The organism is Alterluteimonas muca, assembly GCF_021191595.1.
In the GTDB taxonomy this organism is placed as follows: Bacteria; Pseudomonadota; Gammaproteobacteria; order Xanthomonadales; family Xanthomonadaceae; genus Luteimonas; species Luteimonas muca.
Map to the genome: position 1 here is coordinate 1 of NZ_JAIWPS010000014.1, position 81,196 is coordinate 81,196.

Annotated in this window: 72 protein-coding genes, 1 tRNA gene and 1 riboswitch; of the genes, 30 read left to right on the top strand and 43 right to left on the bottom strand. The window is 70.7% G+C overall.

From position 1 onward, the window contains the following. Positions 1-198 precede the first annotated feature (198 nt). The 7 genes from LDO11_RS14265 to LDO11_RS14295 all read right to left on the bottom strand — a co-directional run bounded on the left by LDO11_RS14265 (position 199) and on the right by LDO11_RS14295 (position 6,707). Positions 199-1,392 carry an ABC transporter permease gene (locus tag LDO11_RS14265; protein ID WP_232142126.1) on the bottom strand — a complete coding sequence of 398 codons (1,194 nt, stop codon included), beginning with the start codon at positions 1,390-1,392 and terminating at the stop codon, positions 199-201. Beyond that, complete coding sequence (locus LDO11_RS14270) at positions 1,389-2,135, bottom strand: ABC transporter ATP-binding protein (RefSeq protein ID WP_232142127.1); 747 nt, start codon at positions 2,133-2,135, stop codon at positions 1,389-1,391. The genes LDO11_RS14265 and LDO11_RS14270 overlap by 4 nt, the downstream gene beginning before the upstream one ends. A gap of 169 nt (positions 2,136-2,304) precedes the next feature. Next, positions 2,305-3,807 carry an alpha/beta fold hydrolase gene (locus tag LDO11_RS14275; protein ID WP_232142128.1) on the bottom strand — a complete coding sequence of 501 codons (1,503 nt, stop codon included), beginning with the start codon at positions 3,805-3,807 and terminating at the stop codon, positions 2,305-2,307. After that, positions 3,804-4,004, bottom strand: a complete 201-nt coding sequence (locus LDO11_RS14280; RefSeq protein WP_129137108.1) for a helix-turn-helix transcriptional regulator — start codon at positions 4,002-4,004, stop codon at positions 3,804-3,806. The genes LDO11_RS14275 and LDO11_RS14280 overlap by 4 nt, the downstream gene beginning before the upstream one ends. Then, the gene (locus tag LDO11_RS14285; RefSeq protein WP_206733333.1) at positions 4,001-4,399 is read right to left on the bottom strand and encodes a hypothetical protein; all 399 of its coding nucleotides are present in this window, start codon (positions 4,397-4,399) and stop codon (positions 4,001-4,003) included. Before LDO11_RS14285 ends, LDO11_RS14280 begins: the two co-directional genes overlap by 4 nt. 65 nt (positions 4,400-4,464) lie before the next feature. After that, positions 4,465-5,709 (bottom strand): M50 family metallopeptidase, encoded by a 1,245-nt coding sequence (locus LDO11_RS14290; protein ID WP_232142129.1) that lies wholly within the window; start codon positions 5,707-5,709, stop codon positions 4,465-4,467. A 224-nt stretch (positions 5,710-5,933) separates the two neighbouring features. Further along, positions 5,934-6,707: a ferredoxin--NADP reductase gene (locus LDO11_RS14295; protein WP_232142186.1), complete on the bottom strand. Its 774-nt coding sequence runs from the start codon at positions 6,705-6,707 to the stop codon at positions 5,934-5,936. Positions 6,708-6,865: 158 nt separating this feature from the next. Between LDO11_RS14295 and LDO11_RS14300 the strand changes: the two genes are divergently transcribed. The 3 genes from LDO11_RS14300 (at position 6,866) to LDO11_RS14310 (ending at position 10,353) form a co-directional block, all read left to right on the top strand. Then, positions 6,866-7,846 carry an ABC transporter ATP-binding protein gene (locus LDO11_RS14300; protein WP_232142130.1) on the top strand — a complete coding sequence of 327 codons (981 nt, stop codon included), beginning with the start codon at positions 6,866-6,868 and terminating at the stop codon, positions 7,844-7,846. Next, the gene (locus tag LDO11_RS14305; RefSeq protein ID WP_232142131.1) at positions 7,843-8,649 is read left to right on the top strand and encodes an ABC transporter permease; all 807 of its coding nucleotides are present in this window, start codon (positions 7,843-7,845) and stop codon (positions 8,647-8,649) included. The genes LDO11_RS14300 and LDO11_RS14305 overlap by 4 nt, the downstream gene beginning before the upstream one ends. A 141-nt stretch (positions 8,650-8,790) precedes the next feature. Further along, positions 8,791-10,353, top strand: a complete 1,563-nt coding sequence (locus LDO11_RS14310) for an OmpA family protein (RefSeq protein WP_232142132.1) — start codon at positions 8,791-8,793, stop codon at positions 10,351-10,353. 67 nt (positions 10,354-10,420) lie between these two features. Here the strand turns inward: LDO11_RS14310 and LDO11_RS14315 are convergent, their stop codons facing one another. Next, entirely contained in the window at positions 10,421-11,233 is an 813-nt protein-coding gene (locus LDO11_RS14315) for a TatD family hydrolase (protein ID WP_232142133.1), read from the bottom strand. 84 nt (positions 11,234-11,317) lie between these two features. On the opposite strand from LDO11_RS14315, the gene hrpB reads away from it, so the two are divergent. Further along, a complete protein-coding gene (gene hrpB / locus LDO11_RS14320) occupies positions 11,318-13,825 on the top strand; it encodes an ATP-dependent helicase HrpB (protein ID WP_232142134.1) in 2,508 nt (835 codons plus the stop codon). Between the two features lie 606 nt (positions 13,826-14,431). Next, a complete protein-coding gene (locus LDO11_RS14325) occupies positions 14,432-14,836 on the top strand; it encodes a hypothetical protein (protein ID WP_232142135.1) in 405 nt (134 codons plus the stop codon). A 69-nt stretch (positions 14,837-14,905) separates the two neighbouring features. On the opposite strand, the gene LDO11_RS14330 is transcribed toward LDO11_RS14325, so the two are convergent. The 3 genes from LDO11_RS14330 to LDO11_RS14340 are packed head-to-tail and all read right to left on the bottom strand — an operon-like array spanning position 14,906 to position 17,577. After that, the gene (locus LDO11_RS14330) at positions 14,906-16,009 is read right to left on the bottom strand and encodes a hybrid sensor histidine kinase/response regulator (RefSeq protein WP_232142136.1); all 1,104 of its coding nucleotides are present in this window, start codon (positions 16,007-16,009) and stop codon (positions 14,906-14,908) included. 54 nt (positions 16,010-16,063) lie between these two features. After that, the gene (locus LDO11_RS14335) at positions 16,064-16,672 is read right to left on the bottom strand and encodes a pseudouridine synthase (protein ID WP_232142137.1); all 609 of its coding nucleotides are present in this window, start codon (positions 16,670-16,672) and stop codon (positions 16,064-16,066) included. Positions 16,673-16,725: 53 nt separating this feature from the next. Then, entirely contained in the window at positions 16,726-17,577 is an 852-nt protein-coding gene (locus LDO11_RS14340; RefSeq protein ID WP_343226136.1) for a class I SAM-dependent methyltransferase, read from the bottom strand. 137 nt (positions 17,578-17,714) lie between these two features. Here LDO11_RS14340 and LDO11_RS14345 point away from each other — a divergent pair, with 137 nt between their 5' ends. From LDO11_RS14345 to LDO11_RS14355, 3 genes are all read left to right on the top strand, one after another. After that, positions 17,715-18,680 (top strand): aldo/keto reductase, encoded by a 966-nt coding sequence (locus tag LDO11_RS14345; protein ID WP_232142138.1) that lies wholly within the window; start codon positions 17,715-17,717, stop codon positions 18,678-18,680. A 4-nt stretch (positions 18,681-18,684) separates the two neighbouring features. Next, positions 18,685-19,713, top strand: coding sequence for an NADPH-dependent curcumin/dihydrocurcumin reductase (curA, locus tag LDO11_RS14350; protein WP_232142139.1), 1,029 nt, complete (start codon positions 18,685-18,687; stop codon positions 19,711-19,713). A 109-nt stretch (positions 19,714-19,822) separates the two neighbouring features. After that, on the top strand, positions 19,823-20,176 hold the full coding sequence (locus LDO11_RS14355; RefSeq protein WP_129137094.1) for a hypothetical protein: 354 nt from the start codon (positions 19,823-19,825) through the stop codon (positions 20,174-20,176). Positions 20,177-20,483: 307 nt separating this feature from the next. On the opposite strand, the gene LDO11_RS14360 is transcribed toward LDO11_RS14355, so the two are convergent. The 6 genes from LDO11_RS14360 to LDO11_RS14385 all read right to left on the bottom strand — a co-directional run bounded on the left by LDO11_RS14360 (position 20,484) and on the right by LDO11_RS14385 (position 27,575). Next, entirely contained in the window at positions 20,484-22,712 is a 2,229-nt protein-coding gene (locus tag LDO11_RS14360; RefSeq protein WP_232142140.1) for an NADP-dependent isocitrate dehydrogenase, read from the bottom strand. 588 nt (positions 22,713-23,300) lie between these two features. After that, positions 23,301-24,266, bottom strand: a complete 966-nt coding sequence (gene panE / locus LDO11_RS14365) for a 2-dehydropantoate 2-reductase (protein WP_232142141.1) — start codon at positions 24,264-24,266, stop codon at positions 23,301-23,303. Positions 24,267-24,347: 81 nt separating this feature from the next. Continuing rightward, complete coding sequence (locus tag LDO11_RS14370) at positions 24,348-24,875, bottom strand: hypothetical protein (RefSeq protein WP_232142142.1); 528 nt, start codon at positions 24,873-24,875, stop codon at positions 24,348-24,350. Between the two features lie 39 nt (positions 24,876-24,914). After that, positions 24,915-25,292: a LysM peptidoglycan-binding domain-containing protein gene (locus LDO11_RS14375; RefSeq protein WP_232142143.1), complete on the bottom strand. Its 378-nt coding sequence runs from the start codon at positions 25,290-25,292 to the stop codon at positions 24,915-24,917. Positions 25,293-25,369: 77 nt separating this feature from the next. Beyond that, entirely contained in the window at positions 25,370-26,188 is an 819-nt protein-coding gene (gene queF / locus LDO11_RS14380) for an NADPH-dependent 7-cyano-7-deazaguanine reductase QueF (RefSeq protein WP_232142144.1), read from the bottom strand. 67 nt (positions 26,189-26,255) lie between these two features. Then, the gene (locus tag LDO11_RS14385) at positions 26,256-27,575 is read right to left on the bottom strand and encodes an amidohydrolase (RefSeq protein WP_232142145.1); all 1,320 of its coding nucleotides are present in this window, start codon (positions 27,573-27,575) and stop codon (positions 26,256-26,258) included. A gap of 431 nt (positions 27,576-28,006) precedes the next feature. On the opposite strand from LDO11_RS14385, the gene LDO11_RS14390 reads away from it, so the two are divergent. Further along, complete coding sequence (locus tag LDO11_RS14390; RefSeq protein WP_232142146.1) at positions 28,007-28,432, top strand: DUF2231 domain-containing protein; 426 nt, start codon at positions 28,007-28,009, stop codon at positions 28,430-28,432. Then, a complete protein-coding gene (locus tag LDO11_RS14395) occupies positions 28,429-29,832 on the top strand; it encodes a PQQ-dependent sugar dehydrogenase (protein WP_232142147.1) in 1,404 nt (467 codons plus the stop codon). The genes LDO11_RS14390 and LDO11_RS14395 overlap by 4 nt, the downstream gene beginning before the upstream one ends. 683 nt (positions 29,833-30,515) lie before the next feature. Here LDO11_RS14395 and LDO11_RS14400 read toward each other — a convergent pair. Genes LDO11_RS14400 through LDO11_RS14415 form a run of 4 tightly spaced genes read right to left on the bottom strand, consistent with a single transcriptional unit; the run spans position 30,516 to position 34,546 of the window. Beyond that, positions 30,516-31,172: a DUF2894 domain-containing protein gene (locus LDO11_RS14400; protein WP_232142148.1), complete on the bottom strand. Its 657-nt coding sequence runs from the start codon at positions 31,170-31,172 to the stop codon at positions 30,516-30,518. After that, positions 31,162-31,803 (bottom strand): OmpA family protein, encoded by a 642-nt coding sequence (locus LDO11_RS14405; protein WP_232142149.1) that lies wholly within the window; start codon positions 31,801-31,803, stop codon positions 31,162-31,164. The genes LDO11_RS14400 and LDO11_RS14405 overlap by 11 nt, the downstream gene beginning before the upstream one ends. Beyond that, positions 31,800-33,887 (bottom strand): DUF802 domain-containing protein, encoded by a 2,088-nt coding sequence (locus tag LDO11_RS14410; RefSeq protein ID WP_232142150.1) that lies wholly within the window; start codon positions 33,885-33,887, stop codon positions 31,800-31,802. The genes LDO11_RS14405 and LDO11_RS14410 overlap by 4 nt, the downstream gene beginning before the upstream one ends. Continuing rightward, complete coding sequence (locus tag LDO11_RS14415; protein ID WP_232142151.1) at positions 33,884-34,546, bottom strand: DUF3348 family protein; 663 nt, start codon at positions 34,544-34,546, stop codon at positions 33,884-33,886. The genes LDO11_RS14410 and LDO11_RS14415 overlap by 4 nt, the downstream gene beginning before the upstream one ends. Positions 34,547-34,679: 133 nt before the next feature. Between LDO11_RS14415 and LDO11_RS14420 the strand changes: the two genes are divergently transcribed. Then, positions 34,680-35,573 carry a fructose bisphosphate aldolase gene (locus LDO11_RS14420; protein WP_435574656.1) on the top strand — a complete coding sequence of 298 codons (894 nt, stop codon included), beginning with the start codon at positions 34,680-34,682 and terminating at the stop codon, positions 35,571-35,573. Positions 35,574-35,896: 323 nt separating this feature from the next. Here the strand turns inward: LDO11_RS14420 and LDO11_RS14425 are convergent, their stop codons facing one another. The 5 genes from LDO11_RS14425 to LDO11_RS14445 all read right to left on the bottom strand — a co-directional run bounded on the left by LDO11_RS14425 (position 35,897) and on the right by LDO11_RS14445 (position 40,856). Next, positions 35,897-36,289 (bottom strand): acyl-CoA thioesterase, encoded by a 393-nt coding sequence (locus LDO11_RS14425; protein WP_129137080.1) that lies wholly within the window; start codon positions 36,287-36,289, stop codon positions 35,897-35,899. Further along, entirely contained in the window at positions 36,286-36,633 is a 348-nt protein-coding gene (locus LDO11_RS14430; RefSeq protein ID WP_129137079.1) for a thioredoxin family protein, read from the bottom strand. Before LDO11_RS14430 ends, LDO11_RS14425 begins: the two co-directional genes overlap by 4 nt. Next, on the bottom strand, positions 36,605-37,087 hold the full coding sequence (locus LDO11_RS14435; RefSeq protein WP_232142152.1) for a flavodoxin: 483 nt from the start codon (positions 37,085-37,087) through the stop codon (positions 36,605-36,607). Before LDO11_RS14435 ends, LDO11_RS14430 begins: the two co-directional genes overlap by 29 nt. A 100-nt stretch (positions 37,088-37,187) precedes the next feature. Beyond that, a complete protein-coding gene (locus LDO11_RS14440) occupies positions 37,188-38,231 on the bottom strand; it encodes a ribonucleotide-diphosphate reductase subunit beta (RefSeq protein ID WP_232142188.1) in 1,044 nt (347 codons plus the stop codon). Between the two features lie 192 nt (positions 38,232-38,423). Then, positions 38,424-40,856 carry a ribonucleoside-diphosphate reductase subunit alpha gene (locus LDO11_RS14445; protein WP_232142153.1) on the bottom strand — a complete coding sequence of 811 codons (2,433 nt, stop codon included), beginning with the start codon at positions 40,854-40,856 and terminating at the stop codon, positions 38,424-38,426. A gap of 169 nt (positions 40,857-41,025) precedes the next feature. Beyond that, positions 41,026-41,243, bottom strand: a riboswitch (cobalamin riboswitch). Between the two features lie 254 nt (positions 41,244-41,497). Between LDO11_RS14445 and LDO11_RS14450 the strand changes: the two genes are divergently transcribed. Genes LDO11_RS14450 through LDO11_RS14475 form a run of 6 tightly spaced genes read left to right on the top strand, consistent with a single transcriptional unit; the run spans position 41,498 to position 48,841 of the window. Then, positions 41,498-42,943 (top strand): Wadjet anti-phage system protein JetA family protein, encoded by a 1,446-nt coding sequence (locus tag LDO11_RS14450; protein WP_232142154.1) that lies wholly within the window; start codon positions 41,498-41,500, stop codon positions 42,941-42,943. Next, a complete protein-coding gene (locus LDO11_RS14455; protein ID WP_232142155.1) occupies positions 42,940-43,599 on the top strand; it encodes a DUF4194 domain-containing protein in 660 nt (219 codons plus the stop codon). The genes LDO11_RS14450 and LDO11_RS14455 overlap by 4 nt, the downstream gene beginning before the upstream one ends. Beyond that, entirely contained in the window at positions 43,586-47,014 is a 3,429-nt protein-coding gene (locus LDO11_RS14460; RefSeq protein ID WP_232142156.1) for an SbcC/MukB-like Walker B domain-containing protein, read from the top strand. The genes LDO11_RS14455 and LDO11_RS14460 overlap by 14 nt, the downstream gene beginning before the upstream one ends. Next, positions 47,011-48,258 carry a Wadjet anti-phage system protein JetD domain-containing protein gene (locus LDO11_RS15880; RefSeq protein ID WP_232142157.1) on the top strand — a complete coding sequence of 416 codons (1,248 nt, stop codon included), beginning with the start codon at positions 47,011-47,013 and terminating at the stop codon, positions 48,256-48,258. The genes LDO11_RS14460 and LDO11_RS15880 overlap by 4 nt, the downstream gene beginning before the upstream one ends. A gap of 47 nt (positions 48,259-48,305) precedes the next feature. Further along, complete coding sequence (locus LDO11_RS14470; RefSeq protein WP_232142158.1) at positions 48,306-48,545, top strand: type II toxin-antitoxin system ParD family antitoxin; 240 nt, start codon at positions 48,306-48,308, stop codon at positions 48,543-48,545. Beyond that, positions 48,542-48,841 (top strand): type II toxin-antitoxin system RelE/ParE family toxin, encoded by a 300-nt coding sequence (locus tag LDO11_RS14475; protein WP_232142159.1) that lies wholly within the window; start codon positions 48,542-48,544, stop codon positions 48,839-48,841. The genes LDO11_RS14470 and LDO11_RS14475 overlap by 4 nt, the downstream gene beginning before the upstream one ends. A 428-nt stretch (positions 48,842-49,269) precedes the next feature. On the opposite strand, the gene scpC is transcribed toward LDO11_RS14475, so the two are convergent. The 8 genes from scpC to galE form a co-directional block, all read right to left on the bottom strand. Next, the gene (gene scpC, locus LDO11_RS14480; protein ID WP_232142160.1) at positions 49,270-50,784 is read right to left on the bottom strand and encodes a succinyl-CoA:acetate CoA-transferase ScpC; all 1,515 of its coding nucleotides are present in this window, start codon (positions 50,782-50,784) and stop codon (positions 49,270-49,272) included. A 67-nt stretch (positions 50,785-50,851) separates the two neighbouring features. Continuing rightward, positions 50,852-51,133, bottom strand: a complete 282-nt coding sequence (locus LDO11_RS14485; RefSeq protein WP_232142161.1) for a hypothetical protein — start codon at positions 51,131-51,133, stop codon at positions 50,852-50,854. Positions 51,134-51,135: 2 nt separating this feature from the next. Beyond that, entirely contained in the window at positions 51,136-52,311 is a 1,176-nt protein-coding gene (zapE, locus tag LDO11_RS14490; RefSeq protein WP_232142189.1) for a cell division protein ZapE, read from the bottom strand. A 67-nt stretch (positions 52,312-52,378) separates the two neighbouring features. Next, positions 52,379-53,053: an alpha/beta hydrolase gene (locus tag LDO11_RS14495; protein ID WP_232142162.1), complete on the bottom strand. Its 675-nt coding sequence runs from the start codon at positions 53,051-53,053 to the stop codon at positions 52,379-52,381. Positions 53,054-53,207: 154 nt separating this feature from the next. Continuing rightward, positions 53,208-54,962, bottom strand: coding sequence for an ExeM/NucH family extracellular endonuclease (locus LDO11_RS14500; RefSeq protein ID WP_232142163.1), 1,755 nt, complete (start codon positions 54,960-54,962; stop codon positions 53,208-53,210). Positions 54,963-55,038: 76 nt separating this feature from the next. Next, the gene (locus tag LDO11_RS14505) at positions 55,039-55,554 is read right to left on the bottom strand and encodes a c-type cytochrome (RefSeq protein ID WP_232142164.1); all 516 of its coding nucleotides are present in this window, start codon (positions 55,552-55,554) and stop codon (positions 55,039-55,041) included. 119 nt (positions 55,555-55,673) lie between these two features. Further along, positions 55,674-55,750: transfer RNA gene (locus LDO11_RS14510), tRNA-Arg, on the bottom strand. A 66-nt stretch (positions 55,751-55,816) separates the two neighbouring features. Continuing rightward, complete coding sequence (gene galE, locus LDO11_RS14515) at positions 55,817-56,797, bottom strand: UDP-glucose 4-epimerase GalE (RefSeq protein ID WP_343226137.1); 981 nt, start codon at positions 56,795-56,797, stop codon at positions 55,817-55,819. Positions 56,798-57,262: 465 nt separating this feature from the next. Between galE and ubiA the strand changes: the two genes are divergently transcribed. Continuing rightward, positions 57,263-58,162 (top strand): 4-hydroxybenzoate octaprenyltransferase, encoded by a 900-nt coding sequence (gene ubiA, locus LDO11_RS14520; protein ID WP_232142165.1) that lies wholly within the window; start codon positions 57,263-57,265, stop codon positions 58,160-58,162. 80 nt (positions 58,163-58,242) lie between these two features. Here the strand turns inward: ubiA and LDO11_RS14525 are convergent, their stop codons facing one another. Beyond that, complete coding sequence (locus LDO11_RS14525) at positions 58,243-58,977, bottom strand: ComF family protein (protein ID WP_232142166.1); 735 nt, start codon at positions 58,975-58,977, stop codon at positions 58,243-58,245. 49 nt (positions 58,978-59,026) lie between these two features. On the opposite strand from LDO11_RS14525, the gene bioB reads away from it, so the two are divergent. The 7 genes from bioB (at position 59,027) to LDO11_RS14560 (ending at position 65,231) form a co-directional block, all read left to right on the top strand. Continuing rightward, a complete protein-coding gene (bioB, locus tag LDO11_RS14530) occupies positions 59,027-60,109 on the top strand; it encodes a biotin synthase BioB (RefSeq protein ID WP_232142167.1) in 1,083 nt (360 codons plus the stop codon). Beyond that, positions 60,106-60,471 carry a hypothetical protein gene (locus LDO11_RS14535; RefSeq protein WP_232142168.1) on the top strand — a complete coding sequence of 122 codons (366 nt, stop codon included), beginning with the start codon at positions 60,106-60,108 and terminating at the stop codon, positions 60,469-60,471. The genes bioB and LDO11_RS14535 overlap by 4 nt, the downstream gene beginning before the upstream one ends. Next, positions 60,464-61,681 (top strand): 8-amino-7-oxononanoate synthase, encoded by a 1,218-nt coding sequence (gene bioF, locus LDO11_RS14540; protein WP_232142169.1) that lies wholly within the window; start codon positions 60,464-60,466, stop codon positions 61,679-61,681. Before LDO11_RS14535 ends, bioF begins: the two co-directional genes overlap by 8 nt. 8 nt (positions 61,682-61,689) lie before the next feature. After that, positions 61,690-62,682: a multidrug resistance efflux transporter family protein gene (locus tag LDO11_RS14545; RefSeq protein ID WP_232142170.1), complete on the top strand. Its 993-nt coding sequence runs from the start codon at positions 61,690-61,692 to the stop codon at positions 62,680-62,682. A 168-nt stretch (positions 62,683-62,850) separates the two neighbouring features. Beyond that, entirely contained in the window at positions 62,851-63,630 is a 780-nt protein-coding gene (gene bioH / locus LDO11_RS14550) for a pimeloyl-ACP methyl ester esterase BioH (protein WP_232142191.1), read from the top strand. Further along, positions 63,627-64,532, top strand: coding sequence for a malonyl-ACP O-methyltransferase BioC (gene bioC, locus LDO11_RS14555; RefSeq protein ID WP_232142171.1), 906 nt, complete (start codon positions 63,627-63,629; stop codon positions 64,530-64,532). The genes bioH and bioC overlap by 4 nt, the downstream gene beginning before the upstream one ends. Positions 64,533-64,613: 81 nt before the next feature. After that, positions 64,614-65,231 carry a hypothetical protein gene (locus LDO11_RS14560; RefSeq protein ID WP_232142172.1) on the top strand — a complete coding sequence of 206 codons (618 nt, stop codon included), beginning with the start codon at positions 64,614-64,616 and terminating at the stop codon, positions 65,229-65,231. A 15-nt stretch (positions 65,232-65,246) separates the two neighbouring features. Here LDO11_RS14560 and LDO11_RS14565 read toward each other — a convergent pair whose 3' ends face one another. From LDO11_RS14565 to LDO11_RS14575, 3 genes are read right to left on the bottom strand one after another with little or no spacing between them, the layout of a single operon-like run. Continuing rightward, positions 65,247-65,675 (bottom strand): ketosteroid isomerase-related protein, encoded by a 429-nt coding sequence (locus LDO11_RS14565; RefSeq protein WP_232142173.1) that lies wholly within the window; start codon positions 65,673-65,675, stop codon positions 65,247-65,249. 25 nt (positions 65,676-65,700) lie between these two features. Next, positions 65,701-66,324: a YdcF family protein gene (locus tag LDO11_RS14570; RefSeq protein WP_232142174.1), complete on the bottom strand. Its 624-nt coding sequence runs from the start codon at positions 66,322-66,324 to the stop codon at positions 65,701-65,703. Beyond that, on the bottom strand, positions 66,321-67,277 hold the full coding sequence (locus LDO11_RS14575; RefSeq protein WP_232142175.1) for a pyridoxal-phosphate dependent enzyme: 957 nt from the start codon (positions 67,275-67,277) through the stop codon (positions 66,321-66,323). Before LDO11_RS14575 ends, LDO11_RS14570 begins: the two co-directional genes overlap by 4 nt. Before the next feature lie 128 nt (positions 67,278-67,405). Here LDO11_RS14575 and LDO11_RS14580 point away from each other — a divergent pair, with 128 nt between their 5' ends. Beyond that, positions 67,406-68,047 carry a hypothetical protein gene (locus tag LDO11_RS14580; protein ID WP_232142176.1) on the top strand — a complete coding sequence of 214 codons (642 nt, stop codon included), beginning with the start codon at positions 67,406-67,408 and terminating at the stop codon, positions 68,045-68,047. A 469-nt stretch (positions 68,048-68,516) separates the two neighbouring features. After that, the gene (gene mnmG / locus LDO11_RS14585) at positions 68,517-70,448 is read left to right on the top strand and encodes a tRNA uridine-5-carboxymethylaminomethyl(34) synthesis enzyme MnmG (protein WP_232142177.1); all 1,932 of its coding nucleotides are present in this window, start codon (positions 68,517-68,519) and stop codon (positions 70,446-70,448) included. Positions 70,449-70,652: 204 nt separating this feature from the next. Here the strand turns inward: mnmG and LDO11_RS14590 are convergent, their stop codons facing one another. From LDO11_RS14590 to LDO11_RS14600, 3 genes are all read right to left on the bottom strand, one after another. Beyond that, entirely contained in the window at positions 70,653-71,051 is a 399-nt protein-coding gene (locus tag LDO11_RS14590; protein ID WP_232142178.1) for a hypothetical protein, read from the bottom strand. Between the two features lie 60 nt (positions 71,052-71,111). Continuing rightward, a complete protein-coding gene (locus LDO11_RS14595) occupies positions 71,112-73,466 on the bottom strand; it encodes a Tex family protein (RefSeq protein ID WP_232142179.1) in 2,355 nt (784 codons plus the stop codon). Between the two features lie 261 nt (positions 73,467-73,727). Continuing rightward, positions 73,728-74,099, bottom strand: coding sequence for a putative signal transducing protein (locus LDO11_RS14600; protein WP_232142180.1), 372 nt, complete (start codon positions 74,097-74,099; stop codon positions 73,728-73,730). Positions 74,100-74,391: 292 nt separating this feature from the next. On the opposite strand from LDO11_RS14600, the gene LDO11_RS14605 reads away from it, so the two are divergent. Continuing rightward, positions 74,392-75,708, top strand: coding sequence for a sialidase family protein (locus tag LDO11_RS14605; RefSeq protein ID WP_232142181.1), 1,317 nt, complete (start codon positions 74,392-74,394; stop codon positions 75,706-75,708). 380 nt (positions 75,709-76,088) lie between these two features. Further along, positions 76,089-77,009, top strand: coding sequence for a phosphogluconate dehydrogenase (NAD(+)-dependent, decarboxylating) (gene gnd / locus LDO11_RS14610; protein ID WP_232142182.1), 921 nt, complete (start codon positions 76,089-76,091; stop codon positions 77,007-77,009). Between the two features lie 35 nt (positions 77,010-77,044). Here gnd and LDO11_RS14615 read toward each other — a convergent pair whose 3' ends face one another. After that, entirely contained in the window at positions 77,045-77,359 is a 315-nt protein-coding gene (locus LDO11_RS14615; protein ID WP_232142183.1) for a DUF2782 domain-containing protein, read from the bottom strand. A 109-nt stretch (positions 77,360-77,468) separates the two neighbouring features. Between LDO11_RS14615 and polA the strand changes: the two genes are divergently transcribed. Then, a complete protein-coding gene (gene polA / locus LDO11_RS14620; RefSeq protein ID WP_232142184.1) occupies positions 77,469-80,237 on the top strand; it encodes a DNA polymerase I in 2,769 nt (922 codons plus the stop codon). Between the two features lie 388 nt (positions 80,238-80,625). Here polA and LDO11_RS14625 read toward each other — a convergent pair. Further along, a partial coding sequence (locus LDO11_RS14625) for a transposase (RefSeq protein ID WP_232142185.1) occupies positions 80,626-81,196 on the bottom strand: 571 nt, incomplete at its 5' end.

Genomic DNA, 81,196 nt, shown 5'->3' on the forward strand with positions numbered 1-81,196 from the left:
GGGGTGTGCTCCCAGCCGGCCATGGATGGCCGGCGGCCGGCCGTGGTAGCCGGACGCGGACTCCGGCCGGGGGAGCACACCCCCCGGTGCGCGCGACGGGCAGCGCGGGTCTCAAACGGAGCAACCACGCGCACGACACTCCAGCTGTGCGCCATCGTGCCGGAACCTGCAGACGTTCCTCCAGGTCCGCCGCAACCGTCAGCCGGAAACCGCCAGCCGTTCCTGCCCGTAGCGGTGCACCGCGGCGAGCCACAGCACCGCGGCCAACGCGAGCGCCGCGGCGAGGTACATGCCCCAGGTCGCGGGGTCGATGGGCTCGGCGCGGATCACCTTCAGGATCATCTGGTTCTGCGCCAGGAACGGCACCGCGAACTGCCAGCCCTCGGTCTTGATCGGGTTCACCATCAGCACGAACGACGGCACCATCGGCAGCAGCATCAGCCAGCTCATGTGGCTCTGGGCTTCCTTGACGCTCTTGGCCGCGGCGGCGAGGAAGGTGAACAGCGCCGTGCCGATCACCACCATCGGCAGCAGGATCAGCAGCAGCTTGCCGATTGCCAGCCAGCGCACGTCGAGCATGCGCGCGGTGTCGCCCATCATGCTGCTGCCCTTGAGCGCGAGCAGCGTGAGCAGCAGCGAGGTGATGCCGATCACGCAGCCCGCGGCCATCTTCCCGCTGACGATCGCGCCCCGTGCCGCCGGCGTGGCCAGCAACGGCTCGAGCGACTGCCGCTCGCGCTCGCCAGCGGTCGCATCCACGATCAGGTAGATGCCGCCGAGGAACCCCGACAGCAGCAGCAGGTAGGGCAGGAACACCGCCAGCACCATGCTCTGCTTCGCCGCGTCACTGGCGAGGTCGCGGGTACCGACACCGACCGGCCGCACCACCCCGGGATCGATGCCGCGTGCGACCAGGCGCAGCGCGCCGACCTGCTGGCTGTAGGCCTCGAGCGCCCCGCGCACGCGTGCGACCGGCACTTCGGCATTGCGCTGGGTACTGTCGGTGACGACATCGACACCCGCCGCGCGCCCGCCATGCCAGGCTTCTGCGAAGTCGGGGGCGATCTCCAGCGCCACGTCCACCGACTGGTCGGCGATCGCGGCGTCGAGATCGGCCGGCGGCTCCACCGCGGTGATGCCGCGGCTGGCCAGGAACGCGACCAGGTTGGGCGCGCGCTCCGCACCGACGACCGGGACCTCCAGAGTCTGCTCGGTCTGGGTGCGGATGCGTTTCTCGGCAAGCGACGACATGCCGATCAGCAGCAAGGGCGTCAGCAGCGGGGTGAGCAGCAGCATCAGCGCCAGCGTGCGGCGGTCGCGGCCGATGTCGACGAGTTCCTTGCGCATCACCGCCCACAGCGGGGCGAACACGTTCGAGCGTGGAGCATTCATGCGAACAGGCCCTCCTGGGAACCGATGGCTTTGACGAAGGCGTCCTCGAGGTTGGGCTCGTCGAAGCGTTCGCGCAGTTCGTCGGCGGTGCCGGCGGCCATCACCTGGCCCTTGGCGATGATGACGATGCGGTCACACAGGGCGGCGACCTCCTGCATGATGTGGCTGGAGAACACCACGCAGCGACCTTCGTCGCGCAGGCTGAAGAGGAACTCGCGCATCGCGCGGGTGGTCATCACGTCGAGGCCGTTGGTGGGCTCGTCGAGGATCACGTTGCGCGGGTCGTGCACCAGGGCACGCGCGATCGCGGTCTTCGTGCGCTGGCCCTGGCTGAAGCCCTCGGTGCGGCGGTCGAGGATGTCGGCCATGTCCAGCCGCGACGACAGCGAGTCGATCCGCTCGTCCACCAGTGCACGCGGCAGGCCGTGCAGCTCGCCGAAGTAGCGGATGTTCTCGCGCGCGGTCAGCCGCTTGTAGATGCCGCGCGCGTCCGGCAGCACGCCGAGGATGCGGCGCACCGCGGCCGGGTCCTCGCCGGCATCGATGCCATCCACGCGCACGCTGCCGCTGTCGGGGCGCATCAGCGTGTAGAGCATGCGCAGGGTGGTGGTCTTGCCGGCGCCGTTGGGACCGAGCAGACCGGTGATGCGGCCGTCCTCGGCGGTGAAGTCGACGCCATCGACCGCCTTCACCGTGCCGGTGCGGGTCTTGAACGCCTTGTGCAGATGCTGTGCTGTGATCATCACTGGGCTCGCTGGTATGGGCCGGGTGCGCACGCCGCGTGGCGGGTGCCGCATCGACGGGAATACGCGGGGCGGTGTGCCGCGCGAAGCACTGCGCGACATGACGAAGCGGATCGGGTCGAATGGAACGTCGCCAACCGGAGCGACGAGCGGTGCAGGGGCGCGGCCATCACGGATCCCACCCGTTGAAGCTGGTGAACGGCGGCACGCCCTCGAGGCTGTCGAGGCAGGCGGGATCGGGCGACGCGGTGTCGGCATCCTCGATGAAGCCCGCCACCAGCTTCGGCGTGCAGCCCAGATGCAGGGTGCCGTGGCCCTGGCCGCGCAGCACCAGGTGGCGACCGTTGGCGAGGCCTGCAGCCACCCGCTCGCCATAGGCGGGCGGGGTCACCGGATCGAGTTCGCCCGACAGCAGCAGCGTGGGAATGTCGCTTTCGAGCGGCTGCGCCTGCGCCGGATCGGCCGCGCCGTGCGGCCACGCCGGGCACGCTGCGAAGAACATCCGCGCGACCTCGGCGCCGAGGATGGTGCCGTCGGCACTGCCGCTGTCGGCATTCCAGCGCGGCGCGTCCTCGGCGCACAGCACCGACCACTGCATGCCGCGGTTCATCCCGCCGGCGAACTGCTGCCCGGTCATGCGCGTCAGTGCGAGCAGCGCGCCGTAGCGGCCTTCCGATGCCTCCTCGAGCATCAGCGGCAGCAGCGAGGCGGTTTCCGGCGCATACGAGAACAGGAACGCCAGCCCGGTCACGGTGTCGGCGGTGACGGTGTCGCGGGCGATCGCGCCGGTGGTGGCGTTGCGGTACTCCACCTCGACCGGCTGCGCCTGGAGTTGCGCGATCACTTCGCGAAGCCGCGTGGGCGCATCCACCGGGAAGCGCGCGCGGCAGGCGGCGTCGGCATTGCACTGTGCCGCCTGCAACGCGAGGGCATCCTCGAAGGTGCGGGCGAATTCGCCGCCCACGACGAGATCGTTGGGCGCCACGCCGTCGAGCACCATCGTGCGCACGTGGTCCGGGTAGCGCATCGCGTACTGCTGGGCGACACGGGTGCCGTAGGAACCGCCGACCAGGTTGATGGTGTCGGCGCCGAGCGCTTCGCGCACCGCATCGAGGTCGGCGATGGCCTCGGCGGTGGTGTAGAAGCGCGGATCTGCGCGGCCGGCCAGGCCCTGCGCGCAGGCCGCCGCATAGCGCGCGATGCCGTCGGCATCGGTCACCTGCGAGAGGTCCGTGTCCATCGGCTCGCCGCTGGCATCCACGCAATCGAGCGGGTTGGACCTGCCGGTGCCGCGCTGGTCGACCAGCACCACGTCGCGCGAACGGCGCACATCGCGCAAAGCGTTGCCGATATGGCCGGCGAGCGTGGTGGCCGCCTGGCCCGGGCCGCCGGCGAGGAAGAACACCGGCTCCAGCCCACTGTCGTTGCGCGCCGGCAGTACCGCGATATTGAGCGCGATCTTGCGGCCATCGGGTGCATCGCGGTCTTCGGGCACTTCGAGGGTCCCGCACATCGCCTCGGCGCGCATCGCCCCCTCGCCGGTGGAACAGGCCTCGAGCGCCAGGCTGCCGAAGCGGCCGCCGCTGGCGGATGTCTCCGGCGCGCTGTCACAGCCGGCCAGCAGCGCGGTGGCGACGGCCAGCGTCGCGGTCCATGGAACTGGAGATCTCATGCGTCGTCCTCGTACTGGAAAATGGTTTCGATGCGCTTGCCGAACAGCCGCGCGATGCGGAATGCCAGCGGCAGGCTCGGGTCGTACTTGCCGGTCTCGATGGCATTGACCGTCTGTCGCGACACCTGCAGACGTTCGGCGAGGTCCGACTGTGACCAGTCCTGCGCCTCGCGCAGTTCGCGGATGCGGCTTCTCACCGGTAGCGCCGCGCCGCCAGGCAGGCGAACAGGCCGTGCAGCACGCAGAACGCGGGCAGCACCAGCAGCAGCACGAGGTCGGCGGGAAGCACGATGACGTCGCCGGCGGTCAGCAGGCCGAGCGCGAAGCTGCCCAGCGTCAACGCCAGGGCCGCAAGCGCGAACGCCTCCAGCTGCAGCTTGCGCTGGAACTCGTCGATCGCCTGCAGGAAGCGGAGCAGGGCGCCGGCGGCGTAGACCACCGGCACGAACGGCAGCAGTGCCAGCAATGCGCGCAGCGGGGTGGAGTCGATCGAGCGCAGCAGCCATGTCGATGCCAGCAGCATCACGGCATAGGCGGCCATGGCCGGGAGGAATTCACGGCCGTAGCGGCGTGCGGCAGGCGTCATCGTCATTGGCGTGTGTCAAGTGTGCTTGACATCGAGGATGTGCCCCGCATGTGGTGCGTGTCAAGCGTCCTTTACATCGCCGACGTGGTGGCGGCTGCCGCCGTGCCCGCGGCCCGGCAGGCGGTGGCCCCGCCCGGTGGCGCGCCCTGCAGCGCCTGCTCCAGCTGGTCCAGGGCATCGGAAAGCGCCTTCGCCCCGCCGGCATCGGGCAGGCGCCCGAGGGTCCGGCGTGCGGCTGCGAGCTCGCGTCGCGCCGCCGCGTGGTCGCCGTGGCGACGTGCGAGTTCGCCATCGAGCCAGTGCAACAGTGGCGTGGCATCCAGGATCGCGCCGCTGCAGTGCGCGCGCCAGGCCTCGAGCAGCGCGGTGTCGGCGCTGCAGCGCGCCGCCCACGCCGCCATCGACAACGCCACCTGGCCGCGGAACGCCGCGGGCAGCGTGCCCGCACCGGCCACAAGCGCGTGAGCCGCTTCCGACGCAGCCATGTGGTCGCCGGCGTCGACCGCCCGCGCCAGCCGGAGCTGCCGCACCATCGTTGCCGCACCCACGCTGGCCGCGGCCAGCCCGGATTCGGCGGGAACCACGTCGGCAGGCCAGTCACGCGCACGCGTGCCGGCGGCCGACAGCGCCATCGCTGCCTGTGCACGCTGCAGCAGCCGCGCATCCGGGCGGCCCAGCAGCAGGTCGGCCAGGCCCATGCCGTCGCTGCGCCAGCCATGGGTGCGGAATGGCACCAGGTTGATCGCACCCATCAGCACGCCGCTGATGCCGAGACCGAGTATCGCGCCCGCGACCCAGGCCGGCGCCGTGGAGGCAAGGGCGATGGCAAGCACGCAGGCGCCAGCGCCAGCGACGAGGTTGGCCAGCGGCCCGCCCAGCAGGTAGACCGCCTGCGCAGGTGCACCACCGCCGCGCCCGGGGCCGGGCACCAGGGCGGCGAATCCACCCACTCCGGCCAGGCTGGGCCCGCGCCAGGCACGCCAGCCATCGCCGCCGCGCTCGAAGCGCCAGCGGCCGATTCCGAGCGCGACGATCCGCATCCCCACCGCCAGCCCGGCCAGCGCATGCCCGGCCTCGTGCAGGATCACATGCAGCCACAGGCCCATTGCCAGGGTGGCGAGGGTGGCGATCAGGCCGCTGCTACCGAGCCCGTGCAGCGGCCCGGCCGGTGCGAACGCGAGATGGGCGATCAGCATGCCGCCGCCCACGCCCGCCACGAATCCCGCCGCCGGCGCGAGCGCGCGGCGCCACCACGGGCGCGGTGGCGGGTCGATGAATGCGGGATACAGCGCACGTTGTGCCGGATGCGATTCCATGGCCCCCTCCTGCCGCAACAGGCGGCCAGTCTAGGCCCGGGCGCGGACGACACACGCGTGCATCTGGTCATGCCAGCGGGCGCGAACGGTCATGCGCCCCGGCAGCGTGGCGCTCCGGAGCCCGGTGCTGATCCACGGTGGGCAACGTCGCGCCTGCCGCCACTGCCGGGTGCATTGCCGGGGCTCGCAAGGGTGCGCGCGGCCGGGCATCCGCCGCGGAACCGCTATTTCGAGCTGACGTACTTCTCGCGGCGTATCTGCGACACACCGAGCCCGCGCGTCTTCAGAGCCTCGAAGCAGGCATCGACCATGTTCGGGTTGCCGCACAGGTAGGCGATGTCGCCGATCGGGTCCGGCGCGAATTCGTCGATGAACTGCTGCACGTAACCATGGCGCACGTCGGCATGGTCGTGCGGCGAGCCCGACGGCGGCAGTTCGCGCGAGAAGCAGGGCACGAACCGGAACCCGGGATGTGCGTCGGCGAAGGCGCGGAACTCGTCGCCGTACAGCAGCTCGTCCGGATTGCGCGCGCCGAACAGCAGCACCACCTCGATGCCACGCAGCGCCATCTGCTGTTCGAGCAACGGCAGCATCGAGCGGTACGGGGTGACGCCGGTGCCGGTGGCGATCAGCAGATAGCGGCGGTTGCTGTCGTTGGGCATCAGGCAGAAGCGGCCGAACGGCCCGCTGGCATCCACGGTATCGCCCGGCTCCAGGCCTTCGAACAGCGCGGTGGCTGCGCCGCCGGGCACGTAGCTCACCGCGATCTCCACCTGCGGGCCGGGCGTGGCGCCGGCATCGGGGATGGTCGCCAGCGAATAGCTGCGCTTGGTGGCGGTGCCATCGGCGTAGCTGAAGTGGACCTGGATGAACTGGCCCGGTGCGAACACCACCGGCTGTCCATCGCTGCGCTCGAAGGTGAGGTGGGCGATGCTGGGCGCGAGCATCCGGCGTCCACGAAGCGTGAGGGGGAAGTGCTGGATGGCCAAGACATGCATCTGCAGGCGCGGCGCGGCCGCGGGAACAGCCCGGTAGATGCGGGCGGGCCGCGCCCGTCGCATCGCCTGGTCCCGCAACGCAGCGTCGCGCCGGCGGGCACCGGGCAGCCGCATATACTAGCGGGATTCGCCGCCTGCCTCGCGGCCTGGACGTTCATATGCAAGCTTCCGTCGGGGCGGACGTGGCCCTGCCCGCCCTTGCCCTCCGCGACCTGCGCAAGACCTACGACAACGGTGTCGAGGCCCTCAAGGGCGTCTCGCTCGATGTCGCGCCGGGTGACTTCTACGCCCTGCTCGGCCCCAACGGCGCCGGCAAGTCGACACTGATCGGCATCGTCTCCTCGCTGGTCAACAAGACCTCAGGCGAGGTGCGGGTGTTCGGCGTGGACCTGCACGGCGAGCGCGACCGCGCGATGCGCCTGCTCGGCCTGGTGCCGCAGGAAATCAACTTCAACATGTTCGAGAAGCCGCTCGACATCCTGGTCAACTACGCCGGCTTCTACGGCATTCCGCGCGCCGAGGCGGTCGTGCGCGCCGAGCAGGAACTGCGCGCCGCGCAGCTGTGGGACAAGGCGGACAAGATGAGCCGCACGCTGTCGGGCGGCATGAAGCGGCGGCTGATGATCGCCCGCGCGATGATGACGAAGCCGAAGCTGCTGATCCTGGACGAACCCACCGCGGGCGTCGACATCGAGATCCGCCGCGGCATGTGGCAGACGCTGCGGCAGATCAACGCCGCCGGCACCACGATCATCCTCACCACGCATTACCTGGAGGAGGCCGAGAACCTCTGCCGCAACCTCGCGATCATTGACCATGGACGCATCGTCGAGTCCGGGCCGATGCGGGGCCTGCTGGCCAAGCTCGACGTCGAGGGCTTCCTGCTCGATGTCGAGGGCACGTTGCCCGAGCTGCTGCCCGAGATCCCCGGCACCGAGGTGCGCGCGATGGATGCGCATACGCTCGATGTCGACATGCCGCGCGCGATGGATCTCAACCGCGTGTTCGCCGCACTCGACGCCGCCGGCATCCGCGTGCGCTCCATGCGCAACAAGTCCAACCGGCTGGAGGAACTGTTCGTTCGTCTGACCGGCGATGCGCCGGTCGATGCCGGCCAGGCGCAGGGGGAGGCCGCATGAGCACCACCACGACACATGCCGCGGAACCCACCGTGCTGCGCAGCAACCTGGTCGCGCTGGGCACCATCGCCCGCCGCGAGGTGATGCGCATCCTGCGCATCTGGAGCCAGACGCTGGTGCCGCCGGCGATCACCATGACGCTGTACTTCCTGATTTTCGGTGGCCTCATCGGCAGCCGCATCGGGACCATGGACGGCATCGGCTACATGGACTTCATCGTCCCCGGCCTGGTGATGATGAGCGTGATCCAGAACAGCTACGGCAACATCTCGTCGAGCTTCTTCGGCGCCAAGTTCGGGCGTCACGTCGAGGAACTGCTGGTCAGCCCGATGCCGCCGTGGGTGATCCTCGGTGGCTATGTGGCCGGCGCGGTGCTACGCGGGCTGATGGTGGGCGTGATCGTGCTCGGCATCGCAATGCTGTTCACCACCGTGCGCATCCCGCATCCGTGGGTGACGCTGTCGACGGTGCTGCTGGGCGCGACGATCTTCTCGCTCGCCGGTTTCGTCAACGCGGTGTTCGCGAAGAAGTTCGACGACGTCGCCATCGTGCCCATCTTCATTCTGACCCCGCTGACCTATCTCGGGGGCGTGTTCTATTCGGTGAAGCTGCTGCCCGGCTGGGCGGAGGCCGCAACGCATGCCAACCCGATCTTCTACATGGTCAACGCGTTCCGCTACGGCCTGCTCGGTCAGTCGGACGTGCCGCTGTGGATCGCCTACGTGCTGATGCTGGGCTTCGTGGTGGTGCTGGGCGCGCTCGGGCTGTGGCTGCTGAAACGTGGGGTCGGGCTGCGCAGCTGAGACGCGCTCACGCGTCGTGTGCGTCGTACATGCGGGCGCGCGTGGGCATGATCGGTCGTGTGCAGCCGTGCGCGAGCCGGCCGGGAATCCCGGGCCTTTGATCGTGTAGCCTTCCGCCTTCCATCTCAGGGAGGAAGGGGAATGCACAAGGCAACTCTCGCGGCCGCCTGCGCGGCTGCGCTGCTGCTCGCAGCCTGCGGCGGCGCATCCGATGCCGGCAGCGATGCCGGCAACGCGGTCGATACCGCCAGCACCCAGGACGTTGTGGCTGCGGGCGATACCACGCCTCCGCCGTCGCCGGACGCCACCATGACCGCGGCGGCTGCGCCCGATGCGCCGGCATCCGCGCTCGTCGACAAGGAAGGCAACCCGATTACGCTGGTGCCGTTCGACATCGACAGCGTGCCCGTGTCCTCCGCTGCGCTTGGCGAGCTGCCGTTCTTCTCGATGCCCGACGGCTACGGCCCGGTCAATCGCCCCCGACAGCGCGCCTTTGCACGCTTTCCGTTCCGGCTTGGCGATGGGCTGCACTGGGTGGAAGGCGCAAGCTGGAACAGCCTGATCGGCGTTGCCCGCGAGGCGCGCGGCGACAAGGAGTTCTCGCCGCGCGAGTTGCGCCGCAACCTCGAGGCCGTGTTCGAGCAGGCAGGCGCGAGGAAGGTGTTCGAGGGTCCGTTCATGCGCGACCTGTATTACGGCCCGCAACTGGAAGACGAGATCGCCGGCAGCTTTCACGAGGGCGTGAACCTCGATGCCGGCACGCCGACGACGGTGCACGTCATCCGCCAGGCCGACCGCAGCATCTGGCTGCAGCTGTCCACGCATTCGCATGGTGCAGCGCTGGTGGTGGTGGAGGAGCGCCCGTTCACGGCTACCGCCCGCTGGACTGACGGGTTCCCGTATCTGACCCTGCCCGCGGCCTACGATGACAACGGCAGCGGCAAGCAGCGCGACTTCGACATGTACCCGTTCTGGACCGGCGGTGACTTCGAGGAAGTGGAAGGCAGGACCTTCACCACCGCCGTGCGCGGGGAGGAGCGCAGCTATTCGATGTACGAGGTGCGCCGGAACATCGAGGCGATGATGGTCGAGGCCGGCGGCACCCGGGTGTTCGAGGGCCGTATCCCGGCAGAGGCATCGGAGCGTTACGACCGTGATCTGAAGGGCTACTACAGCCGTGGCACCGGCTTCAGCTGGGACGACTACGATTCGCTGGTCTACCGGGTGGACCGGCCCGACGGGCGCGAAGTGTGGGTGCATGCGCGACTGGAATACCTCAACGCCGGCTGGGTGGTCGCCGAGCGGGAAGGCTTCGTGCAGACCGCGGCCCTGCTGCCGGCGTCGCAGCTGAAGCAGCAGCTCGACGCCGATGGGCGCGTGGCGATCGAGGTCAATTTCGCCGTCGACAGGGCCGAGATCCTCCCGGATTCGCAGCCGCAGATCGCGCAGGTGCTGGCGCTGCTCCAGGACGATCCTTCGCTGCGCCTGTCGATCGACGGCCACACCGATGCCACCGGCGAGGCCACGCACAACCAGCGCCTGTCCGAAGCGCGCGCGCAGGCCGTGGTCGCGGCACTGACAGGCGAGGGCATCGACGCCTCGCGACTCGAGGCCCGGGGCCATGGGCAGTCGACGCCGGTGGCCGACAACGACAGCGACGAAGGGCGCGCCAGAAACCGGCGGGTGGAGCTCGTGAGGCTCTGAGCGCACGCCCGTCGGCGCACTGCCGCCGGCGGGCCGTATGGCAGTGCGGGCGCGAACGCCGCCCGCGTCAGCCGATACCGGGCAGGCCGAAGAACGCCCTTGCCGTGGCTGTGGCATTCGCCGCGGTCACCGCGACGTCCTCGCCGCGGTCGCGCGCGAGTTCCTCGACGATATGCGGCAGAAACCCCGGCTCGTTGCGGCGGTCCTTCGGCATCGGCTTCAGGGTGCGCGGCAGCAGGTAGGGCGCGTCGGTTTCCACCATCAGCCGGTTGGCGGGGATGTTCTTCACGATGTCGCGCAGGTGCTGGCCGCGGCGTTCGTCGCACAGCCAGCCGGTGATGCCGATGTGCCAGTCCCGGTCGAGGTAGTCGAACAGCTCCGCGCGGGTGCCGGTGAAGCAGTGCACCACTACCGGCCCGAGCCTGCCGTCGAACTGCTTCATGATCGCCATGAAGTCCGCATGGGCATCGCGCTGGTGCAGGAACAGCGGCTTGCCGACACCGTCGACCGCGAGGTCCACCGCGATCTGCAGCTGGCGCTCGAAGGCGCGGCGTTGCGCTGGGCGCGGCGAGAAGTCGCGGAAGTAGTCGAGCCCGCATTCGCCGACCGCCACCACCTCCGGGTGCGCATGCAGCGCGCGCATCTCGGCATCGCACTCCTCGCTGTATTCGACCGCATGGTGCGGATGCACGCCGGCGGTGGCGAACCATTCGCCCGGCCGCGTGCGCGCCAGTGCGAGCGCCTTGGGCGAGTGTTCGCGGCTGGCGCCGGTGAGGACCGCCTGCACCACGCCCGCGTCGCGTGCGCGTTGCCAGACCTCGTCGCGGTCGCGGTCGAAACTGTCGTGGCTGAGGTTGAGGCCGATATCGATGAGTTGCATGGTGCCTATTGTAGGTGCGCGCCATGGCGACCCGCGCCACCGCACCCCGCGATCGCTCGCGTGGCGAGGCCCTATCCTTTGCGGGTGACGGACCCGACATTTCCCATCGACAGCCTGCTGCCGGACATCGGTGCCACGCTGCACGCCCACACGCGCCTGGTGCTGGAAGCCCCGCCCGGCGCCGGCAAGACCACCCGCGTACCGCTGGCGCTGCTCGACGCGCCGTGGCTTTCCGGCAGGCGCATCGTGATGCTGGAGCCACGCCGGGTGGCCGCGCGCAGCGCCGCGCAGTTCATGGCCCGGCAGTTGGGCGAAGACGTCGGTGCCACCGTCGGCTACCGCATCCGCTTCGACAACCGGGTGTCCGCGCGCACCCGCATCGAAGTGGTCACCGAGGGCATCCTCACCCGCATGCTGCAGGACGACCCGCTGCTCGACGGCGTCGGTGCGCTGCTGTTCGACGAATTCCACGAGCGGCACCTGTCCGCCGACCTCGGCCTTGCGCTGTCGCTCGACGTGCAGTCGCAGCTGCGCGAGGACCTGCGCATCATGGTGATGTCGGCGACGCTCGACGGCGAGCGCCTGGCGCGCTTCCTCGATGCACCGCGGCTGTCGAGCGAGGGCCGCAGCCATGCGGTCGAGGTCGCCCACCTGCCGGCGCGACGCGAGGAGTCGCTGGAGGTGCAGGCGCGACGTGCGGTCGAGCACGCGCTGGCAAGGCACCCCGGCGACGTGCTGGTGTTCCTGCCGGGGCAGCGCGAGATCGCACGGGTCGGCGCGGGCCTGGCAACCGCGGCACTGCCGGCGGGAACCGAGGTGCTGGCCCTGCATGGCGAACTGCCGGTGGAACAGCAGGCACGCGTGCTGCAGCCGGCATCCGATGGCGCCCGCCGCGTGGTGCTGGCGACCAATGTCGCGGAATCGTCGGTCACCCTTCCCGGCGTGCGGGTGGTGATCGACAGCGGGCTCGCACGCGAGCCACGCTTCGATCCCAACAGCGGGTTCTCGCGGCTGGACGTGGTCGCGATCGCGCAGGCGTCGGCCGACCAGCGCGCCGGGCGTGCCGGTCGCGTGGCATCCGGCTGGGCGTACCGGCTGTGGCCGGAATCGCAGCGGCTGGAACCGCAGCGGCGGCCGGAGATCGCCATGGTCGAGCTGGCGGGGCTTGCGCTGGAACTCGCGGCCTGGGGCAGCGACCAGCTGCGCTTCCCGGACCCGCCACCGCCCGGCGCACTGGCGGCCGCGCGCGAACTGTTGCAGCGGCTGGGTGCGCTGAGCGCCACCGGCGGGGTGACCGACACCGGCCGGCGCATGCTCGCGCTGGGCACGCATCCGCGGCTGGCGGCGATGCTGGTGGCCGCGCGCACGCCGCGCGAACAGGCGCTGGCGGCGGATCTCGCGGCGTTGCTGGAAGCGCGCGATCCGCTGCGCAGCCGCAGCGATGCGCTGGCCGAGCGCTGGCGCGCACTGGCCGCATTCCGCAGCGGACGAATGCCGGCCGATGCCAGCCGCTCGGCGCTGGCCGCGATCGATGCCGCCACCCGGCAATGGCGCCGGCGCCTGCGTTGCGACGTCGCCCCGCCCGATCGCATCGAGGCGCATGAACTCGGCGACCTGCTCGCGCACGCGTTTCCGGATCGCATCGCCGCGCAGCATCCCACGGACGCGCGCCGTTACCAGCTGGCCAACGGGCGCACCGCGATGCTGTTCGATGACAGCGTCCTGCGCGGCGAGCCGTGGCTGGTGATCAACGAACTGCGCCATGAGCCACGCGGCGATGCCTGGCTGTTGCGCGCCGCCCCGGTCGACGAAGCACGCCTGCGGCGCGACTTCGCCGCGCGCTTCGTCGAACACGAGGGCGCGGTGTGGGACGCGGACCGGCGCGCGCTGGTGGCGCGGCGCGAATCGCGCTTCGACCGCATCGTGCTCGACAGCCGCCCCGCCGGCCGCGTGGATCCGGCGCAGGCCGCGCAGGCACTGGCGGACGCGGTGCGCACGCTCGGCCTCGAAGTGCTGCCGTGGACGCCCGGCCTGCGGCAGTGGCAGGCGCGGGTGGTCGCGCTGCGTGCCTGGGTGCCGTCGCTGGGGCTGCCGGACGTGACCGACGCGGCGCTGCTGGCCGGGCTCGATGACTGGCTCAGGCCCGCATTCGCCGGCAAGACCCGGCTGGACGCGCTGTCGGAGGCGGAACTGGGCGAGGCGCTGCGCGCGCGGCTGGACTGGAACCAGCGCCAGCAGCTCGATCGGCTGGCGCCGTCGCGCATCGAGGTGCCATCCGGCATGCAGCGCGCGGTCGCGTACGCGCTGGATCACGAGGGCATGCCGCAGCCGCCGGTACTCGCGGTCAAGCTGCAGGAGCTGTTCGGGTTGGCCGACACCCCGCGCATCGCCGACGGCCGCGTGCCGCTGCTGCTGCACCTGCTCTCGCCGGGCGGCAAGCCGCTGCAGGTCACCGCCGACCTGCGCAGCTTCTGGGACCGCACCTACCCCGAGGTGCGCAAGGAGATGAAGGGCCGCTATCCCCGACATCCGTGGCCGGATGATCCCTGGAATGCCACCGCAACCCATCGGGCAAAGCCGCGCGGGACGTGACGCGCGCGGTCCCGTGGCACGAGGCGACGTCGACTGTGGCCACGACTGCCGCGACCGGACGCTTCCTGCAGGCAACCCCTCACGCAGGCCGCCGGGACGTAGCGTCGCGAGCGTGTTCTGGAACGTCCCACCACGCGGGCGCTTTTTTCCCCAACCGTCGAGGCGAAACCCTGGAGGGCCGGTGCGGCATGCCCGCGCGGGACTGTCGGCGCCATGGATGGCGCCGACAAGCCTCCACGGACGGATTCACGGCGTGTCCCGCGCGGGCATGCCGTACCGGCCAAGCGCGCTCACCACCAGATGCGCGGGCTCCGCTCGCATTTCGCCACCGCAGCGTGCCGTGCCGTCAGGCATGCACCCTGATCCGGACAGCCACCACGCATCCTCCAGCAGGCCAACCGAAGCAGACGACCGCGCCCACCGCAGCGGCGCGTACGGTCCACAAGCGCGCGGGTGCCCGGTCATCCGGCACCCGCGCGATGCCTCTCTGAATGGAGAAGGCGGCCCGAACCTTGCGTCAGCCACCGATCACGTCATTGCGACGGCCCCCGCGCGAGAGTGCCCGCGTACGTTCGCCCCGTTCAACCAAACGCGAGGACACCCAATATGAGCAAATTCGATCTGATCCAGCATCGGGCGATGGAACTGGCAGGCCACGTCAGCGACAGCCTGCGCCACGCTCTTCCCTCCCAGCGGAAGGCCGCCTCCACGTGGCTGCAGACCGGCGCCGCGCTCGGCGCTGCCCGCATGGCTACCCGCACCGCAGGCCGTTCCATCCGCCGCCACCCGGCCGTGTCCGGCTCGGTGGTGCTGGCCTTGGTGGCGGGCGCCGGGCTGCTGTGGTGGGCCAGCAAGCGCCGCAAGGAGCAGGAGGAAACCCGCCGCCGCACCCAGCGCTCGATCCAGGGCTCTTCGAGCCGCATCAGCGCAGAGCACAGCGGCACGGGCAACCAGCAGTCGCGCAAGGACCATAATGCGTCGTCGACGTCGTCCGGTTCCTCTGCGAACTGAAGCCCACGCCTGATGCGAAGACGCCGGCCACTGTGCCGGCGTCTTCGTCTGGCTGGTCCGCGGCGCGGATCAGAGCTTGCGTTCGGCCAGTTCCAGCACGAACCGGCTGCCGCCGCCCTCGCGGTCCTCGTACCAGAGCTGGCCACCGGCATTGGCGATGATCTGCTTGGCCAGCGACAGGCCCAGGCCGGTGGAGTTGCTGTCGATCTCGGGGTTGCCGCCCTCGTGCATGCGCACGAACGGCTTGAACAGTTCGCGCTGGCGCGACGGCGGAATGCCGGGCCCGCGGTCCTCGAGCACCAGCTGCCAGTAACCCGGTGCGCCCGGGCGGCAGGTGATGTCGAGGTCGCTTTCGGGCGCGTACTTCATCGCGTTGGTGACCAGGTTCTCGGCCACCTGGCGCAGCACCAGCGGGTCGATCGCCACCGTGGCGTCGTCCTGGGTACCGATGCTGGAGATGCGCATGCAGCGCGACCGCGCCTCGAACTGCAGGCCGTAGCGGTTCTGCAGCCAGTCGATGGTCTCGTTGAGCGAGGCGCTGGCGTTGCGCTCGGTGTCCTCGCGGCGGCTGCGCTGGGTTTCCAGGTAGCGCTTGATATAGCCCAGCGCATCGCTGGCGCTCTCGTAGATGGTCTCGAGGTAGCGCGGCACCCGCTCCGGGCCGACGCCGTTGTTGCGCAGGATGTCGCTGGCGAACAGCACCGAGCTCAGCGGGTTCTTGAGGTCGTGGGCGACCAGGTTCACCAGTTCCTGGCGCTCGCGTGCCACCCGTTCGAGGCGGTCGCGCGTGAGCTTCAGCCCTACGTGCGCGCTCACCCGCGCCAGCAGTTCCTCCGGCAGGAACGGCTTGGTCACGTAGTCCACCGCGCCGGCATCGAAGGCGCGCAGCAGCTGCTCGCGGTCGCGCGCGGCCGTCAGGCACACCACCGGCAGGCGCATCAGCGGTTCGCGCAGCTTGATCTCCGACAGCACCGCGAAGCCGTCCATGCCGGGCATCAGCACGTCGAGCAGGATCAGGTCGGGCAGGGTCTCGCTGGCGATCGCCAGGGCCTGCTCGCCGTTGGCGGCGCTCAGCACCTCGTAGCCGTTGCGCGACAGCAACGCGCCCACCACCCGCAGGTTCGCAGGCTGGTCATCGACCACGAGGATGCGCCCGGCAACGACCTTCTTCACGTCCGACAAGCCTGAATAGGAAGCTGCGAAGGTAGCAGAACCCGGTGGAACGGACTACGTGGCGCGGTGCGGTCGCGTGCTCCGGCCGCGTGGTTGTCTGAAGCGTTCAGCGGGATCATCGGCGACCGGCAGCTCGCGCCACTGCCCGGGTGCGAGATCCCCGAGGCTCCATGGTCCGATCGCCACCCGCACCAGCCGCAGCGTCGGCAGGCCCACCGCCGCGGTCATCCGCCGCACCTGGCGGTTGCGGCCCTCGCGCAGGATCACCTCGATCCAGCTGTCGGGAACCGACTTGCGGAAACGCACCGGCGGGTCGCGCGGCCATAGCGACGGCGGTTCCGGCAGCCGGCGTACCTGCGGCGGAAGGGTCGGGCCATCGTTGAGCAGCGGCCCGGCACGCAGTGCATCCAGCCGCGCCTCGTCGGCTTCACCCTCGACCTGCACCTGGTACACCTTCGGCAGCTTGTGGCGCGGGTCGCTGATGCGATGCACGAGGGCGCCATCGTCGGTGAGCAGCAGCAGGCCTTCGCTGTCGTGGTCGAGACGGCCGGCCGGGTACACGCCGGCCGGCAGTCCGAAGCCGGCCAGCGTCGGCCGCGGCGGCATGCTGCGGTCGGTGAACTGGCACAGCACGCCGTATGGCTTGTTGAAAGCAACGAGCATGTGGTGTGACTGCCGGCCCCCGGTGGCCGCGTCTCGGCCGCCGGGGCGGCGCGTCAGTCCTTGATGAAGCGCAGCGTCATCCGGTCACTCTCGCCGATCGCGCGGTACTTCGCGGCGTCGGCATCCTCGTGGCGGTTGGTCGGAGGCAGCGTCCACACGCCGTTGGGGTGGTCCCGGGTGTCGGCGGGATTGGCGTTGATGTCGCTGCGGGCATCGAGGCGGAAGCCCGCGGCCTCGGCCAGTGCGATCACCGTCTGCTCGGCGACATAGCCGGAACGGTCGTCGGCCGGCAGTTCGCGCCCGGCACGGTGCTCGACCACGCCGAGCACGCCACCGTCCTTCAGCACCCTGTGGAAGCCCTCGAACATCGCCTGGGCGTTGCCGGCCGACAGCCAGTTGTGGACGTTGCGGAACGTCAGCACCGCGTCGGCCGAGGCATCCGGGCCGAAGCGCGGCGCCTTCGGGTCGTAGCCGTGGATGGTCGCGCGGTCGAAGACCGTGGCCGGCTGGCGCTCGGCCAGCGCGCGGCGGGCGCGCTCGGCGGCCTCGCGGCGCTCGGGCGCCACCGTGGCCGGGTCGACGATCGCGCCCACGTAGCGGCCCTGGTCACGCAGGTAGGGCGCCAGCAGTTCCATGTACCAGCCGCCGCCGGGCGCGATCTCCACCACGGTCATGTCCGGGCGGATGCCGAAGAACGCCAGCGTTTCCTTCGGGTGGCGCGCGCTGTCGCGGGCGACGAATTCCGGGGTGCGCCAGTTGCCGGCGATCACCCGCTCGAGCGCGGCTGCGCTGTCGGCACGCGCGGTGGTGGCCGGCGTGGTCGCCGGGTCTGCGGTGACGGCGGCGCCCGTGCCACAGGCGGCGAGCAGTGCGGGCAACAGCGCGGCGGAGAGCATCGGCTTCATCGGCGTTTCCGGATCGGGGACAGGCCGCAGAGGTTACCCGCGCACGCGCCGGGCCACACGCTGCGGCCGCGCGCCTTCGCGACCCGGCAACCGGTTCCGCGCTAGGGTCCGGGTTTTCGACCGCAAGGAGCCTGCGCATGACCGCACCCCGTGACCTGCGCCCGCTGGGCCGTTCCGGCCTGCACATCCGCCCGTTCGCGTTCGGCGGCAACGTGTTCGGCTGGAGCGCGGATGAAGCCACCACGTTCGCCCTGCTCGACGCATTCATCGCCGGCGGCTTCGGCTTCATCGACACCGCCGATGCCTACCCGGCCTGGGTACCCGGCAACCGCGGCGGCGAGTCCGAGACCCTGATCGGCCGCTGGCTGGCGCGCAGCGGTCGCCGCGACGACGTGGTCATCGCCACCAAGGTCGCGAAGTGGAGCGAACGGCCGGGACTGTCACCCGACAACATCGCGCGCGCCGCCGACGACTCGCTGCGGCGGCTGGGCATCGACACCATCGACGTCTACTTCGCCCACGAGGATGATCCGGGCGTGCCGATCGAGGATGTGCTGGGCGCGTTCTCGCGGCTGATCGAACAGGGCAAGGTGCGCACCATCGGTGCGTCCAACTTCAGCGCCGTGCGCCTGGGCGAGGCGCTCGACATCGCCGAGCGCCATGGGCTGCCGCGCTACGAGGTGCTGCAGCCGGAATACAACCTCTACGACCGTATCGGCTACGAGGCGGAACTTGAACCGATGGCGCTCGAGCGCGGGCTGGGCGTGGTGAGCTACTACTCGCTGGCCAGCGGCTTTCTGAGCGGCAAGTACCGCAGCCCGGCGGACGCCGTGCGCAGCAGTGCGCGCGGCAGCACCGTGGTGGGGAAGTACCTCAACCCGCGCGGCGAACGCATCCTCTCGACGCTCGACAGCATTGCCGCCACCCATCGCGCCACCGCGGCGCAGGTCGCGCTGGCCTGGCTGACCGCGCGGCCCTCGATCACCGCGCCGATCGCCAGTGCCACCACCACCGCGCAGCTCGACGAACTGCTCGGTGCCGCGACGTTGCCGCTGTCGCCCGCCGACATCGCCGCACTCGATGCGGCCAGCTCGAGCGAGTGACGCCATGAGCCATGCCGTGCACAACCGCCGCATCGTGCTCGCCGCACGCCCGAAGGGTGAACCCGTCGACGGCGACTTCCGCCTCGTCGACGAGGTGCTGCCGCTGCCGCGCAAGGGCCAGGTGCTGCTGCGCAACCACTGGCTGTCGCTGGATCCGTACATGCGCGGCCGCATGAACGCCGGCGGCTCCTACGCTCCGGGGCTGGAGATCGGCGAAACCCTCGGCGGCGCCACCGTGGCGCAGGTGGTCGAGTCGATGCACCCGGAATGGAACCCGGGCGACTGGGTACTGGCCTATGGCGGCTGGCAGGACTACGCGGTCGCCGATGGCGGCAGCCTCAGCCGCAAGCTGGATCCCACCGCGCTGCCGCTGACCACCGCGCTGGGCGTCTACGGCATGCCCGGCTTCACCGCGTATGCCGGGCTGCAGGAGATCGGCCGGCCGAAACCCGGCGAGACGCTGGTGGTTGCCGCGGCCAGCGGCCCGGTGGGCGCCACCGTCGGCCAGATCGCGAAACTGCGCGGTGCGCGCGTGGTCGGCATCGCCGGCGGCGAGCGCAAGGTGGCGCATGTGCGCGACGAACTCGGCTTCGACGTCGCCCTCGACCACCGCGCACCGGACTTCGCGGAGCAGCTGGCGGCGGCGGTGCCCGACGGCATCGACGTCTATTTCGAGAACGTCGGCGGCAAGGTGCTCGAGGCGGTCATGCCGCTGCTCAACGACTTCGCGCGCATCCCGGTGTGCGGGCTGGTGGCGCACTACAACGACACCGCGCCGCCGCCGGGCCCGGACCGCCTGCCGCAGGCGATGGGGCTGATCCTGTCGCGGCACCTGACCGTACGCGGTTTCATCCAGAGTGATTTCGCCGCGTTGTATCCGGAGTTCCTGCGCGAGATGGGGGCGTGGCTGCGCGAGGACCGCATCGCCTACCGCGAGGACGTGGTCGACGGACTGGAACACGCGCCGCAGGGCCTGATCGGCCTGCTGCGCGGGGACAACTTCGGCAAGCGGCTGGTACGGATCGTGCCGTGACCGCGACGGCGCCGGCCGTCGCGGTGGTGACGCCGGTTCTTGCCCGGCGGCCGCCGCCGACGTAGCGTTTCGCCGTCAGCACCTCCCCCGTGCAGCGCCTGCCACCCCGATGAGCCCGACCGCCGACCTCGATGCGTGCACCCGCGTCGCCGTGGAATTCGCGACCAAGCTGATCCACGGCAAGTACGCCGGCGCGCACCTGCTGCTGTCTTCCGATGCCCGCGACGACTGGCCGCCGTCAGCGCTGCGCGAGGCCTACCAGGACCTCGTCGACTGGGTGGGCCCGGCGCCGGACCGCATCGAGGTCGCGCGTACCGTGCGCGACTGGGAATTGCGCGAGGACGGCGATCTCGGTGCCGTCTACCTGCTGCTGCACGGCGGCGAAACCGAGGGCATGACGGTCACCGTGGCGCGCGAGGCCGAGCGCCCGGTGGTGCGCGAGATCGACTGGGGCCGGGCGTAGACGGCAGGTTTCAGCCTTCTTGGCCCTGCTCCACCAATGGGGTGCGGCTGCGTCGGGCGGGGTCTGGCGGGCGTGCCGGCGGTCTGCGCGTGGATCCCGTCCGCGCAAGCCGGGAACGCGCGGATGCTCCGTGGTTCGCGGCGGATACGCCAGTAATGCCGCCATGGCGGCTGCAGGCGATGCGGTGACGGCGCCACCATCTGGCGGGCATCCAGCAGCAGCTCGGCGCGGGTGACCCGGAGCCTGCGCCCGTGAACGAAAGAACCCCGCCGTGGCGGGGTTCGTTTCGACGACTCCGCTGCGGACGTCAGCCTTCGAACTGCGCGAGCGCGGCGTTGAAGGTCGCGCTCGGCCGCATCGCGGCGGCGACCCTGTCCAGGTCCGGGTGGTAGTAGCCACCGATGTCGACCGCACTGCCCTGCGCGCCGGCAAGTTCGCCAAGGATCGCCTGTTCGGCGTCGGCGAGCGCCCGTGCCAGCGGCGCGAACCGGGTCTTCAGTTCCGCGTCCTCGTCCTGTGCAGCCAGGGCCTGCGCCCAGTACAGCGCCAGGTAGTAGTGGCTGCCGCGGTTGTCGAGCTGGCCGAGCTTGCGCGCCGGCGAGCGGTCGTTGTCGAGGATCTGGCCGTTGGCCGCATCCAGCGCCCGTGCCAGCACCTTCGCGCGCGCATTGCCCTGGGTCTCGCCGAGGTGCTCGAGCGAGGCGGCCAGCGCGAGGAACTCGCCCAGCGAATCCCAGCGCAGGTAGTTCTCGGCGGTGAACTGCTGCACGTGCTTGGGCGCGGAGCCGCCGGCACCGGTCTCGAACAGCCCGCCGCCGGCCATCAGCGGCACCACCGACAGCATCTTCGCGCTGGTGCCCAGCTCCATGATCGGGAAGAGGTCGGTGAGGTAGTCGCGCAGCACGTTGCCGGTCACCGAGATGGTGTCCTCGCCGCGGCGGATGCGCGCCAGCGACTCCGCCATCGCCTCCACCGGCGGCAGGATGCGGATGTCCAGCCCGCTGGTGTCGTGGTCGGCGAGGTAACGCTCGACCTTGCTGATCAGCTGCGCATCGTGCGCGCGCTGCGGGTCGAGCCAGAAGATCGCCGGCGTGCCGGACAGGCGCGCGCGGGTCACCGCCAGCTTCACCCAGTCCTGGATCGGCGCGTCCTTGGTCTGGCACATGCGCCAGATGTCGCCGGCTTCCACCGCGTGTTCGAACACCACGTTGCCGTTCTGGTCGGTGACGCGCACGGTGCCGTCGGCCGGGATCTGGAAGGTCTTGTCGTGGCTGCCGTATTCCTCGGCCTTCTGCGCCATCAGACCGACATTGGGCACGCTGCCCATGGTGGCCGGATCGAATGCGCCGTTGGCCTTGCAGTCGGCGATCACCGCCTGGTAGATGCCGGCGTAGCTGCGGTCGGGGATCACCGCCTTGGTGTCCTGCAGCTCGCCGTTTGCATTCCACATGCGGCCGGAGTCCCGGATCATCGCCGGCATCGAGGCATCCACGATGACGTCGCTGGGCACGTGGAGGTTGGTGATGCCCTTGTCGGAGTTCACCATCGCCAGGCCCGGGCGCTGTGCGTACAGCGCATCGATGTCGGCGCGGATCGCCGCCTGCTGGTCGTCGGGCAGCGAGGCGATGCTCGAATACAGGTCGCCGATGCCGTTGTTGGCATCGAAGCCCGCCTGCGCCAGCGCCTCGGCGTGCTTCGCCAGCACGTCGCCATAGAACGCGTTGACCGCGACGCCGAACATGATCGGGTCGGAGACCTTCATCATCGTGGCCTTGAGGTGCAGCGAGAACAGCACGCCCTGCGCGCGCGCATCCTCGATCTCGCGGGCGATGAACTCCGACAGCGCGCGGCGGCTCATCACCGCGGCATCGACGACCTCCCCGGCCTGCACCTTCACCGCGTCCCTGAGCACCGTGGCGGTGCCGTCGGCGGCGACCAGTTCGATTTTCAGCGCACCGGCGGCAGCGATCGTCGCGGAACGCTCGCTGCCGTAGAAATCGCCGGCGTCCATATGCGCCACGTGCGACTTCGAATCACTGCTCCACTTGCCCATGCGGTGCGGATGCTTGCGTGCGTACGCCTTCACCGAAGCCGGCGCGCGACGGTCGGAATTGCCCTCGCGCAGCACCGGGTTCACCGCGCTGCCCTTGACCCGGTCGTAGCGCGCCTTGGTGTCGCGCCCGGCGTCGTCGGAAGGCTCGTCCGGGTAGTCCGGCAGGTCGAAACCCTGGGCCTGCAGTTCGCGGATCGCGGCCTTGAGCTGCGGCACCGAGGCGCTGATGTTGGGCAGCTTGATGATGTTGGCTTCCGGGGTCTTCGCCAGCTCGCCCAGTTCGGCGAGGTCGTCGGCCACGGCGGCATCGCCCAGGCGTTCCGGGAACTGCGCCAGGATCCGCGCGGCCAGCGAGATGTCGCGGGTCTCCACCGTGATCCCGGCCGGGGCGGTGAACGCTTTCACGATCGGCAGCAGCGACTGCGTGGCCAGGAACGGGGCTTCGTCGGTCAGCGTGTAGAGGATCTTCGGCGTGCTGGACATGGGCGGATCTCGCTTGTTCGGAGGCGCATCGGCGCCGCAGGGGCCGGCAGGCTCTCCGGTCGGAGCAGCCGCGGCGGGGCGCGGCGATGCCGCGCGTGGTCGGGCATTGTCGCGCGTTTGCCGGAGGCGGGGAAACGCACGGCGGCGCAGGTACGGGTTTGCGCCGACCCGCGAATGCGGTGATTGGCGACGACTCCTGTAGGACTTTTCCTACATGGCGACGGGCGGGTTACCGACAGCCACTGCAGGCACGCAGGGTCACACTTGCGTCACGCCTCGGCGGCACGGCTCATGCAGAAGCATGGAACGCAGCTCCGCAAGGGAACACGGGCCGCCATCTGAGCAGTGGGGACATCTGCCGGGCCGGGGCGCTTTCTTCGATATGTGCACGGATACGCGCTGCGAGCTGTCGGCATCCCGACAGCTGCGCGCATCCGGACGCACTCCGCACCTGCGCAAGTCACGCACGGATCCTGACCGTCCCGCGCTGCCCGGCGTCGCGGGCCTGCAAGCGTCCGCAGCCAGGCTCCCGCACCGTGCCGCGTCCATCCCGTATCGCGCTGCCCCATCTGGCGCCGTCGGCGACGCTCAGCCCCTGCGCAGTCGCTCGTAGGCCTGCAGGTGGCAGTACGCGGCCGCCAGCAGCGGTGCCGGCGCGCCGGCTGCGCGCACGCGGTCGCGCATGTCGCCGAGGATATGCGCCGCTTCCACCCGGTTGCCGGCTTCCAGGTCATGCAGCATCGAGGCCCTGAGCGGTGAATCCGCGCGGGTCAGCTGGGCGAGCGCGGTGGCGCGCGCGCGTTCGGGCACCGGGTGGCCGGCGGCCGCCGCCGCGACCAGGGTTTCCGCATACAGCGCGGTGATGAATCCGCGGCCGTCCTCGCCGGCCACGATATCGCCGATCGCCGCACGCATCAGGCAGGTCGCGCCGGCAAGGGTTGCCAGGAAGGTGAACTTGATCCACTGCTCGCGGGCGATGTCGTCGGCATGCAGGTGGTCGATGCCGGCCTGCGCGCAGGCATCCGCGAACGCCGCGCAGCGGGCACTGCGGCTGCCGTCGCGCTCGCCGAAGGTGATCGACGCCGCCTGGCTGTGGTGGGCGATGCTGCCGTCTTCGGCCTTGCTGACGCTGATGAAGCACAGGCCGCCGAGCACCTTCTCCGCACCGAAGCGCACATCCAGCAGTGGGTAGTGGCGCAGGCCGTTGAGGATCGGCAACACCGCCGTGCCCGCGCCCACCGCCGGCGCGATCGCGTCGACGGCGCTGTCGAGGTCGTAGGCCTTGCAACTCAGCATCACCAGGTCGTACGGCGCCCGTGCGGCCTCCGCGGCCAGCGCCCCGGCGGTCTGGCAGCGGACCGGCAGGCTGGCATCGCCGAGCGGGCTGCGCAGCCGCAGCCCATGGGCGGCGAGTCCGGCGGCACGTGCGGGCCGCACCAGGAAGGTCACGTCGATGCTCGCCTGTGCGAGCCGCCCGCCGAAATATCCGCCGGTGCCGCCGGCGCCGAGTACCAGGATGCGCACGCCGTGGTCCCGAGGTCCTGGGGATGCCATGGTAGCCGCGCGCCGTGCGCAAAAAGAACGGGCGTGGCCGCAAGTGGCCACGCCCGTCCGGACACCGCGGGGGAGGCGGCGCTACTGCACGGTGAACTGCTGGCTCTGCACCACGTTGCCGTCCAGCGAGATCTCGACCGTGTAGGTGCCGGCCGGCCAGTCTTCCTGGTTGCTGACGCGGAAGTTGGTCACGCCCGGGCCGCTCAGGTTGAGGCGCTGGCTGGTCTCGTCGACCAGTTGGCCGTCCTGGAACGTCCAGCGTGCGCGCACTTCGGTCTCCGCCGGGCTGTCGGCACGCGTGACCACCGAGGCGACGATGGTGCGGTCGCTGCGGGCAAAGGTGGTCTTCGGCTCGGCAACGCGTTCGTTACCGCTGGCCTCGGTGCCCAGCAGCACCTCGCTGACCGTGGCGGACTGCGTTGCCGACGGGGTCGTGGCCGGGTTCGCCGGCTGGGCGACCGGATCGGCCGGCATCGGCGCGCCCACCGGCGGCGTGTCGGCGGCGGGCTGGTCGGCGGCGGGCTGGTCGCGGTTGCAGGCACCGAGCGCTACTGCACAGGCGATGGCGGCAGTCAGTGCCAGCAGGCGGTGGGAACGGGTCTGGGTCATCAGGGTGTCCTCTGCGGGTGGGTCCGGAAGGCGGATGCTTCAGCCGTCATCGCGCGGGCGTGCGGGGATGCGCAGCACCTGGCCCGGCTGGATGAGGTCGGGATCGTCGAGCAGGTCGCGATTGGCCTCGAAGATGTCCTTCCAGTGGTTGGCCGAGCCGTAGTACCGGTTCGAAATGCGCGACAGGTTGTCGCCCCGGGCGACCGTGTGCGAACGCTCGTCGAGCACGTCCTCGGTGGATTCGATCGAGGAGCTGACCTTGCCGAAGTCGGCGCCACGCACCGGGTCCTCGGTGCTGTCGACGCTGCCGCGGACGCCGGAGAAATCCGCCTTGCCGGCCGGGGCGGCGCCGGACCCGGTGCCGGCACCTTTCAGCGACAGCGAGGCCGGATCGGGGGTCTTGCGGGTGTCACTCATGCGGGTCGCTCCAGCGCGGGGAACCGCAGCCTCCCACGGCGCTGGTTAAGACCGGATCGCGCCTGCGTGAATGGGCGTTACTGGCGCAGCTCGCGTCGGACGGGCGGCGGCGGGTGCCCGGGGCTCGCCCGCCATGGATTGATGTCGAGCCCGCCGCGGCGGGTGTAACGCGCCTCCACCGACAGGGCCACGGGGCCGAGCCGCAGGAGGTCCAGGAAGATACCTTCCACGCACTGCTCGTGGAAACCGGCGTGCTCGCGGTAGGAGACGAGGTAGCGCAGCAGCCCGGCCGGGTCGAGCCGCGGTCCGTGCCAGTCGATGCGCACGCTGGCCCAGTCCGGCTGGCCGGTGACCGGGCAGTTGGACTTCAGCAGGTCGGACACCAGTACCTCGCGCACCGGCGCCGGATCGGCGATGGCGAGGTGTGCGGGGTTGGGCGGGCCGTAGTCGTCGATGTCGACCTCGAGCCGGTCCAGGTCGGTGACCACGCCGACCGCGCCATCGAACGGCGGCAGCCCGAAGGTGACTTCGACCGGCGCGCCGGCCACCGCCGCCAGGTCCCCGGCAATCCGCGCCCGCACCGCGTCCGCGCTGTCGAGGCGGGTGCTGTTGAGCGAGTTCAGATAGAGCTTGAGCGACTTCGATTCGACCAGATTGGGCGAATCCGCCGGCACCGACAGCGTGGCGGTGGCGACCACCGGCTTGCCGCGGCGGTCCAGCCAACCCAGCTCGTAGGCGTGCCAGCGGTCGATGCCGGTGAAGGGAAGGGCCGCGTCGCCTGCCAGGCCAAGCGCGGCGCGCGCGGGTGCACGCGGAATGGCGAACAGCAGTGACGGGTCGTAGTGCGCGGGATAGGCGACGCTGCGCCCGAGGCTGGAATCGTGCGGGGATGTCATGCGCGCATTCTAGGCGGCGCCGGCCGCACGCCCGCCAAACGCCGTGCGTCCGTGCGTCCGTGCGCGGTCAGCCGCCGGTGTCGCCCGCGAGGTAGTCGAGGCTGGCCTGCAGCATCGCGCGCAGGCCGAGGTCGAGCGCGGACTCGTCGACGTCGAACTTCGGCGAATGGTTGCTCGGCGCGGTGGCCGGATCGGTGCCGACGGGCGTCGCGCCGACGAAGAAGAACAGCCCCGGCACCTCGCGCGCGTACAGCGAGAAATCCTCCGCGCCCATCACCAGCGGCATGTCGACCACGTTGCCCGCGCCGGCGGCGGCGTCCAGGCTCGGGCGCATGCGCGCGGTCAGGGCCTCGTTGTTGAAGGTGACCGGATTGCCCTCGTCGGCGGGGATCTGCGTCTCCACCGTCGCGCCATTGGCGGCGGCGACGTGCTCGGCAACCGAGGTCAGGCGCCTGAAGACATCCGCGCGCATGTCCTCGTCGAAGGTGCGGATGGTGCCGACCAGCTCCACCGAGTCGGGAATGATGTTGTAGCGGATGCCGCCGTTGATCGCGCCGAAGCTCAGCACCACCGGCTGCGCGCTGATGTCCATCTGCCGGCTGACGATCGCCTGCGACTGGTTGACGATCTGCGCCGCGGCGAGGATCGGATCCACCCCGCCCCACGGCCGCGAGCCATGGGTCTGGCGCCCGATGACCTTCATGCCGAAGCGGTCCGACGCCGCCATCGTCGGTCCGGCGCGCACACCGATCTGGTTGGCGTTGAGGGTGCTGAAGACATGCAGGCCGAACACCGCCCCGGGCTTGAAGTCGGCGAACACGCCTTCCTTGAGCATCAGCCCGGCGCCGCCTTCCTCGCCCTCGGGCGCGCCTTCCTCGGCCGGCTGGAACACGAACAGCACCTCGCCCGCCAGCTGCTCGCGCATGCCCGCCAGCGCCTCGGCCACGCCCATCAGGATCGCGGTGTGGGCGTCGTGGCCGCAGGCATGCATCACGCCCGTGGTCTGGCCGCGGTAGGTGTCGGTGGCGGTCGAGGCGAACGGCAGGCCGGTCTCCTCGGTCACCGGCAGCGCGTCCATGTCGGCCCGCAGTGCCAGGCGCGGGCCGGGTCGCCCGCCCCTGAGCACCGCGGTCACGCCGTGATGGGCGACGCCGGTGCGCGGCTCGAGACCGAGGCTGCGCAGGTGTTCGGCGACTTTCGCCGCGGTGCGCTCCTCGCGGTTGGAGAGCTCGGGGTGCCGGTGGATGTCGCGGCGCCACGCGACCACGCGGTCCTGCAGCGCGGCGGCGGCCTCGGTGACTTCCGCGCGCTGGGTGCCGGCGGCGACGCCACTGGCGGGAAGGGCGGCACAGCAGGCGAACAACAGCGCGGCGGCACGGCTTGGCATGGCGGTCTTCCCGATGGCGTCAGGGCCGGATCGTAGCGTGGTCAGGCGGCCAGGCGGTCCCGGTCGCGTTGCCGTCCGACGCGGCCGGTCCGGGTCATCGGCCTCGGGGCGGGTTCTTTCGCCCAAGCAGCACGCGCACCACGCCGTACAGCACACCGATGCCCAGCCCCAGCCCGATCCACTGCAGCAACGTCATGGCATTTCTCCGCGGGTTCGAACGGGTGGCCCAGCATAGTACGGGCGTCCGCAACCGCGCCGCGCTCACGTCCCCAGCACCGGCGGGACCCATAGAGTGGTCAGTCGAAACTCCGTTTTGCCAAGGCCGGCATCGGCACACACCGTCGACGCCATGCTCAGAATGTGACGGCTAACATGGTTCCGCTGCGTTCTATCCCGCTTCTGCCGCCTTCCGCCCGTTCCGGAGACCTGTCATGACCCCTTCCCGATCACGCCTGTACGCGTACGCGATCCATCCATTGCATGCAGTGATGCTCGCCGGTTCGCTGGCGCTGTGGCTCGGTGCCGCGCTCAGTGACATCGCCTATTTCCGCACCTACGAGATCCAGTGGCAGAACTTCGCCTCCTGGCTGATCGTCGGCGGCCTCGTGTTTTCGGCGGTTGCGGTCCTGTTTTCCCTGTTCGGCCTGCGTGGCGCGGTACGCACGCGCGGCAGCGCCATCTATGCGCTGGTGGTGGTGGCGATGTGGGTGATCGGCTTCTTCAACGCGCTGATGCATGCGCGCGACGCCTGGGCGAGTATGCCCGGCGGCCTGATCATGTCGTTGATCGTTGTGGTACTGGCACTGGTGGCGACCTCCATGGGCTTTCGCACCGTGCGTACGGGAGAACTGAAATGAGCCGCACATCCCTGACCCTCGCCGCAGCGCTGGCCGTGTCCCTGGCCGCCTGCAACCCGGCGCCCGAACCCGAGCTGCAGTACGGCACCAATGTCGACCTGCCCGACCCCAAGCGCGGCCTGATGCCGCAGATGGTCATCGCCGATCCGTCGCCCTGGGGCGACCAGCTGCCGGCGGTGCCGACGGGCTTCGAGGTCCGCGCGATCGCCACCGGCCTGGGCATCCCGCGCCAGACCCTGGTGCTGCCCAACGGCGACATCCTGGTGGCCGAGGGTCGCGGCGGCAACGCGCCGGCGCTCAAGCCCAAGGACATCATCGCCGGCCCGATCAAGGCCAAGGGCACCACCCAGGTGGAGAGCGGCAACCGCCTGACCCTGCTGCGCGATGCCGATGGCGACGGCGAGTACGAGCTGCAGACCGTGTTCGCCGGGAACCTCAATGCGCCATACGGCCTGGCGCTGGTGGGCAGCAACCTGTACGTCGCCAACCAGGACGCGGTGGTGCGATTCGACTACCAGCCAGGCCAGACCAGGGCCAGTGGCGAGCCGGAGCTGCTGACGCCGTTGCCGTCGGAGATCAACCACCACTGGACCAAGGCGATGACGGCCAGCGCCGACGGTCGCTTCCTGTACGTCGGCATCGGCTCGAACTCCAACATCACCGAGCGTGGCATGACCGCCGAGGAGAACCGCGCGATGGTCTGGGAGATCGACGCGGAAACCGGCATGCATCGCCAGTACGCCACCGGCCTGCGCAATCCGACCGCGCTGGCGATCGAGCCCACCACCAGCCAGCTGTGGGCGGTGGTCAACGAACGTGACGAGATCGGCCCCGACCTGGTGCCGGATTACCTCACCTCGGTGCAGGAGGGCGGCTTCTACGGTTGGCCGTGGGCGTACTGGGACGGCCAGGTCGATGACCGCGTGCGCCCGGAGAACCCGGAAAAGGTCGCCGCGACGATCACCCCGGACTACAGCCTGGGCGCGCACGTCGCCTCGCTGGGCGTGGATTTCTCCTCGCCGGTGATGGGGCCGGAGTTCGCCGAGGGTGCCTTCGTCGGCATGCACGGCAGCTGGAACCGCTCGGAGCCGGTCGGCTACAAGGTGGTGTTCGTTCCATTCCGCAACGGCCGCCCGGCCGGTCAGCCGATCGACTTCGCCACCAACTTCCGCGACGACGACGGCACCACCCGCGGCCGCCCGGTGGGCGTGACCGTGGACCCGCGCGGCGCGGTGATCATTGCCGACGACCTGGCCAACATCATCTGGCGGGTCTCGCGCGTGGGTGGCCCGGCTGTGGCCCCGCAGCAGCCCGCGGCACCGGCAACGGCCGATGCCGCGACGGAAGGCGATACCGCGCCCACCGCCGACGCGGCGGCAGCGGTGACCCGCACGCAGTAACCGTTCGCCCGATGGCGGCAGAATCGCAGCGCGGAAGGCATGGCCTCCCGCGCTGTTTTTTTGGTTTTCTCCAGATTCCGTGTCGTGTCGTCGGCTGATTGGTTCCGTGCGTTCGTGGCTTCGATGCGCGCCGTCGCGCGCTCCGGTAAGCAAGTCAACAGCGGTGGCTGCCGGCGGCGCCTGCAACCGACCACGCTCGTGCCTTCGCAGTCCGGCACCGAGGTCAACAGTGGGGCAGCCGAAGTCGTCGACGTCACGACGGTCCATGTTCCTCCGGTTGCTCTTCGTCCCGACACGACGAAAGTCCGGAGCCCGCCGCGGCCGCAGGGGGATGTCCAGAGCCGGCCAAGGATGGCCGGCGGCCGGATGTGGTAGCAGGACGCGGAGATATCCGGCTGGGCATCCCCCTGTGGCCGCGGCGGGCCGCTCGCACCCTCGCCCGACCAGGCTCTGGTTCCGCTCTGGCTCGGCTCGGATCCCGGCTTCCTGCTTTCCGGTGTCCGGCTTCCGGGTTCCGGGCACAAGGCTTCGCGCTGGGATGCACCGCCTCAATCGGGAGATGAACCTTCCCGGCGTCCGCGGCTGGGCCCGGCGCGCCGGGTTGCGCCACGCGTCGGCCCATCCCCGCGCAAGGTGGAGCGGCGCCTGGCGCCTGGCGCGTGGCCGCGCGGCGCGCGCGTGATCTACCTGCGCTTCGCCCGCGACGCGCGGGTGCGCTTCTTCGCCGGGGTCGCGCCCTCGCCGCCCCCCTGGCTACCCCCGTCCGGCATCCGCTCCAGGCTCGACAGCACGTCGAGGTAGGCCATCAGGTGGTGCAGGTACTCGGGCGATTCATCGCGCATCAGCCGCAGCGCGCGCTGCACCAGGTTGGCGGAGTTCAGCGGGCCGGCATCGGTGGCCGCCGGAGCGAGCGCCTCGCGGGTCTGGCCTTCGATGCGCAACCGTGCCCACAGCGCGCGCAGTGGTTGCAGTGCAGGCAGCGCCGGATAGGCGGCACGCGCCGGCAGGCCGTCGACCGCATGTGCATCGCGCCAGCGGGCCTCCTGTTCGAGCGTGGCCAACAGCGGGGCGAACAGCGACGTTCGCGCACTGGGCGCTGCAACATGCCCCGGGGCTGGCTGGCCGGTCGCGCGGTCGTCGTCGATCGCGCCACGCCGCATGCAATGCCTCGGCTCTCCGGCGGGCGATGCTTCGAGTGCGGCGATCCGCTGCTCGAGCGCCGCGCGCACGGCGTCGTCCACAGCGTCCATGCGCCGGCGCAGCGCGGCGATGCGTCCGCGGCGCAGTGCCTGCGCAACGGAGGGCGTGGGCCCCACGCGGGTGGCTGCGTCAGCCGCCATGGGCGCCGGGCTGCTGGCGCGGGACCGGCGCCATCTCGACGCGGCGGTTGCGTGCACGCCCGGCCTCGTCGCTGTTGGATGCGACCGGCTGCTCGGCGCCGAACGCGGCGGCGAACACGGACGACGCCGGCACCCCGTGCTCGACCAGCGCGCGGGTCACGGTGAGCGCGCGCTGCGCCGACAGTTCCCAGTTGTCGGCGAAGCGGCGGTTGTCGCCGCGGATCTGGCGGTCGTCGGTGAAGCCGCTGACCATCAGGATCTCGTCGCGGGTGCCGAGGTAGCCGGCCAGCGGCCGGGCCAGCGTTTCCAGCAGTTCCACGCCTTCGGGCTGCAGGCGGTCGGAATTGAGGGCGAACAGCACGCTGCCGCGGATGCCGATACGGCCGTCGACCAGGGTGATGCGGCCGGCGGCCAGCGGCGCGGCCAGCGCGTGCTCCAGTGCCTTCCGGCGCTGCTCCTCCGCCTGGCGCTGGGCGATCTCCTCCTGCAGCTGCACTTCCAGGTGCAGCTGCACGCCGATCACGCCGACGAGGATCAGCACGAACACGCCCAGCAGCACCGACATCAGGTCGCCGAAGCCCGCCCACACCGGTGCGCCGGCACCGTCGTCGACGTCGATCTCCAGGCTCATGCGCCGGCCCTGTCGCGTACGCCGGGCAGCTGCCGCAGCTCCTCGATGATCTGCTTCTGCGCCAGCACGCTGAGGTCGACCACCTCGCGCGCCTGCGCGACGTAGTAGGCGAGCTGTTCGTCGCTGCGGGTGGCGGCGGCGTCGAGCGTGGCGCCGATGCCGTCGAGCCGTTCCAGCAGGCGCTCGTTGCCGGCACCGAACAGTTCCACCGCCTCGGCAAAGGCCTCGCCGAGACTGGCGACATCCGCCGCGCCGGCGCCTATGCGGGTGGCGGCGGCGTCGAGCCTGCCGGTCTCCTGCCCGACATGCGCGAGGAAGCGGTCGCCGACCCGCTCCAGCAGCCCGGCGCTGGTCGACACCAGCGCGTCGATCGCCTCGCGCTGCTCGACGGAAGCGTGGTTCACCGCGTCGAGCAGGGTGGCCAGCGTGTCCATCAGCTGGCTGCGCTCGGCCAGCATCGCGGTGTCGCGCGCCATGCTGTCGGACAGCTTCTGGCGCAGCTCGGCCACCACCTCCGCGGCCGCGCGCGGCGCCTCGGAGGCTGCCTGCACCAGCGTGGCGATCTCGGCGATGGTGGCGGTGGCGTGCGCCTGCGACTGTTCGCCGATCTGTTGCGCGGTGCGCGCGAGTGCATCGCAGATCGCCTGCTGGCGCTCCGCGGCGTCATCGCCGATGCGCGCCCAGTCCTCGCGCAGCGCGCTGCCGATCGCGCCGAGTTCGCGGTTCCATGCCGCGAGGCGTTCGCCGTCGCCGCTGGCGAGAGCCTCCTGCAGGCGCGTATGCGAGGCGGCGATATCATCCAGCAGCACCTGAGCCCGGGCGCCGAGCTGGTCGCCGGCCGCGACCAGCGCGGCCTGCTGCTGTTCGACCAGTTCCGCATGCTGCGCCTGCTGGCGCTCGAGCGCGGCGTCCCACGCGCGGGTGACGCCCGTGGCGCTGGCGTCCAGTTGCGTGGCGACCGCACCGGCCAGCGCCGCGGCGTGTCCGGTGAAACGCGTACCGACGTCGTCCAGGCGCTCACGGGTGGCGTCGGCCAGCGCGGCCTGGGCGACGCGCTGCTGGTCCAGCGCCTGTTGCCACAGCGTGGTCATCGCACCGGTGCTGGTTTCGCTGCTCGTGGCCAATGCCTGCAGCTGGCGCTCGACAGCGGCGGTCACCGACTCGTGCAGGCGTGCGGTGTCACGGGTCACCGCCTCCATCGTGGTGGCCACCACGGGCTGCAGGGCGTCGCCGAATGCACGCGCGCTGTCGACGGCACTGCGCTGCAGCGACTGCTCCACTGACGCGGCGAGACGTTCATAGGCGGCCGCGGTGCCGGCGTGGAAGCGCTCCTGCTGGGTGGCCTGCTGCGCCTGCGCGGCCTGCGCCTGGCGTTCCAGCGCGGCCATCATCTCCTGCAGACGGTCGACCAGCACGGGCATGGCCGTGGATTGCGCGCGCATCAGCTGCAGTGCCTCGTCGCGCTGCCGCGCACGCGAATGCGGGCGCAGGGTGGTGGCGATCGCGGCATCCAGGTGGCGCACCACCGCGGTGCGTTCGCTGCGGCACAGCGCCGCCAGCAGGCCGAGCATCGCCGATGCGGCGATACCGGCGATCGAGGTGCCGAATGCCACCCCCAGTCCTTCGACCGGCGCGGCCAGCGAATCGCGCACCGCCTGCAGGTCGCTTGCGGTCTGCAAAGCCATGCCGGTGCCGCGCAGGGTCAGCAGCATGCCGAGCAGGGTGCCGAGCATGCCCAGCAGCACCAGCATCCCGACCAGATAGGGCGTCAGCGACGGCACCGGCAGGGGCGCACGGCCCTCTTCCACGCGCAGCCGCACCGCGCCATGCAGGGAGGCATCCAGCGGCGCCAGCCACTCGGCCAGCGTCACCGGTGGGTCGGCGAGGCCTTCGAGCGCGCGCTCGAGGCCGGCGGTGGCCTGGCGGTAGCGGTGCAGTTCCAGTGCGCCGACCAGGTACAGGGCAGCAATCAGCAGGGTGACGGCCAGGGCCAGCGCGTGGCTGCCGACATAGCCGGCGCCGATCCAGCCGATGGCCAGCAGGCCGGTGGCGAACACCGGCCAATGGAGGAGTTGTCTGTTCATGCGTCCACGCGGGAGGGCCGAAGCGCGGCAAGCAGCGCCTCGACGGGTTGGAAACGGAGGTCGAGTTCGGCCAGCAGCACCTGCCGGGCGTCCTCGCGGAACGGGCGATACCAGCCGTGGTCGCCCGCGCCGCGCTGCAGGCGCTCGCAATGCGCGGCCAGCAGCGCCGGCACCGGGGCCAGCAGCGCATGTTCGCGTGGACTCAGCACGCCTTCGAGCACGGCATCGACCGCGGCCAGGCGTGCCTGCCGCGGCGTTTGCCGGGCCAGCCTGTCGCGCAACTGCCCGCGCAGGCGCCCGCTGGCCGCTTGCATCGCGCGCTGCAGCGACTGGCAGTGGCGCAGTACTGCAGCTGCCGCGGCATCACTGCCGGCTTCCACGGTGGGCCAGCCGCGGTCGGCGGTAATCGCCAGGGCGAGATCCCCGCGCACGCGTGCGCAGTCGTCGGCATCGGTCTCCACGGCGCCGTCGTCGTCGTCCGCGACCGCCGGGCCATCGAGCGCGCGCGACAGCGACACCGCGCGTGGCCAGTCCAGCCATTCGCCCAGCCGCGCCGCCGGCGCCTGCACGGGCGGCATGAGCGCCGCTCCCGCGATCCGCGCCAGCAGGCGGGGCAGGGTGGAGGCTGGAACGGCTGCCCCGGGCTGGGCGTCGTGCATGCGGCTGGCCAAAAGACGGCCATTTTACAGTGCGCAGGCCGCGCGCCGGGCTCCGCTCACCTGAAGCGCCGGTGCCCGCGGGGTATCATGGCCGGCCGCGGGACCCCCCTTCACGACAGGACAGGACATCGACGTGGCAGTGAATCAGCAGCAACTCGACAGGATCGCCTCGGGCAAGGGCTTCATCGCCGCACTCGACCAGAGCGGTGGCAGCACGCCGAAGGCGCTGAAGCTGTACGGCATCGACGAGTCGGCGTGGTCCGACGAGGCCGGCATGTACGACCTGGTGCACCAGATGCGCACCCGCATCGTCACCAGCCCTGCCTTCACCGGCGAGCGCATCCTCGGCGCGATCCTGTTCGAGCGCACGCTCGATGCCAGCTTCGCCGGCCAGGACGCCGCCAGCTACCTGTGGAACGAGAAGCAGGTCGTGCCGTTCCTGAAGATCGACAAGGGCGTCGAGGACGAGGCCAATGGCGTGCAGCTGATGAAGCCGATCCCGGGCCTCGCCGAGCTGCTGGCCAGGGCGAAGTCCAAGGGCGTGTTCGGCACCAAGGAGCGTTCGGTCATCAAGGCCAACAATGCAGGCGGCATCGCTGCCGTGCTCGACCAGCAGTTCGAGCTTGGCCAGCAGGTGCTCGACGCCGGGCTGGTGCCGATCATCGAGCCGGAAGTCGACATCAAGGCCGCCGACAAGGAAGCCATCGAGGTCGAGCTGAAGAAGGGCCTGATCGAGCGGCTGGACCGCATCGATGCGAATACCCCGGTGATCCTCAAGCTCACCCTGCCGAGCGTGGACGGCTGGTTCCAGGAGCTTGTCGACCATCCGGCGGTGCTGAAGGTGGTGGCGCTGTCGGGCGGCTACAGCCGCGACGACGCCAACGCGAAGCTGGCAAAGAACCCGGGCGTGGTGGCGAGCTTCAGCCGCGCGCTGACCGAAGGCCTGAGCGCGCAGCAGACCGACGAGGCGTTCAACCAGTCGCTGGACGTGGCCATCGAGTCGATCTACCAGGCATCGATCGCCTGATTTCCCGTATCACGCCATACGGAAAGGCCGGCAGCGATGCCGGCCTTTTTTTGTAACCGTCGTGTCGACCGCGCATACGTCGTGTCCGCCGTGGCGATGTGGTGGCGTCTTTGAGAACCCGAAGGTCGGGTATCCGGTGGCCATGCATGCCCAGCTCCGGCCGGGCGTCATCCCATCCGGGGTCTTGCTCCCCGGCTCGGTCAGACATCCATGTCTGACTCGCCGCCGCGGCCCATCCCTGGGCCGCTATCCGCAAACCCCGAACGGGATGCCGCCTGGTGGATTCACTGGCGACGCTTCTTCTGCCTGTGCTGACGGGAAGGTCAACCCAGCGCCGGCACCTGCACCGGGCGGCCGCGCGCATCCAGCGCGATCATCACGAAGTGCCCGCAGGTGCACAGTTCGCGCTCGCCGGTCAGCAGGTCCTCGGCCACCAGCTTCACTTCCACCTTCATCGAGGTGCGGCCGACCTCCACCACGCGGGCGATCGTCTCCACCAGCTGGCCCTGGCGGATCGGCAGCTTGAAGTCGACCTGGTCGGAACGCGCGGTGACCACCGTGCGGCGTGCATAGCGCGAGGCGGCGATGAACGCGGCCTTGTCCATCCACGCAAGCGCAGTGCCGCCGAACAATGTGCCCATGTGGTTGGTGTGGTCCGGGAACACGATCTCCAGCAGCCGGGCTTCGGTGCGTGGGGTGTGGGCCACATCGTTCATGCCAGGTCTCCGGCTGAGGGAAGGTGCAGGGCGACGGCCTGCGCGATCTGCGCCGGCGTGCGGAAGCCGGGAAGCCGTACCACCTCGATTCCGGCATTGAACACCGAAAGCGTAGGCGTCTGCCGCAGGTCCAGGCCGCGGAAGAATGCTTCGCCGATCGCCTCCAGCTTCACCTTCAGCAGCACCAGGCCGGCGGCGTCAGCCGTGTCGGCGAACTTTGCCAGCGACATGTCGAGCATCCGGCAGGCCGGACAATCGTCCTTGTGATAGTCCACCAGCACGCGTGGATGCGATGCGAGTGCGGTGTCGTAGTCGTCAGGGGTGGAGGCGTGCAGCGTCTGCATGGGTCAGGGTTCCGGTACAGGCAAGAATGGTGTCGGTCCAGCGCTGGATCTTCACGGCGTCATGTTCGCCATGCGGCATCTGTTCGATCTCCAGCCGCGGATAACGGGTGCCGAAGAACGCGGCGATCCGCCGCGCCGCGCCGCAGTAGTACTCCTCGCCCCACTGTGTCTCGCCGGTGCCGAACACCGCGACGCGCTCGGGCCTGCCGACCGCGGCGATGAGTTCTTCGATGAAGCGCTTCATCTCCGGAGGCGTGCGCCCGGCGTTGATGCTCCAGCTGCCGAGCAGGTACAGATCGTGTCCGGCGCCGTCGGGGCAGGCCTGCGCGAGCGTCTGGTTGTCGGCCTCGATCCAGGTCACGGCGTGGCCCATCGCCTGGCAGCGCGCGCGGATCGCACGCGCGACCTCGCGCGTATTGCCGCTGAGGGAGGTGTAGGCGATCAGGATCTTCATCGCGCCCGGGTCCGGTGGGAGCGCGCCTGCGCGCGGTTCACGCTGCGTCACTGCGTGCGTTCACGAATGCGTTCGCGCGCGAGCGCGCTCCCCCAAGGCTTCACAGGTCGTCGAAGCCGTTATCGGAATTCGTCTTCTTGTAGGACGCGTTGCGCATCTCGAAGAAGTCGGTCTTGGTCTCGGTGAAGTTGTCGGCGTAGGCTTTGATCCACGGCATGACGTTCTCGTTCGAGTCGCTGTAGAGCTTCTCGATGCCGAGCATGCCGGCCATCTTGTTGGCGCGGTACTTCACGTAGCGGACCATCTCGTCGACGTCGATGCCGTCGATGCCGTCGAGCACTTCTGAGGTCCAGCGCGTCTCCAGTTCGATCGCGTGCTCGAAGGCGTCGTGCACGTACTGGGTGAGCTGGTCGCCCTGCAGCGACTGGTTCTCGCCGACGATGGCGCGGATCAGCTCGCTGATGAACTTCGAATGCGCCAGTTCGTCGCGGTTGATGAAGCTGATGATCTTGCCGGTGCCGGTCATCCGGTTCTGGCGCACCAGGTTGTAGAAGTACGCGAAGCCGGAATAGAAGTTGATGCCTTCGAGGATCGACGACTGCACCAGGGAGCGGATCAGCGTTTCGGCCGAGCGCTCGCGCATGAAGTCGTTGTAGGAGTCCATGATCGGCTGGTTGCGCGCAATGATGGTGGGATGCGTGCGCGCAAGTTCGAACACGCGGTTCTGGTCGGCGAGGCCGGTGATCGAGGCCAGCACGTAGCTGTAGCTCTCGTTGTGGATCACTTCCTGCTGGCCGATGATCGCGGCGTTGGCGTGCGCGGCCGGGTCGGTGATGTATTCGGCGACGTTGTAGATGAAGCGCGTCTGCGGCGAATCCAGCGTGGCCAGCAGGCCGATGATCGAATCGTAGGCGTTCTTCTCGCGCGCCGAGAGCTCGCCGTACTGCTTGGCGTCGCCCTTCATGTCGACCTCGTCCGGAATCCAGAAGTTGGTCGAGAGTTCCTTGTAGGCGCGGTAGAACGACGGATAAGGAATGTCGTTCCAGTTGAGGATGCCGCTGGTCTGGCCGTTGATGATGCCGGTCGAGCGGTTGGGATGACGCGGCTCGAGGATCTTGATGCGGTCGAGCGGGGTGGACGTCAGGGTCGCAGACATGTTCGGTTGTTCTCGTATTTCGCAGCGTCGCGCCCGTGTCAGAGCGGCGCGCAGGAATCAATCTGGAGGAAAGCCCCCCTGAGTCAGGGGGGCGCGCCGAAGGCGCGGGGGTGTGGGTGCTGATGAAGCAGGGTCCGCGGTTTGCGAAGCGAACCGTGGAAGCTAAAGCGCGAATGCGCTTTAGCTGCTACACCATTCGCATTCCGCGATATCGATATCGTTCGAACGCACGTAATACGTGGTCTTGATGCCCTCGCGCCATGCGGTCATGTGCAGCTCCAGCAGCGTGCTCGCGCGGATGGTGCTGGGCACGTAGAGGTTGAAGCTGATCGCCTGGTCGACGTGGCGCTGGCGACGCGCGTTCTGGCGCACGGACGCGAACTGGTCGACCTTCCAGGCGCCCTTCTCGTAGTAGGGCCAGGTTTCCAGCGACAGGCCGGGGGCGGCGACCGGGCGGCGGTAGTCCTTCTTCTCCTCGTAGTAGAACGCGGAGTAGATCGGGTCGATCGACGCGGTGCTGCCTGCGATCTGCGCGGTGGACATGTTCGGGGCGACCGCCATCAGCCAGCCGTTGCGCATGCCGTTGACGCCGACCTGCGCGGCCAGATCCAGCCACTGCGGCGAGTTGTACTCGCGGTCGCGGAAGTAGGCGCCGGTGTGCCAGTCGCTGCCGGCGAACACCGGGTAGGCACCCTTTTCCTTGGCGAGTTCCATGCTGGCCTGCACGGTCAGGTAGTTGATGCGCTCATAGAGCGAATCGCTGAAATCCTCGGCTGCCTGCTCGTTCCACTGGATGCCCTTCTGCGCCAGCAGGTGATGCCATCCGAAGGTGCCCAGACCGATCGCGCGGTACTTCTGGTTGGTGATCGTCGCCTGCGGCACCGGCAGCTGGTTGAGATCGATCACGTTGTCGAGCATGCGCACCTGGATCGGGATCAGGCGCTCGAGCACGTCGGTGATCAGGTCGCCCTGGCCTTCCTGCGGGACGATCGCGCGGCCCAGGTTCACCGACGACAGGTTGCACACGACGAAGTCGCCGGCCTGCCTGGTGGTGACGATCTGATTGCCGGAGATGATCTCCTGCATCATCTTCGTCGGGCTCATGTTCTGCAGGATCTCGGTGCAGAGATTCGACGAGTACACGCGACCGACGTGCTTGTTCGGGTTCTTCCGGTTCACTTCGTCGCGGTAGAACATGAAGGGATTCCCGGTCTCGAGCTGCGAGACCATAATCCGCTTGAAGATGTCGATGGCCTTGACGGTCTTGCGGCTGATGCGCTCGTCGGCCACCACTTCCTCGTACTTCTTGCGGAACGAGCCCTCGCCCTTCTTCTCGTCGAAGAAGTCCTGCAGATGGAAGCCCCTGATGCGGTGGACCTCGTGCGGATCGAACAGGTACCAGTCGCCGCGACGCTCGACCGCTTCCATGAATAGGTCGGGGATGCAGATCGAGGTGAACACGTCGTGCGCGCGCAGGCGCTGGTCGCCGTTGTTGAGCCGCAGGTCGAGAAAGGCCTCGATGTCGCGGTGCCACACGTCCAGGTACACCGCGACCGCGCCCTTGCGCTGGCCCAGCTGGTCCACCGACACGGCGGTGTTGTTGAGCTGCTTGATCCACGGCACCACGCCGCCCGACGAGTTCGGAACGCCACGGATGGCCGAACCGCTCGAGCGGATGTAGCCCATGTACGCGCCCACGCCGCCGCCGCCCTTGGAGACGCGGGCGATGTCGGTGTTGGAGTCGTAGATGCCCTGCAAGCTGTCGTCGACGGTGTCGATGAAGCACGACGACAGCTGGCCGCCGACCTTGCCGGCGTTCTGCAGCGTCGGCGTCGCCACGGTCATGTACAGGTTCGACAGCGCCCAGTAGGCCTCGCCGACCAGCTGCATGCGGCGCTCGCGGCCGCCGCGGGTCTCGTTCTGCATCAGGTACAGGGCGATGGTCAGCCAGCGCTCCTGCGGCAGTTCGAACACGGCGCGCGACGTGTCGGTGGCCAGATACCGCGTGGCCAGCAGGTACAGGCCGTTGTAGGCGAACAGCTTGTCGCGCTCGGGCTCGATCATGCGGCCGGCTTCCTGCAGCTCTTCCTTGGAGTAGGCGCGCAGGATGTCGTTGGAATAGATGTTGCGGTCGGCCAGCGACTCCTGCAGGCCGACGTAGGAGCCGTACTTCTCACCGGCATCGTAGAAGCGGTTGCGGCTGGCGCGCTTGTACAGGCGATGCAGGTACAGGCGGGCGGCGAAGAATTCCCACTCCGGCGCGGTGACATCGACGCGGGCCTCGGCCTCGCGGATCAGATGGTCGGTGAGGTCGTCGGCGTTGACCGCTTCCTTGCGCTCGACGAAGCCGAACACGCTGCGCTTGTAGTCGGCGATGTCGAGCTGCGGGAACTCGGCGTGCACGCGGTCGATGCTGCGTTCCAGGCGCGCGCGGTCGTACGGGGTGCGGCGGTTGCCGGCGTCCTTGGTGATCCAGGTCGCAGCGGGCGGTGCGGATATCGCCGGTGCGGAATGCGCGGCCGGCGGCAGCGGCACGTTGTCATCGGGGTGGGCGACGGATGGCGCGCCGGCCGGCGTCGCGGGCTCGGCCAGGTGGGTGTCGTCGTGGTGCATGCGTCCTCCAGAGGTGGCGCACGGCCGGCCTGTCCCTCGCAGGCGGGCGTGGCGTTGGAGGCGGAGGGTGGACGAGCGGCGTCGCAGATCCGGGGACGCGCGGCGGCGCCCGGACCCTGCTCCACCAGCCATCTCCCCCCGGAGATTCCGCGGCCGGCACCGCGCGGCGTGCAGGCGCGCGGCTGTCGGCAGGTCTTCGGACTCACGGGCACGGAAGCCTGGCTTCCACCTGGCCCGCCGCTTCCCGGAGCCGTGCTCCAGTGCTGGTGGCGGGTTCGTTCCCGATTACCGCTGCGGGGCAGTGCCGGAGTGGCCGTGAGGCGTCACCGGGCTTCCCTTTTCATCCGCGACGCCCAAGCGCGCGGAACCGACGCGGCACAAGATATGGGGGTAAGCCAAAGAGGTCAACACAATCCGCTGCTGTTGCCCTGAGGGTCGGTTGTCGTCGCCAGGACCATGCCCGCCCGATAGGGTGCGCCCACCGGTGGCCGACTTCACGGGCATGTCTGGCCACGGCGCACCGACCAAGGCTTCGGGATCGTCTAGTGCCGCCCGCCGGATCTCGCCTGCCGCGACGCGCACGGCGATACTTGCCCGATCAGGGGATTTGTTTCCGGGCATTGCCCGGCAGGGGACGCCGTTTGACTACATCGCCGCCCACCCTGTTCGCGGTGGTGCCGCCAGGCGTGTTCGGCCCGCTGGCCTCGGCCAACCGCGAACACTACTGGCTGCTGCTGTGCCGCCTGCACGACGAATTCTTCGGTGGGCCCGACGCCCCGGTGCCGCCCAGCCAAGGCTATCCCCGGCGCGAGATCACCGCGGCCATCGAACGCTACCTGCTCGGCGACGATCCCTGGGAGGACGAGGACGGCCAGGGGCCCGGCGCCCCGCTCACCGTCCGCGCCAACAGCATCTACGAGCGTTTCCGCCAGGCCGGCTGGCTGCGCCAGGAGAAGTTCGGCGCGCGCGAGATGGCGATGATGACGCCCGCCGTCTCGCAGCTGCTGTCGCTGCTGATCGAATTCACCGAGCGCGGCCCGACCTTTGTCTCGGCCCGGATCCGCTCGATCGAGCTGCAGCTGCAGCAGGTGGTCGAGGGCCGCGCCGGCGGCGACACCCTCGACGAGGCCGCCGACCAGGCGCGCCGGCTGCTGGGCTCGCTGGCCTCGATGAGCCTGCAGGTGCGCGACCTGATGCCCGAGCTCAGCCGCTCCGAGACCACCGCCCAGTTCGCCCGGCAGTGGTTCGAGCGCTATGTCAGCCGCTTCTTCATCGGCGACTACGCCGATCTGCACAAGGCCGACCATCCGCTGGCGCGGCGCAGCGCGATCCTGGCGATGGCGCGCCAGCTCGAAGCCGATCCGCTGCGCGGCCGACTGCTCGCCTGGTATGCCGAGCACCTTGCCGGCGGCGACCCGGATCGCGCCGAAGCACGACTGCAGCGCGGCCTCCGCCGCCTGCGTGAGCTGGAACGCATCGACGAGTACCTGGCCCGGCTCGACGAAGACATGCGCCAGGCCAACCGTCGCGCGCTGGCTTTCCTCGATTACCGTCTACGCGCGCCCGACCGCCTCGATGTGCTGCTGCGCCGCGCCATCCGCGGTGCGCAGCACGCCCCGGCGGACGAACTGCGCATGCCGGTCGCGCCGGGTGCACTGATGGACGAAGCACAGCTGCGTCCGCCAAGGCGCAAGCCGAAGCCCATTCCGCGTACCGCCAATACCGTGCAGCAACCAACGCCCGAGCAGATGGCGCGGCTGTCGCTGCTGCGACGGATGAAACGCGCACGCCTGGTCACCGCCGAGGACATGGCGCGCTACGTCGGCCGCCACCTGCCGGCCGAAGGGTACTTGGAGTCCACGCAGCTGGAAATCCATTCCATCCAGGACCTGCGCGCCTACCAGACCCTGCTGACGCTCGCCCAGCGCAGCCGCCGCATCGGTGGCTTGCGCCGCGAGGATCCACTCGCGCGCCTACTGCCGGGCGTCCGCGTCGATCTGCTCGACGCCGGCGAGCCCGGCGACAATGGCTACCTGCGCGCACCGCGCTTCGTCATCCATCGACTCGCGCAACGGACCATCGCATGAAACGCAGCTGGACCACGCTCAGCCAACTCACCAACGGCACCTATGTCGAACAGGACTTCGAGCGCGCCGCCTGGCGCCTGGTCACCGAGCAGGTGCTGTACGCCGCCGACCAGCGTTCGCGCGTGGCCTACCACCTGGTCGAGGAGTTCCTCGACGATTTCGCCGCCGCGCTTGCGCCGCTGGGCATCCGCCTGGAACGCAATGCCGGCCACCGTTACATCATCGCCCTGCCCCGCCACGCCGAAGGCACGCCGGTGCGCCTGGACGAGACCCTGTTCCTGCTGGTGCTGCGCCAGCGCTATGACGAGGCCATCCGCCGGGGCCGCATCGAGGAGCATGGGGAAGTGGTGGTGGAGCTGCCCGACCTGCAGGAGGCCTGGCCCGCGCTCACCGGTCGCCCGATGCCCGACATCGGCACCCTGCGCACGCTTGCCGGCACGCTCAAGCGCTGGGGCTGCTGCCGCCTGGTGGAAAGCGACGCCGACGACCTGCAGCCCTTCCACCTGATGGTGCGCCCGGCCATCGTCGACATCGTCGGCGAGCAGTGGCTGCAGCGCCTGGACCAGCACAATCTCGACAAGGACGAGGACGAGGACGACGACGGCGATGCCGACCGCGACGCCGCGCGCGCGGAGGACGACGATGCAGCTGCTTGAACGCATGCATCTGGTGCAGTTCTTCCTGTTCGAGGCGCAGAGCCTGCAGTTCGACCGCACCAGCGCGATCATCGCGCCCAACGGCGCGGGCAAGAGCGCGCTGCTCGACGCGCTGCAGATCGTCCTGCTCGGCGGCGACCGCCGCTACATCCACTTCAACGCCCAGGCCGGCGGCAAGGCGCGTGCGCGCAGCATCCGCGACTACTGCCTGGGCGTGTACAGAAGCGGCGACGACGGCCGCAAGCGCCGCACCGCCACCACCTACATCAGCCTGGTCTTCCGCGACCAGGACAGCGGCCTGCCGCTGACCGCCGGCATCGCCCTGGGCGCCTCGGTCGACGAGCCCGACCACCGCCAGCACGGCCTTTACCTGCTGCCGGGCGTGGCCCTGGCGCTGGAAGACCACGTCGAACGGATCAAGGGCAAGGAGCTGCCGCTGGAATGGAGCCGCTTCCGCGAGCTGGCCGGCCGCCGCTGCCGCGAGGCCGGCACCAGCCCCGAGTTCCACGCCAGCGGCGAGCGCTTCGTGCGCGACCTGCTCACCCGCGTGCGCGCCTCGCCGGGCGCGCACCCCGACTTCAACGCCTTCCGCAAGGCCTTCCAGAACGCGCTCAACCTGCAGCGGGTGGAAGACGTGGACCTGTTCGTGCGCACGCTGGTGGCCGAGGACCGGCCCACCGACGTCGCCCGCTTCCGCTCGCTGCTGGACAGCTTCCGCCAGATCAAGGAGCGCATCGAACAACTGCAGCACCGCATCGACGCCGCCGACAGGGTCGATTCGCAGTATGGGAAGATCGCCGCGCAGTCGGTGCGCGCCGCCTCCTACCGCGCGCTGGCGGCGGAGTACGAGCGCGACCTGTTCAGCGAACAGGTGGAGACGGCGCAGGACGAGGTGGAAGGCGCGGGCGAAGCGCTGGCCGCCCTCGGCCGTTCGCTGGAAGAAGCCCGCATCGAGCGCGGACGCCTGCGCGAGGACTACGACCAGGCCCGGGCGCGGCTGCAGGGCCGCGAAGGCTACGGCGAACAGGCGCAGCTGGACGAACTGGCCGAACGCGACCTCGGCCGCCTGCAGCAGCTCAAGACCGCGCTGCTGCGCGGGATCAACGATGTGCGCGAGCGCTTCCGCGACCTCGGCAGGCTCGGCCTGCCCACCGTCGACGCCGGCGCGCTGGCGAATGCACGCGCCGACTGGGACGCCTGGCACGACGCCCTGGCCGCCCTGCCCGCGGACGCCGCCCTGCCGTGGACGCCGGAGGAGCTGCACGCGCAGGCGAAGGCGGCCTTGGCCGCGGCCGCGCCGCTGGTGGCCGCGGTCGAAGGCCACGCGCGTGGCCGCCATGCCGCGCTCGAACAGGCGCAGGACCGCCTCGCCACCGCCCGCCAGAACCTCAAGCGCCTCGCCGCCGGCCAGGCCGAGCTGAACCCTGACGCGGTGCGGCTGATGAACTACCTGCGCGACGAGGCCATCGACGCGCAGCCGGTCTGCGACCTGGTTCGGGTCACCGATCCCGCCTGGCAGCAGGCGATCGAGGCCTATCTGCGCGGCAACGTCGAAGCCCTGCTGATCGCCGAGAAGGACGAGGAGCGCGCGGTGAAGCTGTACCGCTCGCTGCGCGACGGGCGCTCGGTGTATGGGGTCAAGCTGGCGCTGTCCAGCCAGGCCCGCGGCACGCGCAGCGCGGAGCCCGCCGCCGGCAGCGTGGCCGCCCTGCTCACCGGCGACAGCGCCGAGGCGCTGGCCTTCCTGCGCCGCCAGCTCGGCGAGCTGCGCTGCGTCGACAGCGAGGCCGAACTGGTGCGCAGCCGCCAGGGCCTGGCCCGCGACGGCCTGCTGGCCAAGGGCGGCAGCATCGAACGCCTGCGGCTGCCGACGGCCGCCGAGCTCAAGATCGGCGCCTCCAGCAGCCGCGAGCGCGCGCGCGCCCTGCGCGAGGACGCCGAGGCGGCCGAGGCCGACGTCCGCCGCCTCGAACCCGAGCTCAAGCGCGCCGAGGACTGCCAGCGCGGCATGGCGCGCATGGCCGATCCGGAAGGGCTGGCCCAGGGCCTGCACGCCCAGGTGCTCGAGCACCGCCAGGTCGAAGCCCGCTACCGCAGCGAGCAGGACAGCCGCGAAGCAGCGCTCGACCCCGACCTCCTGCGCATGAGCGAGCGCGTGGCGGCGCTGAAGCAGGAGGCGGAAACAGCAGAGACCCTGGTGGAGCGCCTGATCAGCGAGGAGACGCTGGCGCGGAGCACCCTGAAGCAGAAGCAGGACCTGCTCGACGCCCTGCGCCTGGAAGCGGAGAAGGCCGCCCGCGCCGCGGTCGAAGCCTTCCGCGATCCGGACGTCGACGCCAACCTGCTCGAACGCCACCGCGACGAACTCGACCAGAAGCTCACCGACCTCAAGGGCCGCGCCGACACCTGCCGCAAGCGCGAACGCGACAACACCGAGCAGCTGCAGAAGCTGCTGCCCGAAGCCTGGAGCGCGCTGCAGCAGTACGCCAACATGCACGGCGTGGAGTTGGCGTTCGAAGCCAGCCAGTGGCGCGACGCCCGCGGCTTCCTGCAGGGCGAACTCACCCGCCTGCGCGATACGGAGCTGGTGAACTACCAGGCCGAGGCCCGCCAGGCTTACGACACCGCGGTGGAGACCTTCCGCAGCAACGTCGCCAACACCCTGCACGACAATTTCGTGCGCCTGAAGACCCAGATCGACGCGCTCAACCGCACCCTGCGCAACAGCCCCGCGTTCTCCAACAACGAGCGCTACCGCTTCCACTACGAAGTGCTGCCGGAGTACCGCGATCTCCACGGCTTCATCGCCCGCGTGGCCGACCTCGGCGGCGAGGACAACCTGTTCGGCAGCGCCGGCGAGGTGCCCGCGGCCTTCGCCGAGCTGGTGGACGAAAGCGCCAGCGTGCGCACCATCGATTCGCCGCTGGACGACTACCGCCGGTTCTTCCAGTTCGGCGTGCAGATCCGCCAGGGCGAGCGCGTGATCGGCACGCTCAGCGAGCGCATGCGCTCGGGCTCCGGCGGCGAGCACCGCGCGCCGCTGTACGTGATCGCCGGCGCCGCCCTGGCCGCGGCCTATGGCAAGAGCGAGGCGCATCCCGGTGGCCTCGGGCTGGTCCTGCTCGACGAGTTCGGTGACAAGATCGACGCCCAGAACGCGCGCGCCACCACCAACTACCTGCGCTCGCTGGGCCTGCAGCTGGTGCTGGCCGCGCCCGACACCGCCCAGGGCACGCTCAGCGGCGTGCTCGACAGCTATATCGAACTGTTCCGCGACGAGGACCTGCTGCAGGCCGAACGCATCGAGGTCAAGGAGGCCGCGCGCGAGCTGCTGCTGGGCGACCAGTTCGACCTGCATCCGGAACTGCTGGCCGAAGAGACGGCCCGCATCGCACGGCAGCAGGCGCCAGCGTGAGCGATCCGGCCCGGGCCACGCTCGAACGGCTGCTGCGCAAGGGCGAGCGCGCGCGCCTGCGCGGCGATTCGCGCGCGGCATCGCTGCCGATGACCACGCCCGCCAGCGCCGCCGACTACCTGGCGCTGGAGACGCTCGACGCGCGCGAGCGCTTCCATGCCGCCGTCGCCTTGGCCGAGCGCGCCGGCGCGGTCCACGTCGAGCGTGATCGTCATCAGGGCGACGGCCAGCGCCTGCTGCGGATCCGCGTGGCCCACCTGGATGTGCTGGCCGCGTACCTGGGCATCGTGCTGCTGGACGCCCGCACCGCCGCGGCGGAAACGATCCTGCAGCCGTGGCAAGCGCGGTTCCCGGTGCTCGACGCCGTGCTTCAGGCTTGGCGCGGCGGCCGCAAGGTGCGCGCCCAGGGCCCGGAGGCCGCCTCCGACCTCGCCGATGCCGCCCGCGCCGTCGCCGCCCTGCAGGACGCCCCGGGCGGCGAGCGCATCCTGCGCCGCGAAAGCGTGCGCCTGTTCGGCGACAGCAAGCGGCTGGAGCGCCTGACCCCATGGCTGGAGCTGCTCGCCACAGGCGAGACCGCCGCCTCGGGGCTCGCGCGCGAAGACGTCTGGTCGGCGATCGGCCTGCGCCGCGAACCGCAGCCCCTGCTGCTGGCCGGCAGCGGCCATGTGGACCTCGACGGCAGCGTGCTGCCACTGGTCCGCCCTTACCTCGGCCTGCCCATGGACACGCTGCGCAGCCTGGCCACCGAGGCCCGCTACCTGCTGACGATCGAGAACCTCGCCAGCTTCCACGACGCCGCCAGCGACCCCGCCGCCAGGCACGGCCTGCTGCTCTACACCGGCGGCATGCCTTCGCCCACCTGGCGCCGCGCCTGCGCGCGGATCATCGCCGGCCTGCCGGCCACGGCCACGCTGTACCACTGGGGCGACATCGACGAAGGCGGCTTCCGCATCGCCGCGGTGCTGGCCGACCTCGCCCGTGGTGCCGGGCGTGCCTTGCAGCCGTGGCGGATGTCGATGGCCTCGCTGCAGCAGACGGTGGATGAAGTCCCACTTCACCAGCCCACGCCGTCCGCACTTGCCGCCATGCAGCGATGGGCGCAACGCGCCGGCTGGGACGACGTGGTCGAGGACCTCGCGCGCCGTCCGATGCAATTGGAGCAGGAGCGACTGGAGATCGTATTACCGATGGTGGATGAGCCCGACGCAGCCAAGCTTTCAACGCGCTCCAGTAGTGATTGACACTTGCCTCATTGACTACCAACATCTGGTACTTCTGGAGGTAGGTCATGGCCAAGAATACGAGCGTCAGCCTGGGCGCCCACTTCGAGCAATTCATCGGCAGCCAGATCGACAGTGGCCGTTACGGGTCGGCAAGTGAAGTCGTCAGGGCCGGGCTGCGCCTGCTCGAGACGGCCGAAAGCAGGTTGGACGTGCTTCGCCAGGCGCTGCGCGAGGGTGAGCGCAGCGGGCGTTCGGACTACAGCTATGAGGCATTGGTTGCCGAGCTGGACGCCGAGCGCCCGTGAGTTCTTTCGGGCTCACGCGGGCAGCCCGTGCTGATCTCAAATCGATTGCACGCCACACCGAAGTCCGATGGGGCGTGCGACAGCGCAATGCTTATCTCAAGGAAATCGATCGGGTCTTTCATGCGCTGGCCAGGAATCCTGCCATGGGGCGTGCATGCGATGACATCCTGGAAGGCTACCGGCGGCTCCCCCACGGGACGCATGTCATCTACTACAGGCAGGTCGCCGGGCAGGACGTCCTGATCGTGCGCATCCTGCATGGCGCAATGGATGCGGACGTGTACCTGGGCTCCTGAAGCGTGCCTCTGACTGCGGTCGTCGCTGTCACACCGCCCCGGTCGCGGTTCAAAGTGCGCCCTTGCGCTCGAGCTCCTTCCCCACGGCCAGTGGCCGCACGTGTTCCAGCAGCGTCTGCAGCGGCCGCGAGCGTGAACACGTTGCCGTCGACGAAGGCGCGGCGGTCCTCGCAGTCGTAGTCCGGCGCCAGCAGCGAGGCGCCGTCGTAGTAGTCCTGTTCTGCGTCGCGGTATGTATTGAGGCCGCCATGAAGCTGCGGCCACTTGCGCGCGGTGATGATGCGGTCATGGGTGATCGGGCGTCGCCCGGGTACGGCGCGATGGATTCCAGCTCGGCGACCGCCGCATCGGGTCCCGTGCGGTGAAAGCGCCAAGCCTACTGCACGCGTGTTTCCCGTATCGCGTTCCGGGTGCCGCCCGCGCGTGGTTCAGCCGCGCATGCTGCCGGTGTCGAGGTAGCGCTGGTGCCAGGACAGCGCCTCGCCCAGCAGGTGCGGGGTATGGCGTCCGCTGCTGCCGGCGAGCGCACGGTCGAAGTAGTCCTGCAGCAAGTCGCGGTAGTCCGGGTGCGCGCAGTTGGCGATCACCGCGCGCGCGCGCTGCTTGGGCGAGAGCCCGCGCAGGTCGGCCAGGCCCTGCTCGGTGACAATGACATCGACATCGTGCTCGTTGTGGTCGACGTGGCTGACCATCGGCACGATCGCCGAGATCGCCCCGCCCTTGGCGGTACTCGGGGTGACGAAGCACGACAGAAAGCCGTTGCGGGCGAAGTCGCCGGAACCGCCGATGCCGTTGATGATGGTGGAGCCGGCGACGTGGGTGGAATTGACGTTGCCGTAGATGTCGGCCTCCACCATGCCGTTCATCGCGATGCAGCCCAGCCGGCGCACCAGCTCGGCGTGGTTGGACATCTCCTGCGGGCGCAGCACGATGCGCTCGCGGAACAGGTCGATATTCGCGGCGAAGCGCGCCACCGCCTCCGGGCTCAACGACAGCGCGGTGGCCGAGGCCATGGTGATCACCCCGGCCTCGATGAGGTCGAGCATGCCGTCCTGGATCACCTCGGTGAACGCGGTGAGGTCGCGGAAGCCGCCATCCTGCAGCCCGGCGAGCACCGCGTTGGCGATGTTGCCCACGCCCGACTGCAGCGGCAGCAGCCGCTCCGACAGCCGCCCCGCGCGGATCTCGTGGCGGAAGAACTCCACCAGGTTGGCGGCGATGGCCTGCGAGGTGGCATCCGGCGGCGCGAAGCTGCCGAGGCGGTCGGGCGCATCGGTCTCCACCACCGCGACGATCTTCTCCGGGTCCACGCGCAGGTAGGGCTCGCCGATGCGGTCGCCCGGCTGCAGCAACGGGATCGGCCTGCGCTCCGGCGGCAGCGCGGTGCCATAGTAGATGTCGTGCATGCCGTCGAGGCCGATCGGCTGGCGGTGGTTGACCTCGACGATGACCTTGTCGGCCAGGTCCAGCCAGGTCTTGTTGTTGCCGACCGAGGTCGACGGGATCAGCCGGCCGTCCGGCAGGATGCCGGCGACCTCGATGACCGCGACGTCGATCTTCCCGAGGAAGCCGAACCAGGCGTACTGGGCGACGTGGCCGAGGTGGATGTCCATGTACTCGATCTCGCCGCGGTTGATGCGCGCGCGCAGTTCGGGATCGGACTGGTAGGGCAGGCGGAAATCGATGCCGCCGGCACGCGCCAGCGCGCCATCGAGTTCGGGTGCGGTGGATGCACCGGTGAGCACCCGCAGCGCGAACGGCTCACCGCGTTCGCGCGCCGCTTCCATGCGTGCGGCCAGCGCCTGCGGCACCGCCTTCGGGTAACCGGCGCCGGTGAACCCGCTCATCCCGACCGCCATGCCCGGCTGGATCCATTCCGCCGCCTGCGCTGCATCCATCCGGTGTGCGGCGAGTCCGGGGTGGGCGATGCGGGGGCTGGTCATGGCGGTCCTCGAGGCTGTGGATAACCCGGCCATGTTAGCCGCCGGGCATGGCGCCGGCTTTGCCGGCTCAGGCGTCACCGCGTCCGGGCGGGCCAGCGGAAAACAGCAGCACGATCACGCCGGCGACCGCGGCCAGCTGCAGCAGCACCGGCGAGGCGGCCATCAGCAGCACCCCGCACAGCAGCACCCCCACCGACAGCCGCGCGCGGTCGTCCACGCTGCGCCAGGTGTGGTGGCGCGGGCGCAGCCACGCCGGTACCGATGCGGCCGGGCGGGCACGGGTGAGAAATGCGGCCAGCCCCCAGGCGAACACCGCCAGCCCCAGCAGAGACGACAGGGCGTCGAGCACGCTCAGCCCCGGTGCTCGCGGGCGAGGTATTCGGCGCTGCGCATCTCGATCAGCCGCGAGGCGGTGCGCTCGAAGGTCGCGGCCAGGCGTTCGCCGGTGTAGAGCAGCGGCGGTTCCGCGGCCGCAGTGCAGACCAGGTTGACGTGGCGGTCGTAGAGCTCGTCGACCATGGTCACGAAGCGGCGCGCGGCATCGTCGCGGCTGCCGTCGAACAGCGGCACGCCGCCGACCAGCACGGTGTGGAATTCGCGCGCGATCTCGATGTAGTCGCTGGCGCCGCGCGGGCCCTCGCAGATCGCCCCGAAGTCGAACCACACCATGCCCGGGTCGCGCCCGCGCACGGCGATGCGGCGGCCATCGATGACGATGCCGCAATCGCGATGGCGGACGCTGCCTCCCAGCGCCTGCCAGCGTTCGTCGAGCCAGGCGTCGGCGGCGCCATCCAGCGGGGTGCGGTACACCGGCGAGCGGGTCAGCGCGCGCAGGCGGTAATCGGTGTCGCTGGCCATCTCGCGCACGTGGCAGTGCTGTTCGATCAGCGCGATCGCCGGCAGGAAGCGCGCGCGCTGCAGGCCATCGCGATACAGCCCGGCCGGTTCGATGTTGGAGGTGGTCACCAGCACGATGCCCTCGGCGAACATGCGGTCCAGCAGCCGCGCCAGCACCATCGCATCGCCGATGTCGGTGACGAAGAACTCGTCGAGCACCAGCACCCGCAGGCCGCGCGCGCGCCAGCCGCGCACGATGGCCGCAAGTGGATCGCGCTCGCCGTTCTGTTCGCGCAGTTCGTCGTGCACGCTGCGCATGAAACGGTGGAAGTGGGTGCGGCGCTTGGTTTGCAAACGGTCCCGCCCTCTCCCGCCCGGCGGGAGAGGGATGTCGGCCGGGCCTTCAGCCCGGAAGTTTTCCAGGGGCAGGCCGTCGGCGAACAGGTCGATCAGGAAGGTCTTGCCGCGGCCGACGCCACCCCACAGGTACAGCCCCGGCACCGTGGCCGCTTCGCCACTGTCCCCGCCACCGAACAGCCGGCGCAGCGCGCTGGCGCGCGGCGGCGGCTGCGACAGCGCCACGTGCAGGCGGTCGAGTTCAGGCAGCACCGCGCGCTGTGCGGGATCGTCCTGCCAGTCGCCGCGGGCGACGCCGGCGGCATAGCGCTGCGAAGGCGTTTTGCTGGCCATCACCGCGGATGCGTGCATGGTGTGGCGCGGCCGGGCCCGCTGGGCGCCGGCCGGAAGGTCGTCGACCTCATGCGCCGGCAGCCGGGTCGGGCAGGTGCGTGCGCACCCCGTGCTTGATCGCACCGCGCAGGTCCATCAGCTTGCGGTGGAAGAAGTGGCTGGTGTCGGGCATGCGCACCAGTTCGGCCTCGGCGCCGGAGTTCTCCAGCCAGTCGTACACCGCCTGCGGATCGACGATCTCGTCGGCCTCGCCCTGCACCACCAGCCACGGGCAGTTGGGCAGTTCGATCGAGTCGAAGTCCCAGCGGCCGGCTGGCGGCGCGATCGAGATCAGCATCCCCGGCTGCAGTTCCGCGGCCATCGCCAGACTCACATAGGCGCCGAAGCTGAAGCCGGCCAGCCACACCGTGGCGTCCGGGCGCCGGGCACGCACCCAGGCCACCACCGCACGCAGGTCGTCCTGCTCGCCGGCGCCCTGGTCGAACTCGCCTTCGGACGCGCCGGTGCCGCGGAAGTTGAAGCGCACCGTGGTCGCGCCGAGCTCGCGCAGCGCACGCGCGGCGATCGTGACCACCTTGTTGTGCATGGTGCCGCCCTCGGTGGGCAGCGGGTGGCAGACCACCGCGACCAGCGGGCGCGCGGGCACCTCGGCATCGGGTGGGTCGACGGCCACCTCGAGCGCGCCGGCAGGCCCTGGCAGGGTGATGGTGGCGGAATCGTGGGGGAATTCTGGCGTCTGCATGGCGTGCATCTTACCGGCGTGGACGTTGGCATCCCGTGGGTGCGGGGCGTTGCGTCCGTGCGATTCCACCGGCGCCGCGGTGCTGCGCCGGGCGATGGCATACATGCCAGCGCCCACCCGGACCGGGCGGCAGGGCGCAGCGGGGTCGTCGGCGCTAGTGGGGTCGCGACAGATGGAAGCCCAGCAGCAGCGGGTCGTGGTCGGAACTGCGCCATGGCGTGCGGGCGGGATCGTGGCGGTAACCGAGCGCGGCGGGCTCGTCGGCGTTGGCGTGCCAGTGGGCGGCACCCGCCAGGCGTGCGGCCAGGGCCGGGCTCAGCAGCGCGTGGTCGAGACGCCCGGCCTGGCCGTTGTACACATAGCTGTAGGGGCGTTCGACCCCGGCCACCGCGAAGGCGTCCTGCCAGCCGGCCTCATGCAGCACCCGCAGCGGATCCTCCTGCGCATAGGCGTTCAGATCGCCGACGATCGCGGTGAGTGCGCTCCCGGCGCCGGTGGGGTCGGTAGCGAGCCAGTCGTGCAGGGCGCGCGCGGCCGCCACCCGGGTGGCGTTCCAGCACGACTGCCCGTCGCCCTGGTCGGCGTCGGCACCGCTGGCATTGCCGCAGCCCTTGGACTTGAAGTGGTTGGCCACCACCACCAGCGGCGGCCCACCCGTGGCCGGTACGAAGGCCTGCGCCAGCGGCGGACGGCTGCCATAGGCGAACGGGCCGTCGGTGAGCGCGGCCGGACCGCCATGCGTGCGCACGCGGTCGTCGCGGTAGAGCAAGCCGACCCGGACGGCATCGCCGCCGGCGATCGCGGCATTGGCGACGAAGTGCCACGCGCCACCCCCGGCATCGAGTGCGGACACCAGCGCGGCGACGGCGGAATGCGCGCCATCGTCATCGTTCTCCAGCTCCATCAGCGCGACGATGTCGGCATCGAGCGCGTGGATGGTGGCGACGTGCCGCGCCAGTTGCACCTCGAATTCGGCCCGGGTGCGCGCGCCGCGCGGGGTGGGGAAGCCACCGCCGTCACCATCGCCGTTGAACAGGTTCTCGAGGTTGAGCGCGGCCAGGCGCAGGTCGCCGGCCACGCGCGGCGGCTGCGGGCGTGGTGCCGGGTCGAGCTGCAGCGGTGCGGTCAGCTGCAGCCGCGGCTCGCCCCAGCGCATGTCGACGATGCCCTCGGCGCCGGCGTGGATCCGGCTGCCGCTGCGCGGCGCCTGTGCCTGCGCGGGCAGGTACCACACGCTCGCCGGCCGTTCGGCGCTGGCATCGTCGAGCAGCAGGCCGCGGCGCGCGTTGTCGGCCGCCATCGCACGCGCGGCCTCGCCCGGCGCGACCACTTCCGTGGGCGTATACAGGCGGCCATCGAAGGCGGCCTGCAGTACACCCTGGCGCTCGAGGTCGTGGTGGCCGCTGACCGTCAGCGGTACCTCGATGTGCACGCGCATGCCCTCGTACCGCGACCAGTCCGGCGGTGGCGCACGCAGCCGCAACGCCGGCGGCAGCGGCGCTTCGCCCAGCAGTTCCACCGCGCGCGGGGCGAGTGCGGTGAGTGTCGGCCCGCCGTGGTCGCCGTGTTCCACCACCTCGCCGTGGATGCGCACCCGTGCACCGGCACGCAGGTCGTCCACGTCCGCGCCATCGAGCACGAACAGGCCATCGGCGGTACGCGCGTCCCCATCGCCCGCGTCCTGCACGAACCAGCCACCGAGCCCGGCGGAGAACGCGCCGGTGACCACGCCTTCGACCGTCACCGTCCTGCCTTCGAGGGGGCTGCGGGCCGCGTTGCCCTGCACCTGGCCGATGGCGACGGTGTCGCCGGGCCACCCGGGCTGCGTCGCCGTGCCGGTACAGGCGGACAATGCAAGCGCGAGCGCGGCCATCGCGGCGCGGCGGATCGGAGCGGAACGGTGGGGCATCAGGGCGGGCTCCGGCAGGCGGTCCAGAAACGCGAACGCCGCCTTGCGGCGGCGTCGGTCGTGCGTGGGGCAGGGCTTATTGCAGGTTTTCGATCATCCAGTCGACCGAAGCGATCACCTGCTCGTCGCTCAGCGCCGGGTTGCCGCCGCGCGCGGGCATCACACCGGCCGCGCCGGTGAAGCCCTCGATCGCATGGCGGTGCAGGGTCTCGGTGCCCTGCGCCAGGCGGCTGGTCCACTGCGCCTGCACCAGTGTCGGTGCGCCGCCGGCGCCACTGGTGTGGCAGCCTGCGCAGAGGTTGTTGTAGATGACCGAACCGTCCAGCGTGCCGCCGTAGGCGACCTGCGATGCCGCCTGCGCGGCCGCCGCGGACGCCGCCGCCGCCTGTGCGGCCGCACCGGTCGAGCCGGCATAGACGTCGGCGACCGGCGCGATGCGGTCGAGACGCTGCTGCGTCACGGCTTGCGGTTCCTCCGGCTCGATCGTGCCGTGCAGCGACCAGGCCAGCCCGATCAGGCCGCCGGTGACCACGATCAGGAACAGAATCACCAAAGAGAACTTCTTCAGGAAATCGAGATCGTAATTGCGCACGCAGACATCCCTTGGCGCGTGGCCGCGGCCACAGCTAGCGGCGGAGTATAGGCCAAGCCCCGACGTGGCAGCCGCCCGCAGGCGACCCCGGTGATCACGGCGCACGGCCCCCATGGAACTGGCGCGCCTGGAGGGATTCGAACCCCCGACCAATGGCTTCGGAAGCCACTACTCTATCCGGCTGAGCTACAGGCGCGTCGTCGGTATTCTCCACGAGAATCACCATTCGTGCGAGCCCGGTCGCGTTCGCGTGCCGCGCGGCTCAGAACGCGGGACGGCAATGCCAGCGCCAGGCGCTGTCGATGATCTCCGCAAGGTCGGCATGCCGCGGTGCCCAGCCCAGTACCTGGCGGGCGCGATCGCTGGCCGCCACCAGCACCGCCGGGTCGCCGGCACGGCGCGGCGCGATGTCGAACGCCACCGTGCGTCCGCTCGCCGCTTCCGCCGCGGCGATCACCTCGCGCACCGAGAAGCCGCGGCCATTGCCGAGGTTGAACGCGTGCGCGCCGCCGTGGGCAGCCATATGGTCGAGCGCCAGCCAGTGCGCCTGGGCGAGGTCGTCGACGTGGATGTAGTCGCGCACGCAGGTGCCGTCGGGCGTGGGCCAGTCGTCGCCGAACACCTTGAGCCGGCTGCCGTCGCCCAGTGCCGCGCGCAGCACGTTGGGGATGAGGTGGGTCTCGGGCGTGTGCGCCTCGCCGATGTCGCCATCGGCACTGGCGCCGGCGGCATTGAAGTAGCGCAGCGTCACCGAGCGCAGCCCGTAGGCCTGCGCGGCATCGGCCAGCATGCGCTCGACCATCAGCTTGCTGGCGCCGTACGGATTGATCGGCGTCTTCGGATGGTCCTCGTCGATGGTCGCGGCCACCGGTTCGCCGAACACCGCCGCGGTGGACGAGAACACGATGCGGTCCACGCCATGGCGCTGCATGGCCTGCAGCAGGTTGAGCGTTCCCGCCACGTTGTTCTGGTAATAGGCCAGCGGCTGCTGCACCGACTCGCCCACCAGCGAACGCGCGCAGAAGTGCATCACCGCCTCGAACGGCCCGGCGGCGAAGGCGGCGTCGAGCGACGCCGGATCCAGCAGGTCGGCCTCGACCAGCGGCCCGAAGCGCACCGCCTCGCGGTGGCCGGTGGACAGGTTGTCGAGCACCACCGGCTCCACGCCGTGCGCGGCCAGCCACTTCGCCATATGGCTGCCGATATAGCCGGCGCCACCACAGACCAGCACGCGGCGGGTCACGGCGCGGTGCTCCGGGTCAGGCGGGAGCTGGTCGCAAGGCCGGTCGACGGATGCGGCATCGAGGCATTCCTTGGCGCAGGTGCGGGGCGCCGGATTATGCCGCCGTGCTCCGGCGGGCGGGTGTGAGCGTGCGCTGCCGCCTCGTCCGGCGCTACGCGCCACCTGCAGTCGCGCCATCCATGGCGCTTGCCTCCGGACGCCTTCGCCGTGCAACACGGCAGGCCGTGTTGTCTCCCGCGCGCGGGAGACACGGTTGGTGACCGCCGACCCCGGAGCATCGCAAGACCCCTCTCCCGGCTGCGGGAAAGGGTGCCCCGAAGGGGCGGGTGAGGGCTGCCGTATGCCACGCGCTGACCCCAGCGTCCCACGTTCTCCCGACAGCGGGAGAAGGCCCGCCCGTCCAGCCCGGGCGAGGCTCCTTCCCTCTCCGGGCCACGCCCGGCGTAGTGGCCGATAATGCCGGCAATGCACGACCATGAACGCCACACCCCGCCCGTCGTCCCGCGCTGGCGCGAGCGGTTGGGCCAGTACCTGATCCTGATGCGCGCCGACCGCCCGATCGGCTGGCTGCTGCTGCTGTGGCCCACGTGGTGGGCGCTGTGGCTGGCGGCCGACGGGCTGCCGCCGCTGTGGATCCTGTTCGTGTTCACCGGGGGGGTGTGGCTGACGCGCGGCGCCGGCTGCGTGGTCAACGACTACGCCGACCGCTGGCTCGACCCGCATGTGAAGCGCACCCGCGAGCGGCCGCTGGCCACCGGCCGCGTCTCCGGCCGCGAGGCGAAGCTGCTGTTTGCCGGGCTGATGCTGGTGGCCTTCGCGCTGGTGCTCACGCTCAACGTCCTGACCATCGCGCTGAGCTTCATCGGCCTGCTGCTGGCGGCCACGTATCCGTACCTGAAGCGCCATACCCACCTGCCACAGGTGTACCTGGGCCTGTCGTTCGGCTGGGGCATCCCGATGGCGTTCGCCGCGGTGCAGGGCACGGTGCCGGCGGTGGCGTGGGTGCTGTACGCCGCCAACATCCTGTGGACCACGGCCTACGACACCTGGTACGCGATGGTCGACCGCGACGACGACATCCGCGTCGGCTCGAAGTCCACCGCGATCCTGTTCGGCGAACTCGACCTGGTGATCCAGGGCGTGCTGTACGCGCTGTTCTTCCTCGGCATGGTGCTGGTCGGCCAGCAGGCGGAACTGGGCATGTGGTACTGGGCCGGCCTCGGCGTGGCGGCGCTGCTGGTGATCTGGGAGTTCGTGCTCGTGCGTCACCGTGACCGCGACGCCTGTTTCCGCGCCTTCCTGCACAACCACTGGGTGGGGACCGCGATCTTCGCCGGCATCGCGGTGGACCTCGCACTGCGCTGAGGACGTGGGGGCGGACCCCGGCGGAGACCGCAGCCACGGCCGCAGTCGCCGAGGGAAATATGCCGGCCCGCGGCGCCTCCCTACGGCACCCGCGCGCACACCCAGGCATCGACCCGCGCCACGCCTGCCCGGTGCAGCGCACGCGCCGCGGCATGCAGGGTCGCGCCGGTGGTCATGACGTCGTCCACCAGCGCCACGTGTTCCGGCAATGGCCGACGTGCATCCACCACGAAAGCGCCGCGCAGGTTGCGCCGACGCGCCCCGGCATCGAGGCTGGATTGCGCCGCGGTGGCGCGCATCCGCACCAGGTCGGCCCGCAATGGAAGGTCCAGCGCGCGCGCCAGCGGTCGCGCCAGTTCCAGCGCCTGGTCGTAACCGCGCTCGCGCAGCCGCGTGGCATGCAGTGGCACCGGCAGCACCGCGCCGGGTCGTGGCGCGGCCGCGCACGCCGGCAGCATCCACTGCGACAGCAGCCGCCCGCACGCCAGGTCCCGGTGGAACTTGAAGCGCGGCAGCAGGCGGTCGAGTGGAAACCCGTAGAGGAAGCTCGCCTGCACGAACCGCAACGGCGGCGCGCGCTGCAGGCAGTCGCCACAGACACGGCGGGCCGGGTGCGTGTCCGCCAGCGGCAGTGCGCAACGGTCGCAGGCGGCCCTCAGCCAGGGCAGGCGTGCCGCGCACGCGGCACACAGGCCGGAGGCTTCGTCCGCCACCTCCCGGCAGATCGGGCAGCGGGCCGGATACAGCAGCCGGCCGAGGCGGGTGAGCCAGGCGTCAACCCTGGAGGTGGCGATCCGGTTGACAGGCCCAGGCATGGTTTCCAGACTGCCCGGTCCGCCACCGTGCGTCTGTCGGAAAACCTCCATGTCCGCTGTCAGTCCCGCCCGGCCGCAGGCCGCTCTGCAGTCCGTGGCCCTCCGCCACGACTGGTCGCGCCGCGAGGTGGAGGCGCTGTTCGCGCTGCCGTTCCCGGAACTGCTGCACAAGGCGGCCAGCGTGCATCGTGAGCATTTCGATCCGGCCGAGGTGCAGGTCAGCACGCTGCTGTCGGTGAAGACGGGTGGCTGCCCGGAGGATTGCGCGTACTGTCCGCAGGCGCAGCGCTACAACACCGGGGTGGATGCCACCAAGCTGATGTCCACCGAGGACGTGCTGGCGAAGGCGCGCCAGGCCCGTGCCGCCGGCGCCTCGCGTTTCTGCATGGGCGCGGCGTGGCGCTCCCCGAAGGACCGCGACATCCCCAAGGTCGCCGAGATGATCCGCGAGGTGAAGGCGCTGGGCCTGGAGACCTGCGCGACCCTGGGCATGCTCAGCGGCAGCCAGGCGCAGGCGCTCAAGGCCGCCGGGCTCGACTACTACAACCACAACATCGATACCGATCCCGAGTACTACGACTCGATCATCCGCACCCGCGAGATCCAGGACCGCCTCGACACGCTGTCGCATGTGCGCGATGCCGGCATGAAGACCTGCTGCGGCGGCATCGTCGGCATGGGCGAGTCGCGTGCGCAGCGCGCGGGCCTGCTGCATACGCTGGCAACGCTGCCGGCGCATCCGGATTCGGTGCCGATCAACCGCCTGGTGCAGGTGGCCGGCACCCCGCTGGCCGACCAGAACACCGTGGCCGAGCTGGATCCATTCGAGTTCGTGCGCACGATTGCCGTCGCGCGGATCCTGATGCCGAAGTCGATGGTGCGGCTGTCGGCCGGCCGCGAACAGATGTCGGACGAGCTGCAGGCCCTGTGCTTCTGCGCCGGTGCCAACTCGATCTTCTACGGCGAGAAGCTCCTGACCACCGGCAACCCGGATACCGAACGCGACCTCGCGCTGTTCGAGCGCCTGGGCCTGCGGCCGATGCAGGTCACCGTGGATGCCGATGGCCACGACCACGGCGGCACCGTGCACGCCGACATCGTCCACGACTGCAGGCAGGGCTGCGCGGCGTGATGCCCTGGGGCGCCTGGCTGTACCTGCTGCTGCTGGCGGCGGTCGGCGTCCTGCATCTCGTCATCGAGCTGCGCACGCGCGTCGATGCGGTGCGCGCGCTGCTGCGTTTCGCCGCGGTCGGCGTGATCGGCGCCGGGGTGGTGCTGTTCTATCGCGGCGGCGCCGGTGTGCTGTACATGCTGTTGCTGTTCGCCGCCGCCCTGCTGATCTCGCGCAAGTCGGTGGCGGATGCGCAGGCCGCGCGGGCCGGTCGCGCCGATGGCACCACCGCACCGCCGCCATGGCTGGGCCTGACACGCCTGGTGGTGCTGCCGGGCATCGCCTGGGGCGCGCTGGCGGTGTGGGTGCAGCAACATGCCTGAGCGCGAAAGCCTGGTTGCGCGTGCGATCGCGCGCCGCGAGGAGGCGCGTGCACGGCAACGGCTGCGCAGCCGGCGCACGGTCACCCATCGCGATGGCGTGCATGTCGACGTGGACGGCCGCCGGCTGCTGAATTTCTGCGGCAACGACTACCTCGGCCTCGCCCAGCATTTCCAGGTGGCGGGCGCACTGCAGGATGCGGCGGCTCGCGAGGGCGCCGGGGGCGTGGCTTCGCACCTGGTGTGCGGGCACCACGCCCACCACGAAGCGCTGGAGCGCGAACTCGCCGACTGGCTGCAGGCGCCGCGTGCGTTGTTGTTCTCCAGCGGCTACATGGCCAACCTCGCGGTCTTGCAGACCTTGCTGGGCGAGGGCGATGTCTGCGTACAGGACCGCCTCAACCACGCCAGCCTGATCGACGCCGCGCGGCTGGCCGGCTGCAGGCTGCGCCGTTACCCGCATGCCGATCCCGAGGGTGCCGTGCGCCAGCTGCGTGCATCGCCCGATGGTGCGGCGATGCTGGCCACCGACGGCGTCTTCAGCATGGACGGCGACAGTGCGCCGCTGCGCGCACTCGCCTTGGCCGCGCATGCGCAGCGCGCGCTGCTGTACGTCGACGATGCCCATGGCATTGGCGTGCTCGGCCCCGACGGGCGTGGCAGCGTGGCCGCCGCGCGAATCGACCGCTCGGTGCAGCCACTGCAGCTGGTGACGCTCGGCAAGGCGCTCGGCACGTACGGTGCGCTGGTGGTCGGCGATGCCGACCTGGTCGACCATCTCGCCGCGTTCGCGCGCCCCTACATCTACACCACCGCGCTGCCGCCGGCGCTGGCCGCCGCGTCGCTGGCGGCGGTGAAGCTCGCGCGCCGCGAGCACTGGCGTCGCGAGCGCCTGCAGGAACTGGTGCGGCACCTGCGCGTGCGTGCACAGCGCCACGGCTTCGACCTGCTGCCGTCGGACACGCCGATCCAGCCGCTGATGTGCGGCGACGATGCCACCGCGCTGGCGTGGTCGGCGGCACTCGAACAGGCCGGCTTCCTGGTCGCGGCGATCCGTCCGCCGACGGTGCCCGAGGGTCGTGCGCGCCTGCGCATCACCCTCACCGCCGCGCATGACCCGGCGCAGGTGGACATGCTGCTGGATGCGCTGGCCAGGGTGCGCGACCGCTCCGGCGCCGTTGCCGTCGGCCAGGGTGACGGGCGCGCGGCATGACTCCTCACGTGGCAGGGCCACGCCTCGCCCTGACGGCGATGGCGCTGGCGCTGATGTCGGCACTGTTCTTCTCCATGACGTATGTGCTCAACCGCGCCAGCGCGGTCGATGGCGGGCACTGGGCGTGGATGGCCGCGCTGCGCTACCTGATCACCCTGCCGCTGATGCTGGCCCTGATGCCGTTCCAGGGCGGTGCACGCCCGGTGCTGCGCGCGATCGCCGCGCAGCCCTGGCCCTGGCTGCGCAGCGGGGCGGTGGGCTTCGTGCTGTTCTACTGCATGCTCAGCTTCGCCGCCTCCAGCGGGCCGTCGTGGCTGGTGGCAGGCACGTTCCAGTTCACCGTGATCGCGGGAATGCTGTGCGCACCGCTGCTCTATCGCGATGCACGCCGCCGCATCCCGCCGGCGGGGCTGGCGGTGGCGGCGGTGATCTTTGCCGGCGTGCTGCTGATGCAGTTCGGTTACGCCAGCGGTGCGCTGGACCGCGCCGGCTGGATCGCGCTGGTGTGCCTGCTGGTGGCGGCGTTCGCCTTCCCGCTCGGCAACCGCATGCTGCTGCTGCACCTGGAGCGCAGCGGCGAAGCCCTCAACGCCACCCAGCGGGTGTTCGGCATGACGCTTGCCAGCCAGCCCATATGGCTCGTGGTGGCGGTGTACGCCGGCAGCACCGCGGGTGCGCCGACGCTGGCGCAGGTGTGGCTGGCGGCAGGGGTGGCGCTGTCCGCGGGCGTGATCGCGATGATCCTGTTCTTCCAGGCCACCGGCATGGTGCGCGACCAGCCGCTGGCGCTGGGCGCCGCCGAAGCGATGCAGGGCGCGGAGGTCGTGTTCGCGGTGCTGCTGGGCATGCTGCTGCTCGGCGAGGCCGCGCCCAGCGGCACCTCGCTGGCGGGTGCCGCGGTGGTGCTTGCGGGCATCCTCGGCTTCGCCTGGGTGGTCGCGCGACCGGCCGCCGGCGACACGCGCAGGACGCGCATCCTGCGTACCGACCGGGGCGCCTGAGCGATGCCGCGCTATGCACCACCCGGTGGGAGCGACCTGTCCTGTGGAAGTGGCCTCGGCCGCGATCGCATCTCGCAGCGCAGCGCGCGCGCACATCGCGCACAAGCGGGCGCCCCGGGAACCGGCCGTCGCCGCCAGCCTTCAATGAATCCGGAACCGATGGACGACCTGTACATCCACACCACCGGCTCCGGCCCCGACCTCGTGCTGCTGCACGGCTGGGCCATGCACGGCGGCGTGTTCGCGCCACTGGTCGACGCGCTGCGCGCCGACTTCACCGTGCATGTCGTCGACCTGCCCGGCCATGGCCACAGCCGCGGCTCCACCCTCCCGCTGGCGCTGGAACCCGTCGCCGATGCACTGGCCGCCCGGCTGCCGCGCGCGGCGTGGCTGGGCTGGTCGCTGGGCGGGCTGTTCGCGCTCGAGGCCGCGCGTCGCCATCCGCAGCAGGTGCGCGCGCTGGTGATGCTCGCGTCCAGCCCGCGCTTCGTTCGCGGTGACGACTGGCCGCATGGCATGTCCGCGGAGATCTTCCAGGGCTTCGCCCACGGCCTGCGCCACGACTATCGCGCCACGCTGGACCGCTTCATTGCGCTGGAGGCATTCGGCTCCGACGATGCCCGCGGCGAGATCCGTGCGTTGCGCGACGAAGTGTTCGCACGAGGCGAGCCGGTCGCGCAGGTGCTGGCCGACGGGCTCGGGCTGCTCGAGCGCAGCGACCTGCGCGATGCGCTGCCGATGCTGCGCATGCCCGGCCTGTGGCTGGCCGGCCGCCGCGACCGCCTGGTCAGCCCACGCGCGATGGAGGCCGCCGCGGCGCTGGCGCCGGATGCACGGGCGCAGGTGTTCGCCAGCGCCGGGCACGCGCCGTTCCTCACCCATCCCGACGCCGTCGCCGAGGCCGTACGCGCATTCGCTGCCGGCGCGGGCGCCCAGGACCTGCCATGAACGACCCCTTCGACCGCCGCCACGTCCGCCATGCCTTCGGCCGCGCGGCACGGAGCTACGCCGATGCCTCCGCACTGCAGCGCGAGGTGGAAGGCTGGCTGCTGGAATCGCTGATGTATTTTGACGACAGGGTCCCCGATACCGTGCTCGACGTCGGCAGCGGCCTGGGCGGTGCGGCCCGCGCGATGCGCGAGCGCTGGCCGAAGGCGCGCATCGTTGCGCTGGACGCCGCGCTGCCCATGCTGCGCGCCCAGGCGCCGGCGCGCGGGCGTGGCCTGCTGGCGGGGCTGGGGCTGGGGCGCGATGTCGATCGCGTCTGCGCCGATGCCGCGGCATTGCCGCTCGCCGACGACAGCGTCGACGTGCTGTTCTCCAACCTCTGTCTGCAGTGGACCGGCGACCTCGCCGCGGTGTTCGCAGGCTTCCGCCGGGTGCTGCGACCGGGCGGGCTGCTGCTGGTGTCGACCTTCGGCCACGACACCCTGCACGAGCTGCGCCACGCGTTCGCGCAGGCCGATGACAAGCCGCACGTCAGTCCGTTCGTCACCATCGCCCAGTTCGGCGATGCGCTGATGCAGGCCGGCTTCCGCAACCCGGTGGTCGAGCGCGACCTGCTGCAGCAGCCGCATACCGATCTCGCCTCGCTGATGCGTTCGCTGCGCAACATGGGGGCGACCAATGCCCTGCAGCAGCGCCGGCGCACCCTCACCGGTCGCGGCCGCTTCGCACGCGCCGCCGAGGCCTACGACACCCTGCGCCCGGCACCGGATGCGCCGTTGCCGTCGAGCTGGGAAATCATCACCGCGATGGCCTGGGCGCCCGACCATGGCGCCCCGATCCGCGAAGGCGGTGAGGAGATCGCGCGCTTCCCGGCGCACGGCATCCCGGTGCGTCGTCGCTGAACCTGCGCGCATCATGCATTTCCGATGCGCATGATTCAGCGCCTGCCGCCTAGACTCCGCCCGTCCATCCGGAGCACGCCGATGCCGAACCGATTGCAGCCCCTGACGCGCCGATGGTGGTTTGCGGCCCTGCTCGCACTGCCGTTCGCCGCCGACGCCCAGCAGTCACCGGTGATCGACCTGTCGGCGTTCGATCCCGCGCTGGTGATCCAGGGTGTCGACGACGTGGTGCTGCGCGCGCCCGATCGCGATATCGACCGCGTCTACCAGGCGGTGCACGCGGCGTCGCGCAACGAGCGCGAGGCGCAGGCGCTGTGCACGCTGTTCGATGCCGGTGCCGACCGCAGCCTGCCGGGCCTGTCGCGCGCGGCCAATGCGCTGGGCGTCGACAGCCGGCAGCGCTTCGTCGATGCGGTGCTTGCGCTGGCGCTGTCGGGCACCCAGGGCACGCCGCAGCCCTACGATCCGGCTGCCGCCGAACAGGTGCTGCGCCAGGCGGGTGTCACCGCGATGATGCTGCACGACGGTTTCATGGTCGGCATGGCTGCCACCGGCAACGACGCCGCCAGCCGCGCCGCGCGCTGCCGCTCGTTCCGCCAGCTGGTCGACGTGATGCGCGACTTCCCGCTCGAGCAGCGCGCGCTGGCCACGCGCCACCTGCTGCGTGAGGGCGTGACACGTTATGGCGGGGAGCTCTAGCGGGCGCGGCAGGCCTCAGCCGCCGACCTGCGCGATCCAGTCCTGCAGGTTGTAGTAGTTGGTGACCCGGCTGATGCGGCCGTCGCGGATCGCGAAGAACGCACCACCCGGCAGCACGTAGCGCTGGCCGCGCGCGGCGGGCAGGCCCTCGTCGGTGGCGCGGTATTCGCCATGCACCACGTATTCGGCCGCCGCGCGCTCGCCGTCGGGCGAGGCCATCACCACGATGTCGTGCAGCTGTTCGGCGTAATGCGCATCCATCCGCGCAAGGAACGTGGCGAATGCCTCGCGGCCTTCCTCGCGCCGCCCCTGGTTGAGGTCGTGGACGGCGTCGTCGGCAAGCAGGGCCAGCATGCCGTCCCAGTCGCCGCGGTTGAATGCGGCGTAGTAGGCGAGCACCAGTCCGGTGGCGCGGTCGTGGCGGCGCGTACCGTCGATCTTCATGGCGGCGATCCGTTGGGCGAACGGCTCATGGTAGCGCGTGGCTTCCGGTCAGCCGGGTCCAGTGGTCGCGGTGGAAGAAGTACACCTCGCGGACGAGGAAGCGCCAGCTGGTCTGCCAGCTGCGGAAGCGCGTGGTGGGCGTGGCCGAACCGTGCGCGCGGATGCCTTCGCGCCGTGCCAGCCGCAGCGCGCGTGCCATGTGCAGCGGGTCGCTGACCACGATCGCGGTGTGCAGGCCGTGGTCCTGCATCAGCCGCCGTGCCTGGCGCAGGTTGTCGTGGGTGGTGCGCGAGATGCTTTCGATCAGGATCGCGTCCGCGGGCACGCCGTTGCGCACCGCGTAGCGACGCGCCACCTGCGATTCCGAAAAGCGCGCACCGATGCCGCCGTAGCCGCCGGTGAAGATCAGCCGCGGGGCCAGCCCGCGGTCGTACAGGTCCAGGCCATGGCGGATGCGCTCCTCGAACACCGGCGACGGCCGCGCGTCATAGGCGGCGGCGCCCAGCACGATGATCGCGTCGGCCGGGCCGGCATCGTCGCGGCCACCGACATAGAGGATGTGTGCCGCGACCGCGCCGAGCCAAAGCACGGCGAGCAGCACCAGCCGCAGCAGCCAGCGCAGCGGGCCTGCGCGCCGACGACGCCTCACGCCCGACCCGCGCGCACGAGCGCGGCGAGGTCGGCATTGCCGCCGCTGAGGATCACCCCGACCCGTTGCCCGGCGAACCGCTGCGGCGAGGCCAGCACCGCCGCCAGCGCGACCGCAGCCGACGGCTCGACCAGCTGCTTCATCCGCAGCCACACCAGCCGCATTGCCGCGAGCACGGCGTCGTCGTCGACGGTCACCACCTCGACGCCTGCCGCGCGCAGGATCTCGAAATTGGGCCGGCCGATCGTTGCGCGCAGGCCGTCGCAGACGGTATCGGGAACGACGTCGGTGACGCGCTGGCCCGTGGCCAGCGAACGCGCGGCATCGTCGGCGCCGGCGGGTTCGGCCAGCACCAGCCGCGTGCCCGGCGCACGCCCGCCCAGGGCGATGGCGGTGCCCGCGGCCAGCCCGCCGCCACCGACCGGCACCACCACCGTGTCGAGCGGTCCACTGGCGGCCAGCAGCTCGAGCACCGCGGTGCCCTGGCCGGCGATCACCCGGGCGTCCTCGTAGGGATGCACCAGGGTGGCGCCGGTATGGCGCTGCATGGTGTCGCATGCCGCCTCGCGTGCGGCCAGCGTGGATTCGCAGCGGTGCAGCGCGGCGCCATAGCCGACGATCGCCGAGAGCTTGCCGGGCACCGCGTCCGCCGGAGTCACCACGTGGCAGGGAATGCCGCGCGACAGTGCCGCCAGCGCCAGCGCCGCACCATGGTTGCCCGACGAATGGGTGACCACGCCGTGCGCGGCATCGGCGTCGTCCAGTGCCCACACCGCATTGCACGCGCCGCGGAACTTGAACGCGCCCACCCGCTGCAGATGCTCGGCCTTGAACTGCAGGCTGCAGCCGGCGAGCGCATCGATCGAACGCGCGCGCAGCACCGGCGTGACATGCGCGTGTGGCGCGATCCGCGCGGCGGCGTCCAGGACGTCGTCGAAGGTGGGCAGCTGCATCGGCGCAAGCCTACCGGAGGCAGTGGGGTTCATCTATCGCAACGGCATGGTCATGATGGCCGGGAGGGTTAAGCACGGATTCAATGCCCGGCGCCGAATCTGGGGTCCGATCAGACAGGGGCGGTCACATGAAACCGCGCGTTCTTGGACTTGCCACTGCGGCGCTCGCCGTGGCGTTGCTGAGCGGCTGCACCAGCTACGGCTACCGCGGCGGCAGCGGCGATTACTACTACGGCCGCGGCGCGGTTGCCCATCCCGGCTACTACGGTTACGGCGCGCCCTATGGCAGCGTCGGCTACGGACGTTATGGCGGTGGCTGGAGCGGTGGCGTGCGCTACGGCTCGCCGTACTACTACGGCCGCCCGGGCTATCTGTACCACCCGGGCTACTACTACCGGCCGCCGGTGGTGGTCCACCCGCGTCCCGGCCATGGCCACCAGCCGCCACAGCGCCCGCCGCAGGAAAGTTCGGGCCGGCCACCGTGGCGTGACCTCGGCAACACCGTGCGCCGCGTCGAGCACCGCGAACGGCCGCAGCGCGTCACATCTCCGCCGCCGATGGGCGCTCCGCGTCCGGAAGGCGTGCGCGCACCGCAGGCGCGCCCTGGCGCAGCGCCATGGCGAGGTGGCAACGAGCGTGGCAATGCCGCGCCGCGCCCGGCCGGCCCCAGCCGCCCGGTGCGTTCGCCGACCCGGCAGATGGCACCACGGGCGCCCGAACGCGTCATGAGAGCGTCGGATGGAGACGTGAGTCGCAATGTGGAGCGATAAACGGTCGTCCGGGGCCTTGCGCCGGGCGCCCACGCGACGCAAGCTAGCCACGCACTGACGGACAACGTCGCAAAGCGCCCTTCAGTGAAGGTTTCGTAAAGGTCCACCTCGACGGTTCAATGTCGACTCCCGGTGGGGGACTTCCGGATCCCCCCTGTTCCGCTCCCGCCGGGAGTCGGCGCCTCCGCAGTCCCGGGCCCATGCGCATCGCAGCGCGGCGCCGCCGACAAAAAAACGGGGCCGGATGTCCCCCGACATCCGGCCCCTTCGCTTCCCCGGTCCGCGCTTGGCTGACCCTGTTCCATCTCAGCCACGCCCCCCTTGGCGCTGCCTCGCCGGGTGCAGGAATACCGTTCGCACGAAGCGTGCCAACTGCGCTGCGGCGCGGATGCGACAATAGCCGGCCCTCCATTCCCGTCCCGATCGCGCCAGCTGCCGGCGCCCGCGACGGCTTTCCGACGCCTGCCGCATGAGCGACTCCTTCTACCGCTACGACGTGATCGTGATCGGCGGCGGCCATGCCGGCACCGAGGCCGCGCTGGCGGCCGCACGCGCCGGTGCGCGTTGCCTGCTGCTGACCCACAACATCGAGACCGTGGGCGCGATGAGCTGCAACCCCGCCATCGGCGGCATCGGCAAGGGCCACCTGGTGCGCGAGATCGACGCCCTGGGCGGGGCGATGGCGCGGGCGGCCGATGCAGCCGGCATCCAGTGGCGGCGCCTCAATGCCAGCAAGGGCCCCGCAGTGCGTGCCACCCGCTGCCAGGCCGACCGCGCGCTGTACCGCGCGTTCGTGCGCCGCGCTGTGGAATCGCAACCCGGGCTCACCGTGTTCCAGGCCGCGGTCGACGACCTCCTGATCGATGGCGATGCGGTGCGCGGCGTCCTCACCCAGACCGGGCTGCGTTTCGAGGCGCCCGCGGTGGTGCTGACCGCGGGGACCTTCCTCGCCGGCCGCGTGCACGTGGGCGAAACCCAGTACGACGCCGGTCGTGCCGGCGATCCCCCGGCCACCACGCTGGCCGCGCGCCTGCGCGAGCGCCCGTTCGCGGTCGGCCGGCTCAAGACCGGCACCCCGCCGCGCATCGATGGCCGCAGCCTCGACTATTCGCTGATGCAGCCGCAGCCCGGCGACGACCCGCGCCCGGTGTTCTCGTTCATGGGCAGCCATGCCGACCACCCGCGCCAGGTGCCGTGCTGGATCACCCACACCACGCAGCGCACCCACGACATCATCCGCGGCGCCCTGCATCGCTCGCCGCTGTATTCCGGCCAGATCGAAGGCACCGGCCCGCGTTACTGCCCGTCGATCGAGGACAAGGTGGTGCGCTTCGCCGAAAAGGACAGCCACCAGATCTTCGTCGAGCCCGAAGGCCTCGATGTCACCGAGATCTACCCCAACGGCATTTCCACCTCGCTGCCGTTCGACGTGCAGCTGGAACTGGTGCGCTCGATCACCGGCTTCGAACAGGCCCACATCACCCGCCCGGGCTACGCGATCGAGTACGACTATTTCGACCCGCGCGGCCTGAAGCCCACGCTGGAGACCCGCCAGGTCGCGGGCCTGTACTTCGCCGGCCAGATCAACGGCACCACCGGCTACGAGGAGGCCGCCGCGCAGGGGCTGGTGGCGGGCCTCAACGCCGCGCGTGCGGTGCGCGGACTCGACGGCTGGTCGCCGCGCCGCGACCAGGCCTATATCGGCGTGCTGATCGACGACCTGATCACCCACGGCACCACCGAGCCCTACCGGATGTTCACCAGCCGCGCCGAGTACCGGCTGCAGCTGCGCGAGGACAACGCCGACCTGCGCCTGACCCCGGTGGGCCGCGAATACGGGCTGGTGGACGACGCGCGCTGGTCGCGGTTCGAAGCCAAGCGCGCGGCGCTGGAGGGTGAAACCGCGCGGCTGCGCACGCTGTGGGCCTCGCCGAACAATGCCGCCGGGCGCGACGCGGTCGCCCACCTGGGCATCGAGCTGCGCCGCGAGACCAGTGCACTCGACCTGCTGCGCCGGCCCGAGCTCGACTACGCCGCGCTGGTCGCGGTGCCGGCGCTGGCGCCGCCGCAGCCGTTGCCGGCCGACGTCGCCGAGCAGGTGGAGATCGAAACCAAGTACGCCGGCTACCTCGAACGCCAGCGCGCCGAGATCGAACGCCAGCAGCGCCACGAGGACACGCCGGTGCCGGCCGGTTTCGACTACGCGCAGGTGCGTGGGCTGTCGGCGGAGGTGCGGCAGAAGCTGGAGACGGTGCGCCCGCTGTCGATCGGCCAGGCGCAGCGCATCCCCGGCATGACCCCGGCGGCGGTCTCGCTGTTGCTGGTGCATCTCGAGCGGGCACGCCGTGGTGGTGGCACCGCGCGCGACGCCTGCGCACAGGCGGCAGACATGCGGGCCTGAAGGCCGGTGCGGGAGTGGCTCGGCGGCGAGGTGCCCGCCCGAATATTGCGCGCGATTGCACTTCCAGCGCGGGAGGTGCTGGCGCGCAATGCGCATGGCTCGTGGAAGCGGCCTCGGCCGCGACCCACCACCTTCACGACGGCACCGTGGTGCCGTGCAGCCGTCGCTACCGCGAGGAGCTGAAGGCGGCGGGCGCCTGACCGGTCAGCGCGGCGGCGCCGGCCGCCACGACCACAACAGCAGCACCAGCCCGGTGATGATCAGCAGCGCCGCGCCCGACAGCAGGAACGGGTCGACCACCCATGGCGTGGCGAGCTTGAACTCGCCCGCACTGAGCCGCCGCCAGCCGCCGAAGTGCTGGGTGGCCGCGACCACTGCACCCAGCACGCCGAGCGCGCTGGCCAGCCAGCGCACCGGCCAGGCGCGCGGGTCCGGCCACAGCATCACCAGGCCGAGCAGGCCGATCACGCTGCGCTGCACGCGGCAGTACGGGCAGGTGTAGACCAGCCCGGTGAGGTCGAGCGTCCACGTCACGATGCTGATGACGATCGCGGCGAGCGCGATCCAGCGCAGGTGGCGGTGCAGTGTGGTCAGCGGAAGCATGGTGGATCTCCGTCGGGCCACGAATGATGGCACCGGGCCGTTGTCGTGGACGCCGCGCGCTCAGCGCCCGGAACGTGCGCGCAGCAGGGCTTCGGCCATCGCGTTGTTGGCGGGCGCGGCTGCCGGTTTCGGCGCGCCGGCGGCTCGTGCGCCACGCGCGCCGGGGCCGCGGCTGTCGCGGCTGCCGGCGTCGCGCCGCGGCTCGGCGCGCGCCTCACGCGGCGCCGGGGTGTCGTCGAGACGCCGGGTCAGCGCGATGCGCTTGCGCGCCACGTCGACCTCCAGCACCTTCACCTTGACGATGTCGCCGGCCTTGACCACCTCGCGCGGATCCTTGACGTAGCGGTCGGCCAGCGCGGAGATGTGGATCAGCCCGTCCTGGTGCACGCCGATATCGACGAAGGCACCGAAGGCGGCAACGTTCGAGACCACGCCCTCCAGGATCATGCCTTCGCGCAGGTCCTTGATGTCCTCGACGCCGTCGGCGAACTGCGCAGCCTGGAAGCCCGGGCGTGGGTCGCGGCCCGGTTTCTCGAGTTCGGCGAGGATGTCGCGCACGGTGGGCTCGCCGAAGCGCTCGTCGGTGAACTCGCGGGCCTTGAGCGTGCGCACGAACGCGGCATCGCCGACCAGCGCCCGGATCGGCTTGCCGGTGGCGGCGACGATGCGCTCGACCACCGGATACGCCTCCGGGTGCACCGCGGACGCGTCCAGGGGCTCGTCGCCATCGGCGATGCGCAGGAAGCCGGCGCACTGCTCGAAGGTCTTGTCGCCAAGCCGCGCCACCTTCAGCAGGTCCTTGCGGCGCTTGAACGGCCCGTTGGCATCGCGGTGGGCGACGATGTTCTCGGCCACCGTCGACGACAGCCCCGACACCCGTGCCAGCAGCGGCGCCGAGGCGGTGTTGACGTGCACCCCGACCGCGTTCACGCAGTCCTCGACGCGCGCATCGAGCGCGCGCGCCAGCTTGTACTGGTCGACGTCGTGCTGGTACTGGCCCACGCCGATCGCCTTGGGCTCGATCTTCACCAGTTCCGCCAGCGGGTCCTGCAGCCGGCGTGCGATCGACACCGCGCCCCGCAGCGAGACGTCGAGGCCGGGGAATTCCTTTGCCGCCAGTTCCGAGGCCGAGTACACCGACGCGCCGGCCTCGCTGACGACGATCTTCTGCATCTTCAGTTCCGGCGCCAGCTTCAGCACGTCGCCGGCAAGGCGGTCGGTCTCGCGCGAGGCGGTGCCGTTGCCGATCGCGATCAGCTGCACGCCATGCGCGGTGCAGAGCTTCTTCAGCGTGGCCAGCGACTGGTCCCACTGCCGGCGGGGCTCGTGCGGGTAGATGGTGTCGGTGGCGACCAGCTTGCCGGTGGCATCGACCACCGCGACCTTGACCCCGGTGCGCAGGCCCGGGTCGAGGCCCAGCACGGCCTTCGGGCCGGCAGGCGCGGCCAGCAGCAGGTCCTTGAGGTTGTCGCCGAACACCGCGATCGCCTCGGCCTCGGCCTTCTCGCGCGCCTGGTTGAACAGGTCGATCAGCAGGTGCAGGTGCAGCTTGGCGCGCCAGGTCAGCCGGCAGGCGTTGCGCAGCCAGGCATCGGCGGGGCGGCCGCGGTCGTGGATGCCGGCATGCAGGGCGATCCTCGATTCCGCCTGCGCATGGCCGGCCTCGGCATCGCTGCCGGGGTCGAGGTCGAGCTGCAGCACCTCCTCGCGGCGCCCGCGCAGCAGCGCCAGCATGCGGTGCGAGGGGATCTTCGCCAGCGCCTCGGCATGGTCGAAATAGTCGCGGAACTTCTCGCCGGCGGCCTCCTTGCCTTCGACGACGCGGGCGCGGATCACGCCGCAGTCCTCCAGCCAGCCGCGCAGGTCGCCAATGAGCGCCGCATCCTCGCTCCAGCGCTCCATCAGGATCGCGCGCGCGCCTTCCAGCGCGGCCTTCGCGTCGGCCACGCCGCGTTCGGCATCGACGAAGCCGGCGGCAAGCGTTTCGGGCACCTGCGAGGGATCGGCCAGCAGGCCATCGGCCAGCGGTTCCAGGCCGGCCTCGCGGGCGATCTGCGCGCGGGTGCGGCGCTTGGGCTTGTACGGCAGGTACAGGTCCTCGAGGCGCGCCTTGCTGTCGGCGCCCTCGATCTCGGCGCGCAGCCCGTCGCTGAGCTTGCCCTGCTCGTCGATGCTGGACAGGATCGCGGCGCGGCGGTCCTCGAGCTCGCGCAGATAGGTCAGGCGCACTTCCAGTGCGCGCAGCTGGGTGTCGTCCAGGCCTTCGGTGACCTCCTTGCGGTAGCGCGCGATGAACGGCACCGTCGCGCCCTCGTCGAGCAGGCCGACGGCGGCCTGCACCTGGGAGGGCCGGGCGCCGATTTCCCCGGCAATGGTCTGGGCGATCTTGCGCGCGAGCGCGGAGGAAGCGGACATCGGCTGGGCGGATCCGGCAGACAGGGGCAACCGCCCCGGGAGCGGGATTGTCGCCGTCGTGGCAGGTCGGCGGAACCCGTTGACAGGCGCCGCGCAGTGGCTGTCGGTCGAGCTCCTGCGGGAGCGTCGCGGCATGGCGTGGCGTATCCGGGCGGGCTGCGGAGCGGGCCGGGCCGCGTTGGCTTCGGGCAGGATGCGTATCCGCCTGGCGCCTGCAAGCACGCTCCCACGGCGCGGCTGCAGGCGCCGCTTCCTCGGTGCCTAGAACTCGCGTCCCGCGCTGTCGTCGCGCCGGCGCCGCCAGGGCAGCGGGATGTTGAACAGCATCAGCACCAGCCAGGCGATGCGCCCCGACAGGCTCTCGCGGTCGGGGACACGCAGCGGTCCGCCGTCGTCCGTGCCGTCGTCGAGTGCGAACGCGCCGGCCTCGATCGCCGCCAGCACCTCGCGCGCCCGCGTGGCCTGCGCCTCGGGCACCCGCAGCTTGGCGCCGCCGATCGCCAGCCGCCATTCCCAGTTGGCCAGCACGCTGTGGGCATCGTCGAGGCGTGCGTCGATGCCCTCCGCATGCAGCCGGCCCAGTGCGATCTGTGCTTCCAGCGGATCGGTGTAGCTGGCGAGGATGATGTCCATGCCGACAGCCTACGCCAGCCGGTGGCGCGGACCGGCGAAGGGCGAAGCATGCAGGACCCGCCGCGGCGGTCGTGCATCGTGCCGCCGACAACGCGTCCGTGCCGCATGTCGCCATCGTCCGAAGGCCGGGCAGGCGAAGCGCATCCGCGCCCGCGGTGCTGCCGGGTCGTGCCTCGCGATGCCAACCGGCGCCGTCCCGGATGCGGCCCTGGCCCTGTCCGGCGGAACGTGCAATGTGCGCATCCCGCCATGTCGGCGATACTGGCCGCGACACGTCGAACCGGTTGCCGCCATGCGCCTGCGTACCACCGCCCTGCTGCTGTCCTGTGCCCTGCTGGCCGCCTGCGGCGGCGAGACCCCACGCCTGCAGGCTGTCGACGCCGCGACGCTGGATGCACCGGTGCGCATCGAGCCCTGGCTGCTGCCGGCCGCGGCAGGCACCTCGGCACCGGATCTCGCGGTGGCCGCGGATGGCCGGGTGATGCTGTCGTGGATCGACTCGCAACCCGGGCGCCGGCACCTGTTCCGGTTCTCCAACTGGTGGCCGGGCGACGCGCGCTGGGATGTGGCGCCCAAGACCATCGCGCTGGGCAACCGCATGTTCGTCAACTGGGCCGATACCCCCCACATCCTCGCCACGCCCGATGGCGCGGTGTGGGCGCACTGGCTGCAGAAGAGTGGCGCGGAACCGTACGCCTACGACGTGGCGCTGGCGCGCTCGCGCGACGGCGGTGCCAGCTGGACGCCACCGGTGGTGGTGCACGATGACAACACCCGCACCGAGCACGGCTTCGTGTCGATGTGGCCGCAGGGTGATTCGCTGCTGGGCATCGCCTGGCTCGATGGCCGCGCCACCGCGGGTGCGGGCGACGCCCAGGCGCGCGATGCGCATGCCGGCCACGACGGCGGGCACGCCGCCTCCGCGCCGGGCGACGGGGCGATGTCGCTGCGCGCGGCGCTGTTCGATGGCGCGATGCAGCCGGTGCTCGAATCCACCCTCGATACCCGCGTCTGCGACTGCTGCCAGACCGACGTCGCGGTGACTTCGAAGGGCCCGCTGCTGGTCTACCGCGGACGCAGCCCCGACGAGATCCGCGACGTGCTGGTGACCCGGCTGGAAGGCAACGTGTGGACCGCGCCGCGGCGCGTGCATGCCGATGACTGGCACATGCCGGCCTGCCCGGTGAACGGCCCGGCGATCGCCGCCGACGGCGAGCACGTGGTGGTGGCCTGGTACACCGCGCCGGGCGACGTGCCGCAGGTGCGGCTTGCCCGCAGCTCCGACAGCGGTGACAGCTTCGGCGACCCGCTGGTGCTCGACGAGGGCGACGCGGTGCAGGGGCGGGTGGCGGTGGCGCTGGACACGCAGCAGGTCCACGTCGCCTGGCTGCGCGAGGAAACCGGCGTACAGACCCTGCTGCTGGCGCGCTACACGCCGGACCTGTCACGCGAACTGGAGCGCACGACGGTGGCCACGCTGCAGGGTAACGGCCGCGGCACCGGCTTCCCGAAGCTCGCGGTCAGCAATGGCATCGCCCACCTGGTGTGGACCGAGGTCGTCGACGGCAGGCCGCAGCTGCGCGGCGCGCGGCTGGGTGCGGGCGGCTGAGCGGAGCCGCCCCTCCCGAAAGCGCGACACCGGCATGTTCTGGAAAGGGCATGCCATCTGCAGCCAGGCACGCAACTGCGGCTGAGCGGAGCCGCCCCTCCCGAAAAGCGCGACACCGGCATGTTCTGGAAAGGGCATGCCATCTGCAGCCAGGCACGCAACTGTGGAATAGAACCCCCTGGACGCTGCCGGACAGCCTGCCCGCGACACGGTTGAATTGGTCGCCTTCCATGTGAGCGGCCCTGCCCGCGAGGGCTCCGGGTCCGGGTGAGCGCTGATCGCGAAGGCGCGCTCCCGCCAGGTGTCGTACACGTGCCCTGCCATCGCGTCGACACGCCGGTCGCCATGCTCATGCGCCTCTCCCGACACGGAGCGCGACGATGGACCTGGGCATGATCGGACTGGGCCGGATGGGTGCCGGCATGGCCTTGCGGCTGCGCCGCGGTGGCCACCGGGTGGTCGGCTACGACCCGGATGTGGATGCCGCGGCCGCGGCCGCGGTCGAGGGCATCGAGGCGGTGGAGTCGCTGGATGCCCTGGTCGCGGCGCTCGCGCCGCCACGCGCGCTATGGCTGATGGTGCCGGCCGGCGCCGCGGTGGAATCCACCCTCGAGGTGCTGCAGCCGCTGCTCGCGCCCGGTGACATCGTGATCGAGGGCGGCAACAGTCATTACGCCGACAGCCAGCGCCGCGCCGCGTGGCTGGCGGAGCATGACATCGGCTGGCTGGACGTCGGCACCAGCGGCGGCATCCGCGGCATCGATGCCGGCTACAGCATGACCATCGGCGGCGAGGCGGCACTGGTCGAACGCCTGCAGGCGCTGTTCGCCACGCTGGCGCCGTCGCAAGCGCGTGGCTGGGGCCGGGTCGGTCCGGCCGGTGCCGGCCACTACGCCAAGATGGTCCACAACGGCATCGAGTACGGGCTGATGCAGGCGTTCGCCGAGGGCTTCGCGATCCTCCACCACAAGGAGGAATTCGGCTTCGACCTCGCCGCGCTGGCCGATATCTGGCGCGAGGGCAGCGTGATCCGCAGCTGGCTGCTCGATCTCTCCGCGGAATCGCTGCGCGGCAACCCGTCGCTTGCCGGCATTGCGCCGCAGGTCGCCGATTCCGGTGAAGGGCGCTGGACGGTCGCCGAGGCAATCGCGCTGGACGTGCCTGCGCCGGTGATTACCCATGCGCTGATTGCGCGCCTGCGTTCGCGCGACGACGATGCCTTCGCCGACCGCCTGCTGGCCTCGCTGCGCGGTGCATTCGGTGGCCACGGCGTGCCGGAGCGCGGCGAGACCGATCCCTGAGCGGGCGCCGCGGTCAGCTCACTCCCATTCGAACATCACTCCCATTCGAACAGCCTGAAGTAGGTGACCGGCGGGTTGTCGCCTTCGCGGTTGTCGATGCTGCCGTCGCCGTCGCGGTCGTAGAGGTAGTACACCGGCCCGCGCGAGGGTTGCACGCGCACCGCGCGCAGCTGGCCGGCGATGCGGTATTCGGTGATGACGTCGCCATTGGCTTCGGTGCGGGTGGTTTCCATCGCGTCGGCGGGCAGCCCCTCGGGCCCGCTCGTGCCGGGCGTGCTGGCACAGGCCGCAAGCCCCAGGGCCAGCAGCAGGGACAGGGACGACAGGCCGGCGGTCGATCGGATGTTCATCGCGTGCTCCACGGGCGGATGGCCGTGAAGTATGCGCCGCGCGCCGGCATGGCCCCGTGAGCCGGCGGGCCTTCAGGGCCAGCCCCGGGCCGCACGGTAGAATCGCCCGATGCCTCGCCTGGTCCTCATCGACGGTTCGTCGTACCTCTACCGCGCCTTCCATGCGCTGCCGCCACTGACCAATGCCCAGGGCGAGCCGACCGGCGCGCTGTTCGGCGTGGTCAACATGCTGCGCGCCACGCTGAAGGAACAACCCGACTACATCGCCTTCGTCGTCGACGCGCCCGGAAGGACCTTCCGCGACGACCTCTACGCCGACTACAAGGCCAACCGGCCGCCGATGCCCGACGACCTGCGCGCGCAGCTGCAGCCGATGTGCGACATCGTCGAGGCGCTGGGCGTGCCGATCCTGCGCATCGACGGCGTGGAGGCCGACGACGTCATCGGTACGCTGGCGGTGGCCGCGGCGGCCGACGGCATCGACGTCACCATCTCCACCAGCGACAAGGATTTCGCCCAGCTGGTACGGCCCGGCATCGCCCTGGTCAACACCATGAGCGGCAGCCGCATCGACAGCGATGACGGCGTGGTCGCGAAATACGGCGTGCGCGCGGACCAGATCGTCGACCTGCTGGCGCTGATGGGCGACACGATCGACAACGTGCCCGGCGTCGACAAGTGCGGGCCGAAGACCGCGGCCAAGTGGCTGGGCGAATACGGCACGCTGGATGGGGTGATCGCCAATGCCGCCTCGATCAAGGGCAAGATCGGCGACAACCTGCGCGCCGCGCTCGACCGCCTGCCGCTCAACCGCGAACTGGTGAGCATCCGCACCGACGTCGAACTCGATCGCGGCCCGCGCGAACTGCCGCTGCGCGGGCGCGACGCCGACACCCTGCGCGTGCTCTACCAGCGCTACGGCTTCACCCAGGCGCTGCGCGACCTCGATGGCGGCGCAGCACCGGCGGCGGGTGATGGCCCGGTGAGCCTGCGTGCGACCGAAGCCGGCTTCGCCCGCAGTGGCGCCGCCGCGGCACCGGCCGCACCGGTGGATCCGGCGCTGACCGGGCCCGGCGAGTACGAGACCATCACCGACGAGGCCGGCCTGGCCGCGTGGATCTGCAGGCTGGAAGCGGCGGAGGAATTCGCCTTCGACGTCGAGACCGATTCGCTCGATGCGCTGCGCGCCAACCTGGTCGGCATCAGCCTGAGCGTGGAACCCGGCCGCGCCTGCTATATCCCGCTGGCGCACGACTACCCCGGTGCGCCGCCGCAGCTCGAGCGCGCGCATGTGCTCGACGCACTGCGTCCGCTGCTGGCCGACCCCGCACGCCGCAAGCTGGGCCACCACGGCAAGTACGACATCCACGTCATGCGCCGGCACGGCATCGACGTGGCCGGCTACGCCGACGACACCATGCTGGAGAGCTTCGTCCACAACGCCACCGCGAGCCGCCACGACATGGACTCGCTGGCGCGTCGCTACCTCGGCATCGGCACGGTCGCCTACGACGACGTCACCGGCAAGGGCGCCAAGCGCATCGCGTTCGCGCAGGTCGCCATCGACGACGCCACCCGCTACTCCGCAGAGGATGCCGACGTCACCCTGCGCCTGCACCGCGTGCTCGCCCCCCAGCTGGCCGCCGAGCCCGCGCTGGAACGCGTGTACCGCGAGATCGAGATCCCGCTGGTGCAGGTGCTGGCGCGCATCGAGGCCAACGGGGTGATGGTCGATGCCGACGAGCTCCGCCGGCAGAGTGCGGATCTCGGGCGGCGCATGCTGGCCGCGCAGCAGAAGGCCACCGAGCTTGCCGGGCGCAGCTTCAACCTCGATTCCACCAAGCAGCTGTGCGCGCTGCTCTACGACGAGCTGGCGCTGCCGACCCTGGTGAAGACGCCGAAGGGGCAACCCTCGGTCAACGAGGAGGCGCTGGAGGCGATCGCCGAGCTGCACGAACTGCCGCGGGTGATCCTGGAATACCGCGGGCTGGCGAAGCTGCGCGGCACCTACACCGACAAGCTGCCGGAGATGATCAATCCCGAGACCGGCCGCCTGCACACCAGCTACCACCAGGCCGGTGCCGCCACCGGGCGGCTGGCATCGAGCGATCCCAACCTGCAGAACATCCCGATCCGCACCGACGACGGCCGCCGCATCCGCACCGCCTTCGTGGCCCCGCCGGGGCGCCGGATCGTCGCCTGCGACTACTCGCAGATCGAACTCCGGATCATGGCCCACCTGTCGCAGGACCCGGGCCTGCTGCAGGCCTTCGCGTCGGGCGTCGACATCCACCGCGCGACCGCCGCGGAGGTGTTCGGCCGCCAGCTCGACGAGGTCACCTCGAACGAACGCCGCGCGGCCAAGGCGATCAACTTCGGCCTGATGTACGGCATGGGCGCCTTCGGCCTGGCGCGCAACCTCGGCGTCGGCCGTGGCGAGGCGCAGGACTACATCGCGCTGTACTTCTCGCGCTACCCGGGCGTGCGCGACTACATGGACCGCACCCGCCAGCAGGCGCACGAGCAGGGCTACGTGGAAACCGTGTTCGGCCGCCGGCTGTACCTGGAGAACATCAACGCCCGCAATGCCGGGCTGCGTGCCGGCGCCGAGCGCGCGGCGATCAACGCGCCGATGCAGGGCACCGCGGCCGACATCATCAAGCGCGCGATGCTGACCATCGATGCGTGGCTTGCCGATGCGATGCCGGACGCCAGGATGATCCTGCAGGTGCACGACGAACTGGTGTTCGAGGTGGCGGAAGGCGACGTCGACGCGCTCCTGGCGGGGGTCACCGGGCGGATGACCGCCGCGGCCTCGCTGGATGTGCCGCTGGTGGTGGATTGCGGCGTCGGCATGAACTGGGACGAGGCGCACTGAGAGTCGGCGCTGCGACTGGGCGCATGCGGAGCACCGTCCCCGCTTGGACCACCGCGACGGGCACCGGGGTTTCCGGGCGATGTCGAGCAGCCGCGGGTGGACCCCGGGGTGAACAGGCTCGCGGAGAGCGGATGCGTATCCTGCCTGCGATCCATGACGCGGCTTGCTATCCGGCAGCGTAAACCCAGCCTGAATTATTTGCGGATTCCAAGCGGAATCTTCACGAACCATCCATGTATGGAGTGGTCATATAGGCCGCGACGGATGCAACGTCCGTCGCAGATCTCTCCCTTCCCCTGGAGTGATCCCGGAACGCACCAGGCTTCTCCCCGAGCCCGCGTTCCCCGAGCCCCGCCGGCCCCCCCTGCCTGCGGGGCTTTTTATTGGTTCATCGCTGAATACCGGGGAAGACTGCGCGGATCTTCAGGAAGAAGTACTCCTGATCCCGGTAGCCGTAGGCCCGGCGCTTGATGACCTTGATAGTGTTGTTGATGCCTTCGACGATGCTGGTATTGAGCCGGTGGCGGCAGCGCGACAGGATCCCGTGCAGGTAGGCCTTGAGCTTCGTCGCGAAGTGGGCCAGTGCCGCGATGCCGCTGCCCTGGGCCTGTTCCAGCCAATGGTCCCAGGCCTTCCGGGCCCAGGATGGATGGCGGTAGAACCACAGCCGCTTGAGCTCATCGCGCATGAGGTAGGCGGTGAGCAGTGGCTGGTTGGCTTCCAGCAGCTCGTCCAGCTTTACTGTCTGATGCCGATCCAGGTTCTCGCGATTGCGCAGCAACAGCCAGCGGCTGGATTTGATCACCCGGCGTGCGGGTTTGTCGTGGCGCAGCTGGTTGGCCTGGTCGACCCGCACCCGGTCGATCACCTCGCGGCCGTACTTGGCCATCACATGGAAGAGGTCGTAGACGACCTCGGCATTGGGGCAATTGGCCTGGATCTCCAACTCATAGGCGGTC

Bases quoted from the DNA above. Each gene is read 5' to 3' on its own strand.
- LDO11_RS14265 (WP_232142126.1), bottom strand. From the start codon at position 1,392: ATGAATGCTCCACGCTCGAACGTGTTCGCCCCGCTGTGGGCGGTGATG.
- LDO11_RS14270 (WP_232142127.1), bottom strand. From the start codon at position 2,135: ATGATCACAGCACAGCATCTGCACAAGGCGTTCAAGACCCGCACCGGC.
- LDO11_RS14275 (WP_232142128.1), bottom strand. From the start codon at position 3,807: ATGAGATCTCCAGTTCCATGGACCGCGACGCTGGCCGTCGCCACCGCG.
- LDO11_RS14285 (WP_206733333.1), bottom strand. From the start codon at position 4,399: ATGACGATGACGCCTGCCGCACGCCGCTACGGCCGTGAATTCCTCCCG.
- LDO11_RS14290 (WP_232142129.1), bottom strand. From the start codon at position 5,709: ATGGAATCGCATCCGGCACAACGTGCGCTGTATCCCGCATTCATCGAC.
- LDO11_RS14295 (WP_232142186.1), bottom strand. From the start codon at position 6,707: ATGCATGTCTTGGCCATCCAGCACTTCCCCCTCACGCTTCGTGGACGC.
- LDO11_RS14300 (WP_232142130.1), top strand. From the start codon at position 6,866: ATGCAAGCTTCCGTCGGGGCGGACGTGGCCCTGCCCGCCCTTGCCCTC.
- LDO11_RS14305 (WP_232142131.1), top strand. From the start codon at position 7,843: ATGAGCACCACCACGACACATGCCGCGGAACCCACCGTGCTGCGCAGC.
- LDO11_RS14310 (WP_232142132.1), top strand. From the start codon at position 8,791: ATGCACAAGGCAACTCTCGCGGCCGCCTGCGCGGCTGCGCTGCTGCTC.
- LDO11_RS14315 (WP_232142133.1), bottom strand. From the start codon at position 11,233: ATGCAACTCATCGATATCGGCCTCAACCTCAGCCACGACAGTTTCGAC.
- LDO11_RS14325 (WP_232142135.1), top strand. From the start codon at position 14,432: ATGAGCAAATTCGATCTGATCCAGCATCGGGCGATGGAACTGGCAGGC.
- LDO11_RS14335 (WP_232142137.1), bottom strand. From the start codon at position 16,672: ATGCTCGTTGCTTTCAACAAGCCATACGGCGTGCTGTGCCAGTTCACC.
- LDO11_RS14340 (WP_343226136.1), bottom strand. From the start codon at position 17,577: ATGAAGCCGATGCTCTCCGCCGCGCTGTTGCCCGCACTGCTCGCCGCC.
- LDO11_RS14345 (WP_232142138.1), top strand. From the start codon at position 17,715: ATGACCGCACCCCGTGACCTGCGCCCGCTGGGCCGTTCCGGCCTGCAC.
- curA (WP_232142139.1), top strand. From the start codon at position 18,685: ATGAGCCATGCCGTGCACAACCGCCGCATCGTGCTCGCCGCACGCCCG.
- LDO11_RS14355 (WP_129137094.1), top strand. From the start codon at position 19,823: ATGAGCCCGACCGCCGACCTCGATGCGTGCACCCGCGTCGCCGTGGAA.
- LDO11_RS14360 (WP_232142140.1), bottom strand. From the start codon at position 22,712: ATGTCCAGCACGCCGAAGATCCTCTACACGCTGACCGACGAAGCCCCG.
- panE (WP_232142141.1), bottom strand. From the start codon at position 24,266: ATGGCATCCCCAGGACCTCGGGACCACGGCGTGCGCATCCTGGTACTC.
- LDO11_RS14370 (WP_232142142.1), bottom strand. From the start codon at position 24,875: ATGACCCAGACCCGTTCCCACCGCCTGCTGGCACTGACTGCCGCCATC.
- LDO11_RS14375 (WP_232142143.1), bottom strand. From the start codon at position 25,292: ATGAGTGACACCCGCAAGACCCCCGATCCGGCCTCGCTGTCGCTGAAA.
- queF (WP_232142144.1), bottom strand. From the start codon at position 26,188: ATGACATCCCCGCACGATTCCAGCCTCGGGCGCAGCGTCGCCTATCCC.
- LDO11_RS14385 (WP_232142145.1), bottom strand. From the start codon at position 27,575: ATGCCAAGCCGTGCCGCCGCGCTGTTGTTCGCCTGCTGTGCCGCCCTT.
- LDO11_RS14390 (WP_232142146.1), top strand. From the start codon at position 28,007: ATGACCCCTTCCCGATCACGCCTGTACGCGTACGCGATCCATCCATTG.
- LDO11_RS14395 (WP_232142147.1), top strand. From the start codon at position 28,429: ATGAGCCGCACATCCCTGACCCTCGCCGCAGCGCTGGCCGTGTCCCTG.
- LDO11_RS14400 (WP_232142148.1), bottom strand. From the start codon at position 31,172: ATGGCGGCTGACGCAGCCACCCGCGTGGGGCCCACGCCCTCCGTTGCG.
- LDO11_RS14405 (WP_232142149.1), bottom strand. From the start codon at position 31,803: ATGAGCCTGGAGATCGACGTCGACGACGGTGCCGGCGCACCGGTGTGG.
- LDO11_RS14410 (WP_232142150.1), bottom strand. From the start codon at position 33,887: ATGAACAGACAACTCCTCCATTGGCCGGTGTTCGCCACCGGCCTGCTG.
- LDO11_RS14415 (WP_232142151.1), bottom strand. From the start codon at position 34,546: ATGCACGACGCCCAGCCCGGGGCAGCCGTTCCAGCCTCCACCCTGCCC.
- LDO11_RS14425 (WP_129137080.1), bottom strand. From the start codon at position 36,289: ATGAACGATGTGGCCCACACCCCACGCACCGAAGCCCGGCTGCTGGAG.
- LDO11_RS14430 (WP_129137079.1), bottom strand. From the start codon at position 36,633: ATGCAGACGCTGCACGCCTCCACCCCTGACGACTACGACACCGCACTC.
- LDO11_RS14435 (WP_232142152.1), bottom strand. From the start codon at position 37,087: ATGAAGATCCTGATCGCCTACACCTCCCTCAGCGGCAATACGCGCGAG.
- LDO11_RS14445 (WP_232142153.1), bottom strand. From the start codon at position 40,856: ATGCACCACGACGACACCCACCTGGCCGAGCCCGCGACGCCGGCCGGC.
- LDO11_RS14455 (WP_232142155.1), top strand. From the start codon at position 42,940: ATGAAACGCAGCTGGACCACGCTCAGCCAACTCACCAACGGCACCTAT.
- LDO11_RS14460 (WP_232142156.1), top strand. From the start codon at position 43,586: ATGCAGCTGCTTGAACGCATGCATCTGGTGCAGTTCTTCCTGTTCGAG.
- LDO11_RS14470 (WP_232142158.1), top strand. From the start codon at position 48,306: ATGGCCAAGAATACGAGCGTCAGCCTGGGCGCCCACTTCGAGCAATTC.
- scpC (WP_232142160.1), bottom strand. From the start codon at position 50,784: ATGACCAGCCCCCGCATCGCCCACCCCGGACTCGCCGCACACCGGATG.
- zapE (WP_232142189.1), bottom strand. From the start codon at position 52,311: ATGGCCAGCAAAACGCCTTCGCAGCGCTATGCCGCCGGCGTCGCCCGC.
- LDO11_RS14495 (WP_232142162.1), bottom strand. From the start codon at position 53,053: ATGCAGACGCCAGAATTCCCCCACGATTCCGCCACCATCACCCTGCCA.
- LDO11_RS14500 (WP_232142163.1), bottom strand. From the start codon at position 54,962: ATGCCCCACCGTTCCGCTCCGATCCGCCGCGCCGCGATGGCCGCGCTC.
- ubiA (WP_232142165.1), top strand. From the start codon at position 57,263: ATGCACGACCATGAACGCCACACCCCGCCCGTCGTCCCGCGCTGGCGC.
- LDO11_RS14525 (WP_232142166.1), bottom strand. From the start codon at position 58,977: ATGCCTGGGCCTGTCAACCGGATCGCCACCTCCAGGGTTGACGCCTGG.
- bioB (WP_232142167.1), top strand. From the start codon at position 59,027: ATGTCCGCTGTCAGTCCCGCCCGGCCGCAGGCCGCTCTGCAGTCCGTG.
- bioF (WP_232142169.1), top strand. From the start codon at position 60,464: ATGCCTGAGCGCGAAAGCCTGGTTGCGCGTGCGATCGCGCGCCGCGAG.
- bioC (WP_232142171.1), top strand. From the start codon at position 63,627: ATGAACGACCCCTTCGACCGCCGCCACGTCCGCCATGCCTTCGGCCGC.
- LDO11_RS14560 (WP_232142172.1), top strand. From the start codon at position 64,614: ATGCCGAACCGATTGCAGCCCCTGACGCGCCGATGGTGGTTTGCGGCC.
- LDO11_RS14565 (WP_232142173.1), bottom strand. From the start codon at position 65,675: ATGAAGATCGACGGTACGCGCCGCCACGACCGCGCCACCGGACTGGTG.
- LDO11_RS14575 (WP_232142175.1), bottom strand. From the start codon at position 67,277: ATGCAGCTGCCCACCTTCGACGACGTCCTGGACGCCGCCGCGCGGATC.
- LDO11_RS14580 (WP_232142176.1), top strand. From the start codon at position 67,406: ATGAAACCGCGCGTTCTTGGACTTGCCACTGCGGCGCTCGCCGTGGCG.
- mnmG (WP_232142177.1), top strand. From the start codon at position 68,517: ATGAGCGACTCCTTCTACCGCTACGACGTGATCGTGATCGGCGGCGGC.
- LDO11_RS14590 (WP_232142178.1), bottom strand. From the start codon at position 71,051: ATGCTTCCGCTGACCACACTGCACCGCCACCTGCGCTGGATCGCGCTC.
- LDO11_RS14595 (WP_232142179.1), bottom strand. From the start codon at position 73,466: ATGTCCGCTTCCTCCGCGCTCGCGCGCAAGATCGCCCAGACCATTGCC.
- LDO11_RS14600 (WP_232142180.1), bottom strand. From the start codon at position 74,099: ATGGACATCATCCTCGCCAGCTACACCGATCCGCTGGAAGCACAGATC.
- LDO11_RS14605 (WP_232142181.1), top strand. From the start codon at position 74,392: ATGCGCCTGCGTACCACCGCCCTGCTGCTGTCCTGTGCCCTGCTGGCC.
- gnd (WP_232142182.1), top strand. From the start codon at position 76,089: ATGGACCTGGGCATGATCGGACTGGGCCGGATGGGTGCCGGCATGGCC.
- LDO11_RS14615 (WP_232142183.1), bottom strand. From the start codon at position 77,359: ATGAACATCCGATCGACCGCCGGCCTGTCGTCCCTGTCCCTGCTGCTG.
- polA (WP_232142184.1), top strand. From the start codon at position 77,469: ATGCCTCGCCTGGTCCTCATCGACGGTTCGTCGTACCTCTACCGCGCC.